The organism is Mesorhizobium sp. M0626, assembly GCF_040320665.1.
In the GTDB taxonomy this organism is placed as follows: Bacteria; Pseudomonadota; Alphaproteobacteria; order Rhizobiales; family Rhizobiaceae; genus Mesorhizobium.
On sequence record NZ_JAMYQD010000013.1, the window covers coordinates 1 to 115,343 of the forward strand.

The following is a 115,343-nucleotide window of genomic DNA, read 5'->3' on the forward strand; positions in this document are numbered from 1 at the left end:
ACCCCTCTCGCAGGAGTTGGGTGTCTCTCCCCCTTGAGCGACGGGCGCCCGCTGCTGTGGCGCGCCACCCGCCAGATCGTCGCCTCTCTGATCGCGACCATCTTTCCTCAACCTTCCTTGGCGGCCCTGCGCCAAAAACTCCATGCCTTGCGATATCGCTGGCGTGAGCCACCACGAAAGCGCAAGTTTCAGTCCATGCCAAAGCTATCTTACCGCCTATGCCGTTCACGGGGAGAAGGTGCCCGAAGGGCGGATGAGGGGCGGCGCCAGCGATTGAAAGCTCGCGCTGTCCCTCACGTGCCTGCCGGCATCCTCTCCCCGTACGGGGTGAGGGCAACTCACCCGATCACCTTTTGTTCCGATTTTCCTTGGCGATCGCGCGCCGTCGCGCTACCTCTTTCGCGTGACCGAGCAGCCGCGCCTTGCCAAACAAAATGCCGCCGTCCTTCTGCCCGAGCCATTCATCAGATGGTTTGGCGAAAAAGGCTGGTCGCCGCGCGCTCACCAGATCGAGCTGCTGGCGAAGGCTCAAGCCGGGCAATCGGTGCTCTTGATCGCACCGACCGGCGCCGGCAAGACACTGGCCGGCTTCTTGCCATCGTTGACCGAACTGGCCAACCGCCCCAGACGCAAAGCCGGTATGGCACGGCGCGGCATCCATACGCTCTACATCTCGCCGCTGAAGGCGCTGGCCGTCGACATCGAGCGCAACCTCGGCAAGCCGGTGGAGGAGATCGGCCTGCCCGTCACCATCGAGACGCGCACCGGCGACACGCCTTCCCACAAGCGGCAGCGCCAGAAGCTGGCGCCGCCCGATATCCTGCTCACCACGCCCGAGCAATTGGCGCTGCTGATTGCGGCCGGCGATGCCGGGCGCTTCTTCGAGGATCTGCGCTATGTCGTGCTCGACGAGTTGCATTCGCTGGTGACATCGAAACGCGGCCATCTGCTGGCGCTCGGGCTGGCGCGGCTGCGCAGCATCGTGCCCGGCCTGCAGACGATCGGTCTGTCGGCAACGGTGGCCGAGCCCGACGAGTTGCGGCGCTGGCTGGTGAGCCAGAATCCGCCCAAAGGCCTGGCAAGTCCCGATATGTCTGAGCTCATCGTCGTAACCGGCGGCGCGAAGCCCGAAATCTCGATCCTCGATTCGGAAGAGCGCGTGCCATGGGCCGGCCATTCGGCGCGCTATGCGACGCCGGAAATCTACCGCGAGATCAAGCGCCACAAGACCACCCTGCTGTTCGTCAACACCCGCAGCCAGGCCGAGCTGCTGTTTCAGGAATTGTGGCGGGTCAACGAGGATACCTTGCCGATCGCGCTGCATCACGGCTCGCTCGATGTCACCCAGCGCCGCCGCGTCGAGAAGGCGATGGGAGACAATGCCTTACGTGCCATCGTTGCCACCTCGACGCTCGATCTCGGCATCGATTGGGGCGACGTCGATCTGGTCGTGCATGTCGGGGCGCCCAAGGGCGCCAGCCGGCTGGCGCAGCGCATCGGCCGTGCCAACCACCGCATGGACGAGCCGTCGAAGGCGATCCTCATCCCGGCCAATCGTTTCGAGGTGCTGGAGTGCCGGGCAGCGCTGGACGCCAACTATCTGGGCGCCCAGGATACGCCGTCGCTGGTCAATGGCGGGCTCGATGTGCTGGCCCAGCATGTGCTGGGCTGCGCCTGCGGAGCGCCGTTTCGCGCCGACGATCTCTACGAGGAAGTGCTGACAGCAGCGCCCTATGCCAGCCTCGACCGGCCGACATTCGACCGCGTCATTGATTTCGTCGCCACCGGCGGCTACGCACTGAAGAACTACGAGCGCTACGCCCGCATCCGCCTCAACAAGGACGGCATGTGGCGGGTCTCCAATCCCCGCGTCGCGCAGCAATATCGGCTGAACGTCGGCACCATCATCGAGGTGCCGGCGCTCAATGTGCGTTACGTCAAGGCCGGCAGCAAAGGCTCGGCTTCGCACGGCGGCCGGGCTCTGGGCAAGATCGAGGAGGCCTTCCTCGAAACGCTGACGCATGGCGACACCTTCATGTTTGCCGGCAAAGTGCTGCGCTTCGAAGGCATCCGCGAGAACGAATGCTTCGTCTCGAATGCGCCGGGAAGCGACGCCAAGGTTCCTTATTATGGCGGCGGCAAATTTCCGCTTTCGACTTACCTCGCCGAGCAGGTGCGCGCCATGCTGGACGACCCGCAGCGCTGGAAGAAGCTGCCCGAGCAGGTATCGGACTGGCTGCGGTTCCAGGCCAACAAATCGGTATTGCCCAAACGCGACGACCTCTTGATCGAGACCTTTCCGCGCGGCAACCGTCACTATCTCGTCGCTTATCCTTTCGAGGGCAGGCTGGCGCACCAGACGCTCGGCATGCTGCTCACCCGCCGGCTGGACAGGGCCGGCGCCAGGCCGCTTGGCTTCGTCGCCACCGACTACGCATTGGCCATCTGGTCGCTGGGCGATATGGGCGCGATGTTCAAATCGCGGAAACCTTCGCTTGGCGCTCTGTTCGACCAGGACATGCTGGGCGACGACCTCGAGGCTTGGCTGGCCGACAGCTGGCTGCTCAAGCGCACCTTCCGCAACTGCGCGCTGATTTCAGGCCTGATCGAGAAACGTCACCCCGGCCAGGAGAAAAGCGGCCGCCAGGTCACCGTCTCGACCGATCTGATCTATGACGTGCTGCGCAGCCATGAGCCCGACCACATCCTGCTGCAGGCGACGCGCGCCGACGCGGCGACCGGTCTGCTCGATGTCAGCAGACTTGCCGACATGCTCTCGCGTATCCAGGGTCGAATCGTGCATAAGGCACTCGAACAGATATCGCCGCTGGCCGTGCCGATCATGCTCGAAATCGGCAAGATGCCGGTGAACGGCGAGGCCGACGAAACGCTGCTGATGGATGCCGCGACTTTGGTCGAGGAAGCCATGGGTCCTGGGATGGTTGAGGAATGAATTTTTCGCTGGCGCGGGCATCGCTGATCGCCGAGGCCGACTTTGTCGGCATCGCGGGCGAGCGCGCGATCTGTGATTCGCGCGGCGTGCTCTATTTCCCCGATCTGAGGCTGCTCGCGGTCTCCGACCTGCATCTGGAAAAGGGCTCGTCCTTCGCCAGGCGCGGCGCACTGATCCCGCCCTACGATACCGGCGCCACTCTGCTCCGGCTGCAGGCGGTAATCGCGGACTACCAGCCGGCCATCGTCATCAGCCTGGGCGACTCCTTCCACGACGGCGGCGGCGCCGAGCGCATGCATCAAACCTTCCGCGATCGGCTGGAAGCATTGATGGCCGGCCGCGACTGGTTCTGGGTCGCCGGCAACCATGACCCGGAAGCGCCGGCGGATTTGCCCGGCGAGACGGTGCGCGAACTCGCCATCGGCTCGCTGCTGTTCCGCCACGAGCCGTCGAAGATAAGAACCGAGGGCGAAGTCGCCGGCCATCTTCACCCTTGCGCCCGCATCGTCCAGCAGGGCCGCTCGGTGCGGCGGCGCTGCTTTGCCGGCGATGGCGGCCGCATGATCATGCCGGCCTTCGGCGCTTATACCGGCTCGCTCAACGTGCTCGACCGCGCCTATGCCGGCCTGTTCCGCCGCGAGACGTTGATAGCCTATATGATGGGCGCCGCGCGCATCTTCGCCATTTCCGGTTCGATGCTGCGGCCGGGCTGAGTTTCTACGGTATAAGCACGGTTGCGCCTGTCGTCTGCCGTGCTTCGAGCCGGCGATGCGCCTCCGCCACTTCGGCAAGCGGCATGCTTGTGTGCACCGGGATTTTCACTGCGCCGCTGAGCACGACGCTGAACAGCTCCCCGCTCATGGCGACGACGTCCTCACGTCTGGCGAGATGATGGAACAGCAACTGCCAGGTGGCGAAGAGCGAACCCTTCTGCATCAAAAGCATGATGTCGAAGGGCGGGATCGATCCCGACGCCGTGCCGAAGCTGACGAAGGTGCCGAACGGCCGCAGGCAGTCGAGCGAGGCCGGGAAGGTCGCGTTGCCGACGCCGTCATAGACGGCGTGGCAGCCCTCGCCGTTGGTGACCTCTTTCACCCGTGCGGCGAAATTCTCTTTGCTGTAGTCGATGACATGGTCGCAGCCATTGGCGCGCGCAAGTTCGGCCTTTTCGGGTGAACCGACCGTGCCGATGACGATGGCGCCGAGATGCTTTGCCCATTGCGTCAGGATGAGGCCAACGCCGCCCGCTGCGGCATGCACCAGAATTGTATGGCCCGCCTCGACGCGAAACGTGCGACGCAGCAGATATTGCGCCGTCAGCCCCTTCAGCATCATGGCCGCGCCCGTCTCGAAATCGATGGCGTCGGGCAGATGCACGACGAAATGCGCCGGCACGATGCGTTCTTCGGCATAGGCGCCGAGGGTCTCGACATAGGCGACTCGGTCGCCAGGCGCGAAGCCGCTGACGCCTTCACTGACGGCGACGATTTCGCCTGCGCCTTCATTGCCGGGAATGAATGGCAGAGCGGGCGGCGCGTATTCGCCGGTGCGAAAATAGATGTCGACGAAGTTGAGACCGACCGCCCGGTTGCGCACGCGCACCTCGCCCGGTCCGGGCTGGCCGATGTCGACATCTTCGTAGGCGAGCACATCTGGCCCGCCATGGCGGTGAACACGGATCGCTTTCATGGTTTTCTCCCCTGCGCTGTTCTCTTGAGTGTGAGATAGCGCGTGGCGGGATATCATCGTAGACTGATACCTATGACATCAGAGTTCAAACAAAATGATATCTGAGCAGATCGGCCTCGACCTTCTCCGCACCTATGTCGCGGTCTGCCGGCAAGGTAGCCTGAGCAGGGTCGCCGCGCAGACCGGCAAGACCCAATCGGCGATGAGCATGCAGATGCGCCGGCTGGAGGGCCTGCTCCAACGGCACTTGTTCCAGCGCACCGGCCGCGGCGTTGTGCCGACTGCGGAAGGCGAGCTCTTTCTGGGATACGCGACCCGCATCCTCGCTCTCGGCGATGAAGCAGTGGCGCGTCTGCAGCAGGCTAGCATTGGCGGCGGCGTGCGTATTGGTCTTGCCGAAGAGGTCACCACGGCCGCGCTTTCGGCCGCGCTTGGGCGGCTGCATCGCACCTATCCCGACATCAGCCTCGACGCGATGGTCGAGCACAGCGTCGCGCTGGGACGGCTGTGGAGCGAGGATGCGCTGGATGTCATGATTGCCCCGACATCCGTCGTCGCGGCCGATGCCGTGACGACATGGAACGTCGAACTGCAGTGGGTCTGCGCCCAGGATTATGTGCTGGACCATGACCGGCCACTCGATCTCGCCGCCTTCGGCGCAACCTGCCCTTGGCGCAGGCGGATGATCGAGGCGCTGGTCGCCGCCGGCCGGGAGCACCGGATCGCCTTGTCATGCCAGAGCGTCACCGGCCTTCAGGCTGCGATCGAGAACGGACTGGGCGTTGGACTGCTTCCGCCCGAATCCGTGCGCACCGCTTCGATGCGGGTGCTGAAGACGTCAGCCGGCCTGCCCGAGCCGCTCACGGTCCAATACGGCCTTTACGCGCACGACCGCAGGACAGCTGTAATCGATGCCGCGATCGAAATCCTGCTTAAGGATTTGCCGGCGGCGCCACGAGCACGGGCCGCCTGACGGCGGGACGCTCTACCGGCCGTAATAGAGGGTGACGGTGTGCTTGGCCTCGGCGAAGAACAGCCAGCGCTCGACCAGCATGCCGGCGAACTGGACGATTGCCGCAAGCACCGACAGCACCGCTGCGAATGGCCAGGGCAAAGCGAATGAGACAGAAAGCAGCAGCAGGGCAGGCAAGGCGAAAGCCAGCAACTGCGTGATCAGCCGCAGCTTTGCGCCATGCTTGCGCGCGATCCGAAAGCCCATTTCCTTGAGCAGGTAGTTCTCCTCGGTGTGCGGCCATTCCAGCGAGCGCACCGTCCCTCCGGCGAGGCCTGTCGCCGTGTTGGCGGTGGTCGCGATCTCCAGCGCGTCATTGTATCGCCACGTCGCCAGCTTCCAGCCCCAGCCGAGCAAGGTCAGCAGCAGGGCGGCTACCGCAACGGCGGTCGGGCTGATAGCGAAAGCCTGCAGCAGCGCGTTCAACAGCACGCTGCCGGTCATCGCCGAAAAGATGAGATAGCCCGGCAGCGTATACGGGCTATGCCACTGCGCGATCGGCTTCAGCGAGGCATAGATCATGCCGGTGGTGCAGACGGTGACGATTGCGCCGATAGTTGCGAGAAACCCGGCGATGGCCATCCAGCCTCCGGTGCGGCCAAAAAACACCCAGCCGATGCCGAACAGCCCGGCGGGAATGAAGGTTGCGACCGACGATACACCCTCGCGTGACAGCCAGGAGCTACGCCATTGCGAAAAGGCGCGCCAGGCGCGTTCGGGCCGGCCGAGATGGCCGGTCGACGACAAAAGGCCGGCGGCAATCAGGCCAAGCGCCAGCCCCATGCCGATAAGGCCGAGCCAGAAATGGGCCGGGATAAAACCCAGTCCGCCAAGCACGCCGAGCAGCGCCAGCAGCCCATAGCCCGCTCCTGTAGCAGTGGTGAAGAAAACGACGGAAAAGGCTGGATGCATTGGTCAGTTCGAAAGCATGCGGTCGATCCAGCCAAGAAAACCGCCTTCGACCGTGACTGGCTCGAGCCTTGGCGCCGGCACCGATGCGGCGCGCTGGGCGCGCGGCGGCAGATATTTGTTGGTCGGCTTGTAACCCATCTCCGGCATCAGGTCGACGCCGCCACGCTCCGCCACCAGTTGCGATACCGCCGAGGTGGGATCGCCGAGGTCGCCGAAATGCCGGGCGCTGGTCGGGCAGGCGGCAACGCAGGCCGGCACGCGGTCTTCCTCGGCCAGATTGTCGTTGTAGATACGGTCGACGCACAGCGTGCATTTCTTCATCACGCCGACGTCGGTATCGAATTCGCGCGCGCCATAGGGGCAGGCCCAACTGCACAGTTTGCAGCCGATGCATTTGCTTTCGTCGATCAGCACGATGCCGTCCGACGCCCGCTTGTAGGACGCGCCGGTCGGGCAGACAGTGACGCAGGCAGGCGTCTCGCAATGCAGGCAGGAGCGCGGAAAGTTGACCGTGCGCCCGCCCGCCTCGGTCGTGTGCTCGTAGCTGTGCACGCGGTTGAACCAGACGCCGTCGACACGGCCGCCATAGGGGTCGATGTCGGTCAGTGGCGCCATGTGGCCGCCGGTGTTCCACTCCTTGCAGGCGGTGACGCAGGCCTGGCAGCCGACGCAGGTGTCGAGGTCGATGACCAGGCCAAGCTTCTTGTCTGTATGGGCGGGAAGGCAGGTCATTCCACAGCTTCCCTATGGACGCGGAACTCGGCGCCGAAGCGAAGGATGTCGGGCGATGGCTCGACATTTGGCGGCTGGCTGAAGCGCTCGAATTGCGGCTCGGTGAAGCCGGCTTCTTCGGAGGCGCATTTGACGATGCGAACCCTGAGATCGAACCACGCCGCCTGGCCGGTGACCGGATCGGAATTAGAATAGCGTTTACCGTTCGCATCGGCCGAGGTCTGGTCGCCGATGATGTGGTTGAGCAGGAAGCCGCGATTGCTCTCGGCGGCGTTGTCCTTCAGCCCCCAGGCGCCGCGCCTTTTGCCGATGGCGTTCCATGTCCAGACCGTATCCGCATTGACGCCGTCGACCAGCTTGATCTGCCCCTTCACCCGGCCGTTGATGCTTTCGATCCACACCCAGTCGTCGTCGGCCAGGTCGAGAACTGCCGCGGTCTTGTGGTGCACGAACAGGCGGTTCTGGCTGGTGATTTGCCGCAGCCACGCATTCTGCGAGCCCCAGGAATGATACATGTGCATAGGCCGCTGCGTCAGCGCATGCAGCGGGTATTTCTGCGGATCGACCGCGGCCTCTCCGAACGGCGTAAACCAGAACGGCAGCGGATCCATATAGGTCTCGATGCGCTGGCGTTCGCTCTCGGGCGGCTGGACGCGACCATGACCGCGCGCGGCGAGGCGAAAGCGCTGCATCGGTTCGCAATAGAGCTGGAACACGATCGGCTCGGCCTTGGGGATGAACCCCATCTGCTCCGCGAAGTCGAGATAGGAGCGGTTGGCCATCTTGTAATAGCGCTGGTCCTCAGCAAAGTCCTGGTGCCAGAAGCCGCCATTGTCGATGTAGCGCTGCAGCTGGTTTGGGTTGACCTCGCCCTTGCCTGCAGACGTGCCGTCCTTGCCGCGCCAGCCTGCGAGCGGGCCGATGCCGGGCGTGCGCTCGTGATTGACGATGTAGTCGGCATAGTCGCGGTATTTCGCCACCCCATCGTCGTTGACGAAGCAGGGCAGGCCGAGCCGGGCGCCGAGTTCGATCAATACTGACTGGAACGGCCTGACGTCGCGGTTGGGTTCGACGACGGGATGGCGGATGGCATCGCCTGGTCCGTCGGCATGGCTGATAGGCCGGTCGAGCAGGCTGATGCAGTCGTGACGTTCGAGATAGGTGGTGTCGGGCAGCACCAGGTCGGCGAACGGCACCGTCTCGGAATAATAGGCGTCGGAATAGATGATGAAGGGGATCTTGTAGTTGCCCGCTTCGTCATGGTCGGTGAGCATGGCAATGGTCTCGACGGTGTTCATCGAGGAATTCCACGCCATGTTCGACATGTACATCATCAGCGTGTCGATCGGGTATGGGTCGCCGGCCCACGCATTGCGGATGACCGTATGCATCAGCCCATGCGCGGCGAGCGGCGCATCCCAGGAATAAGCCTTGTCGATGCGGAGCGGCGTTCCGGCCTCGTCGACCAGGAGATCGTCCGGCCCGCAGACGAAGCCGAGCGGCATGCCGTCGAGCGGCGTCATCGGCTTGACCACCTTGCCGGTCGGCTTCGGTCCCGGCGGCGCCGAGCGCGGGTAGGGCGGCTTGAAACGGAAGCCGCCGGGCACGTCCACCGTGCCGAGCAGCACCTGCAGCAGGTGGATGGCGCGGCAGGAGTGAAAGCCGTTGGAGTGGGCCGAGATGCCGCGCATGGCATGCATCGACACCGGCCGTCCCTTGATCGTCTCGTGCCGTCGTCCGGCCCAGTCGGTCCACGCAACCGGCAGTTCGATCGTCTGTTCGAAGGCGACGTGGGCGAGTTCGGCAGCGATCCGGCGGATGGTGTCGGCCGGCATGCCGCATCGTGCCGCGACCGCATCGGGTGCGTAGCTGTCGTCCATGTAGCGGTCGGCGATAAGCCGGAACACCGGCACGCAACGGCGGCCGGCGAACGTGAAGCTGCCCGTCAGCGCCGGTTTCGCATCCGCATCGGCTGCGTTGACGGTTGTCTTCGCCACTCTGTCCCAGGCGAGAAGATTGTTGTCGCTGTCGCGCAGGAACAGCCCGTCGTCCGCCGCACCCGGCTCCTGGACGACCAGCACATGGGCGTTGGTGTAGCGCAGCAAATAATCGAGATCGACGCGGCCTGCCTTCAGCAGTTCATGGATTAGGGCTAAGACGAAGAGGCCGTCGGTGCCGGGCCGGATCCCGATCCAGTCGTCGGCAATGGCGTTGTAGCCGGTGCGACAGGGGTTGATCGACACCACCTTGGCGCCGCGTGCCTTGAGCTTGCCGAGCCCGATCTTGATCGGGTTGGAATCATGGTCTTCGGCGACGCCGAACAGCATGAAGTATTTCGTGTTGTCCCAGTCGGGCTCGCCGAACTCCCAGAACGAGCCGCCGATCGTGTAGAGCCCGCCGGCGGCCATGTTGACCGAGCAGAAGCCGCCATGGGCGGCGAAGTTCGGCGTGCCGAACTGGCTCGCCCACCAGCCGGTCAGCGATTGTGACTGGTCGCGCCCGGTGAAGAAGGCAAGCTTTTTGGGATCGGTCCGGCGGATATGCGATAGCCGCCCGGTCGCAATCGAAAGGGCTTCCTCCCATTCGATCTCACGGAATTCGCCCGAGCCGCGCGGGCCGCTGCGCAGCAGCGGCTTCTTCAGCCGCGCCGGGCTGTAGTGCTGCATGATGCCGGAGCTGCCCTTGCCGCAGATCACGCCGCGATTGACCGGATGGGCCTTGTTGCCGTTGATGTAGCGGACCTTGCCGTTCTTGATATGGACGTCGATGCCGCACCGGCAGGCGCACATATAACAGGTGGTCTTGGCGATGCTGTCGGAGGTAGCGGGCGAGGTGTCGACGCCGTCGCCTTCATCCGGCGCGCGCGTGTCGGCAAGCGGCCGTTGCGACGGTGCGGAATTGGCCCCGCGCGGCGCAGCGGGGTTCATGATGCCGGCGTGCTTTTGCTACCTGCGAATTTGGCCCGCGTCTTTGGTCCGGGGCCACGCATAGAGTGTTCTTCAGGATGATAGCGGTCGCCGGCCAGCCGCCGCCTGAGGCCACGGGTCCAATGCGCAAACAGGGATCTGAACCGCCCGATCATTTTGTTGGCTGCGATTTGTTGGCGAATTTTTTCTAACTTCGGCAAAAAAAGTAGAATTAAACTATCGATCCGTCTAATCAGTTGTTCTTGTAAATTCGATCGGAATTGGTTCTTAATGCACACATGACGCTGGACCAGTTGCGCATTTTCGTTGCCGTTGCCGAACGCGGCCATATGACCAAGGCGGCAGAGCTTTTGGGCATCTCCCAGTCGGCGGCGTCGGCCGCCATCCGCGCGCTCGAAGAGCAGCATGGCGTTCATCTGTTCAACCGTGTCGGCCGCAACATCGAGCTGGCTCAGACCGGCCACCGTTTCCTGCCCGAGGCCAAGGCGGTGCTGGAACGCGCCGCCGCCGCCCGAAATGTGCTGGAGCATGTCTCGCAGACGGTCGCCGGCAGTCTGTCCATCGCCGCCAGCCTGACCATCGCCAGCTACTGGCTGCCGCGCCGGCTGGCCTCTTTCCACGAGGCCTACCCGGCGGTGCGCTTGAGCGTCAGCATCGGCAACACCAGGCAGGTCGAGGCCAATGTGCTCGACGGCACCGCCGATCTCGGTCTGGTCGAGGGGCGCACCGAGTCAGACATCCTCCGCCGCACCAAGGTCGACGTCGACAGGTTGATGCTGGTCGTCGCCGCCTCGCATCCCGAAATCGCCGAGATCGCGCCGGGCCGCCCGGATATCAGAGGGCTGCGCTGGATCATCCGTGAGGGTGGTTCGGGCACGCGCGAGGTGCTGGAGGACCTGGCCCGCCGCGAGGGGATATCGCTTGGCGACCTGCAGATATTTCTGGTGCTGCCGAGCAACGAGGCGGTTCGCCAGGCGGTCGAGGCCGGCGCCGGCGCCACCATCATCTCGGACCTCGTCGTCGGACGCGCCGTCGCCGAGGGCAGTCTCCGGTCGGTGCCGCTCGAACTGCCGAAGCGCGACTTCGCCATGATCACCCATCGTGACCGCCAGGCAAGCCTGGCCCAGATGGCGCTCAAGGCGCATCTCGGCGCTGAGGGCGGGAACCGCATCGTGAGCTCTAGCTAAACTTCCGCTGTGCATCCAGCGCCAGGCCAAGGCCGACCGAACCGAACATGTCGCCCTCGATAACGGCGGCTTGCGGCACCAGCGACAGGATTTCGCGCCGTGCCAGCGGGATGGCGGTCGAGCCGCCGGTGAGGAACACGGCGGTGATGTCGGACGCTTTCACGCCAGCATCGGCAATCGTCTGCCGCACCGTAGCGGACACCCGCTCGATGTCGGCGGCGATGGTCTCTTCCAGGCCGGTCCGCGAGATCTCGGCGGCGAAACCCGCGCCGGGCAGTGCCACCGTCACATCAGCCGAAGCCTGATCTGTCAGCGCGATCTTGGCTCGTTCGACCAGGCCGGCCAGCGCATGGCCGTAACGGTGCTCGACAATATGGATGAAGCGGTCGACAAGGTCGGCGCGGACGGCCTCGAAGCGGATCTGCCTCAGATGCGTCATCGCCTTGGCGGTGTAAACGAGGTTGATGCGTTGCCACGTCGCGAGATCAATGAAATAGCTCGCCGGCAGGTTGCGCTTGCCGTCTTTTGTGGGCGAGAGATAGCCGAGCTTGGGCATGACATGGGCGATGCTGAGCAGCCGGTCGAAATCGGTGCCGCCAATATGAATGCCTCGGTTGGCGAGGATGTCGTCCTTGCGGTCGCGTGAGCGGGCGCGTTGCGGCGAAACGCGCACGATCGAGAAGTCGGACGTGCCGCCGCCCATGTCGACGATCAACGCCAGTTCCTCGCGCTTCACGTCCTGCTCATAGTCGAGTGCTGCCGCAATCGGTTCGAACTGGAAGGCGATGTGCTTGAAGCCTTGCGCGCGCGCCGCTTTTTCAAGCTCGCTTTGCGCCTTGGCATCGGCTTCCACATCGTCGTCGACAAATTGCACCGGCCGGCCGAGCACAACGTTCTCCACCGGAGCGCCGGCATCTTCCTCAAGCCGCTTCTTCAAATGGCCGACGAACATGCCGACAATGTCGATGAAACCGATCTGCCGGGCCTTGATCCGCGTCTTCTCATGCGCCAGCGAACTGCCGAGCACGCTCTTCAGCGACCGCATCAGCCGGCCTTCGATGGCATCGGTGTAGTCGGCAATGGCGCGGCGGCCGAAATAGGTGTGACCGTCCTCGAAGTTGAAGAAAACCGCGCTTGGCAATGTCGGCTGTCCGCCTTCCAGCGCCACCAGCCGTGCCTGGCCGTTGCGGATCACGCCCACCGTAGAATTGGACGTGCCGAAATCGATGCCGCCAAATGCCTGGTGCATTGCAGCCTCCTGTCATTGGGTCGTCGCTGTGGCAGGCGTCCGCAAGGCGCGCGCCGTCCAGAGGCCTGACCGTTCTGCCGAATGATTGTGCGTGTAACCCGAGGGTTGGGAGGCGGCGGTCTATCGCAAGACTGAGAAAAGGGGAACCCCCTTTCCCCGGAAATGGGTCGTGCGCGTCAATCCCTGCGGAAGATCAGCCTGCCCAGCCAGCCGGTGATCATGGCCAGCGACACGGAGAAGACGCCGTAGAGGAAGGAGTAATCATGCGCGACGCGGAAGATCGACTGTTCGAAACCCGATTTGCGGATTTCGAGCTGGGCCGAGCTTTCCTTGAGGAACAGACCGCTCTTGAACAGGAACGCGCGGGCTTTATGCGTTCCAACCGGGACATTGGGCGCCAGCCGCACCGTGGCGCGAAACAGGTTCTGCGACAGGAACTGCACGCCGCCGACATTCTCGCTATAGAGGCCGGTCGCCGCCTTGCGCTCGCGCAGCGCCACGGTGAATTCCTCGATCGTCGCCGGACTGTCGGTTACGTCGGCCGGTTGCATGTAAAGGTTGGAGGCGCCGAGCGACAGCTGCTTGTAGCTGTTGGGTTCGGTGATGTCCTGCAGCGGCCGCGTCGTGGCGACGGAGTAGGATACCGGCACGTTCTCGAAGGTCTCCGATTCCAGGTTGACCCAGACGCCGAGCACGCGGTCCTTGCGGCGCACCACCACCGGCCGCGGCGGGCCTTCGAGCACGACGATGACGTCGTAGCGCCCCTGTCGCGCGACCAGCGGGTCGGGGTTTTCCAGCGAACCGAAAATGGTCAGGTCGGCGCCGGAAAAACCGGCGGTGATCGACACCGCGTCGGTGGAGAGACCGATCTGGATGCCTTCCGGCAAGGGGTTCGGCGATTGCGCTGCGGCCGGCAGAGCGACGGCGATAAGCAAAGCGGCGGCCGAAAAAATCCCCCACCGCGGCATCAGTTCAGGCCCGCGGCGGTCAGCGAATAGAGGTTTGGCGGCGTGACGAAGAGATCGATGGCAAGCCGGATGGCAACCGCCAGCACCAGCAGCGCCAGCAGTGCCCTGAGCTGTTCGCCGCGCAGCTTCTGTCCTGCCTTGGCGCCATATTGCGCGCCGGCGACGCCGCCCGCCATCAGCAGGAAGGCAAGCATGACGTCGACTGTCTGGTTGGTGGTGGCGTGGACCAGCGTGGTGTAGGCCGAGGTGAAAATGATCTGGAACAGCGAGGTGCCGATAACGACGTTGGTCGGCACTTTCAGGAGGTAGATCAGCGCCGGCACCATGATGAAGCCACCGCCGACACCCATGATCGACGACAGGAAGCCGATGCCGGCGCCGAGCCCCAGCACCGGAATGACGCTGACGAACAGCTTCGAGGCCCTGAAGCGCATCTTCAGCGGCAGCCGGTGGATCCAGTTGTGCTGGCCGGATTTCTTCAAGACCGGCGCCGCACCGCTGCGCGTCGCGCGCAGCGCATTGACGCTCTCGACCAGCATCAGCCCGCCGACGGTGCCAAGCAGCACGACGTAAAGCAGTGAGATAAACAAATCGAGCTGGCCGAGCCGACGCAGGAAGGCAAAGACGAAGATACCGCCGGTCGAGCCGACGATGCCGCCGGCCAGCAGCACCCCGCCGAGCTTGAAGTCGAGCGTGCCGCGCTTCATGTGCGACAGCGCGCCGGAGAAGGAGGAGGCGATAACCTGGTTGGCGCCAGTGGCAACGGCGATTGCCGGCGGGATGTTGTAGAAGATCAAGAGCGGCGTGATCAGAAAGCCGCCACCGACCCCGAACATGCCCGACAGGAAACCCACCGCCGCGCCCATTGCCAGCAGCACGAAGACGTTGACGGAAATTTCCGCGATCGGGAGATAGATGCCCACCCGTCAGTCTCGATCAGTTTGCCTGTCGGCGATTGCAGCCATTCCAGGGCATTGTCGCACCGAAAAACCAATTCTTTCTTGCACCGCCGGGGCAGTGGGATCAAACCCCGCCGCCCTACCGAAACAAAAAACATCTCAAGCAGTTAACAGGCAAATGTATGGCAAGGGCGTCGCGTTAGCGACGCATCTGCCGTTATTTGTGCGCCAGCAGCGCCTTCACCAGCTTTTCGTCGATTTCGCCGGTCGCCTGCATCTTGTTGTCGGTCTGGAAAGCCATGATTGCGGTCTTGGTCTTGCCGCCCATCACGCCATCGGCGCCGCCGGCATCGTAGCCGTTCTTGTTGAGGATGAGCTGGATGTTCTTGACCGCCTTCTTCATGTCGACGCTGGCGGTGGTCTGCGGCGTGCCTTCCTGCCAGGATTCAGGAATGTCGGCCGAGTTGGACGCCGGGTCGAGCGGCTTCGGCTTCCACAGTTCCGTGGCGGCGCGCGCCCGCTCCAGCTGTTCGGGGCGCAGCGCAGTGGCGACTTCGTCGCGCTTTGCAGCCGCATCCTTGTCGCCGGTCTTGGCGACGAGCGCGAACCATTTGTAGGATTCCTCCAGGCTCTGCTTCATGCCGACGCCCTTTGCCGCCAGGATGCCGAGATTGAACTGGCTGTCCTTGACGCCGACATCGGCCGCCGCCTGAAACCAGTGCGCGGCCGATTCATTGTCGGTCACGCCGTCGGCGGCCATGGCAAACAGAACGGCCAGATTGTGCATGGCGCTGGCATTACCCTGCGCGGCGGCGAGCTGGTAGAAGGTCTTTGCTTTCTTGACGTCGCGCGTGACGCCGATGCCCTTCTCGTAGAAATTGCCGATGCGGTATTCCGCCGGTGCGAAGCCGAGCTCGGCCGACTTTTCGTACCATTTGGCCGCTGCCGCCATGTCTTCCTTGACGCCGCGCGATTCAGCATAGCGCGAACCGAGCTCGAACAGCGCCTTGGCGTCACCGCCGGCAGCCGCGTCGCGCAAGGCTTGCGGTCCGGCATCGGCCGGAACGTCTATCTTGGCCACGACAGGTGCTACCGCGGCATCAGCCGGCGGAACGGCGCCGGTAGTATCCGAGGCCGTCGTATCCGAAGCCGAGGGCGCCACGACGGCGGCCGCAGGCTGCGCGTCGGCAGCCGCCGGTTCCGCAGTGGCGGTGGTCGGCAGCATTGCATTTGGCGTGGGGGCCGGATCGGCCAAAGCCATCGGCGCTGGCGCGGGCTCCACCGCCGGCACTTCGGGCCCAGCGACCGAGGCCGCATTCATTGGCGCATCGTTGCCAGCTGCCGGTTCCGTGGGCTCCGCCTGCCTGACGATCCGGGCCGGCACGTCCTGCACGGCCACCTGCTGTTCTGCCTTGGGTTGGCTGGCAGCGTTGACCGAGGCAGTCTCGACCGGCTGCGAGGCGACGATCGGCGCTGTATCGTTGCTTGCGACCTCGACCGGGTCGGCGAAGAAGGCCTTGCCCAACTGGAGGCCGGCAAGCGCCAGCATGATCGCGACCGCTCCCATCAGGATCGGCTTGCGCCGCGCCTTGAGCAGGTCGCCGATACGAAGCGCCTTGACCGGGCCCTTCATGGTGGACTGGCGTTTCAGTGCGTCGGCCTCGGCGGCCGCGGCTTGCGCCGCGCGTCTGGCAGCGGCAATGAAGTCGGATTTCGATGCATCGCCGGGGTTTTGGCGCACCGGCGGGCCGCGCTCGTCGCGCACGCGCTTCATGATGGCGTTGAGGTCGGGCGCGCCGGAGCCCGGCTCCAACGGCCGGTTGGCGAGCTTCGGATCGAGCGGCTCGTCGAGATCGACGCTCGGCATGTCGACATTAGGCCCCGAGCCGGCAAGCGGCGGCATGTCAGCCGGCTTCTTGCCCCTGAAGGCGCGCGCCAATCCACCGAACAGCGACGTCTTGGCCGTGGCTTCGCCTTTCTCGGCAATCCTGTCGGAACCGAGCGCTGCCTGGGCAGCGGCCGCGGCAGCCTCGGCTGGCGAGCGCCGCACGGGTTCGCTGCCCATGACCGGGTCGCTACGCGTACCCAGGTCGCTACGCGTACCCGGGTCGGCGCGCATATCCGGCTCGCTGCGCATGATGGCGGCGGCGCGGCCGTCGAGATCGGCCATGTCTCCGGTCAGCGGCAGCGGCTGGTCGATATCCATCGATGGCGCGTCCTGCACCGAAATCTTGGAGGCGCGTGCAGCGCGGGCCCGCCGCGCCGGCTCGGCCTGGGCATCCAGAAGCTCGCTCACCGCCTCGGCCGGTTCGCTGGTCTCCAGCGAGCCCAGACGATCGACGATCTTGAGCAACGTGTCGTGGATAGCCTCGAATGTCCGTGAATTGCGCTCGTCCGAACGGCGCGTCAGCGCTTCCAGCGTCTTCAGATCCTGAGCAAGGCCGGTAACGGCCGCGGTGTTGGCGTTGGAATCTGCTAGCGAGCGCACGGCGCTCTCGGCCGCTTCCCGTGCCGCGCCCATGATGGATTCGCGGGTTCCGGCCAGCGACTTCTCGATTTCGTTGAGGCGCGGGCTGATGTCCTCGAATTCCGGCAGCGGCGTGCCGGGCTTCGACAGATGCGCCGATAGGCCGGAGACCTGCGCCTCGAGGCTGCGGATCAGTGCCGGATCGATGCCGGCGACCTGCGCGGCCGACGATTCCAGCCTGCTTGAAATGTCTTCGAGCCGGCTTTCCAGGCCACGGATCGCCGCCTCGTTGGCAGGATCGGGAATGCGCGTCTCCATGCGTTGGGCGAGCGCGGTGAAGCGTGCGTCGATGGCGTCCATGATGCCGGCGCTGTCAGCCTGCGGCTGGCGCTGGTCCAGCCGGTCGGCAACCTCGTCCAGCCGCCGCTCGAGATCGCGAAACAGCATGTTGCCCTGTTCGATGGCGTCGCCCTGCCGGCGTTCCATCATGCCCGACAGCACGTCGAAGCGCTGTTCCAGACCCTGGAAGATATAGTCGGCGTCGGGCATCGCCGGGGCGCGGTCGATCTTGTCGGCGATCATCGCGATCTGCTTGCCGAGGCGCTCCATCGCCTGTTCCGGCAGATTGGCGCGGCCGGCAAGCTCGTCGACCCTGTTCGACAGCGTGCTGAGACGGTCGAGAACCTCGCCGCTCGGACGAACCTGCACGACTTCCTCGATCTGCTGCGCCAGCGAGGCGATCCGCTTCTCGATGCGCTCGAACGGTTCGGGGTCGAAGGAATTGGCCTGTGCGGCGACGGTGGAGGCGACGATGGCGCGCGAAATCTCATCGAGCCGTTCGTCGATCAGGCCAAGCGTGTCGCCGCCGCGGTTGCTCTGCTGGCTGACGAAATGATCGACGGCGCCGGCAAGCGTGCGCACCTTTTCTTCCATCGAGCGCAGCGACAGCGATTCCGGCAGATTGTGGACCGCATTGCTGATCTGTTCGAGCCGGTCGGTCAGGGCCGAAAATCCGGGGCCGTCGGCGCGGTTGCGCTGGTCGGCGTCGACACGGTCCTCGAACGCGCTCCAGCGGCGGTCGAAATCGTCCCAGCGGCGGTCGACCTTCAGCACGCTTTCCTCGCGCGCCAATGTGTCGAGCGCCGTCTTTACCTGCTCGAGCTCGAGCCGCAGCATGTTGACGCTTCGGTCGTCGCTCTTCTCGGCCAGCGTCTGGATGGCGCCGGACAGCCGCTCGAATTCGACGCCGAGTTCGGCGCTGCCCTTGCCGGGCAAGCCGCCTGCCTGACCACCCGATTGGTTGCTCGCCTGGAAGGCCCGTTCGATGTCCTTGCGCAACGCGGCGAATTCGCGCTGCAGGCCGGCCGTCATCTGATGGCGCAGTTCCTCGCGCAGGCCACGCAATTCGCCGGCGATCTTGCCGACCACGGCGACGCTGTCTTCCTGGCCGCGCACGCGGTCGATGTCGCGCGCGATCGCCTGATAGTTCTGGTCGAAGGCGGCCGTCACAGGGCTTTTCGGCCGCGGCGCGGGCTGCGGGTCCTCGTACCAGCGCGGCGGCGGGGCGTAGGGCTGGGCACTTGCGTAGCGCGGCTCCGGAGCGGGCCGGCGCGGATCGAAGCGCTCGGCGGCGTCCTCGCGCTTGCGCTCCAGCCGCTGCTCCAGCGTTTCCAGCGAGCGGTTCAATTCGTCAAGCGTGGTGTTCGGCCTGCGCGGCCTGCCGGCGTTGAGTGTATCGAGATAGGACCGCTTGCTGTTCATCGATGCGTCCGTTTTTCAGAATGGCCGGCTTGCTGCCAGTTTCCCAAGTCCTTGTCGGGAACGAAGGCGGCCGCGCGGCACTGCTGCGGCGGAAGACGAGCTTCCCGGGCCAGGCCCGCTCTCCGAAAAACCGTGAAAAATTCGCTACAGGATAAACACGGGTGACCGACATCCGCACATTTCACCCATCGTGGTAAACAAGGTGTTAACCAAGCTTAAGAAGTTACGGCATTGCTGAAATACAGGCGGTGCCCGTTCGGACCCGGCGCCGGGGGTGCGGCATAAGGTTTCGCAATCCCAGAACGCCCTTGCGTCATGCGACGGCTATCGTTATAGAATTGACGTAAACGTAAGAGGGGCGCCGTTCGTGCCTTTTGCGATGAATTAGTTGAAACCACGACTGGAAGCATGCCCCCGCTTCCACTCAGGCGTTGCAAGGTCCGAGACCGCGATGCCACGACAGGGGAAAGCCAGTGACTATGAAACTTGTTTCGCCCGGCGAAGCCGCGGCCAACACCAACAATATGTCTGCCGAAGCCAGTGAGGAGCTCGTGCGCATCGGCGAGATGGCCAAGAAATACGGCGTGACGCTGCGCACGCTGCGTTTCTATGAAGACAAGGGCCTGCTCAATCCGAAACGCGATGGGGCAACGCGCCTCTACACGCGCCGCGACAAGGCGCGGCTGAAGCTGATCCTGCTCGGCCGCAAGGTCGGGTTCTCGCTGCGCGACGTCAAGCAGATGATGGATCTCTACGATCCCACGGGATCCAACACCAAGCAATTGCGGCTGGCTCTCGACAAGTCGGAGAAGCAGCTAGCCCGCCTGCAGAAGCAGCGCGCGCTGATCGACGACGCCATCAACGAGCTGAGCGGCTCGATGTCGGCCGTGCGCCAGATGCTGTCCGAGCGTTCGGCCCCGGCCAGCGCCGCCAGCTGATTTTGCTCCGCAGCTCCCGGCGAAAGCTTTGAACTTAAGAGCCGCGCGGCCGCCCGCGCGGCTCTTTTTGTTTGACCCCCCTCGCTTTGCACAAAGCCATGCACCGCTCGTGCCGATAGGCTGGCATAGGTAAATTTTGTCCCGGCGACAAAATTGACGTTTACGCAAACGTCAATTTTTGCTATCCCGCTTTCAACATTGGCCCGCATGCCGCCCCAACCTCATGTTTCGGGGCTCGATCTCGCGGCCAAGACCCGCATGGTGGAGGAAACACATGCCGATCTACAGGGCGCCGGTCCAGGACACGCTGTTCGTGCTCAACGAGGTGCTGGGTTATCAGCGCTACTCCAACCTTCCCGGATTTGCCGACGCGACGCCCGACGTTGTCGAGGCGATCCTCGCCGAAGGCGCCAAGCTCGCCGAAAACGTTATGCATCCTCTGAACCGCGTCGGTGACATGGAAGGCTGCGTGCGCCATGAGGACGGCTCGGTGACGACGCCGAAGGGCTTCAAGGAAGCCTACGACCAGTATCGCGAAGGCGGCTGGATGGGACTGGCGGCGCCCGTCGAGTTCGGCGGCCAGGGGCTGCCCTATGCCGTGCACACCGCGGTTGCCGAATACATGGTTTCGGCCAACATGGCGCTGATGATGTATCCCGGCCTGACGCAAGGCGCTATCGCTGCGATCATCACACACGGCACCGACGAGCAGAAGGCGACATGGCTGCCGAAGCTGGTCGAGGGGTCCTGGACCGGTACCATGAACCTGACCGAGCCGCATTGCGGTACCGATCTCGGTCTGCTGCGCACCAAGGCGGTGCCGAACGGCAACGGCACCTACAAGATCTCAGGCCAGAAGATCTTCATCTCGGCCGGCGAGCACGACATGTCGGAAAACATCGTCCATCTCGTGTTGGCCCGCATCGAAGGTGCGCCGGCAGGCGTGAAGGGGATCTCGCTGTTCATCGTGCCAAAGCTGAAGCTCGATGCCTCGGGCAATCCGGGCGAGAAGAACACGCTCTCCTGCGGGTCGATCGAGGAGAAGATGGGCATCCACGGCAATTCGACTTGCGTCATGAATTATGACGAGGCCGAAGGCACGCTGCTCGGTGAGGCCAATGGCGGCCTGAAGGCGATGTTCACGATGATGAACGAAGCCCGCCTCGGCGTCGGCCTGCAGGGCCTGTCGCTGTCCGAGATCGCCTACCAGAACGCGGTCTCCTACGCCAAGGACCGGCTGCAGGGCCGCTCGCTGTCGGGCGCCAAGGCGCCGGACAGACAAGCCGATCCGATCATCGTCCATCCCGACATCCGCCGCTCGCTGATGACCATGAAGGCCTTCAACGAGGCCGGCCGCGCGCTGGCGCTGTGGACGGCGATCAAGTCCGACATCGCCCACCGCTCCGCCGACGACAAGGATCGCCAGGCGGCCGACGACTATACAGGCCTGCTGACGCCGGTGATCAAGGGCGTGCTCACCGACAAGGGCTTCGACCATGCCGTCATGGCGCAGCAGGTGTTCGGCGGCCACGGCTATATCGAAGAACACGGCATGAGCCAATTCGTGCGCGATGCCCGCATCGCCATGATCTATGAAGGCGCCAACGGCATCCAGGCGCTCGACCTTGTCGGCCGCAAGCTTGGCCTGAATGGCGGCCGCGCAGTGCAGGCTTTCTTCAAGGACGTCGGCGAGTTCTGCGAGGAGAACCGTGCCGACGAGAAGCTGGCGCCGTTCACCAAGGCGTTGAAGAAGGGCCTCAACGATCTGCAGGCGGCGACGATGTGGCTGGTGCAGAACGGCATGGCCAAGCCCGACAATGCCGGCGCCGCATCCACCGACTACATGCATCTCTTTGGCCTTGTGGCGCTCGGCTACATGTGGGCGCAGATGGCCAAGGCCGCGCTCGGCAAGACCGGCGCCAATGGCTCCCAATCTGTCCACGAAAATGGGGCTTTCTACGACAACAAGGTGGTGACGGCGCGCTTCTTCATGGAGCGGATCATGCCCGAGACATCGGCACATCTCGCCCGCATTTCCAGTGGTGCGGACACGCTAATGGCGCTGCCTGCGGAAGCGTTCTAGAAATGGCTGGCGTCCCCCTCCCCCTTGAGGGGAGGGTGGCCCGAAGGGCCGGGAGGGGTCCTTGCGTGCAGTGCGCCGGCTGGTTGGCGCTTTGGTAGGAGATGATCGCAATGCCCCAAACCCGCGTCAATTCCGAAGATAAGGTCGAGCACGTCATCGGCGACCCCACCCGACCGCTTCGCGGCCACCCTCCCCTCGAGGGGGAGGGGGACGTTGGCGCGGGAGAAACGGCATGACAAATCCAGCCGAAGTTCTCTCCTTGCCGAAGCCCGCCTGGGCGGCGGACGAAGTCGGCATGCTCTACGACATGGCGCATCGCTTCATGTCGGAAGAGATCGCGCCGCGCTACGACGAGTTCGAGAAGAACGAGATGGTCGACCGCGAGAGCTGGCGCAAGGCAGGTTCCGCCGGCCTGCTCTGCGCCTCGATGCCGGAGGAATATGGCGGCTCCGGCGGCACCTTCGCGCATGAGAGCGCCATCATCGAGGCGATCGGCCATGTCGGCGTCGACGGTTTCGGCATCGGCCTGCACAATGCGATCGTTGCCCCTTACATCCTTCATTACGGCTCCGAGGAGCAGAAGAAGAAATGGCTGCCGAAGCTGGCAACCGGCGAACTGATCGGCGCCATCGCCATGACCGAGCCGGGCGCCGGCTCCGACCTGCAAGGCGTCAAGACGCGCGCCGAGAAGGACGGCAACCAGTACAAGATCAACGGCTCGAAAACCTTCATCACCAATGGCCAACTGGCCAATTTCATCATCGTCGTCACCAAGACCGATCCGGCCAAAGGCGCCAAGGGCACCTCGCTGATCGTCGTCGAGGCCGACGAGGCCGAAGGCTTCGAACGCGGCCGCAACCTCGACAAGATCGGCCTGAAGGCCAACGACACGTCGGAGCTGTTCTTCAATGATCTGCGCGTGCCGACCTCGAACCTGCTTGGCCACGAAGAGCGACAGGGCTTCATCCAGCTGATGCAGCAATTGCCGCAGGAGCGCCTGCAGATCGGCACCGGCGCGATCGCAATGATCGAGCGCGCGCTTGCTCTGACCATCGACTACGTCAAGGACCGCAAGGCCTTCGGCAAAGCGATCATCGAGTTCCAGAACACCCAGTTCAAGCTCGCCGAACTGAAGACCGAGGCCACCATCGGCCGCGTCTTCTACAATGATTGCGTCACCCGCCACATCAATGGCGGGCTGGATCCGGTGACGGCGTCGATGGCGAAATACTGGCTCTCGGACCTGCAGGGAAAAGTCGTCGACGAATGCCTTCAATTGCATGGCGGCTATGGCTACATGAATGAATATCCGATCGCCCGCATGTTCCGCGACGCCCGCGTCCAGCGCATCTACGGCGGCACCAACGAGATCATGAAATTGCTGATCGGCCGCTCTCTCTGAGAGCGACGTCGGCAAAGCAAGGAGCAAGCAAATGGCTGAAGCTTATGTCTATGACGCCGTGCGCACACCGCGCGGCAAGGGCAAGAAGGATGGCTCGCTGCACGAGGTGCCGGCGGTGCGGCTTGCGGCCAGGACGCTTGAAGCGTTGCGCGACCGCAACGGCCTCGACACTGCAAACGTCGACGACATCATCTTCGGCTGCGTCGATCCGGTCGGCGAAGCCGGCTCCGTCATTCCGCGTGCCGCCGCCTTCGAGGCCGGCTACGATAACAAGGCGCCGGGCATGCAGATCTCGCGCTTCTGCGCCTCAGGCCTCGACGCCATCAATTTCGGCGCCGCCAAGATCGCTCAAGGCGCCGACGAGATCGTCATTGCAGGCGGCGTGGAATCGATGTCGCGCGTCGGCATGGGCGCCTCGGGCGGCGCCTGGTTCATGGACCCGTCCGTCGGCCTGCCCGGCTGGTTCGTGCCGCAAGGCATTTCGGCCGACCTGATCGCCACCAAATACGGTTTTTCGCGCGACGACGTCGATGCCTATGCGGTCGAGAGCCAGAAGCGTGCGGGCAAGGCCTGGGCCGATGGCCGTTTCAAGAACTCCGTCATACCGATCAAGGACCAGAACGGCCTCACCATCCTCGATCATGACGAGCATATGCGGCCGTCGACCGACATGCAGTCGCTGGCCTCGCTCAACCCGTCCTTCGTCATGCCTGGCGAAATGGGCGGCTTCGACGCGGTCGCCGTGCAGAAGCATCCGGAAGTCGAAGAGGTCAACCACGTCCACCATGCCGGCAACTCGTCCGGCATCGTCGATGGTGCGGCCGCCGTACTGCTCGGCTCGAAGAAGGCCGGCAAGACGATGGGCCTGAAGCCACGCGCCCGCATCCGCGCCTTTGCCAACATCGGCTCCGAGCCGGTGCTGATGCTTACCGGTCCGGTCGACGTCACCGAGAAGCTTCTGAAGCGCGCCAAGATGAAGCTGTCGGATATCGACCTGTTCGAGCTTAACGAGGCCTTCGCCTCGGTGGTGCTGCGCTACATGCAGGCATTCGAAATCCCGCACGACAAGATCAACGTCAATGGCGGCGCCATCGCCATGGGCCATCCGCTCGGTGCCACCGGCGCGATGATCCTGGGCACGGTGCTGGACGAGCTCGAGCGCCGCGATTTGAACACCGCTCTGGTGACGCTCTGCATCGGCGCCGGCATGGGCACCGCAACGATTATCGAACGCGTCTGATTTTCGGCCGGAAGGAGAGAGACATGAATTATACAAACTTCACGGTCGACACGGACGCAGACGGCATCGCGATGGTCACCTGGAACATGCCGGACCGCTCGATGAACGTCTTCACCGAAGAGGTGATGAACGAGCTCGACAAGATCATCGACCAGGTGGTGGCCGACGCCGCCATCAAGGGCGCGGTGATCACCTCGGGAAAGGACAGCTTCTCCGGCGGCGCCGACCTGACCATGCTGCAGAAGATGCTGGCCGTATTTGCCAAGGAGAAGACCAAGGACCCGGAGAAGGCGGCACAGCTTTTGTTCGACAATGCCGGCCGCATGGGTGGCTTGTGGCGCAAGCTCGAAACGTCGGGCAAACCTTGGGTCTCGGCGATCAACGGTACCTGCATGGGCGGCGCGTTCGAGCTGTCGCTGGCCTGTCATGGCCGCGTTGCCGCTGACTCCGAAAAGGTCAAGATGGCCTTGCCGGAAGTCAAGGTCGGCATCTTCCCCGGCGCCGGTGGCACCCAACGCGTGCCGCGCCTGACCGACCAGCAGCAGGCGTTGCAGATGCTGACCACCGGCCAGACGCTGTCGCCGCAGAAAGCCAAGGCGATGGGGCTGATCCACGAGATCGCCGAACCCGGCAAGCTGATCGAGACCGCCAAGGCGATGATCAGGAACGGCCTGAAAGCCGTCCAGCCCTGGGACGAGAAGGGCTTCAAGCTGCCTGGCGGCCAAATCTATACGCCGGCCGGCTTCAATCTGTGGCCGCCGGCCATCGCCATCCTGCGCCGCGAGACCTACGGCAATTATCCGGCCGCCGCGGCCATCCTGAAATGCGTCTATGAGGGCCTGCTAGTGCCGTTCGACACCGGTCTGCGGATCGAACAGCGCTATTTCACCGAAATCATGCAGTCGAAGGAAGCAGCAGCGATGATCCGCTCGCTGTTCGTGTCGCTGCAGGAGCTCAACAAGGGCGCCCGCCGCCCGGCCGGCGTGCCGGAGACCAAGTTCAAGAAGATCGGTATTCTCGGCGCCGGCTTCATGGGCGCCGGCATCGCCTTTGTCACCGCCAAGGCTGGCATCCCGGTCGTCCTGCTCGACCGCGACATGGCGTCGGCCGAAAAGGGCAAGACGCATTCCGACAGCCTGATCTCCGATCAGGTCAAGAAGGGCCGCGTCAAGCCCGAGGAGAAGGACAGACTTCTGTCGCTGATCACGCCGTCGGCCGACTATGCCGATCTCGCCGGCTGCGATCTGGTGGTCGAGGCGGTGTTCGAGGATTCGGCCGTCAAGAAGGCTGCCACCGAGCAGGCCGAAGCCGTGCTGAAATCGTCAGCGGTCTTCGCCTCCAACACCTCGACCATCCCGATCACTGCACTGGCCAAGAATTCGGCGCGGCCGAAGAATTTCGTCGGCATCCACTTCTTCTCGCCGGTCGACAAGATGATGCTGGTCGAGATCATTTTGGGCAAGAAGACCGGCGACAAGGCGCTGGCCACCGCGATCGATTTCGTGCGCGCCATCAAGAAGACGCCGATCGTCGTCAACGACACGCGCGGCTTCTACGTCAACCGCTGCGTGCTGCGCTACATGTCGGAAGCCTACAAGATGCTGATCGAAGGCGTTCCGGCGCCGATGATCGAGAACGCCGCCAAGGCCGCCGGCATGCCGGTCGGCCCCCTGGCGCTGACCGACGAGACGGCGATCGACCTTGCCCAGAAGATCATGAAGCAGACCATCAGGGATCTCGGCGACAAGGCCGTCGACCCCAGGCAGATGGCGTTGATCAACACGCTGGTCGACACCCATGGCCGCTTCGGCCGCAAGAACGGCAAGGGTTTTTACGACTATCCCGCCAAGCCTGCCAAGAAGAAGCTGTGGCCGGGCCTGAAGGATCTCTATCCGCAGCTGGAGGCCGAGAAGGTCGACTATGAGGAACTGCAGCAGCGCCTGCTGGTAACCATTGCGCTGGAAGCGGCCCGGGTGATGGAGGAAGGCATCGTCACCGATCCGCGCGAGGCCGATGTCGGCTCGATCCTCGCCTTCGGTTTCGCGCCATTCACCGGCGGCGCGCTGTCCTATATCGACGGCATCGGCGCCAGGGAGTTCGTCAGAATAGCCAAGGGCCTGCAGAAGAAATACGGCGCCGAGTTCAAGGCGCCAAAGCTGCTGCTCGACCTGGCCGAGAAGGGCGAGACCTTCTACCAGCGCTTCGATCCCTATGCGAAAGGCGAGGTGAAGAAGGCCGCTTGAGCTAGCGCCCCATGTACGTCTGAGGGCGCCTTGCGCGCATGATGGCCACGGCAAGGCGCCGTGGCCTTACGCGGTCGGCAGCGAAAGCCGCCTGGCTTTTCGCTGCCGACATCGACTTCAACCTCCATCTCAACAACGCCCGCTACATGATGCTCGCCGACCTCGCGCATGACCCCGAAAATCGGAATCGATTCTCGAAAAGGATCATGCGCCAAATCAAAATGCTACAGCGTCCTTGGCTTGTCCAATAGGACGCTTGCCCGCTCCGTTCAACCGCGGTCGCCGACCGAGGCCGCCGACCGAGGCCGAGCGGGTTTTCATGACCTCCCACCAGGGATGCGCAGCCTTGCCAAGGCAGTTTGAGGCATCCATGACGACTTCGCCGCACACAGCTTTTTGAGAGATCGGGCCGCGCGCCGGTGGACAATCGGATGACCGCGCGCTAGAAGGAAAAGGTATTTTTTCCTGTTTTGAGGAGAGCGAATTGCTCTCGCATGACCGAGTTTGGGCAGCCATCGACGCTCTCGCCGAGCGCTATTCGTTGTCGGCCTCCGGCCTGGCCCGGCGAGCCGGTCTGGACTCCACCGCTTTCAACAAATCGAAGCGGCTGTCCTCGGATGGACGGCCGCGCTGGCCGTCGACCGAATCGCTGGCGAAGATCATCGAGGCGACCGGCGCCTCGCTCGACGAATTCACCGGGCTGGTCGAAGGCCGTGCCAAGGCCGCTTCGGGCTCGGTAGCCGCGCAGCGTTCGGCGGTGCCGCTGCTCGGCTTTGCCCAGGCCGGCGCCGGCGGCTTCTTCGATGATGCCGGCTATCCCTCAGGCCAGGGCTGGGACCTTGTCGAGCTTCCGGCACGGGCGACCGAAACCTCCTATGCGTTGAAGGTGCAGGGCGATTCCATGCTGCCGCTGTACCGCAATGGCGATGTGCTGATCGTCGAGCCGGGCGCCGCTACCCGCAAGGGCGACCGCGTCGTCGTCAAGACCAATGCCGGCGAAGTCATGGCCAAGGTGCTCGACCGCCAGACGACGAAATCGATCGTGCTGATTTCGCTCAACCCCGACCACCCGGACCGCGACATCGCGATGCGCGATGTCGAATGGGTGGCGCGGATCGTCTGGGCAAGCCAGTAGGTCTCGCGGTGCGTCTGCTTCAAATCCTCATAGCCCTCCTGCCGATCCCGGTGATGGTCGCCATTGTCGTCGCCGGCGGTCGCGCGCTGCATCGCGACGGCCCCGCCATTACTGTCGACCAGATCGACCCGGACACCGAGGCCGTGCCCGAGGAGCCGGCGACGTCGGCGATCCCCGAGGTCCAGCCCGTCAAGCCTCCGGCGCACTCGCCTCCGGTGCATTCGAGGGCGATCGATCCCGAGGCCATCGCTCCGCCGCCGCTGCCGGCAGAAGAACTTGAACGGGTTGAGCCACGCGCGCCGCTGAGCGACCTGGCGCTGGCCGGACCGCCCAAGCCGCGTGGGCGCAGAGCGGTCGACGACTGGGGAGGAACAAAACTGTTCCAGCCGGTCGCGGCCGCCGCCGGCCTGATCGAAGCCAATGGTTATTCCGTGACGGTCTCCGGCATCGACATCGTCAGGCAAGACGAGACCTGCACCGAGGGCGGCAAGTCCTGGGCTTGCGGTATCAGGGCGCGCACCGCGTTCCGGTCTTTCCTGCGCGGCCGGGCCGTTGCCTGCAAGGTGCCGCCGGAGGCCGACCGTGTGCTGATCGCCGCCGAATGCCGCATCGGCAAGCTGGATGTCGGCCAGTGGCTGGTCGAAAACGGCTGGGCACGCGCCACGGCAGGCGGCCCCTATGTCGAAGCGGGCGACAAGGCGCGCGCCGACAAAAAGGGCATCTTTGGCGCCGCGCCCGACCTTGGCGGCCTGCCACCGGCGCCAACGCCTGTTGCGGCACCGACGGCGTCGCAACCGATCCTCGATGCCCCGGCGATAGACACGCCGCCGGCCGGGACGGAAATTACGCCGCCAGCTGACCAGCCAGCGCCCGCTCAATGAGCGCGCGGGTTTCGGCGATGCCGTAGAGGGCTGCGAACGAACCGAAGCGCGGTCCGCGTTCCTGGCCGATCAGCACCTGGTAGATCATCTGGAAGAAAGCGCCCGAGACACCAGGGCCGCCGTCCGGGCTCTTCTTCGAATGGTCCTGATAGCGTTCGATCTTGCGCGCCACGTTGAGCGAAGCGTTCTGGATCGCTTCGCCGTCGGCGCCGGCCGGCAGGCCAGCAAGCGCGTTGCCAAGCGCTTCCAGCGCCACGCGTTCCACATCGTCGGCCGGCCGGAAGGTCTTCGTCGGCTTCACGAAATCGTCGAAGTAGCGGATGGCGAAACCGACCAGTTGGTCGAGTTCGGGATGCGTCGCCGGCGTCACGCCAGATGCATGGCGCGAGATGAAGCCCCACAGCACATCCTTGTTTTGCGCGTTGGAGGCGCTGACCAGGTTGAGCAGCAGCGAGAACGGCACCGGCATGTCGATGGAAGGCGGCTTGCCGTCATGCATGTGCCAGACCGGATTGCCCAGCCGCTCCTTCCAGTCCTGGCGCGGATAGGCGTTGAGGAAGGTGTAGTACTCGTCGACGGCGCGTGGGATGACGTCGAAATAGAGCTTTTTCGCCTGCCTTGGCCGCTGATACATATAGAGGCCGAGGCTTTCGGTCGGCGCGTAGCGCAGCCATTCGTCGATGGTCAGCCCGTTGCCCTTCGACTTCGAGATCTTCTGGCCGTTCTCGTCCAGGAACAGTTCGTAGACGAAATGCTCGGGCGCGCGCCCGCCGAGAATGTTGCAGATGCGGTCGTAGATCACCGCATTGGTCTGGTGGTCCTTGCCGAACATTTCAAAATCGACGCCGAGCGCTGCCCAGCGCATGCCGAAATCCGGCTTCCACTGCAGCTTGACCTTGCCGCCGGTCACCGAAAGCGTGGTCTCGGTGCCTTCATCGTCGAAGGTGATGGTGCCGGCCTTGGCGTCGACATGCTTCATCGGCACGTAGAGCACGCGCCCGCTCTTCGGCGAGATAGGCAGGAACGGGCTGTAGGTCGCCTGGCGCTCGGGTCCCAGTGTCGGCAGCATCACCGCCATGATCTGGTCGTAGCGCTCGGCTGCGCGCACAAGCATCGCATCGAAGCGGCCGGCCTTGTAGTACTGCGTCGCGCTGGCGAATTCGTAGTCGAAGCCGAACGTGTCGAGGAAGCGGCACAACATCGCGTTGTTGTGGTCGCCAAAGCTCGGATAGTCGCCGCCGAACGGATTGGGCACCGCCGACAGCGGCATATGCAGATAGGGCTCGAGGGCTGCGCGATCCGGCACATTGTCGGGGATTTTGCGCATGCCGTCCATATCGTCGGAGAAGCAGAGCAGCTTGGTCTTGACCTTGTTCCCGGTCAGCACGTGAAAGGCATGGCGCACCATCGAGGTGCGCGCGACCTCGCCGAACGTGCCGATATGCGGCAGGCCCGACGGGCCGTAGCCGGTCTCGAACAGGACGATCTCCGGGAAGTCGCCGTCCTTGTAGCGCTCGATGATCTTTTTGGCTTCCTCGAACGGCCAGGCCTTGCTTTCGGCGGCTGCCGCAAGCATTTCGGGGTTGAGATCGGCGATGTTTGATCCCGTCATGTCAAAGTTCCAGTCATGGCCGGCTTTCGCGGCTGGTAAGATTTTTCAACCGGGTCTCTAGGCGCGACAGGGCGGAGCGTCAACGATATCAGGCGTTTTCGTTGCGACGGCGCCGTGGCGTCCCTACCTTCGACCCTCACTATCAAGGAGTTTTGAATGCCGTTGCCGTCCACCCATGAAGCCCTGATCTACCTGATGGTCATCACCTCGGCTTCCGATCGCGACATGACCGATATCGAACTGGCGCGCATCGGCGACGTCGTCCGCAGCTGGCCGGTGTTCGAGGATTTCAAGCAGGACAGGCTGATCGCCATTGCGCAGGACTGCCAGAAGATGCTGCATGAAAAGGATGGATTGGAAGGCGTGCTCGAGCGTGTCGCCGAGACTTTGCCCGAACGGCTGCACGACACCGCTTATGCCGTCGCCTTCGAAGTTGCCGCCGTCGATCTCGAAATGCGCATGGAGGAATTGCGGGTGCTGCAGTTGATCCGGCGTGAGCTCGATCTCGACACGCTGACCGCCGCGGCCATCGCGCGCGGGGCGAAGGCCCGCCTGCGCACGCTGACCTGATCCAGCCCCTAGAGGAAGCTGACCGGGACCGGATCAGAAGAAACTGACCGGGAAATAGCGCAAGTAGAATTCGGCGAAGGTGCCTTTCACCGATATCTCCTGCAGCGCGTAGTCCATGGCTGCGGCCAGCGCTGGGTCGCTGGCCCGGGTGGCAATGGTCATGCCGGAGCCCAGATATTCCGGCGCCAGGTAGGGTCCACCGGCGAAGCGGCAGCAACCGGCGGCGTCCGTGCCGCCCAGCCAGAAGGAAAAGCGCATGCCGTCGCCGAAGGCGGCATCGATCTTGGCCCTCTTCAAGTCGCTGTAGAGGTCTTCCGGCCGGTCGAAGCGGATGATCTGCACGGTGCCGAAATAATCGCGCAGCATCTTTTCATGCGCCGAGCCGGCCAGCACGCCGACCCGCTTCGAGCGCAATTTGTCGAGGATCGGCTCCGCGAAGGCCTTGGTCTTCGGCATGATGAAGCGCGCCGGAAACTGTAGATAGGAGCGCGAAAAGCTGTACTCCGCCCGCGTCTCCGGCGTAGCGGCGATGCCGGCGATGATCGCCTCGCCTTCGCCCTTCTGCAACGCGTCGTGGAGTTCGGCCCAGGGCAGCGCCTGGATCTGGCATTTGTCGGCGATGTCGAGTTCGGCGCAAATCGCCCGCGCCAGGTCGATGTGGAAGCCGGACAATCGGCCCGTGCCGTCGAGAAAGTTGAAGGGCGGGAAATCGGTTGTGGTGAGGAACCTGAGCCTCGGCAGCGCCGAAAGGTCCGGTTTCGGCAGCCGCTCCTTGGCATCCCAAAGCACCGGTACCTGCGGTTCCGCTGCCCGCGCAGCGCCGGAAAACGGCTGCACTCCCATCAGCATCGACAGCAAGGCGATGGCTATCCAGCGAGGTGTCACGAAAAAACTCCGCCCGTCTTGGCCGTTCGCTTGTGATACGAAAACGGCGCAGGCACAATTGTTTTTGATTTCAAAGGGCAAATTTCGGGTTATGCTTTGGCGAGGTTGCAAATAGCCGCACAGAGTCGGCCCGGGGTTGGCGGTCGCTGGCGTTAGAAAAGCTAAGGATGTGGCTTTGCAATCCGGGGTTGATGGCTAAGTGCGGGGCAGGCACGTAGCATCGGTCTCAAGAGCGGTAGGCAACATGGGGTAGATGTTGCGATGGGTTATTTTGACCGGACACTTGAATATATTGACCGGGTGCAGCGTGCCGACACGTCGGCTGCGGTGTGCGAGCAGCTACTTAGTGTCACCTCGAATTTCGGATTGACGGCCCTGATAGCCGCAACGGTGCCGCAGCCCGGTACACCAAGCAGCCAGACGAAGGACCATGTGCTGCTCTGCGATTGGCCTAGCGAATGGCTGGAGCGTTACTTATCGCGCAACTACGTCGACCACGATCCGGTCGTCAGCCATTTGAAGCAGTTTCGGGCGCCATTCCAATGGCGCGATGCCGTTCAAAGCATGCCCGCCGACAAGAGCAGCGCCGAGGTAATGCGCGACGCCCGCCAGTTCAAGCTGCGTGACGGCCTCGCCTTCCCGCTGATCACGCTCGAAGGCCAGATCGCGCTGGTCTCGCTGGGCGGTGAGGCGGTCGAACTGTCCGAAGCCGAATTCGCAATGGTCTCGCTGGCCTCCACCTATGCCATCGGCCGCGCCATGCAGCTTCAAACGACGGCCGGCAAATCTATCGATCACATTGAATTGACGCCGCGCGAGCGCGAATGCCTGCAATGGGCGGCGGTCGGAAAATCCGAGTGGGAGATTTCGCAGATCCTCGGCATCTCGGAGCATACCTCTGAGAAACACCTTCTCAACGCCAAGAGCAAACTAGGCGCCGCCAACCGTGTGCAGGCAGTCGCCGAAGCAGTCAGGCACGGCTATATCAGCTAGGCCGGTTCTGGCGGCCCGAAATTTATGGCCGCATTGTCGGCGTCATATCTTCAGAAAAGACCGGCCCCTGTCGTCCTCTTGAGACGGCTAATGCTTTCTTAACGCCAAAAGCAGACTCGGCGTCGCCAACAGGGTGCACGCCATCGCGGAGGCGTTTAGGCGCAGCTATATTAGCCATGTCGGCTGTGGCAGCCTGGAAATCCTTGCCAACACCTTCGCGCAATTTTTTCGGGAAAGCCCGGCCGTATCTTCCTCTTAAGCCCAGGAGACGGCTAATGCTATTTTCCCTTACCACTCAACAACTGATGGAACGTCCCGACCTATGGGAGGCCGTCCATCGCCTGCGTTACAAGGTCTTCGTCGATGAGATGCGGTGGACCGATCTCGATCGCCCGGACGGCCTCGAAATCGATCAATTCGACCATGATGAGGCCGAACACCACCTTGTCATACGCAATGGCGAGCTTGCAGGCTATCATCGGATGCTGCCGACCACACGGCCGCATCTCCTTAGCGATGTGATGCCGGAACTCTGCGAGGGAAAGCGCCCTTCGGGACCGAATGTCTGGGAGCTAACCCGTTACGCGGTGGCGCCAGGCTTTCGCGATGGCAAGCGCGGCGTGTCTACGGTCGGCACCGAACTGATCGCCGGCTTCGTCGAATGGGGCCTTGCTCGCAATGTCGATCAGGTCATTATCGAGGTCGAGCCGGTGTGGGTGCTGCGGACGCTGCAGTTGCACTTCCTGGCGACGCCGCTCGGTTACCAGCGCACCTATGGCAACCAGCAGGTCGTCGCCACACTGCTGACCTTCAACGAGCATACGCTGGATGTCGTGCGTTCGCGCCGCAACCATCACGCCCCGGTGTTGGCCAGGGGCACCCCCCACATGCTCGGCATGCGGCAGGCGTCGTGAGACTGTCTTCACCCGACGCGCTTTAATGCATGTCGCTCAAAGTGGCCCCGGTTTTGAGAGAACGACATGCATGAAACAAAGACCTAAAGCGCGTCGCGTGAATCCGTTCAAATGCGATGCGCTTTAGACAATGGCCACAGAGCCCACCTCCGTGTGGGGGTGGGCTCTGTAATTTCAGCCTCTGCCTATCGAGGCCAGTCTCTACTTCTCGAGAAACGACGGCCCTTCGCCGACGATCTTTTTGTCTTCCTTGCCGATGGCGTCGAGATCGCGCCCATCATAGGGCAGCGACAACAGGATGCGCCGCATGACGGCCAGCCGCGAGCGCCGCTTGTCATTGGCCCGCACGATGATCCAGGGCGCGAACTGCTTGTGCGTGCACTCGACCATCTGGTCGCGCGCCTTGGTGTAGTCGTCCCATTTGGTAATGCCGGCAATATCGATCGGCGAGAACTTCCAGTTCTTCAGCGGAGACCAGCGGCGGTCGTGAAACCGTTCGAGCTGGGTTTCGCGGCCGATGTTGAGCCAGAATTTGAAGAAATAGATGCCGTCGTTGGAGATCATCCGCTCGAAATGCGGCGTCTCGTCGAGGAATTTTGCATGCTGTTCCGGTGTGCAGAAGCCCATCACCGGCTCGACGCCGCCGCGGTTGTACCAGGACCGGTCGAAGGTGACGAATTCGCCCGATGTCGGGAAATGGGCGACGTAGCGCTGGTAGTACCATTGCCCGACTTCGGTTGGGGTCGGCTTGGTCAGCGCCACATTGCGCGCGGTTCGAGGATTGAGATACTGGCGCAGCACCGAGATGGTGCCGCCCTTGCCGGCGGCATCGCGCCCCTCGAACAGCGACATCACTCTGCTGCCGGTCGCCCGGAGCCAGGCCTGCGCCTTGACCAGTTCGATCTGCAGCCGCTCCAGCGTCTCGTCATACTCCTCGCTCTTCATTTTCTTGTCGTAGGGGTAGTCGCCTGCGGTCAGTTTGTGGTCCTCGATCCAGCTGGGAAGCTCAGGGTTTTCGATGTCGAACTCCCGCTCCTTGCCGTCCACCTTGATCTTCAGCGGCCCCTTTGCCGGCTCTGCGGCGGGACTTTCCTTGGCTTTTTTCATCGAGACGAACCTTTCCAGCTTGCGGACTCATGCTATGGGGGGCCTCAAACTCGGTCCAGCGGAAGTTTCGGAGGGACCGGCGCAGAAGCACGGAAAGCACGATGGCTGACACCGGGGCAGAGCGGACAACCACGGGGCAGGCCGTCGCCGGCCGGCTGTGGAACAGCCGATGGCTGCTGGCCGCCGGTGCGATCGCTATCCTGGCCGTTTATGGTTTTGCCGGTATCTCTGCCTATGTCGTCCTGGCTGCGTTGACGGTGCTGCTGGCTGCCGCGCTTCTGCCAACCGGTGGCGCCAGCCGGTCTGCTGAGAAGACCATTACCACGGTCGAGGCGAGCGGGCTGCAGCGGCTTTCCGGCGAATATCTTGCGGCTGCCGTTGCCGATCCGCTGATCATCTTCGACCGCACCGCCACCATCGTCCACGCCAATGCCGCCGCCTTTGCCGCCTTTGTCGGTATCGCGCCCGGCCTGTCGCTGTCGCTAAAATTCCGCGCGCCGGAAATGCAGGCATTGCTGGACCGCGTGCTGTCGGGAACCGTCGCCTCGGATGCCGTCGACTACACCGAGAAGCTGCCGGTGGAACGGGCCTACCGGGTCAGCGCGTCCTCGGTCGGCCACGCCACCGATCTCTATGTGCTGGTATTCAAGGACCAGAGTGAGACGCGCCGCATCGACCGCATGCGCGCTGACTTCATAGCCAATGCCAGCCACGAGTTGCGCACCCCGCTTGCTTCGATCTCGGGCTTCATCGAGACGTTGCGCGGCCCGGCCCGCAACGATCCGGCGGCGCGCGAGCAGTTCCTGCAGATCATGCAGAACCAGACCGGCCGCATGGCGCGCCTCATCGACGATCTCCTGTCGCTGTCGAGGCTTGAAATGAAGCCTTACCTGAGGCCGGGAACCGAGGTCGATCTGCGCCAGTCCATCGACAGCGTCATCGATTCACTGGGCCCGCTCGCCAGCGAGAACGGCGTCGTCATCGAACGCGACTACGCCGAGGGGCCGCTCGACGTGCCCGGAGACCGCGACGAGCTGTTCCAGGTGTTCGAGAATCTCTTGGAAAACGCCTGCAAATACGGCCAGCCTGGCGGACGCGTCACAGTGTCGATCGCGCGGGGCGAGGCCGGCCCGGAACCGGGCATCGATGTCACCATCAGGGACTATGGCCCGGGCATCCCGGAAGAGCACATACCGCGCATTACCGAGCGCTTCTATCGCGTCGACGTGGAGAGCAGCCGCACGCAGAAAGGCACCGGTCTTGGCCTGTCCATCGTCAAGCATATTCTGACGCGCCACAACGCCCGGCTTTCGATCAAGTCGGAGGTTGGCAAGGGCGCGGCGTTCACGGTCCATTTGCCGGCAGGCTGAGGCGGTACTATCTGCTAACTGCCTGTTTCTTCTTTCTGTCATCCGGCTAGCGTATCAGCACAGGGGTCGAGGAAACGACTCAAAAGGCCAAAGATTTAAGGAAGGCATTTCGCCCATGCAGTCCGTACACATTGTCAGCGCCTATGACGAAGAGCTGAAATACCTGGCGAAGCGCATCGCTGCGATGGGCGGCCATGCCGAGCGCATGGTCGAGCAGGCGATCCAGGCGCTGGTCAATGCCGATCCCGGCCTCGCCCAGAAGGTCATTCGTGACGACATCGTGCTTGACGATGGCCAGCGCGAAATCGACGACAAAGCCATCGTCATCATCGCCAAGCGCCAGCCCATGGCGACGGATCTGCGCGAGATCGTCGGCGCCATCCGCATTTCGGCCGACCTCGAACGGGTCGGTGACCTCGCCAAGAACGTCGCCAAGCGTGTGGTCAGCGTCATTGACGGCCGCCAGCCGACCAGCCTGTTTCGCGGCCTCGAGGCGCTTGCCGAACTCGCTTTGACCCAGCTCAAGGAAGTGCTCGACGTCTATGCCTCGCGCTCGGTCGAGAAAATAGGCTTCGTTCGCGACCGCGACGACCAGATCGACGCCATGTACACCTCGCTGTTTCGCGAGCTTTTGACCTACATGATGGAAGATCCGCGCAACATCACGCCGTGCACGCATCTGCTGTTTTGCGCCAAGAACATCGAGCGCATCGGCGACCACGCCACCAACATTGCCGAGACGATCTACTACATCGTCACCGGCGAGCAGTTGCCGGCCGAGCGTCCAAAGGGCGACAAGACCGACAAGGTTGCCCTTCCGGCGCTGCCGGTGAAGTGATCGCGCTCCCCTCGAACGCTTAATCATATTGCGCTAAACTACCTGGATGTTAGCGTCTCGGTTCCTGGCCAAGGCCAGGCGCTCAGGAGGCTGCGATGGAATATGTCCGAGAGTTCAAGCCGGCGCCGGCATCGTCCGGCATCATCGCGTCGAGCGTCTACACCGCCGGCAAGCGCATCGCCGACATTCCGATCGAAGAAGCCGGCGAATGGGCCAAGAAGTCGGGCCATGTCGTCTGGATCGGGCTGCTCGAACCCGACCGCGAGCTTCTGCTGCGCGTCAAGGCGCAATTCCATTTGCATGAGCTGGCGATTGAAGACGCCGAACATCCGCACCAGCGGCCGAAGATCGAGCAATATGGCGATGCGCTGTTCATCGTTGCCCGCACTGCACAGCTGATCGACGGACGCGTCACCTTCGGCGAGACGCATCTGTTCGTCGGCTCAGGCTATATCGTCAGCGTCAGGCATGGTCCCTCGACCTCATACGCCGCCGTGCGCCAGCACTGGGAAAGCTGTCCGCACTCACTGGCCAAGGGCGAGGATTTCGTCCTCTACGCCATCCTCGACTTCATCGTCGACAACTACATGCCGGTGCTAGAGCAGATCGAGGACGAGGTCGAGGCGATCGAGGACAGGGTGCTGCTGAAGCCGATGACCGGTCCCGACATCGAGCGGCTCTATATGCTGCGCCGCGATCTGTTGCGCCTGCGCAATGCGGCGCTGCCGCTGGTCGAGGTCTGCCGCCGGCTGACCAGCGCCGAACTGCCGCAGATCCATACCGCAATGCATCCGCTGTTTCGCGATGTCACCGACCATATCCGCACCGTGCAGGAAAAGATCGACAGCCTGCGCGAGGTTCTGGCGTTCGCTTTCGAAGCCAGCCTGCTGGTCGGCCAGAGCCAGGAAACCGCGAACACCAAGAAGCTGGCCTCATGGGCGGCGATCCTGGCGGTGCCGACGGCGCTCGCCGGCATTTACGGCATGAATTTCGACGACATGCCGGAACTGAAGATGCAATACGGCTATCCCGTCGTATTGGTCTCGATCGCGCTGATCTGCTCGTTTTTGTATTGGCGATTTCGGAAGAGTGGGTGGCTGTGAGGGCAGGCAGTAGGCAGTAGGCAGTAGGCAGTAGGCAGTAGGCAGTAGGCAGTAGGCAGTAGGCAGTAGGCAGTAGGCAGTAGGCAGTAGGCAGAATAAGGTAGCGCCTCACGAGCGCTACCCCATTCCCTACTGCCCAGTCCCCAATCCCTAACTACCGGCTCCTGCGCCGCTCTGAAGCCGGCTGGAACGCCACCCTTGCGTGGTACTTGCAGTAAGGTCCGGTTTCAGCCGCCTCGTTGCCACAGAAGTTGAAGTCTTCCGATAGCGGATCGCCATTCGGCCATTTGCAGGTGCGCTCGGTGAGATCGGTGAGCTGCAGATGCCGCGAGATCGGCACGACGACGTTTTCGACCGGGCGGATGTAGTGGCGCGCCACTGGCTCGGCGTCGAACTGCGCCTGCAGTGCGTTCGCCCCGATCGAAGTCGTGACATGGCGCTGCGTGGTTGCGGCGCGAGGCACCGATTTCTGGATCGAAGATCCCTGCGTTGTCTTCTTCTGACGCGCCGGCGTCGCGGTCGAGCGTCCGCGGCCCGACAGCTTCAGCCGGTGCACCTTGCCGATGACCGCGTTGCGGCTGACCCCGCCGAGTTGTGCGGCGATCTGGCTTGCGCTCAAGCCCTCCGACCACAGTTTCCTGAGAAGTTCGACCCGCTCGTCAGTCCAGTTCATGAGACCGCGCTCCTGCTAAGTGTGCGGCAGCCGGAATCCATTCCCGACCCGGCAATCTTTGCCGGGGCAGACACCACATATATTAGGTGATTAGGTCCGCCGCACGAAATCTAGTTATTTCCCGACTACAATTACCTCATGTGTTGACTCGGTGACAAGAGTCCCAGGTGCAACACGAATCGGTTTTTTAGGTTTTCCCCAACTTGCCCGGTCGCTTATGAGCCGGCGTCTCGTCGGGAGCTTGCCGCGCGCCTCTGCGCGACGTTTTCGTTGACTTCATGGCCGAAAAACACGATAAGCCGCAAAGGCCGCCGCTTTGGCGGCTTTTTTGATTTTTCCGGTACCGGAGACGCATATAATGAGCGGTTCGGCGCTTTACGAGACCTTTGCCCGCGCCCCTTTGGCCTTCGACCATGGCGAAGGCACCTGGCTGGTTACCGACAAGGGCGAGCGATATCTCGATTTCGCTGGCGGCATCGCGGTCAATTCGTTGGGCCACAGCCATCCGCATCTTGTCTCGGCGCTGACCGAACAGGCGGCCAAGCTCTGGCACGTCTCCAATCTCTACGAGATCCCGGGGCAGGCCCGGCTCGGCGAGCGGCTGGCTGACGCCACCTTCGCCGACAAGGTGTTCTTCACCAATTCCGGCGCCGAGGCGCTCGAATGCGCGATCAAGACGGCGCGGCGCTACCAGTTCGTCAAGGGCCATCCCGAGCGCTTCCGGGTCATCACCTTCGAAGGCGCCTTCCACGGCCGCACGCTGGCGACCATCGCCGCCGGCGGCCAGTACAAATATCTCGAAGGTTTTGGGCCCAAGGTCGAAGGCTTCGACCAGGTCTGCTTCGACGACATCGACGCCGCCGAAAAGGCGATCACACCAGAGACCGCCGCGATCCTGATCGAACCGGTGCAAGGCGAGGGCGGCATCCGCCCGGTGCCGACGCAATCCTTGAAACGGCTGCGGCAGCTCTGCGACCAGCACGGCCTGCTGCTGATCTTCGATGAGGTCCAGTGCGGTATCGGTCGCACCGGAAAGCTGTTCGCGCATGAATGGACCGGCGTGACGCCCGACATCATGGCGATTGCCAAGGGCATTGGCGGCGGCTTTCCGATGGGCGCGTGCCTCGCCACCGACGACGCTGTCGTCGGCATGACGGCAGGCGTGCATGGCACCACTTTCGGCGGCAATCCGCTGGCCATGGCGGTCGGCAACGCTGTGCTCGACGTCGTGCTGGAAGACGGCTTCCTCGAAGACGTCCAGCGCAAGGCATTGCTGATGAAGCAGGGCCTGGCGGCGGTCGCCGACGAATTTCCTGATGTCATCGAAGGCATCAGGGGCAGCGGCCTGATGCTTGGCCTGAAATGCGCCATGCCCAACACCAAGGTCAACATGGCGCTGCGCGACCAGCATCTGCTGGCGGTGCCGGCAGGCGACAACGTCATTCGTCTGCTGCCGCCGCTGACCGTCACCGACGCCGAGATCGGTGAAGCGCTCGATCGCATCCGCGCCGGCGCCAAGGGCCTGACCGACGCCATCGCCGCGGCCGCCGCGAAGTAATCCCGAGAACCATTCCCGATGAGCCTTCGCCATTTCACCGATCTTTCCGCCGTTTCCGAAGGCGATCTGCGCCTGATGCTCGACGATGCGGTGGTGCGCAAGGCGCGCCTCAAGGCCGGCGAACGGACCAGACCGCTCGAAGGCAAGGTGCTGGCCATGATCTTCGACAAGCCGTCGACGCGCACGCGCGTGTCCTTCGACGTCGGCATGCGACAGCTCGGCGGCGAGACCATCATGCTGACCGGCACCGAAATGCAGCTCGGCCGCTCCGAGACCATTGCCGACACCGCCAAGGTGCTGTCGCGCTATGTCGACGCCATCATGATCCGCACCACGTCGCATGAGCGGCTGCTCGAGCTGACCGAGAATGCCACGATTCCGGTCATCAACGGGCTGACCGACGACACCCATCCCTGTCAGCTGATGGCCGACATCATGACCTTCGAGGAGCATCGCGGCCCGGTTGCCGGCAAGACCATCGCCTGGACCGGCGACGGCAACAACGTGCTGCATTCGCTGCTCGAGGCCTCGGCGCGGTTCCGCTTCAACCTGAACGTCGCAGTGCCGGAAGGCAGCGAGCCGGCGCAGAAGCACATCGACTGGTCGAAGACCAATGGCGGCAAGCTGCACTTCACCCGCTCGCCCGAAGAGGCCGTCGACCAGGCCGACTGCATCGTCACCGACTGCTGGGTGTCGATGGGCCAGGAACACCGCGCCCGCGGCCATAATGTCTTCTCGCCCTATCAGGTCAATGCGGCGCTGATGGCCAGGGCCAAGCCCGACGCCCTGTTCATGCACTGCCTGCCGGCGCATCGTGGCGAGGAAGTGACCGACGAGGTCATCGACGGTCCGCATTCGGTGGTCTTCGACGAAGCCGAGAACCGGCTCCACGCGCAGAAGGCGGTTTTGGCCTGGTGTCTGGGCGCTTGATCTCCAGGCGCTTGATCTCCAAGCGCTTGATCCGGGGCGGCGCGATGCCTATTTGCGCCCCATCACGCAAATCAAGCGCGTTTGGACGCATGCACCCCTCCGGGCCGCATGGCCGCGCCCTGGAGCTTTGTCATGTTGGAAACGCATCAAGTGACTGAACATCACCCCAAACTCGGCGAGTTCGGCTATGCCGGCGACGATCATGTCGTACCCTTCGAGGTCGGCCCGCTCGACGTGCGCGGCCGCACCGTGCAACTCGGGCCGATGCTCGACGCCATCCTCAACCGTCACGACTATCCCGAGCCGGTCGCCCGCCTGCTCGCGGAAGCCTGTGTGCTGACGGTGCTGCTCGGCACCTCGCTCAAATTCGAAGGCAAGTTCATCTTGCAGACCCGCACCGACGGCCCGGTCGACATGCTGGTCGCGGATTTCTCCACGCCTTCGGCATTGCGCGCCTATGCGCGTTTCGACGCCGACCGGCTGGAGGCCCTGGTGGCCGCAGGCCAGACCTCGCAGCAGACGCTGCTGGGCAGCGGCGTTTTGGCGCTGACCATCGACCAGGGCGCGCACACGCAGCGCTATCAGGGCATCGTCCAGCTCGACGGCGAGACGCTGGAGGACGCCGCGCGCACCTATTTCCGCCAGTCGGAGCAGATCCCGACCGACCTCAGGCTGTCGGTGGCCAAGCTTCTGACGCCAGGTCCCGGCGGCGCTCGTGAGCAGTGGCGCGCCGGCGGCATCCTGGCGCAGTTCCTGCCGCAGTCACCCGAGCGCATGCGCGTGCCCGACATTTCGGGCGGCGACGGCGATCCGCGTGACGTGACGCAGGAGCCGGCCGACAATTCGTGGCGCGAGCTGGTGGCGCTGCTCGGCACCATCGAGCCGACCGAGCTGATCGACCCGACCATCGGCGCCGAGCGGCTGCTCTACAGGCTGTTCCACGAACATGGCGTGCGCGTCTTCGGCGGCGTGCCGGTCGCCGACCAATGTTCCTGCTCAAGGGACAAGATACGCGGCATCCTCGAGGGGTTTTCCGCGCAGGAGATCAAGGACAGCACCGAAGATGGCGGCATCCACGTCGCCTGCGAGTTCTGCTCGAAGCAGTACGACTTCGACCCGGCGGAGTTTGCAACTCAGTAGCATCTCTTCCTTCTCCCCGTTCACGGGGAGAAGGTGCCCGAAGGGCGGATGAGGGGCAGCGCGAACTTTGGTGAATGGCCGCGCATAGCCTACGTCATGTGCGTGGAAGATAACCTCATGAGTCCGGCGGCGCCCCTCGTTGCACTGCCGGGCATTCCTCCCCGTATAGAGATGGGGAGAAAACCCCTAATTCACCGTCCGCCGCGTCCCCGGCAGATCCAGCGAAAACGCGGGAATAGCGACGTCGAACGTCTCGCCCTTTTTGTTGCGCATGGTGTAGTGGCCGACCATGAAGCCGGAGGGCGTCGAGAGCGGGCAGCCTGACGTGTATTGATAGCTGTCGCCGGGATTGAGCTCAGGCTGGTCGCCGACCACGCCGGCGCCGCGCACTTCCTCGATCCGGCCGCTGCCGTCGGTGATGTGCCAGTAACGCGACATAAGCTGCACGAAATCGTCCGACTGGTTGTCGATCGTCACCTGGTAGCCCCAGACATAACGGTTCTCCGCCGGGTCCGAGCGGTCCTCCAGGTAGAACGGTCTGACCTGCACTTCGATGTTGCGCGTGACGGCGCGATACATGGGCTGCTCCGGTTGCGCGGCAAGGAACATTTGTCGCGCTATGCGGTTTGATACGCGCACAACGGCATGTCCTGCCAGCCTCAAAGCGGAGGTGCCGACAAACAATGTCATTTAAGTGACACATGACAATGTTGGTGTGCGCAAACCTTGCCGGCGACTCAAGGCCCATCTGTCGACTGACAAAGCAGCCGCGAGCGGCCTTTCCGGAGTGACCAGATCTCGATGGAACCAGCTCTCACAGCCGCCTTCGCCTCCTCCGCTTTGCTTCTTTCCAATCTCGCCAGCATCCTGCTTGCTTCGTCGAAACTGCAAGCGCGCCGTCTCATCCCCCCGCCGTCCAACGAGCAGCCACCGGTCTCGATCGTCGTGCCGTCGCGCGGCGTGGAGCCGTTCACACAAGAGACGCTGCAGCGAGCCTTCTCGCTCGACTGGCCGCGCTACGAACTGATCTTCTGCGTCGCTCACGCCGACGATCCCGTCGTCAAACTGATAAACAGGGCGATCGTCCTGTTTCCCAACGTGCCGGCCCGGCTGCTGATCGGCGACGACCGCGTCAGCAGCAACCCGAAGCTCAACAACTGCGTCAAGGGCTGGGAAGCGGCGCGCAATCATTGGGTTATTCTGGCGGATTCCAACGTGCTGATGCCTAGGGATTACGTCCAGCACCTGATGGCGGCCTGGCGGACCAATACCGGGCTTATCTGCTCGACGCCGATCGGCTCGCGGCCGGAAGGCTTCTGGGCCGAGGTCGAATGCGCGTTCCTCAACACGCTGCAGGCGCGCTGGCAATATGCCGGCGAGGCGCTTGGCCTCGGCTTTGCCCAGGGCAAGAGCATGCTGTGGAACAAGCCGATGCTCGATACCAATGGCGGTATCCGCGCGCTGGCCGCCGAGATCGCCGAGGATGCTGCTGCAACCAAGCTGGTCAACGGACTGGGCCTGCGCGTCAATCTCGTTGCCTCGCCTTTCGAGCAACCACTGCGGCAGCGCCGACTTGCCGACATCTGGTCGCGTCAGGCGCGCTGGGCGCGGTTGCGCCGCGTCACTTTCCCGCTGTTTTTCGCACCCGAGATCCTGACCGGCGTCGCCGTGCCGTTGGCGTTGGCGCTGGTGGCGGCAGCAAGTGCCGGCATCAGCCTGCCGGCCACGGTGTTGGCCGTGCTGGCGGCGGCCTACATTCCCGAATGCGCGCTGGCCGCGGCCAAGGGCTGGCATCTGTCGCTGCGCATGGTCCCGGCGATGATGGTCCGCGACATGATGCTTCCCGCCATCTGGGCGCGCGGCTGGCTGAGCGGCGCCGTCGATTGGCGCGGCAACACCATGATCATCGGCACCAAGACGGCCGAGCTGGAAGAGGCTTCGTCGGGAGCGTGACGCCTCGCGGCCTACCCGGCTGCCTTCAGCGCCTGCGCAACGTCCTCCAGCAGATCGTCCGTATCCTCAAGACCGACCGACAGCCTGAGCGTTCCCGGCCCGATGCCAAGCTCGGCGCGAGCTTCGTCGCTGAGGTTCTTGTGCGTGGTGGTCGCCGGATGGGTGATCAGGCTCTTGGCGTCGCCGAGATTGTTGGAGATCAGCACGATGTCGAGCGCGTTCTGCAAGGCGAAGGCCGCCTGCTTGCCGCCCTTCACGTCGAGGCAGATCAGCGTCGATCCGCCCGTCATCTGCTTCTTGACGATGTCGGCCTGCGGGTGGTCGGCGCGGCCGGGATAGATGACGCGGGCGATTTCCGGCCGTCCTGCCAGGAAATCCGCGATCTTGGCCGCGCTTTCCGTCTGCTGGCGCACCCGAACCGGCAGCGTCTCCAGGCCCTTGAGCAGCGTCCAGGCGTTGAACGGCGACAGGCTCGGGCCGGTGTGGCGGAAATAGTCGTGCAAATTCTCGTCGATCCATTTCTTGTCCGACAGGATGATGCCGCCGAGACAGCGTCCCTGGCCGTCAATGTGCTTGGTCGCGGAGTAGACGACGATATGGGCGCCGAGCTGCAAGGGCTTCTGCTGCAAGGGCGTGGCAAAGACATTGTCGACGATCAGCCTGGCGCCGATCGAGGTGGCGAGCGCCGCCACCGCTGCGATGTCGACCACTTCCAGCGTCGGATTGGTCGGGCTTTCCAGGAAGAACAGTTTCGTGTTCGGCCGCACCGCCTTTTCCCAGTTGGCGATGTCGGTGCCGTCGACCAGCGTTGCCTCGATGCCGTATTTCGGCGCCAGCGTCTCCACCACCCAGCGGCAGGAGCCGAACAGCGCGCGCGCCGCAACGATATGGTCGCCGGCCTTGGCGCTGCACAGGAGCGCTGCCGTCACCGCAGCCATGCCGGACGCCGTGGCGCGCGCATCTTCGGCACCCTCCAGCGCGCACATGCGCTTTTCGAACATGTCGACGGTAGGGTTGGCATAGCGCGAATAGATGAAGCCCGGCTCCTCGCCCTTGAAACGGGCCTCGGCAGCCTGCGCCGTCTCGTAGACATAGCCTTGGGTGAGGTACATCGCTTCGGACGTCTCGCCGAACTGGGAACGCAGCGTTCCCCCGTGCACGAGTGCGGTCTGAGGTTTCCAGTTACGCTTCTTGGTGCTCATCGCTTTTGTTCCAGACACAAAAAAACCGGCCGCGAAAGTCGCAACCGGTCCATATGGCCTTGCGGCCCGACGGTCCTTTAGCGACTTGTTTAACGTGGCTGCAAGCCGACCGGCCAAATCACCACGGGATAACGACCCTTTAGACCTCACCTGCGCTTGCGTCAATTGCCGGCTTCATTAAGAGGTTTGTACCAGGCAGGTTCCGCAATAATATCCAGCGGTTTTGCGGCAAGAACCTGCCACAAAGAGACCGACCTTGGAGCGGAGCCAGCCTTTTGCGGCAGACAGGCATTCTTCCCGATCAGGACATTTCCGCGCTGTTTCAGTCCGGCGCGCTGAAGTCGCCGCGCGCGCTCGATGTCGACCAGGTGCAGCCGGCGAGCCTCGATCTCAGGCTCGGCGACAAGGCTTTTCGCGTGCGCGCCTCCTTCCTGCCGGGTCCCGATCATCTGGTGGCCGACAAGCTTCACCGGCTGAAATTGCATGAGTTCAGTCTCGCCGAGGGCGCGGTGCTGGAAACCGGCTGCGTCTACATCGTGCCGCTGCTCGAAAGCCTGGCGCTGCCCGCAAACGTGTCGGCCTCGGCCAACCCGAAGAGCTCGACCGGCCGGCTCGACATCTTCACCCGGGTGATGACCGATCGCGGCCATGAGTTCGACAAGATCGCCCCCGGCTATCACGGGCCGCTTTATCTCGAAGTCAGTCCGCGCACCTTCCCGATCGTCGTACGCGCCGGATCGAGGCTGTCGCAGATCCGCTTTCGCACCGGCAACGCGCTGTTGTCGGAGGCAGAACTGAACGAATTGCACCGCGCCGAGATGCTGGTGGCGACCGAGCCGCCCAACATTTCCGGCGGCGGCATTGCGCTGTCGATCGATCTTGACGGCGACCAGAACGGCCTGGTCGGCTATCGCGGCAAGCATCACACCGGCTTGGTCGATGTCGACAAGCGCGCCGCCCAGGATGCCGTCGATTTCTGGGAGCCGCTCTATAAGAGCGGCGCCGGCGAACTGGTGCTCGACCCGGACGAGTTCTACATCCTGGTCAGCCGCGAAGCCGTGCACGTGCCGCCGCTCTACGCCGCCGAGATGACGCCCTTCGATCCGCTGGTTGGCGAATTCCGTGTTCACTATGCCGGCTTCTTCGATCCGGGCTTCGGCCATTCGGCCTCAGGCGGCACCGGCAGCCGGGCGGTGCTCGAAGTGCGCAGCCACGAAGTGCCGTTCATCCTCGACCACGGCCAGATCGTCGGCCGGCTGGTCTACGAACACATGCTGAAGCGGCCGCAGGCGCTTTACGGCACCGATCTCGGCTCGAATTACCAGGCGCAAGGCCTCAAGCTCTCCAAGCATTTCCGCCCCGCCGGCTGAACCTTCGATCACCGTCAGGCAAAATACTTGCCTGCGCTGCCTCACCATGCTTGGCTGCCTTTCGGTGGCCGGCAAGAGAACGGCGCGCAAGGGGAACCAAAATGCAGATTTCAAGATGGATCATATCGGCAGCGGGCGCTGCCATGCTGGTGATATCGGCCGGCTCGCTGGCTGAGGCGCAGGAGAAATTGAAGATCGGCACCGAGGGCGCTTATCCGCCCTTCAACACCATCACCGCGGACGGCAAGATCGAGGGCTTCGACATCGACATTGCCAATGCGCTGTGTGCGCAGATGAAGGTCGAGTGCGAGATCGTCACCCAGGACTGGGACGGCATCATCCCGGCGATGCAGGCGAAAAAGTTCGACGCCATCATCGCCTCGATGAGCATCACCGAGGAGCGCAAGAAACAGGTCGCCTTCACCAACAAATACTACACGACGCCGCTGGCGCTGGTGGCGCCCAAGGACAGCGACCTCACTTCCACCGAACCGGCAGCCCTTGCCGGCAAGACGGTGGGCGCGCAGGCCTCGACCACCCAGGCCGACTATGCGCAGGACGCCTATGGCAAGGCCGGCGCCGAGGCGAAACTCTACCCCACCCAGGAAGAGGCGATCACCGACTTGCAGAACGGCCGTCTCGACGCCGTCATCTCCGACAAATTCGTGCTGATGGACTGGCTGAAGAAGGCGAGCGACGGCTGCTGCAAGCTTGTCGGTGACGTCAAGGGCACCGAGACGCAAGCCGGCATCGCTGTCCGCCTGGAGGACACGGCACTTCGCGACAAGCTCAACGGGGCGATAGACGCCATCGTCGCCGACGGCACTTACAAGAAGATCCAGGCCAAGTATTTCGACTTCGATATTTATTGACGGTGGGCGCTGCCAATCTCCCCCCTCAAGGAGGGAGATTACGCTCTCAAAGCGCCTTCACCGCCACCTTAACCGGCTGCTCAATCTCCAGCGGGTTGCGCAGCGGCAGGCCGAAATCCCCGGCCTCGATCTCGAACACGTCGCCAGCCTGAGTCTTGATGCCGTCGGCAAAGGACAGCGTCGCCGTGCCGAACATGTGCACATGCACGTCGCCCGGCTGGCGGAAGGCCGAATATTTGAAGTGATGATGTTCGAGATTGGCGATTGTGTGCGACATGTTCGCTTCGCCCGACAGGAACGGCTTTTCCCACAGCAAATTGCTGTCGCGATAGATTCGCGATGAGCCCCTGACGTCGGCCGGCAGGTCGCCGATCAGGATTTCCGGCCCGAACGAGGCGTTGCGCAGTTTGGAATGTGCCAGGAACAGATAGTTCACCCGCTCGGTAACATGATCGGAAAACTCGTTCGACAGCGTGAAGCCGACGCGGAACGGCGCGCCGTCGTCGCCGATGACATAGATGCCGGCGATTTCCGGCTCCTCGCCGGCGTCCTGCGCAAAGGCCGGCGACATCAGTGCGGCGCCCGGCGCCACCGCCATGGTGCCGTTGCCCTTGTAGAACCATTCCGGCTGCACGCCGGTCTGGCCCTTGGCCGGCTTGCCGCCTTCGAGCCCCATGCGGAACATCTTCATGGAATCGGTAAGCTGCTCCTCGCCGCCATCGCTGAGCTTCTTGTGCATGGAATCGCGCGTCGCCGCCGAGCCGAGATGGGTCAGGCCGGTGCCGGTCAGATGCAGATGCGCAGGATCGGGATGGTTGATCGGCGACACCAGCCGGCCCTTCTTGTAGACGGCGTCGAGGTCTATCGCTTCACCGAACCCCTTGCGCTCGATCAGCGCGGCGAGGCCCGTTCCGGTGCGCGCGGCTTCCATGGCCAGCGAATAGACGCTGCGGGCGCCGTTGATGATCCTGGTCTTGCCGCCGCCATTGCGGGCGACGACGCGGATGGTCTCGGCGTCGTCGAGGATCTGGGAGATTAGCATGATGAAATCCTCTCTCATGTGCCTTGGCCGGGTTGCCCCTTGGCAAACCTTGACCTGCGCGGCTCGGACCTCGCCGCGCCACGGGTTGAACTCTTCGTCCGGATTGCGCTCGCGAGCTCCATCCCTCGGGGGACTTCTTATGCCGACAACTTGCCGGCTGCGCCGCGACCGTATGCCTCCTGCTTGCCTCGCTGAAGCTTGTCAGGCCTTGTTCTTGTTGTAGACGTCGAAGATCACGGCGCCGAGCAGCACCAGGCCTTTGACCACCTGCTGCCAGTCGACATTGACGCCCATGATCGACATGCCGTTGTTCATCACGCCCATGATGAAGCCGCCGACGACCGCCCCGATAACCTGGCCGACGCCGCCCATCGCCGAGGCGCCGCCGATGAACACTGCGGCGATGACATCGAGCTCCGAGCCGAGACCCGCCGCCGGCACCGCCTGGCCGAGACGAGCCGCGATGATCAGGCCGCCAAGCGCCGACAGCACGCCCATATTGATAAACACCATCAGCGTCAGCCGCTCGGTGTTGATGCCCGACAGCTGCGCCGCCTTGGGATTGCCGCCCATGGCGTAGATGCGCCTCCCGATGGTCATGCGCTTGGTGACGAAGACGAACAGCGTGATCAGCACGCCCATGACCAGCAGCACCACGGGCAGGCCGCGGTAGCTGGCAAACTCATAGACCAGGAACAGCGCCAGCGCGCTGGCGACCAGCGTCTTGACGACGAACAGGGTGAAGGGCTCGGCCTCATAACCATGGCGTTCTCGTTTGCGCCGGGTGCGGACCCCGAAATAGGCATAGGCGAGCACGGCGATCAGCCCCAGCACGACCGTCGTCATGTGCAGGGTCACGCCGCTGCCCATGATGGTCTTGCCGGCTGCGTTCACGACCGGCGGGACGAGCGTCAGTGGGCCGATCACATCCGGGATGAAGCCGGAGCTGAGCATCTTGAAGTCGTCGGGAAGCGGACCCACCGACGAGCCGCCGCCAAGCAACGCCTGGCAAATGCCGCGGAAGATCAGCATGCCGGCCAGCGTGACAATGAAGCTCGGTATCCGGTGATAGGCGATCCAATACCCTTGCGCGGCGCCGATCAGGCCACCCGCGACCAGGCAGACGATCGAAACCACCAGCGGATTGCTCAGCGGTCCGAGTTGCCAGATGACCATCATGTTTGCCGCCAGCGCGCCAATGAAACCGGCGACCGATCCGACGCTGAGGTCGATATAGCCCGATACGATCACCAGCAGCATTCCCAGCGCCATCACGATGATGAAGGAGTTCTGCTGCACCAGATTGCTGAGGTTGACCGGCTTGAACAACGTCCCCGACGTGGTGAACTGGAAGAACAGCATGATGACGATCAGCGCTATGATCAGCCCGTATTCGCGCAAATTCGTCGCCAGCGCCGAGACGGCGATGCGCGGGCGCTGTTCGTCGGCGACGTTGCCCTGCGGGGCGGGGGCGCTTTCGGTGCTCATGCTGCTTTTCCTTCTCCCCGGACGATGGCGCGCATTATCTTTTCCTGGCTTGCTTCCGCCGCCGGCATTTCGCCCACCATGCGCCCTTCGTTCATGACGTAGATGCGGTCGGTAATCCCCAGCAATTCCGGCATTTCCGACGAGATGACCACGATCGCCTTACCCTCCGAGGCAAGGCGCGCGATGATCGTGTAGATTTCATATTTGGCGCCGACATCGATGCCGCGTGTCGGCTCGTCGAGGATCAGCACGTCAGGGTCGGCAAACAACCATTTCGACAGCACCACCTTCTGCTGGTTGCCGCCGGAAAGATTGCCGGTCATCTGATAGACGCTTGACGCACGGATATTGGTCTTCTTGCGATAGTCGTTGGCGACCGCAAGCTCGCGCATGTCGTCGATCACGCTGTGGCGCGACACGCCGTCGAGATTGGCCAGCGTAATGTTATGCTTGATATGGTCGATAAGGTTGAGGCCGTAGGTTTTGCGGTCCTCGGTGACATAGGCGATGCCGTGTTGGACCGCCTTGCTTACCGAGGAGACATCGACCGGCTTGCCCTTGAGCAGCACTTCGCCGGTGATGCGGCGGCCATAGGAGCGGCCGAACAGGCTCATGGCGAATTCGGTGCGGCCGGCGCCCATCAGCCCGGCGATGCCGACCACCTCGCCCTTGCGCACATTGATGTCGATGCCCTTGATCACCTGTCGCTCGGCATGGAGCGGGTGATAGACCGACCAGTTCTTCACCTCGAACACGACTTCGCCGATCTTGGGCTCGCGCGGCGGATAGCGGTCGTCTAGCGAACGGCCGACCATCGAGGTGATGATGCGGTCTTCGGAGATATCCTTCTTGGCCAGCGTCTCGATGGTGCGCCCGTCACGGATGACGGTTACCTTGTCGGCGACCCGGTTGATCTCGTTGAGTTTGTGCGAGATCAGGATCGAGGTCATGCCTTGGCGCTTGAATTCGAGCAGAAGATCGAGCAGCGCCTGGCTGTCTTTCTCGCTGAGCGACGCGGTCGGCTCGTCGAGGATCAAAAGCTTGACGTCCTTGCTCAGCGCCTTGGCGATCTCGACCAGCTGCTGCTTGCCGACGCCGATATTGGTGATCAGTGTCTTGGGGTCCTCCTTGAGGCCCACCTTCTTCAACAGGGCAGCGGTGCGCGCCTCGTTGGCATCCCAGTCGATGACGCCGTATCGGGCGTTTTCGTTGCCGAGGAAGATATTTTCGGTGATCGACAGCATCGGCACCAGCGCTAGCTCCTGGTGGATGATGACGATGCCCTTGTGTTCGCTGTCATGGATACCTTTGAACTGGCATTCCTGACCCTGAAAAATGATCTGGCCGTCATAGGTGCCGGCGGGATAGACGCCCGACAGGACCTTCATCAGCGTCGACTTGCCGGCGCCGTTCTCGCCAACCACGGCGTGGATCTCGCCTTCTTCGACGCTGAGGTTGACGTTCGACAGCGCCTTCACGCCGGGGAACGTCTTGGTGATGTCGCGCATCTCCAAAATCGTCGTCATCAGGGCAAGCTCCTCCTGTTGCATGTCGCTCCAAAGTGCTTGCGGTTTGAGACAACGACATGCACGCAAACTAAGTCCGGTAGAAACAATACCGGGGTCGCTTGTGAACGGACAGGGGTCCTGCGTCGCGCAGGACCCCTGTCTTTATAAACGGATTACTTCAGTTCGTCGGCCTTGATGTAGCCGGAGTCGACGACCAGTGCCTGGTAGTTCGACTTGTCGACCTCATGCGGCGTCAAAAGGATCGAGGGGACGACCTTGACGTCGTTGTTGTAGGTCTTTTCATCGAGGCCGTCCGGCTTGCCGCCCGAGAGCACCTTGTCGACGAGTTCGACGGTGGCCTTGGCCAGTTCGCGGGTGTCCTTGAACACGGTCGAGTATTGCTCGCCCGTGATGATCAGCTTGACCGAAGCAGTCTCGGCGTCCTGGCCGGTCACGATCGGCCACGGCTGGGCGTCGGTGCCGTAACCCACAGCGCGCAGCGAAGCGGTGATGCCGCGCGACAGGCCGTCATAGGGCGAAAGAACGCCATCGACGCGGCTGCCGTCCGAGTAGTTGGCCGACAGCAGGTTGTCCATGCGCGCCTGGGCGGTGGCGGCGAGCCAGCGCAGCGTGCCGACCTTGTCCATGCCGGTCTGGCCGGACTTGATCTTGATCGAGCCGTCATCGATCAGCGGCTGCAGCACCGAGATTGCGCCGTTGTAGAAGAAGAAGGCGTTGTTGTCGTCCGGCGAGCCGCCGAACAGTTCGACGTTCCACGGCTTGGTGTTCGGGAAGCGCTCCTTGAGGCCCTTGACCAGCGAGTTCGCCTGGATCACGCCGACGCCGAAATTGTCGAAGGTGGTGTAGTAATCGACATTGGCGGTCTTCTTGATCAGGCGGTCATAGGCGACGACGACGACGCCGGCGTCAGCGGCCTTCTGCAGCGCGTCCGACAGGGTCGTGCCGTCGATCGAAGCGATGATCAGCGCCTTCGGGCCCTTGGTGATTTCGTTTTCCAGCTGGCTGAGCTGGTTGGGGATGTCGTCCTGAGCGTACTGCAGGTCGACCGTGTAGCCGAGAGCTTCGAGCTGGGACTTGACGGCATCGCCGTCATTGATCCAGCGCTGCGAGGTCTTGGTCGGCATCAGCACGCCGACAAGACCCTTGTCGGCTGCATGCGCCGAGTAGGTCATGGCAGCGATGCCAAGGGCCGCGACGGCGGCCAGTGTCTTGATGATTTTCACGTAAAACTCTCCCTGGTTGATGGACGCGACACCTCGGGGCTTCGCGGGCCGCGCAGTCGGGCGGATGCGCCAAAGCGCCGCCGCCGTCATAATCGATCTCCGGTATCCTCCCAATCGGCCCTCAGATTTAAATCGATACGATTTTGCTCGTCATCGACCGTCAAGTCTTGAGGACGCGCGAAAGTGTGACCCTTTGCCATAACTGTCAAATGCGATCTTCGGTGGTTGCTATACCAAAACCGGTATATGACTAAACCGGGCTGGAACAGTGGCGGAAGCGGGAAAAGGCATGGCGGCTTTACGAGGTCCTCAGGGAATTTCAAGCGGTTACGATGAATTGCCGGGCGATGGCGAGACACTTCTGCGTAGCGGCTTGAGCCTGCGTCACATGCGCATGATCGCAGCACTCGACGATCACGGTCGGGTGAGTGCTGCCGCCCAGGTGATGAACATCTCGCAGCCGGCGGCCTCGCGCATGATTTCCGAGATGGAAGCGGTGCTCGAGGTGAAGCTCTGCGAAAGGCTGCCGCGCGGCATCACACTCACCCCTTACGGCAAGGCGCTGGCCCGGCGCGCGCGCTCGATCCTGCTCGAAATGCGCGAGGCCGACCGCGAAATATCGGAGCTCAAGGCCGGCAAGGGCGGCTCGGTGTTCCTTGGCGCGGTGACGGCGCCGGCGATCGAACTGGCGGTCCCGGCGATCCGCGAGATACGCCGCCTCTATCCGCGCATCGAGATTACCATGCAGGTCGAGACGTCGAATGTGCTGGCGCGCGAACTGATCGCCACGCGCCATGATTTCATCATCGCCCGTGTCCCCGAAGACCTCAATCCGCGCCTGTTCGAATCGCGCGTCATCGGCGTCGAGAAGGCCTGCCTGATCGTGCGCCGAGGCCACCCGCTGAGCAACGGCCATCCTCTAAACAATGGGAAGGCGGTGAGGCTGGAGGACACCGCCGCCTTCGACTGGGTGTTCCAGTCGGGCGGGTCGCCGCTGCGCCAGGCGATGGAGAGCAATTTCCTGAACCGCAACATCGCCCTGCCGGACCGCATCCTCAACACCTCGTCGCTGCTGCTCACACTGGTCATGGTGGCGCAGTCCGACGCCATCGCCCCGGTGTCGATCCAGGTGGCAAAATTCATCCAGAACCCCGACGGTCTCGCCGGCGCCATCGATGTCGTCCAGACCGAGTTCGACATCGAGGTCCGCCCCTACAGCCTGATCACGGTGAAGAACCGCGTGCTGTCGCCGGCAGCCAAGATGCTGCACGATTTTATCTTGCGGGAAGTGGGATAGGAACTGGAGCGGGTAGAGGGAATCGAACCCTCGCGTTCAGCTTGGGAAGCTGACAAGCTACCATTACATCATACCCGCGTCGGCCTCTCGATATCATGATGGGCGTGCTTCGGGCAATCGCCCTTGGACAGCTGTTCGGAAACGGCTGTTGGAAACCCGACCGATTGCGCCGTCCGCCCGCCTTGATGCGGGCGCAGCAAGTGCGTATTCGTGGGTTTGTACCCCGAATCCGGGCACACCAATCTGGAGGCAGGCCCCTTGTCCACAGTGACGCGCTTTCTCGGTGACTCGCCCGTCAGGGTGATCGTCAAGCTGCTGGTCGTGTCGTTCCTGGTCGGCCTGGTCATGAATGCGTTCGGCTGGACGCCGATGGACGTCTTCTACCGCATCCAGGGTTTCTTCATCGATCTTTGGAACCTCGGCTTCAACGCGGTCTATCGCTTCTTGGGCTATATCCTGCTCGGCGCCGCGATCGTCGTGCCGGTGTTCATCCTGCTCAGGCTCGCGAACTACCGGAAGTGAAGCGGACCACGATCCCGAAAAGTGGAAACCGGTTTTCGGAAAAGATTGTGCTCAAACCAAAGGCCACTCAGGCAAAGTCCGACGCCACCTCGAACAGGATGGCGTGGCGCGCCGCGAGCGCTGCGACATCGGTCGAATAGCCGCCGCCGATGACACCGCAGACCGGGATGCCCAGCGCGCGGAAATGACCGATCACCATGGCGTCGCGGGCACGCACGCCGTCATCGCTGAGCGATAGCCGGCCGAGCCGGTCCTCGGCATGCACGTCGACACCGGCATTGTAGAAGACGATGTCCCAGTGCGCCTTGGCCGAGAGCTCCGGCAGGAGGACACCCAGCCGTTCGAGATAGGCGCCATCGCCGGTGCCGTCCGGCAGGGCAACGTCGAGATCGGAGGCAATCTTGCGCACCGGATAATTGCGCTCGCCATGCATGGAAAAGGTGAACGCGCGTGGCTCGTCTTTCAGGATGTCCGCGGTGCCGTCGCCCTGATGCACATCGAGATCGACGATCAGGATGTTTTTCACCGCGTCTTCGGCTAGCAGCACCAGCGAAGCGACGGCAACATCGTTGAAGGTGCAGAAGCCCGCGCCTTGCGCGCGCCGCGCATGGTGGCTGCCGCCGGCGCTGTTGCAGGCAATGCCATCGATAAGCGCCAGTCGCGCCGCCAGCACCGTGCCGCCGGCGGCGAGTTGCGCCCTGAGCGAAACGCGCGGTCCCACGGGAAAGCCGATCTCGCGCTCGATCTTTTCAGGCACTGAACACGTGATGACCTGGTCGACATAATCAGCCGCATGGGCGAGCTTCAGCCAGGAGGCCGGCGCCGGCTCGGGCATCGACAGCGCCCCCGCATGGATCAGACCCCTGATATGCAAGGCCTGCATCAGCAGCGGATATTTGCTCATCGGAAAGCGATGATTGACGGCGAAGCCGGCATCGTAGTCGGGATGATGGACGATCTGCAGGGGCATGGCTAAAGCAATTCCAGGAAAAGTGTGCAGCGGTTTTCCCGGGAGAAGCGCGTAGCGCTTCCCCTTGGGAATTGCTTAAAACCAGTACTCGGATCCGGCGGGCTCGCGCCAGAAGAACATTTCGGTTGGCCGTCACGGCAAGAGTGATTGCGCGGTGGCCGGAAAATGGGGCACATCGGCTGTTCGATCAAGCCGCAATCAGCAAGGCAGCAGTCCCCTGGACACGGGTGCAATCCCAGCCGACGCGAGACCCTTCGCCGTCACCAACCGTTCGGTGCTCGCCATCGCCGTGCCGATGACGCTCGCCTATCTGACGACGCCGCTGCTCGGCATCGTCGACACGGCGGTGGTCGGGCAGTTCGGCGATGCCGCCCTGCTCGGCGGCCTGGCGGCCGGGGCGCTGGTCTTCGACGTGGTCTTCAGCACCTTCAATTTCCTGCGCTCCGGTACCACCGGCCTCGTCGCCCAGGCGTTTGGGCGCGGCGACGAGCTGGAGGAGCAGGCGGTGTTCTGGCGCGCCGTGCTGATCGCGGTCGCCGCCGGCATCGTGCTTGTCGTCCTTGCGCCGCTGATTGCCATCGCCGGCCAGAAATTCATCGGCGGCGAAGCGCGCGTCGGCGAGGCGATGGGCGTCTATATCCACATCAGAATGCTCGCCGCCCCCTTCACGCTGATCAACTACGCCATCCTCGGCTATGTCCTTGGACGCGGCGAGGGCGGGCTTGGGCTGATGCTGCAGGCGGTGCTCAACGGCATCAACATCGTGCTTTGCATCCTGCTCGGCCTGAAGCTTGGCTGGGGCGTCGCCGGCGTGGCCTGGGCGACCGTCACCGGCGAATGTCTGGCCATGCTGCTGGGTCTCGCCATCGTTGTCTGGCGCTTCCGGGCCGCACCCCGCCTGCCGCGGCATCGCCTGCTCGACATGCCCGCTTTCCTGCGCATGCTGTCGCTCAACCGCGATATCATGATCCGCTCGTTCTCGCTGCTCGCCGCTTTCGCGCTGTTCACCCGCCAGGGCGCGCAGTTCGGCACGCTGACGCTGGCCGCCAATGCCGTGCTGATGAACTTCTTCCTCGTCGCCGGCTATTTTCTCGACGGTTTCGCCACCGCGGCCGAACAGTTGGCGGGACGCGCGATCGGCGCACGTGCCGAGACGGCGTTCCGCCGGGCGGTACGTCTGACCTTATTCTGGGGGTTCGGCCTCGCCGGAACCGCCACGCTGATCTTCTGGCTCAGCGGCGCCGGCCTGATTTCGTTGATCACCACGTCGCCGGATGTTCGTGCTGTTGCCGACATCTATCTGCCGTGGGCGGCACTGACACCGCTGAGCGGCGTGCTGGCCTTCCAGATGGACGGCGTCTTCATCGGCGCTACCTGGTCGCGCGAGATGCGCAACATGATGCTGGTGTCGTTCCTGGCCTTCAGCGCCGCATTGTTCAGCTTGGCGCCGTCTCTCGGCAATCACGGCCTGTGGGCGGCGCTGCACGTCTTCCTGCTGGTGCGCGGCTTCAGCCTGCTGGCCATCCTGCGGCTCCGGTTGCGCACGGCGTTTTAGAGCGGCCTGGCAGCCCACTGATCGAGCCGGCTGTCGCGCAGTTCGCGCAATGATTTCAGCCGCTCCTTGTCGGCAAATCGCACCATCCCGGCAAGGATGCGCCCCGGCAGCGCCGGCCCGGCATAGATCATGCCGGTGTAGAGCTGGACGAGATCGGCGCCGGCGCGGATTTTCTCCAGCGCGTTCTCGGCCGAATCGACGCCGCCGACGCCGATAATGGCGCGCTCCGGCCCGAGCAATTTGCGCATCTTGGCCAGCACGATGGTCGAACGCTCGAACAGCGGTTTGCCGGAGAGCCCGCCGGTCTCGCTGGTGGCGCTACGCAATCCGGTTCGCGCCAGCGTCGTGTTGGAGACGATGACGCCGTCAATCTGCTTCTCGCTGACTTCGGCGGCGATGTCTTCAAGCTCGGCCTCGACCAGATCGGGCGCGATCTTGAGGAAGAGGGGCGGCTGCGCCGAAGCTGCTGCACGCACCGACATGACCCGAGACAACAGTTCGCCGAGCTGTTCGCGCGCCTGCATGGTGCGCAGGCCGGGCGTGTTGGGCGACGAGATGTTGACGGTGAGATAGCTGGCGTATTTCGCAAAACGGGAAACGCCCAACTCATAGTCACGGACACGATCGGCGCTGTCCTTGTTGGCGCCGATGTTGACGCCGACAATGCCGCCGCGTCCCTGGCGCGCGGCAAGGCGTTTTTCCGCCGCCTCGTGGCCCTCATTGTTGAAGCCCAGGCGGTTGATCACCGCATCATCCTCAGTCAGCCGGAAAATGCGCGGCTTCGGATTGCCGGCCTGCGGCAGCGGCGTCACGGTGCCGACTTCGGCAAAGCCGAAGCCGAGGCCAAGCAGCGCGTCGGGCACCTCGGCGTTCTTGTCGTAGCCTGCGGCCATGCCGAGCGGATTGGGGAAGGCGATGCCACAGAGGCTGAGCTTCAACCTGTCGTCGCGCACCGTCCGCGCGCCGACCGGCAGACCGCATCGCAGCGCCGCGATCGACATGCCATGCGCCGTTTCCGGATCGAAGGTGAACAGCAGTTTCTGGCCGATGCGATCGAACACGATCATTCGGCCTCCAGCGCCGGGAATTGATAGGCGCCGTCGGCCCCGAGCGGCAGTGGCCGCACCCACAGCACGGCGCTCATATCGAGCACGCCATAGAGATGCGGGAACAGCGCGCCGCCCCGCGAGACCTCGTATTTCAGCGCGTCACCGAGCAGCGCCCCGTCGATGGCGATCAGCAGCAAATCCATCTGGCCGGCGAAATGCTTCGCCGCCGTCTCCCTGACCTGATCAGCGGTGGAGAAATGGATGAAGCCGTCGGCGATATCGATCGGAGCGCCGGTGAAACGGCCGTTTTTCTCGGCCTCGCGCCAAAGCGCTTCGGGCGCGATCTTGTAGATAATCTGAGACATGGTTGCGCTATAATCCGAACCGATCATGCGGGGAAGGGCAACTCGTCCGCATTTACGGCGCAAAGCTGTGATAGGTTGCGCATACTGGCTCGTGGAGGATGGAACATGCGTCTGCAGCATATACTGATCCCCGCCGCACTGGTCTCGCTGGTTGCGGCATCGGCCTGGTCCGAAGAGACCGACCGCTACCGGCTGGAAAAATCCGCCAACGGTTATGTCCGCATGGACACCCGGACCGGCGCCATGTCGATCTGCGAGGAGCGCTCCGGCCAGCTCGTCTGCAAGATGGCCGCCGACGAACGCGCCGCCTTCCAGGACGAAGTCGACCGTTTGCAGGCCTCGATGAAAGCAATGGACGAACGCGTCGCCAAGCTCGAGAACTCGCTGTCCGCCCGCCTCGAATCGAAGCTGCCGAGCGAGGAGGATTTCGACAAGACGATGAGCTATATGGAGCGCATGCTGCGCGGCTTCATGGGCATCGTCAAGGAAATGGACAAGGATGACGGCGCCAATCTCAATTCGCAAAAGACCTGAACTGCCCGGCGGGGAATGCCCCGTCCGGCCATTGCCGCATGAAGACAAAGCGCTTCGCCGCATAATCGTCCGGTCCCGTAAAAGCCGATAATCAATAAGGGATTTGGGGAGGAACATTTGCCGTCGGGTTACACCTTCGTCATCGCCGACGACCATCCGCTGTTCCGCGGCGCCTTGAAAGAGGCGCTTGCCGGCGTCGGCGATGTCGCCGCCATTCACGAGGCCGGTGATTTCGAAAGTGCCAAGGCCCTGGTCGTGGCCAATGAGGATGTCGACCTGGTGCTGCTCGACCTGTCGATGCCGGGCGCCAGCGGCCTGTCCGGTCTGATCGCGCTGCGCGGCATCCACCCGGCGGTGCCGCTGGTGGTGGTGTCGGCGCATGACGACCCGGTGACCATCCGGCGCGCGCTCGATCTCGGCGCATCCGGCTTCATCTCCAAATCGGCCAGCATGGAGGAGATCCGCGGCGCCGTGCAGACGGTGCTGGCCGGCGATATCGCCGCGCCCGTCGGCATCGACCTCGGCGTCGAGCGCGACCCCGAAATATCCGACCTGATCAAGCGGCTGCAGGCGCTGACGCCGCAGCAGACGCGTGTCCTCGGCATGCTGGCCGAAGGCCTGCTCAACAAGCAGATCGCCTACGAACTCAGCGTCTCCGAAGCGACGGTCAAGGCGCATGTCTCGGCCATCCTGCAGAAACTCGGCGTCGACAGCCGCACCCAGGCGGTGATCCAGCTGTCCAAGATCGGCAGCGATCCGTTGCAGCCAGCAGGCTAAAGCTATTCCAGGAAAAGTGCGTAGCGCTTTCCCTTGGGAATTGCGCAAAAACAAAGAGATAGGACTCTACTCGGCCGCCGACGCCAGCGGTCTGACCCTGGCCATCATCGAGCGTAGCACGGCCGGCTTCAGCGGCTTGTTGATCACCGGCACGTCAATGGCGGCGGCAGCGGCACGGACCTCGGTGGAGCGGTCGGCGGTGACCAGCACGGCCGGCAGGTCCGAACCATGGATGTCACGCAGGCGCGCGATGATGTCGAGGCCGCTTCTGCCATCGAGATGATAGTCGGCAAGCACGATGTCGGGACGATCGGCCCTGCCAAAATCCTCCGAACCCGAAAACGTGCCGACGCTGCAGCCCCAGCCTTCGAGCAAAAGCCGCATGCCATCGAGAATGCGAGGGTCGTTGTCGATGCACATGACGCGCAGGCCGGCCAGCGAATTCGCGGTGCGGGCAGGCGCCTTCGGCTCGACCTCGCGCCGCGGCGCCTCAACCGCCGCAACCGGCAGGATAACGGAAAAGCGCGTACCCTTGCCCGGGTTGGAAAAGATCTGGATCTCGAGCCGCAGTACCCGCGCGATGCGGTCGACGATGGACAGGCCAAGGCCGAGACCTTCGGCTTCGCGCACGCCTTCGTCCAGCCGGGTGAACTCGTTGAAGACCGTGTTCAGCTTGTCGCCGGCAATGCCGATGCCAGTGTCGATCACCTGGATTTCGGCGAGTTCGCCGCGCCGTCGCACGCCGACCAGGATGCGGCCATGGGGGGTGTATTTGATGGCGTTGGAGACCAGATTCTGGATCAGCCGGCGCAGTAGGTTGCGGTCCGTCATCACGCTGAGCGACGAGGCTATGATCGTCAGATCGAGTTTCTTTTCGGCGGCGAGCGGCTGAAAATCATTGCCGATCTGGCGCAGCAGCCCGTCCAGGCGGAAGGCGCTGTCGTCCGGTTTCATCGCGCCGGCGTCGAGGCGGGAAATGTCGAGCACGGCGCCCAGGATCGTCTCGACCGATTCCAGCGAGGATTCGATGTTGATAGCGGCCTTGCCGGCCGGGCCCTTGCCGGCCTTTTCGATCAGCGACGAGCAGTAGAGCCGGGCGGCGTTCAGCGGCTGCAGGATGTCGTGGCCGGCGGCGGCGAGGAAGCGCGTCTTGCCCAGATTGGCCTCCTCGGCCAGCATCTGCGCCTGCGCCAGCTCCTCATTGACCCTAGTCAGTTCGATGGTACGCGTCTTGACCCGCTGCTCCAGCGATTCATTGGCCCGCTTCAGCGCCAAATCCTGTTCGACGCGTCCTGATATGTCGGCATAGGTGGCAACGATGCCACCGTCCGGCATCGGGTTGGAACGCAGTTCGAGGATTCGGCCACTGGTCGTCAACTCCATCTGCCATGGGCTGACGAAGCTGGTCAGCCGGTTGAGCATCGCCACGCGCTGGTCGGCCGGAATATCGCCGCGCTCGGCGAGGTGGCGCAGGATGCGGTCGAGCGAGACGCCGACCTGGCCCATCTCGTCGGGCAGGTCGAACAGCGCGCGATATTGTCTGTTCCAGCAGATCAGACGAAAATCGCGGTCGAATACGGTGATGCCCTGCTCCATCTGGTCGAGCGCGATCTGCAGCAGGTCGCGATTGTGCTGCAGCGCTTCGGTGGCGTCGTCGAGCAGGCGAAAGGCGTCCTTGGACTCGCGGTCGTTGCGGCGAAACAGCAGCGACAGGATCAGCCGCGCCGAAGACGAGCCGACCGCGCTCGCCAGCAGCTGCTCGGAAAAGCGGATGACATCCATGCTGGCCTGCTCATTGCCGTGCAGCGAGACGCCATTGCTTTTCTCGAAGGATTGGAAGGAGCGCTCGGTGCGCTCGACGCCGAGGTAGCGCGAGATGGTGTCCTTCAGCACGTTGACGGTGATGGCGGTGCGGAAGCGGCGCAGGCTGGGCATCGGGCCGGATTCGCGCGGCACGAAGATCGACGCCTGGATCCGCTCCAGCGGCACTGACGCGCGCGACAGCGAGCCGAGCACGAAGAACAGCGTGTTGACCGACAGGCTCCAGAGCACGCCGTGGTTCAACGGTTCGGCGACGGTGCCGAACAGAGCCTGCGGCCGCAGCGCCTCGAAACCGAACAACCCCTGCACGACGATGTCCGCGTCGGCTGCCGAGAGCGACGGCAAAAGCAGCGTATAGCCCCAGACGAGGATGCCGGCGACCATGCCAAGGGCCGCGCCGCGGCCATTGGCGCCGCGCCAGATCAGCCCGCCGATCAGCGCCGGCGCGAATTGGGCGATTGCCGCGAACGACATCAGGCCGATCGACGACAGCCGCGCCGAGTTGGTGCTTTCGCGGTAGTAGAGGAAGGCGATGAACAACAGGATGAAGATGGCGCCGCGCCGCACGTTGAGGATCAGCGTCGACCAATCCTCATTCTCAGAGGTCGTGGTCTTGAGCAGGCGGCGCACGAACAGCGGGATGACGAGGTCGTTGGAGATCATGATCGACAGCGCCACGCTTTCGACGATCACCATGGCGGTCGCCGCCGACAGCCCACCGATGAAGGCGGCCATGGCGAGGAAGTCATGGCCGCCGAACAAGGGCAGCGCCAGCACATAGAGGTCACTGGTGGTTTTGGCGCCGACCAGCGCCAGGCCGGCGAAGGCGATCGGCAGCACGAACAGGTTTATCGCCACGAGATAGAGCGGAAACACCCAGGTCGCGGTGCGCAGTTCGGCCTCGCCGCGGTTCTCGACGATGGTGACGTAGAACTGGCGCGGCAGCATGATGATGGCAAAGCCGCTCAGGCAAGTCAGCACCAGCCAGGTGGCGAGCGAGGTGTTGTAGCCCATGGCTTGCCGCACCTGGCTGTTTTCGGCCAGCTTGTCGATCATGTCGCCCGGGCCACCGAAGATCAGGAAGGTGACCATCAGGCCGATCGCCAGGAAGGCGGCGAGCTTGACCACGGTTTCGACCGCCACCGCCAGCACCAGCCCGTCCTGGTGCTCGGTGGCGTCGGCATGGCGGGTGCCGAACAGCACCGCAAACAGCGCCAAGAGCATGGCCACCACCAGCGAGATGTCGCTGACGAAGGGATCGAAGGAGGGCGGCGATCCCGTATAATGCTCGACCATCAGGCCGACCGAACCGGAGATCGCCTTCAATTGCAGTGCGATATAGGGCACCGCGCCGATGGTGGCGATCAGCGTGGCGATCGCCGAGACGGCAAAGCTCTTGCCGTAGCGCGCGCCGAGGAAGTCGGCGATCGAGGTGATCTTCTCGCTCTTGGCCAGCCGCACGATGCGATTGAGCAGCGGAAAGCCGAACACGAACACCAGCACCGGCCCGGTGTAGATGCCCAAAAATTCGAGGCCGCGCTCGGACGACAGGCCGACCGAGCCGAAGAAGGTCCAGGAGGTGCAGTAGATGGCGAGGCTGAGCGCATAGATGAAGGGCCGGGCGCGGCCGGGTCCCAGCGCCGTTGAACGCCGGTCGCCGAGGCTGGCGATGACGAACAGCAGCGTTACATAGGCGACCGCAATGATGACGATGAACCAGCCCTGCACGGCCCGAAAATCCTCCTCGGCCAGCTTTCACCCCGGCCTGCCCAGAGGCAATCACAGCTCTAAGGTCAAGTCCATCGCGGCTTTCCGGCGCATGGCCGCGACGCCGCCCTGTCGAACCGTGACCCAAGGTAAGGAGAAAGCGGTGTTTTCCAGCTTTTGCTTCTGTTGCAACCGCAGGTTTTTGTTATGGTGCGCACGGGCCGACGCCGGAGGGACGGCGGCAGCGCGGTCCGTCATGACAAGGAGGGTCGAATGCTGAAAGAATTCCAGGAATTCATTTCCAAAGGAAATGTGATGGACCTTGCGGTCGGCGTCATCATCGGCGCGGCCTTCAGCAAGATCGTCGATTCTCTTGTCAATGACATCATCATGCCTTTCATCGGCGCACTTGGTGGCGTCGACTTTTCCAACTACTTCATAGGCCTCTCATCAACAGTGCATTCGACCAATCTTGCCGACGCGCGCAAGGAAGGCGCGGTGTTCGCCTACGGCAATTTTATCACCGTGGCGCTGAATTTCGTCATCCTGGCTTTCATCATCTTCCTTATGGTCAAGGCCGTGAACAACATGCGCAAGCGGCTCGAGCGCGAGAAGCCGGCCGCACCTGCGGCTCCGCCGCCGGCTGACGTCGCACTGCTCACCGAAATTCGCGATCTCCTCGCCAGGAAATAGACAAGGCCAGATTTCTGGACCAAAACCCCGGTCGTTCGCGGCCGGGGTTTTCTGTTGCCGCATCTGCTAAGAGCATCCGCCAATGCATGTCGCCCATAAGTGCGCAGCGGTTCTGGATAATGACATGCATCAAAGCAGACATCAAAACGGACCTGTCATGACCCTGATCGATAGCTTGCGCGCCGAAGCGGTGGCCGCCCCCGAAAGCGGCATTGTCGCCGTCGTCAATTACGGCCGTACGCGCGAGGGCATGATCCCGCTCTGGGCCGGTGAAGGCGATTTGCCGACGCCCGCCTTCATTTCGGAAGCCGCCGCCAAGGGGCTCGCCAATGGCGAGACCTTCTATACCTGGCAGAAAGGCATTCCGGAGCTGAGGCAAGCGCTTTCTCGCTACTATGCCAGGCATTTCGGCAAGAGCTTCGCCGAAGAGGAATTCATCGCCACCGGTTCCGGCATGCATGCCATTCAGTTGGCATTAGCAGCGGTCGCCGGCAGCGGCGACGAGGTGGTCTATCTCTCCCCGGCCTGGCCGAATTTCGCCGCCGCCGCCGGTATTTCCGGCGCTACCCCGGTTGCGGTCGCGCTCGACCAGTCCGGCAATGGCTGGTCCTGCGATGTCGACAAGATTGCAGCCGCGGTCACGCCGCGCACCAAGGCGCTGTTCGTCAACACGCCATCGAACCCGACCGGCTGGACGGCCGATAAGGAAACACTGCAGGCGATCCTGAATCTCGCCCGCGAAAAGGGCCTGTGGATCATCGCCGACGAGATCTATTCGCTGTTCCACTACGGCCACGGCCGTGCGCCGTCCTTCCTCGACATTTCGACCGCGGAAGACCGCATCCTGTTCGTCAACTCCTTTTCCAAGAACTGGGCGATGACCGGCTGGCGCGTCGGCTGGATCAAGACCCATCCCGAGCTGCAGCAGGTGTTCGAGAACCTGATCCAGTATTCGACCTCAGGCGTCGCCCAGTTCATGCAGCGCGGCGCCGTCGCGGCGCTGGACCACGGTGATGCCTTCATCGTCGAGCAGGTGGAGCGCGCCAGGAAAGCGCGCGACCTGGTCTGCGATATTCTCGGCGCAACCGGCAAAGCGCGCTTCACCGTGCCGCAAGGCGCGTTCTATTTGTTTTTCACGGTCGACGGCATCACCGATCCGCGCCGGGCTGCTTTCGACATCGTCGACAAGGCCAATGTCGGCCTGGCGCCGGGCACCGCCTTCGGCCCTGGCGGAGAGGCGTTTTTGCGCCTGTGCTTCCACCGCCGCCTCGACCAGCTCGAGGAAGCGGCACATCGCTTGGCGGGATGGATGAGGACGGTTTGAGATAAATGGCCGGCGGCTTCAGCCGCCCGACTTCGGCACCAGCAGCGGCACAATCCGGTCGCTCTTGGCGACAGTGGGCCGCCCTGCGGAGCCATAGGGAATGCCCAGCGCATCCCATGTCTCGACCAGCGCGTCCTGCAGTCCCGCAATCAGCGCATCGGTATGGAACGGCGTCGGCGTGATGCGCAGCCGCTCGGTGCCGCGCGGCACGGTCGGATAGTTGATCGGCTGGATGTAGATGCCGTGCACGCCGAGCAGACGGTCGCTGGCCATCTTGCAGAGTTCGGGGTCACCGACCAGCACCGGCACGATATGGGTCGGCGATTCCATCACCGGCAGGCCAGCTGCAGACAGAACCTCCTTGGTCCGCGACGCCTGGCGCTGTTGCGCATCGCGCTCGGCCTGCGAGCGCTTGAGGTGGCGGATGGACGTGGTGGCGGCGGCGGCGATGGCCGGCGGCAGCGCCGTGGTGAAGATGAAGCCCGGCGCATAGGAGCGCACCGCGTCGATGACTGCGCTGTTGCCGGCGATATAGCCGCCCAGCGTGCCGAACGCCTTGGCCAGCGTGCCTTCGATGATGTCGATGCGGTCGGCCAGCCCCTCGCGCTCGGTGATGCCGCCGCCGCGCGGTCCGTACATGCCGACGGCATGGACCTCGTCAATATAGGTCATGGCGTTGTAGCGTTCGGCCAGTTCGACGATCTGCTTGATCGGCGCGATGTCGCCATCCATCGAATAGACGCTCTCGAACACGATCAGCTTGGCGCGTTCGCGGCCCGCCACCTGCAACAGGCTTTCGAGATGCGCGACGTCGTTGTGGCGGAAAATCTTCTTTTCGGCGCCCGAGCGCCGTACGCCCTCGATCATCGAGGCATGGTTCAACTCGTCTGAAATGATCAGGCAGTTGGGCAAAAGCCGCGCAATGGTCGAAATCGAGGCCTCGTTGGAGACGAAGCCGGAGGTGAAGACGAGCGCGGCTTCCTTGTCGTGCAGGTCGGCCAGTTCCAGCTCGAGCTCGACCAACGGGTTCGAGGTGCCGGAAATGTTGCGGGTGCCGCCGGCGCCCGAACCCATCTTGCCGGCCGCGTTCTGGAAAGCGGCGATGACATCGGGGTTCTGGCCCATGCCGAGATAGTCGTTGGAGCACCAGACGGTGATTTCCTCGGCGCGGCCGTTGGAACGCCAGATAGCGCGCGGAAACTTGCCGACAATGCGCTCGAGATCGGCGAAAACCCGGTAGCGCCGCTCGGCGTGGAGCTGATCGATCGCTTCCTCGAAGAACCGCTGATAGTTCATGTCGCCTTCCCAGTTTTGCGCGGGATCATAATCGTTGGCCCATTCGTCGTCCACCGGGCCGTTTTGGTCAAAATGCCACGCCCCAAGCCTGTTCCTAACGATGCCGGATCGTGGCCTATTCCCTTGATGTGGATCAATTTTGTTTCCGTACGATGCCACAGGCCGGTGAGACTGTTACGGATTTAACATTCAGGCGTTTCTAATGGCCTTGCCGCAGGCTTTCCAGTAAGGCGGTGATTGAGACGGTTTCCGATAAATCATGAGTAAAAGAGGACACGGATGACGGTTTTGGTAACGGGCGGCGCCGGTTATATCGGCAGCCACATGGTCTGGGAACTGCTGGATGCCGGCGAGAGCGTCGTCGTTCTCGACCGCCTTTCCACGGGCTTCGAATGGGCGGTGGCGCCGGAGGCCAAGCTGGTCGTCGGCGATGTCGCCGATAGGGAATTGGTCGGCCAGATCATCCGGGATAACAAGGTCGACGCGATCATCCACTTCGCCGGTTCCATCGTGGTGCCGGAATCGGTTGCCGATCCGCTCGCCTATTACGAGAACAACACCTCCAAGACCCGCACGCTGATCGAAACCGCCGTGCGCGAGGGCGTGCCGCATTTCATCTTCTCCTCGACCGCCGCCGTCTATGGCGGCGCCGGCCTGGAGCCGGTGCGTGAGGATGCCCGCCTGGCGCCGGAATCGCCCTACGGCCTGTCCAAGCTGATGAGCGAATGGATGCTGCGCGATGCAGCGCTTGCGCATCCCTTGCGCTACACGGCGCTGCGCTACTTCAACGTCGCCGGCGCCGATCCCAGGGGCCGGACGGGGCAGTCGACGCCTGGCGCCACGCATCTGATCAAGGTCGCCTGCGAGACCGCGCTCGGCAAACGCCCCTTCATGCAGGTGTTCGGCACCGATTATCCGACGCCGGACGGCACCTGCATGCGCGATTATATCCATGTCAGCGACCTGGCTGCGGCGCACCGGCTGGCGCTGCAGCGCCTGCGCGCCGGCGGCGGCAGCCTCGTCGCCAATTGCGGCTACAGCCACGGCTATTCGGTGCTCGAGGTCATCGACAGCGTGCGGCGCGCCTTCGGCCGGGATTTCGAGGTCAAGATGGGCGACCGGCGCCCCGGCGACGCCGCCGCCGTGGTTGCCAATTCGGACCTTGCACGCGCCGAACTCGGCTGGACCCCGCAACGCGACGACCTCGACCAGATCGTCGCCGATGCACTCGCCTGGGAGCGTATCCTCACCGGCAAGAACTCCGCGCGGGGCTGAGCCGGGCACTTCCGAGGGCTCGCAAGGCGCGCGGCGAAGCGCTATTGAAGCAATGGCGGTGCGGCGTGGAGGCGCTGTGCCGCGAAGAGGGGGTGGCATGAAGATAACGGTGCTTGGAGCCGGCGTTGTCGGTACCGCGGCCGCCTATTATCTGGCCGCCGACGGCCATGAGGTCACCGTGATCGAGCGCCATCCGGCGCCGGCGCGCGGCACCAGCCAGTCCAATGCCGGTCTGGTGTCGCCGGGCGACGCCACCGCCTGGGCGTCGCCGGCGGCGCTGAAGACCTTCCTGCGCGCTCTCTGGAACCATGATCTCGGCATCAAGGTCAGGCTGCGCTTCGATCCCTATTTCCTCGCCTGGAGCCTGCGTTTCCTGCGCCAGTGCACCGTGGCCCGGCTGCGCGCCAACAGCCAGGTCAAACTGCGCCTGGCGCTCTATTCGCGCGACTGCATCAACGCGCTCTCCGACGCCACCGGCATCCACTATGACGAGCGCAAGAAGGGCATTCTTTATTTCTTCCGCTCGCAGCACAGTCTCGACACCGGCACCGACAACTACCAGTTTCTGGCAAAGCATGGCCTGCCGATCGAGATCGTCGGCCGCGACCGGCTGGTCGAACTTGAGCCCGGGCTCGCCGGAGTGAAGGAAAAGATCGCCGGCGGCGTTTATTCGCCAATCGACCAGACCGGCGATTCCAGGATATTCGTCGATGGGCTGGCCGCCTATGCCGCCGAAAAGCTCGGCGTCAGATTCCTGTTCGACACCACGGTCGAGGGGCTCGACATAGAGGGCGACTGGGTGCGTGCGGTCATGACGTCGGCCGGCCCGGTGACGGGCGACGCCGTCGTCATCGCCATGGGCCCCGAGAGCGGCCTGATCGGCCGCCGCTACGGTATCGACCTGCCCGTCTATCCGGTTAAAGGCTATAGCGCGACCATCCCGCTGGAGGACGAGAGCAAGGGACCGACCATGGGCGGCGCCGACGAGGACCGGCTGGTTGGTTACTCCAGGCTCGGAAACCGCCTGCGCATGTCCTCGACAGCCGAGTTCACCGGCTTCGACCGCAGCTTCAAGCCCAGCGACTTCAAGTCTATGCTGAGCACCGGCAAAGACCTTTTCCCTGGCGCTTTCGACGAGAAGAAGGCGCTGTTGTGGGCAGGTCTGCGGCCGATGATGCCCAACTCGGTGCCGGTCATCGGCAAGGCGAAATACAAGAACCTTTACCTCGACACCGGCCACGGCCATGTCGGCTGGACCATGGCCTGCGGCTCGGGCAAGTTCCTGGCCGACCTCGTCGCCGGCCGCAAGCCGGAGATCGACCCGCAAGGGCTGGTCTACGGGAACTGAGGGAGCTCTAGTCGTCGTGTTGGCATCGAGTCCATTCGCCGTGCACCCATTCGGCAAGCCATCCGCGCTCAAGCTGGCCAATCTGTGCCAAGTTTTCCTGCCTGGCGGTCAAATGGCCGAGACCGATAACTTCGAAATCTCCACAGTCCGCGGGATGATCATGTTCGCCGCAGGTCAGTTGCCACTCACCATCGAAATGATGAACGACCAGCGTCACCGGCCTCTCCGATCGAAAGACGTGCCCACATACAATTGCTCTGGTTTCCAACATTGAGGCCGTCACTGCGCAAAGTTTGACAAATATCGTACGACGATCTGGAAGATGCATCTGGCTGACAGATTCTACAAACCCTGAGTGACGAAATGTCGGGACCGCAAGTCGCTATCGACCTTGGCCGCATCGAGCGCAACGCCCGCACCATCGTCGAGCGCTGCGCGCTGTCCGGCATCAAGGTGTTCGGAGTTACGAAGGGCACATGCGGCATGCCGCAAGTGGCGCGGGCCATGCTGCGCGGCGGTGTTGCCGGCATCGCGGAATCGCGCTTCGAAAACATCCGCCGGCTGCGCGACAGCGGCATCAATGCGCCGGTCATGCTGCTGCGCAGCCCGCCCATGGCGCGCGTAGAGGAGGTCGTGCGCACCGTCGACATCAGCCTGCAGTCGGAACTGACCACCATCCGCGAGATATCGCGCATTGCCGAGCGCATGGGCCGCGTCCACGACATCATGCTGATGATCGATCTCGGCGATCTCCGCGAAGGCATCTGGCCAAGCGACCTGATCCCCACCGTCGAGCAGATCCTGGAATTCAAGGGCGTGCGCATCGCCGGCATCGGCACCAATCTCGGCTGCTTCGGCGCCATAATGCCGACCCCGGAGAACCTTGGCCAACTCGTCGCCCATGCCTACAAAACCGAGCGCCTGTCCGGCAAAAGCCTCGACTTCATTTCCGGCGGCGCCTCGTCATCGCTGACGCTGCTGCTCGAAGGCAAGCTGCCGCCCGGCATCAACAATCTGCGCGTGGGCGAGGCGATCCTGCAAGGCGGTGTCGAAACCTTTCGCGACGTGCCGTGGCCCGAACTCGAACCCGATGCCTGCCGGCTGACCAGCGACATCATCGAGGTCAAACTCAAGCCTTCGCGGCCGATCGGCACATCCGGCTACGACGCCTTCGGCAACCAGCCGGTCTTTGCCGACGAGGGCGACCGGCTGCGCGCCATCGCCAATATAGGCCGCGAGGACGTGCTGGTGGAAGGGCTGACGCCGATCGCCAAAGGGGTGAGGGTGCTCGGCGCTTCCAGCGACCATCTGCTGCTCGATGTGCAGGATGCCGATCCGCGACCCACCGTCGGCGACCGCGTCGCCTTCCGCATGAATTATGGCGCCATGCTTCTGGCGATGACCTCGGAATATGTCGAGAAGGCGCCGATGCACGACGTCGCGGATTTCTCCGGCCGCAAGATGGTGTCGATCTCGGCCGAACCGGAAGCCGGCGGGATTATCGCCCGCGAGGGAACCGGCGCGCGGCTGGAGGCAATGAATTTCGACGTGGTCGAACTCGCCGACGTCGAGCGGCCGCCCTCGGGCCTCGTCCGTCTCGCCGCCGGCGCAGATCGCCGTATCGCCCACAAGGCGCTGACCGCAACGGCGCGGGCGACGCATTCCTTTGGCCTGATCTGGATCGATTCCCTCGCCGCCCTGATGCCCGAGGACGAGGAGGCCGAAGACATGCCTGAAGTCTCGGTGCTGGCCCGCGCGCTCGGTCTCGATCACAAGCCCGGCGCGCTGCAGCCGCAGCTGTCGCCGGAAAATATCGTCATCGTGGGCCTGCGCCATGCCGATCCGGCGGAGGCAAGGGTGCTCAAGGATTCGCGTGTCTCGGCCTTCACCATGACCGACATCGACGCCATGGGCATGCGCGACCTCATGCATGAGGCGATCCGCATCGCGACGTCGGGCACGCAGGGCTTTCACGTCAGCTATTCGCCGACGGCGACCGAATTTACCGGCTGGGCTGCGGGCTCGGGCGGGCTGACGGTGCGCGAGACGCATCAGGCAATGGAGGCGATCTCGCTGTCCGGCGGTCTGCTGTCGATGGATGTTTCCGGGCTGACCGCCGGTCTGGAGCCGCGGATCGGCGCCGACGCCGTCAACTTCGTCATGTCGGCCTTTGGGAAGCGGATTTTGTGATCAGCCTTGCGCGTCGACTGCCGCGCGCCACGCGGTGACATAGGCCGCCCAGACCGGGTCGGTCTGCGGCTCAATTCTTTCGCCCTTGCCGTGCGTCACTGGCTGATCGGATGCGAGCAGTGCCGCGCCGATGCTGGTGCCGGTGGCCGCCTCGGAGGCGATGACGATGCGCGCGGTCGCTGCCGCCAGCATGCCGACAAAGAGCCGGTTGCGAGCAAACGGTCCTTCCACGGTGGTCGGGCCGTCGGCGCCGATCAGCTCGAGGCAGGTCGCCGTCATCAGTGCCAGATAGAAGGAAATGGCGGCGAACCGCTCGCCTTTGCTGATGCCCTCGGCACCAAGCCATGCCGCGGCATGGTGCGGGAACGGACCTGATCCCTGCTGGGTAGAAGGCAAAAGCAGCATCTTTTTTGTCAGAACGGCCAGCACCTCGCTGCCGCTGCAGTCCTGCGGCTTGTCCTTGGTCAGCTGGGAAAACTCGCGGCCACCCATGAACCGCGCCGAGGGGACGGGAGCGCCAAGCGCGCTGACATTGACCAGCGTGTCGCGCGCAGCATCGAGCGCAATCTCTCTGCCGCCGACCGCCATCGATACCACCCAGGTGCCGGTCGAGACGACCGAGAAGGGCGGCTCGTCGGACAGAAGATGCGGCAATAGGGAGGCGTTGGAATCGTGCAGTCCGCAGAAAACCGGGGTCTGCGGATCGAGCCCGGTGCGCGCGGCAAGCGCCGGCAGGATCGGGCCGAGCTGGTCCCTGGCCGGCCGCACCGATGCCATCAGCCTGCGCCAATCCAGCCTGTCGACCATCGAGGAAAAGTCCGCCTCCCAAGGGCTCCACAGATCGGTGTGGCAGCCGAGCGAGGTCACCTCATTGGCGGCAACGCCGGTCAGGCGCAGCGCCCAGTATTGCGGATACATCAGCATCGCGGCGGCCCTGGCGAATTCGGTGGGAAAACGCTTCTCAAGCCAGAAGAATTGCGCACCGAGATTGAGGCCGAGCGGCAGGCGCGGCGTCCCGGTCTCAATGAAGGGCGGACGGATCGCACTATACTCTGTAGCCAGCCTGTCGGGGCCGTCGAACTCATAGTCGAGGACAGGCAGCACCAGTTCGCCCGCGGCGTCGACCAGCACGCCGGTCGCACCATGCGTGGTGATCGAAATCGCGTCGATACGCTGTTCGCGGTCGAGGCTGGCAAGGCTGTTGAGGATAAACGTCCACAGCGCCTCGACATCGTGATGCGGATAGGGCGCTTGTCGCAGCGGCGCGTTCGCCATGCGGCGCAACCCCACCTCGCTCAGCGTGACGAGATCGACCAGCGCCACCTTGGCGTTGGTCTTGCCGATGTCGATGACGGCGATGTGGCGCAGCGCACTCATGCCATATGGAACATTGTTTCCAGGGGGATGGCCACCGGTTGGTTGTCCGGCCTGGTCTCCATGATGTCGGCCATGTGCGCCCACCAGCGCTGCATCACCGGATGCCTCGGCAGGTCGGCCATGCCATGGTCGTCCCGCCGCCACAGCACGCCGAACAGGATGTTGGTGTCTTCATCGAGATGGATCGAATAATCGGCGACGCCGGCCTCTCTCAGCAGCGCCACCAGCGACGGCCAGATCTCATCGTGGCGCTTTTTGTACTCGGCTTTCATGCCGGGTTTGAGCTGCATCTTGAAGGCGTATTTCTCAGGCATCAGCTGTTACCACGCAGCTGTCGCCAGACGATCGGCAGCGCGATGACGACGATCAAGAGCAGGCCGATGAAGATCGACATGACGATGCCGGGCACGTTCAGCAGGCCGAGGCCGAAGGTCACCAGCCCCATGATAAAGGCGGCGAGCACGACGCCAACAATGCTGCCGGAGCCACCCAGAATGCTGACGCCGCCCAGCACCACCATCGTGATGACCTCAAGCTCGTAACCCTGCGCGATGGACGGTCGCGTCGAGCCGAGCCGCGAGGTGATCAGCACCGAGGCGATGCCGGCCATCAGCCCTGTCAGGCAAAACAGGATGAATTTGATGCGGCCGACGCGAACGCCGGAAAACTGTGCCGCGACCGGATTGTTGCCGATGGCAAAGACACGGCGGCCGAAGCTGGTGCGATGCAGCAGGAACCAGTAGGCGACGGCCGCGATGAGGAAGAGCACCAGTTCGAACGACACCACCCACCAGACGTAACCCTGGCCGAAGAAGGCGAAGCTCTCGGGATAGCCCTTGTAGGCCTGGTCACCGAGGATGATGAAGGCAATGCCGCGAAACAGGCTCATCGTGCCGATGGTAACGACGATGGACGGCAGGCCGAGCCTCGTCACCAACAGGCCGTTGAAGGCGCCGCAACCGAGCCCGACGACGATGCCGATAGCCACCAGCACCGGCGTGTCGGCGCCGGCCTGTACCGCCATGCCCATCATGGTCGAGGCGAGCGCGATGATGGCGGCGACCGACAGGTCGATCTCGCCCGAAATGATCAGCAGCGCCATGGCGAAGGCGATCAGGCCTTTCTCGGTGAAATTGAAGGTCAGGTCCGACAGCGAATAGGCATCGAGGAAATAGGGCGATGCGAAGCTGTTGATGGCGAAGATGGCGACCGCCACGAAGACCAGCAGCGCTTCCCAGGAAAAGATCGCTGAAGAGAGCGGCTTGTCGAGCCGGTCGGGAATGTGGCGCGGGGCGGGGGTGTCGGTCATGCCGCCTCCGCCTTCCTCAGAATGATCCGCCCCTGCTGGCGTTCGCCGCGCGCGTTGAGCACGACGGCCAGGATGATGGCGCTGCCTGAAATCGCCATCTGCCAGAAGGGCGAGATGTTGATCACCGGCAGTGCGTTGGAGATGATGCCGAGGAACAGCGCCCCTAACACCGCGCCCCCGACCGAGCCGATGCCGCCGGCAATCGAAATGCCGCCGATGACGCAGGCGGCGATGATATTGAGTTCATAGCCATTGGCGACCTCGACCGAGGCGATGACATAACGAGAAATCCAGAGATAACCGGCGAGCCCGCCGATCATGCCGGAAATGCAGAAGACGATGAATTTGGTTCGGCCGACATCGATGCCGGCATAGACCGACGCCGTCGGGTTGACGCCGATGGCATAGATCGAACGGCCAAGCGCGGTTCGCGTCATCACCACGAAGAACAGCGCGATGACCAGTATGGCGATCCAGGACAGAACCGGAATGCCCAGGAAAGCTGCGCGCTGGAAGCCGATGAAGTCCGGGCTCATCTTGTCGGCATTGACCCAGGCGCCGCCGGAGAGGACGAAGGTGGCGCCGCGATAGATGGTGAGCGTGCCCAATGTCACCACGATCGAAGGGATGTTCAGCCGCCACACCAGCAGGCCGTTGATGGCGCCGAGCACCAGTCCGACGGCCAGCGCAATGACGATCAGCAGCGGGATCGGGATCGCCGGATGTGCGGCGTTCAGCATCGCCACCACCATGCCGGTGAAGCACAGGTTGGAGGCCATCGACAGGTCGATCGAGCGGGTCAGGATGACGACCATCTGTCCCAGCGCCAGGATCATCAGGATCGAGGTGTCGTTGAACACCTGGGCGAGATTGCCGGGGTCGGCAAAGGCCGGGAAGCGCGTCGAGATCAGAGCAATCAAAACGACGATCGCCGCTGCCAGCCAGATCTCGCGGAATTTCAGGAGAGCCTTCATGCCGCGATCCCCGCTGCCGTCCGGACCAGCGTTTCGGCGTCCAGCCCCTTACTATCGTAGACCGCCGCAACCAGCCCTTCGCGCATGACGACGACGCGGTCGGACATGCCCAGAATCTCCGGCAGTTCCGACGACACCATGATCACCGACAGGCCCTGCGCGACGAGCTCCGCCATGAAGCCGTGCACGGCGGCCTTGGAGCCGATGTCGATGCCCTTGGTCGGCTCGTCCAGGATGATCACCTTGGGCGCTGTCGCCAGCCATTTGGCGATGACGATCTTCTGCTGGTTGCCGCCCGACAGCGTGCCGACATCCTGGCTCAGCGACGAGGCGCGCAGGTCTAGCCGCTCGGTGTAGGAGCGGGCGAGCGCGAATTCGTCCGACAATCGCAGCAGGCCGGATTTGGAGGTGCGCTTGAGCGAGGGAAGCGAGACGTTTTGGAAGATCGGCAGGCCGATCACCACGCCCTGCTTGCCGCGTTCCTCCGGCACGTAGACGATGCCGGCTTCGATGGAATCCGCCGCCGATTTCGGCGTGATCGTCTTGCCTTCCAGCGTGATCGTTCCACCCGATATGCGGGTGATGCCCGATATCGCCTGCATCACCTCTGACCGCCCGGCGCCGACAAGGCCGTAGAAACCGAGGATCTCGCCCTTGTGCAGTTCGAAGCCGATGTCGTTGAATTCGGTCGGGTGCGAAAGGCCAGCGACCGACAGCACCGGCGCGCCGATCTCGGCCTTGCGTTGCGGAAAGATGTGATCGACCGAGCGGCCGACCATCATGCGCACGATCTGGCTCTGGCCGGTATCCTTGATAAGGCCCTCGCCAACCATCTCGCCGTCGCGGAACACGGTGTAGCGATCGGCGATCCGATAGATCTCGTCGAACTTGTGGCTGATGAACAGGATCGCCTTGCCTTCCTCCTTGAGGAATTCGATCAGCAGGAAAAGCTCCTCGATCTCCTTCATCGAAAGGGCTGCGGTCGGCTCATCCATGATGACGATCTGCGCATCGATCGACATCGCGCGAGCAACCGCTACCAGATGCTTGTTGGCGATGCCGAGGTCTTTCAGCCGCGCATCGGCGTTGATATGGCCGGCATGCATGGTGTCGAGCACTTCGCGCGCGTGTTTTCGCATGGTGCGCCAGTCGATGGTGCCTAGCCGCGTGCGCGGCGCATGGCCGAGAAAAATGTTTTCGGCGACGCTCAGATCGTCGAACAGCACGGTTTCCTGATGAATGGCGGTGACGCCGTGGCCGAAGGCGGCATGCGCGCTGGGCAGGGTGACGGCCTGGCCGTCAATGCTGATCGTGCCGGCGTCGGGCTGGTAGATGCCGGTCATGATCTTGACCAGCGTCGACTTGCCGGCACCGTTTTCACCGATCAGCGCCGTAACCTGGCCGGGGTAAAGCGACAGGCTGACATTGTGCAGCGCGCGCACGCCGGGAAAGCTTTTGGAGACGCCGGACAGCGTCAGGCGCGGGGCAGGACCCGTGGGCTCCTCCTTCGCAATGCCGTGCTGGGCTGTCGTGTCCATATCCGTATCAAGCCCTGAAACAAGGTCCGTTTAAAGTCGCGGCGGGTTTTTGGTCCCGCCGCGCTTGGTCCGAGACGTCCGAGATCAATAGATCTTGGAGAACTTTTCGATGTTGGACTTGTCGAACTGGAAGGGCGGAGCCATCGCAGCCGAGTTGCTGTCATCGAGCGTGACCTTGCCGACGCGGCCGATCGACAGCGTTGCGCCCGGCTTTGCCTCTTCCTTCTTCACCGCCAGATCATGAGCGAGGTAGACGGCGGAGTAGCCGAGGTCGATCGGATTCCAGAGGGCAACCGCCTGGCTGGAACCGTTGTCGATGAACTTCTTGAACTCCGACGGCAGCGCCAGACCCGTGACATTGACCTTGCCGATCAGGTTCGCGTCGGTGACGACCTGGGCAGCGGCAACGACGCCGACGGTGGTCGGCGCGATGATCGCCTTGAGGTTCGGATAGGATTTCAGCAGGCCCTTGGCTTCGTCGGTGCTCTTGGCCGAATCGTCATCGCCGTAGACGGTGGCGACGAGTTTGATCTTGGGGAATTTTTCCGGCAGGATTTTCTTGGCCGCGTCGATCCAGGCGTTCTGGTTGGTCGCGGTCGACGAAGCCGACAGAATGGCGACTTCGCCGCCTTCCGGCAGATAGTCGGCGGCAAGCTTGATGATGGTCTCGCCGATCAGGCCGGTGTCGGACGGGTTGAGGTGCAGCTGGCGGCCTTCCTTGGCGACGCCCGAATCCCACGAGATGACGGTGATGCCGCGCTCCATCGCCTTCTTCAGCACCGGCACCAGCGCGTCGGCGTCATTGGCCGAAATCGCAATGGCGTTGACCTTCTGCGCGATCAGCGAATTGACCACTTCGATCTGCGCTTCGGCGGTCGCCTTGGTCGGGCCGGTGTAGATGATGTCGACATCGCCGAGTTCCTTGGCCGCCTCTTCGGCACCCTTGTTGGCGGCGTCGAAGAAGCCGTTGCCGAGCGACTTCACCACCAGCGCGATCTTGACGTTCTCGGCATAGGCGGCATTCACGAACATGGCGGCCGAGAACGCGGCCGTCACCATCAATTTCTTCAGAAAGCTCATCGTATTTCCTCCCTTGAGCGTTGCATTCCATCGTCGCTGCGGTTGGCCTCAGGCCTGCAGCGAGGATTCTTCCTTTGCCGACTTGCGGGCGACGATCAGCGTCACACCCGCGGCCTCCAGCATGTTGGCTTCGCGATCCTCGATGCCGTCATCGGTGATGACGGTGGCGATGCGCTTGAGCCCGCACAGGATCAGGCTCGAGCGCTGGCGGAATTTCGATGAGTCGACCAGCACCACCAGTTCGTCGGCCTGGTCGATCAGTTTCTGCTCCGCCTGGATCAGCAGCGGGTCGCCTTCCATCAGGCCAAGCGGCCCGAGCCCTTGAGCGCCCATGAACATGCGGCGCGCGTAGAAACTACGCGTCACGTCATTGTCGAAGGGCGAGAGGATGATGTTCTGCTCGCGGTAGATGGTGCCGCCCGACAGCATGACGGTGTTCTTCGAATGCTTGAGCAGGTGCTCGGCGATGGGGAACGAATTGGTGAAGATCGGCATGCGGCGTCCGGTCAGGAAATGCACCATCTGGAAGGTGGTGGTGCCGCCATTGATGATGATCGGTTCGCCGTCCTTGCACAGCTCCACCGCTTCGCGCGCAATCGCGCGCTTCTGCGAAGCGTTAAGCGTTTCGTTGACGGAAAAGGGCCGGCCGGCGAGGCCGATGAACTGCGGTGGCGAGATCGCCTCGGCGCCGCCACGCACGCGACGCAGGCGCTTTTGCACATGAAGAGCCGCGATATCGCGCCGGATCGTCGCCTCGGAGGAGTCCGTCAGGTCGACCATCTCCTGCACCGTCACCACAGGCTTTTCCTGGACGGCGGACAGAATGATCCTGTGGCGCTCTTTTTCGTGCATGGTTCCTCCCTGCATGGTCATGAGGCACTAGAAAACCACCAGTGTCAATCATTTCCGCTCATATAATTTCATTGTGCAGTGCAATATGATCGATCTTGATCGTTTATGATTGACAACCGAGATGCTTGCGTAGACATTTCCGGCAAAATGGACCGCGCCTTTTGCGTCCCAGGGAGGATAATCATGCTCGACAAGCGCTCCGGCTCGCGCCTTGCCAACCTTTGGGACGATGCTAAAGCCAAGGGGCTGAGCGAGCCTGAGCTTCTGGTCTATCGCTCCAACACGCTCGGCTCCGACAAGCGTGTCACCAATTATGGCGGCGGCAACACCTCGTCCAAGATCCGGCAGAAGGACCCGCTCTCCGGCGCCGAAGTCGAAGTGCTATGGGTCAAGGGCTCGGGCGGCGACAGCGCCTCGATCAAGCTGGACGGTTTCGCCACGCTTTACATGGACAAACTGCAGGCGCTGAAAGGCCTTTATCGCGGCGTCGCGCATGAGGACGAGATGGTGGGCTATCTTCCCCACTGCACCTTCAATCTCAACCCGCGCGCGGCCTCGATCGACACGCCGCTGCACGCCTATGTGCCGAAGCCGTTCGTCGATCACATGCATCCCGATGCCATTATCGCGATTGCCGCGGCCAAGGATTCCAAGGCGTTGACCAAGGAGATATTCGGTGACGCCATCGGCTGGCTGCCGTGGAAGCGGCCGGGCTTCGAACTTGGCCTCTGGCTGGAGAAATTCTGCGTCGAACACCCCGAGGCCAAGGGCGTCATCCTCGAAAGCCACGGCTTGTTCACCTGGGGCGACACACCCAAGGAGTGCTATGAGACGACGATCTCGGTCATCAACCAGGCGATCGAATGGTTCGAGCGCCGCTCCGAGGGTCTCGCCATCTTCGGCGGCGAAGTCGTCAAATCGCTAGACGCCGCTGAGCGCCGCGCCATCGCGGCGAGACTGATGCCGAGGATCCGCGGCCTGATTTCGGAGAAGAGCCACAAGCTCGGCCATTTCGACGATTCCGCCGCTGTGCTCGAATTCGTCAACTCCAGGGATTTGCGCCCGCTGGCGGCACTCGGTACCTCATGCCCGGATCATTTCCTGCGCACAAAAATCCGCCCGCTGGTTATCGAGTTCGACCCAGCGAAGCCCGACGTCGAAGCCGTGATTGCGCGCCTCGCCGACGATATTGCTGAGTACCGTGTCGGCTACCAGGCCTATTACGACAGCTGCAAGCATCCGGACTCGCCCCCGATCCGTGACCCCAACGCCGTGGTCTACCTGATGCCCGGCGTCGGCATGTTCACCTTCGCCGGCGACAAGGCCACCGCCCGCATCTCTGGCGAATTCTACGTCAACGCCATCAATGTCATGCGCGGGGCCTCGACCGTTTCGTCCTATGTCGGCCTGCCGGCGCAGGAGGCCTTCGACATCGAATACTGGCTGCTCGAGGATTTGAAGCTGCAGCGCATGCCGAAGCCGAAGTCGCTCGCCGGCCAAATCGCGCTGGTCACCGGCGGCGCCGGCGGCATCGGCCGCGCCACCGCCAATCGCCTGCTGCGCGAAGGCGCCTGCGTCGTGCTGGCCGATATCGACGAGACCGCACTTGCCAACGCCAACGACGAACTGGCGAAAGCCTATGGCAAGGACTTCGTCCGGCCGGTGCTGATCAACGTCACCGCGGAGGAGCAGGTGATTTCCGGCTTCGCCCAGACAGCCGTCGAGTTCGGCGGCATTGATATTCTCGTCTCCAACGCAGGCCTCGCCTCCTCGGCGCCGATCGAGGAGACGACGCTGGCGCTGTGGAACAAGAACATGGACATATTGTCGACCGGCTATTTCCTGGTCTCGCGCGAAGCCTTCCGGCTGTTCCGGGCCCAGAAGATCGGCGGCAATGTCGTCTTCGTCGCCTCCAAGAACGGTCTTGCCGCGTCACCCAATGCCGCCGCCTATTGCACCGCCAAGGCGGCCGAAATCCATCTCGCCCGCTGCCTGGCGCTGGAAGGCGCGGAAGCCCAGATCCGGGTCAACGTCGTCAATCCGGACGCCGTGCTGCGCGGTTCGAAGATCTGGACCGGCGAGTGGAAGGAACAGCGCGCCGCCGCCTACAAGATGTCGACCGACGATCTGGAAGAACACTACCGCTCGCGCTCGATGCTGAAGCGCTCGGTGTTTCCCGAAGACATCGCCGAAGCGATCTATTTCCTGGCGTCCGACATGTCGGCCAAATCCACCGGCAACATCATCAACGTCGACGCCGGCAACGCGCAGAGCTTTACGCGCTGAGTTAAGGGCGGAGCGCTTCTCTTCTCCCCGTCACTATACGGGGAGAAGGTGGCCCGAAGGGCCGGATGAAGGGCAGCGCTGACTGAACGCATTGGGAGGAATAGCACTTGTCCGAAACCATCATCGCCGCCGATCTCGTCTCCAGCCACAACGCCCAGCGCAAACCCGACCTCGAGCGCGACTACGCGTCGCTCGGCGAACGCCTCGACCGCCGCGGCATCGCCATCGATGCCATCCGCGACAAGGTCGAGAAATTCGCCGTCGCCATTCCGTCCTGGGGCGTCGGCACAGGCGGCACGCGGTTTGCCCGCTTTCCCGGCGCCGGCGAGCCGCGCGACATTTTCGACAAGATCGAGGACTGCGCCGTCATCAGCCAACTGACACAGGCGACGCCGACCGTCTCGCTGCATGTACCGTGGGACAAGGCCGATCCGAACCGGCTGAAGCAGGCGGCCTCGCGCTTCGGCCTCGGCTTCGACGCCATGAATTCCAACACCTTCTCGGATGCCAGGGACCAAAAACTGTCCTACAAGTTCGGGTCGCTGTCGCATGCCGATGCCGGCACGCGCCGCCAGGCGGTCGAGCACAATCTGGAATGCATCGAGATCGGCAAGACGCTGGGGTCCAGGGCGCTAACAGTGTGGATCGGCGACGGCTCGAATTTCCCCGGCCAGGTCAATTTCGCCAAAGCCTTCGAGCGCTATCTCGACGCGATGAAGGAGATCTATGCCGGACTGCCCGCCGACTGGAAACTGTTCACCGAACACAAAATGTACGAGCCGGCTTTCTACTCCACGGTCGTGCAGGACTGGGGCACCAACTACCTCATATCCAAGGAGCTGGGCGACAAGGCCTACTGCCTGGTCGACCTCGGCCACCATGCGCCCAACGTCAACATCGAGATGATCGTGTCGCGGCTGATCCAGTTCAAGAAACTCGGCGGCTTCCACTTCAACGATTCCAAATATGGCGACGACGATCTCGATGCCGGCTCGATCGATCCCTATCGGCTGTTCCTGGTCTTCAACGAACTGGTCGATGCCGAGCTGTCCGGCGCCGAGGGTTTCGATCCCGCCCACATGCTCGACCAGAGCCACAACGTCACCGATCCGATCGAAAGCCTGATGCTGTCGGCGGTCGAGGTGCAGCGCGCCTATGCGCAGGCGCTGCTGGTCGACCGCAAGGCGCTCGAGGGTTTCCAAGACGGCAATGATGCGCTGATGGCGACGCAGACGCTGAAAGCTGCCTACCGCACCGATGTCGAGCCGATCCTTGCCATGGCGCGGCTGAACACAGGCGGCGCCATCGATCCAGTCGCCGCATATCGCGCGGCGGGCTACCGGGCGAAGGTCGCGGCGGAACGGCCGGCGGTTGTGGGCGGTTCAGGCGGGATTGTTTGAGATTGGCTAATCTCCACCACAGGGGGGAGATCAGCTTGCCTCTGCCGGCAGGCGAACATCAATATGTGTTCGCTCATATTGATGATGGACTCGGCCGCTCCATGTAGCTCTTCTAGGCACCGCACTTGGAGCACCGCCATGCCCTTGACCCGCCGGACGCTGATTGGCGTCACCCTTTCGCTCGCAATTGCGCTCGCGCCATCCGGCGCGCTCCATGCCGCCTCGCCACAACCGGCGAAGGGCGAGCACGGCATGGTCGTCACCGCCCAGCATCTGGCGTCGGAAGCCGGCGTCGAGGTGCTGAAGAAGGGCGGCAATGCCGTCGATGCGGCGGTCGCCGTCGGCTATGCGCTCGCCGTCGTCTACCCTAATGCCGGCAATATCGGCGGTGGCGGGTTCATGACCATCCGCTTCAAGGACGGCAAATCGACCTTCCTCGATTTCCGCGAGCGCGCGCCGCTGGCGGCAACCAAGACCATGTATCTCGACAAGGACGGCAATCCGGTGAAGGGCGCCAGCCTTGATGGCTACCTTGCGGTCGGCGTACCGGGTTCCGTGGCAGGGTTCGAGATGGCTCGTGAAAAATATGGCACGCTGCCACGCCAGGATTTGATGGCGCCGGCAATTGCCTATGCCAAGGATGGCTTCATCCTCGACCAGGGCGACGCTGCTTCATTCGCGAGCAATGCCGCACGGCTGGCGAAGGACCCTGCCGCCGCCGCCATCTTCCTGAAGCCGGACGGCAAACCCTATGGCGCCGGCGAGCGTCTCCTCCAGCCCGATCTTGCAGCCTCGCTCGCCGCCATCTCCGAAAAAGGCGCCGACGCCTTCTACAAAGGCGCCATCGCCGACGCCATCGTCAAGGCGAGCGGCGCCAAGGGCGGCATTCTGGCCAACTCAGACTTCGAGCAATATAAGGTACGCGAGCTGCAACCGGTGAGCTGCACCTATCGGGGCTATGAGATCACGTCCTCGCCGCCGCCAAGCTCCGGCGGCGTCATCATCTGCGAAATCCTCAACGTGCTGGAGGGCTACCCGCTGTCTTATCTCGGCGCCCGCTCGGCCGAGACCGTGCATGTCATGGTCGAGGCGATGCGCTACGCCTATGTGGACCGCAACTCGGCGCTCGGCGATCCCGATTTCGTCGACAATCCGGTCTCGAAACTGCTCGACAAGGGTTACGCCAAGGAGATCCGCGACAAGATCGACCCGTTCCGCGCCGGCGTCTCGCAGGATTTGATGCCGAAGGGCTTCGGCGAGTCGAAGGAAACGACGCACTATTCAATCATCGACGATGACGGCAATGCGGTCGCGGTCACCTATACGCTGAACGGTTCGTTCGGCGCCGGCGTGGTCGCCGACGGCACCGGCATCCTGCTCAACAACGAGATGGATGATTTCACCCAGAAGCCTGGCGTGCCCAACCTCTACGGTCTCGTGCAGGGAGAGGCCAATGCCATCCAGCCGAAGAAGACGCCGCTGTCATCGATGAGCCCGACCATCGTCGCCAAGGACGGCAAGCCGTTCATGGTTATCGGCAGCCCCGGCGGCTCGCGCATCATCACCATCACGCTGGAAGCCATCGTCAACGTCATCGACCACGGCATGAACATCCAGGAGGCGATCGACGCATCGCGCATCCACCATCAATGGCTGCCCGACACGATCTATGTCGAACCGTTCGGCCTGTCGCCCGACACTGAAAAACTGCTGGCCGGCATGGGCTACCACCTCGATCTCGCGGATTCTACCTGGGGTCAGGCGGCCGGCATTCTTGTCGGCGGCAAGAGCCTGGCGGAAATCGAGAAGGGCGGCGGCGCCCGCTACAACGGCGCCATCGACAGCCGCGCCGCATCCGGCGAGGCGATTGGCTACTGATCAAAACAAGAGATTGATCAGAGGACGAGCGTAAGCGTCGACCCGACGAGCATCAGCGCCGCGATCACGACGAACGCCGCGTAGATGCGGGGACGGTCGAGGAGCAGCGCATTGCCCGATATCCAGGCCGCGGTTGCGCCGCCAAGCGCAAACAGGAAGCCGTTCCGGTGACCAAAGGTCATGGAAGCGGCCATCAGCCCGCCAATGATCAGCGCGCCGAAGACGATGATCACGGCAACGGCGTATTTCTCGAAGTCGTTGCCGCCGCCCATGGCCGGGCCGATCGCGTTCAAATTCGTCAGATCGTCCGGATCGAACGGGTTGGTCGATCCATATTCATCTTGACCGACAGGTTCTCGCATCATTCATTCTCCGCTGACCGGCAACAAATCATCAACATCTGCCGAGCGCAACCGGATCGCGCCGTGCCGAAGGCCGCCGATGCGGTCTTCAACACTTTCTGATGCCGACTTGCCACGGTTTTTTTGCGCCGGTTCACAAAATCTACCCTGCTTTCGGGTCCACACGCCTGAATACCTGGAAAATGAATTACCTGGAAAAATCGCTGCGCACGATGCGGTGCCGCTGCAGCTTGTCGTAGAAGGTCTTGCGCGGAATGCCGAGCGCTTCAATCGTGCGCCGGACATCGCCGTCATTGCGGCCAAGCGCCTCGCGGATGACATTGGCTTCATAGCGTTCCAGCCGTTCCGGCAGTGAGCTGGCGTCATCCGGCTCCGCCGGGGCGGAAGGTGGCGCTTGCGCCGCTTCCTCGAGTCCCAGCACGAAACGCTCGGCGAAATGCGCGAGTTCACGCACATTGCCCGGCCAGTCGTGCTGGCTCAGATGGCGGTGCACTGAGGCAGGCACGGCTGGCATTTGCCGGCGGAAGCGGCCGGCTGCACGCTCGGCGAAGTAGAAGAACAGCAGGGCGACGTCGTCGCGGCGTTCGCGCAGCGGCGGGATCGAGATCGTCACCACATTGAGCCGGTAGTAGAGATCCTCGCGGAAGGCGCCGCGCTGGCTGGCGTCGCCGAGATCGACCTTGGCGGCGGCGACGACGCGCAGGTCGACCGGCCGGATTTCATTGGTGCCGAGCGGCGTCACCTCGCGCATTTCCAGCACCCGCAGCATCTGCACCTGGGTCGAGGCCGGCATGCTTTCGATCTCGTCGAGGAACAGCGTGCCGCCGCTCGAATGCTCGATCCGGCCGATGCGCTTCTTCTGTGCGCCGGTGAAGGCGCCGGCCTCATGGCCGAACAGCTCGCTTTCGATGACCGTGTCCGGCAGCGCGCCGCAATTCAGCGCCACGAAATTGCCCCTGGCGCGGCGGCTCCAGCGATGCAGCAGGCTCGCCACCACCTCCTTGCCGGAGCCGGTCTCGCCGGTCACCAGAACGTCGACATCGGTATCGGCGATTTGCCGCAGCGTCCGGCGCAATCGCTCCATCGCCAGCGTCTGCCCGATCAGCGGCAGGCCGTCCTGCGCCTGTTCGGCGCTTTCGCGCAAGGCGCGGTTCTCCATCACCAGCCGGCGCTTTTCCGCCGCCCGTGCCACACTTTGCGCCAGCCGGTCGGCGGCGAAAGGCTTGGTGATGAAGTCGTAGGCGCCATCCTTGATCGCCTTGACCGCAACCGCGATGTCGCCATGCCCGGTGACCAGGATTACCGGAATGTCGGCATCAAGCTGCAAGACGCGGTCGAAGAGCTGCAGGCCGTCAATGCCGGGCATGCGGATGTCGGACACCACCACGCCGGGAAAATTGGCGTCGAGCCCGGCCAGCGCCTCGTTCGCCACCGCAAAGGCCGAGACGGAAAAACCAGCGAGTTCCAGCGTCTGCCGCGTGGCCCTCCGCAATTCGCTATCGTCGTCGATCAATACGACCGGTGCGGTGTCCATCATGCTGCCCTGGCGAGGTGAATGGTAAAGCGCGTGCCGGCCTGGTCGCTCGCCACCTCGATGCGTCCGCCATAGTCGGCGACGATGTCCTGCGAGATGACGAGGCCGAGCCCGAGGCCTTTTTCCTTCGAGGTGTTGAACGGCGTGAACAATGACTTGAGGATGGCAGGCGAAATGCCCGGCCCATTGTCGGCGACGGCAAGCGCCACGCCGTCGGCCGTCTCCTGGGCCGACACCTGCACCCTGGCGCCGTCGCGCCCGTCCAGCGCTTCCAGCGCATTCTGGAACAGGTTGATCAGCACCTGTTCGAGCCGCAGCCGGTTGCCCATCACCTTGAGCGTTACCGGCGGAAGCGTGATATCGAGTGCGTCCAGCCGACCGGCAAAGCGGCTTCTGAGCAGCACCACGGCGCCCTCGATGACGCCGCGCAATTCGACCGGTTCGGCTGCCGTGCGCCCCTTGCGGGCAAAGACCTTCAACTCTTCGGTGATGCCGCCGATGCGCTCGGTCAGCGCGGCAATCGCGCCAAGGTTCTCCTCGGCCGAGGCGGTCTGCTTGCGCTCCAGGAACACACGCGCATTGTCGGCATAGGCGCGGATCGTCGCCACCGGCTGGTTGATCTCATGCGCGACCCCGGCGGCAACCTGGCCGAGGGTAGCAAGACGGTTGGCCTGCACCAATTCCTGCTGCATGACCTGCAGCTTGGCTTCGGTGCTGCGGTGATCGGTGATCTCGGCCTGCAGCCGGTCGCGCGCCAGGCTGAGGTCATGCGTACGCTCGACGACGCGGCGCTCAAGCTCGATGCGCGCTGCCTGTTCGGCAGCGATGCGCATCTGCGCCGACTGACGGCGCCACAGGAGATAGCCGGCCAGCGCCAGCAACGGCACCACGACGCCCAGCGCCAGCAGCCGCATCTCACGCACCGCAGCCGCGATCGGCGCTTCGACCGGCACGAGATAATCGAGCCGCCATGGCGTCGATTGGACCAGTGTCGAAAGCCTGAGATATTCGGCATCGCTGCCGCCCGGTGTTATCGCATGCACCATCGACACGTCAGGGCTCAATGCCTCGGGGCGTGTGATCGGCAAGGGGATCAGCGGCGCGTTGCCGAATTGCTGGCTGCTCCGGATGGCGGCAGCCACCGGGCCGGTCAGCGGCGCGGTGGTCATGAAGCGCCAGGACGGCACGCTGGTGATCAGCACGACGCCGTGGTCGTCGCTGACATAGGCCGGCCGGTTGGCCTCATGCCAGTCGGCTTCAAGCTGGTCGAATTCCATCTTAACGACGACGACGCCGAGCGGTGCCGCCGCATTGCCGACGCGACGCGAAATATAGAGGCCCGGGCGCTTGCTGATGTTGCCCAGCGCAAAATATTCGGCCGTTCTCGATTGCATGGCGCCGGAGAAATAGGCGCGGAAACCATAGTCGTTGCCGACGAAGCTGGTTGTTTCGCGCCAGTTGCTGGAGGCGATCGCAAACCCGTCGACGCCGGTGACGTAAAGCACCGAAGCCTTGGTGCCGGAGACCAGCCCTTCGAGCTTGCGGTTGAGCACGTCGATCGTGACAGCGCCCTTGTTCTGCAGGGCGTCATGCACCTGCTGGTCCTCGGACAAGAGCAGCGGCAGCGCCCGCGGGCTTTCCAGCACGGCGCGCAGCAACGCAACCTTCAGATTGGCATCGGTGCGGCCTTGCGCCGCCAGTGCCGCGACCTCGGCGCGGCGCGAGTAGAGGCCGGCGCCGGTGAGCGCCGTGGCAACGATCACCAGCGCGATCGCCGCAAACAGCAGCCAGGCGCGACGCGCGCGTTTGCCGAGTTGCTCGGGCGTCGGCGACAGGACCGCGGCAGGGCGTTGCAGCATTCCCTATTTGTGCATGATTTCGCACAAAGCACAATTCAGTCATGCGGATGTCCGCACTTGCGGTTGCGGCGCACCAGCTCGGTCGACAAAGATCTCCAACAAAATCAATGGATACGGTAATGCCGCTCAGTCTGGCACGGCAGTTGCAGTGACCAGTACAGCAGTCGCGAGGCTGCGGAAACAACTTGCCCCGGGAGGTCGAGCTTTCGATCGGGGCGCCATGGAGGACGTCATGCAGCCAGCATTCGCTGCCGCCGAACCGCGCGGCAAGCTACCCTTTTACCGTCATCTCTACGTGCAGGTCCTGACGGCGATCGCCGCCGGCATCCTGCTCGGTCATTTCTATCCCGAACTCGGTGCTTCGCTGAAGCCGCTCGGCGATGCCTTCATCAAGCTGGTCAAGATGGTGATCGCGCCGGTCATCTTCCTGACGGTGACCACAGGCATTGCCGGCGTCTCCGACCTGAAAAAGGTTGGCCGCGTCGCCGGCAAGGCGATGATCTATTTCCTGGTCTTTTCGACCCTGGCGCTGGTCGTCGGCATGGTCGTCTCCAACGTCGTCCAACCGGGCGCCGGCATGCACATCAATGCGGCGACGCTCGACCCCTCGAAGGTCGCCACCTTCACCGAGAAGGCGCATGACACGACCATCGTCGGCTTCCTGCTCAACATCATCCCCGACACCATCACCGGCGCCTTCGCGCAAGGCGACATCCTGCAGGTGCTGTTCTTCTCGGTGCTGTTCGGCATCTCTCTCGCTCTGGTCGGCGAGCGCGGCCGCCCGGTCGTCGATTTCCTGCAGGCGCTGACCTCGCCTATCTTCCGCCTGGTCGCCATCCTGATGAAGGCCGCCCCCATCGGCGCCTTCGGCGCCATGGCCTTCACCGTCGGCAAATACGGCATCGGCGCGATTGCCAACCTCGCCTTTCTGATCGGCACCTTCTACCTGACGTCGCTGCTCTTCGTGCTGGTCGTGCTCGGCGCTGTCGCTTGGTACAACGGCTTCTCGATCCTCGCCTTGATCCGCTACATCAAGGAAGAGCTGCTGCTGGTGCTCGGCACCTCGTCCTCGGAAGCCGCTCTTCCCGGCCTGATGGCCAAGATGGAGCGCGCCGGCTGCAACCGCTCGGTGGTCGGCCTGGTCATCCCGACCGGCTATTCCTTCAACCTCGACGGCACCAACATCTACATGACGCTGGCGGCGCTGTTCATCGCCCAGGCGACCGATACGCCGCTCACCTATGGCGACCAGATTCTGCTGCTGCTGGTTGCCATGCTGAGCTCCAAGGGTGCCGCCGGCATCACCGGCGCCGGCTTTATCACGCTGGCCGCCACGCTCTCTGTCGTGCCTACGGTACCCGTTGCCGGCATGGCGCTGATCCTAGGGGTCGACCGCTTCATGTCGGAATGCCGGGCGCTGACCAACTTCGTCGGCAATGCAGTGGCGACGATCGTTGTGGCGCGCTGGGAAGGCGAACTCGACCAGACCAAGTTCGCCGCCGCCATGGCCGGCACATTGTCCGAGGAAGCCGACCTGGCGCTGTCGGGCGATCTGCAGCCCGCCTGACCGCTCCGGGCACTGACGTTTGAGCACAAGGCCGCAGCCGATTCGGTTGCGGCCTTTCCTTTTCCGCCTGCACGCGGCTGGCGCTGGCCGGGCCCTCCCGGGTAGGGTGCGGACGTAAAACCGAAAGGCCGGCCCATGAGCAATCCGTACCCCGAAATCTACCTCGTCCGTCACGGCGAGACGGAGTGGAGCGCTTCGGGAAAACACACCGGCCGCACCGACATACCGTTGACGCCAAAGGGCGAGGCGGCGGCTCGCGGCGTGGCGGACCGGCTCAAGGATCTGTCCTTCCAGGCGGTGTGGTCGAGCCCGTCGCAGCGCGCCTTCAGCACCTGCACGCTTGCCGGCTTCGGCGCTGCTGCCGTCAAGAAGGACGACCTGCAGGAATGGGACTATGGCGCCTATGAGGGCGTTAAGACCAAGGAGATTCTTGTGCAGCGCCCCGGCTGGCAATTGTTCCGTGACGGCTGTCCCGACGGCGAGTCGGTAGCGGATGTTGGCGCCAGGGCCGACAGGATCATCGCCGGGCTGCGGGCAATCGAGGGCAATGTGCTGGTGTTTTTCAAGCTCGCATTTCCTGCGCGTGCTGGCCGCGCGCTGGCTCGGTCTGCCACCCGAAGGCGGTGCGCACTTCGTACTTGATACCGCGAGCCTCAGCATCCTCGGCTATGAGCACGATCTGAGCGAGCCGGTGATACGCAGGTGGAACCAGAAGTAGGGTTTCGCGGCAAGCCTGCCTCTTAACGCGCGAGCACCGCCAATTCCTCCGATGTCAGATGCCGCGCCTTGCCCTTGGCGAGTTCGCCGAGCTGCAAACCGCCGATCGCCACCCGAACCAGCCTCAGCACCTCGATGTCGAATGCCCCGAGCAGGCGGCGGATCTGGCGGTTGCGGCCCTCGTCGAGCACGATTTCCAGCCAGGCAGTGCGGCCGCCGCTGCGCAGCAGTTCGATCGAACTTGCGGTCAGCAGTTCGCCGTCGACGATCGCTCCGTCGCGAAAGCGCGCCAGCATCGCTTCGTCGGGCGCGGTGCCGATCTGGACATGATAGGTCTTGGCGACATGCGAGGCCGGATCGAGCAGGCGGTTGGCCCAGCGCGTGTCGTTGGTCATCAGCAACAGGCCTTCGCTGGCCTTGTCGAGGCGGCCGACCGGCGACACGAAAGGCAACTCCAGTTCCACCAGGCAGTCATAGACGGTGCCACGATCCTGCGGGTCATCGCGCGTGGTGACCTGTCCGCGCGGCTTATTGATCATCAGGTAGACTTTTGCCTCGCCGACGATCTGCTCGCCGTCGACAGCGATGCGGTCGCGGCCGAGATCGACACGCAGCGACGGATCGCGCACCACCTTGCCGCCAACCCGCACGCGCCCTTCGGCTATCAGCAGCTCGGCCTGCTTGCGCGAACACAGGCCGAGTTTGGAAAGCGCCCGGTTCAGGCTAACGCCTGCCTTGGCGGCCTGGTGTCGGGCGATGTCTGGTGGCCGTGCCATGTCCTGCTTGCCATCCCAATGATCGGCATCGACAAATGCCACGCCCCGCATTGGCTTCGCAACCTGCCGCGGCATCAACATCACGGGTCGCGGGAGCGGGGCTGTTCTCAAATACGATGTGTCAGGGGGTCGGGCTCAACAGCCCGCCATGGAACGCTGCCCCGCGACGGACGTTGTTGCCGACGAGCGATTTGTCGCGAAAGGCACCGCCATGAAGAAAATCTACCAAAAGCCGACGCTCGTGAAGCGAGGCAGGCTCACCAGCCTGACGGCTCAGATCGTCGCTTCTGGGGTCATTCTGGGGGAATGATCCCCCAGATAAGGGAAGGGATAAATCGATGAGCGAGCGCGGCGTTGATTTCCTGCAGGGCTGGATCCACGAGCACCTGCCGGGCGAACTGCCTGCCGACAAGGCAACGGCTCGAACCCTAACCACGCGAGCTGCCCTGGATGCTCGGCATTTAGGCCTTGAGGTCAGCGAGATCGAAGAGGATCTCGGTCCGCTGGAACGGGTGATTTTCGAGGCGCTGGATCAGCCCGATATCTGAGCCCCCGATATGAGCCCATTGCAGGCGATATTGGCCCATCGCCATCCTGGCGGGGGCTTTTCCGTGATGGCATCCGTGGGTGCGCAGCCCTAGGCAGCCCGCGCAGCTGACGCTCCCCGTGCCGGCGGCAATTCGAACACAGTGGCGCCGTTCTCTCGGCCGCGTTCGACATAACCGATGACACGGAACCATTTGCCGACGTCGGCCCGCTGCAGCCAGCTGCGCGAGTGGATGGGAAGGTTGCCGGCCAGCGCCTGAATGTGGCGGATGTGGCGCCTGCAGAAGCGGACCGTCGCGGCGCTGAAGAAACCCTCCTGCGCGGCAAACAGCGTGTCGGCGGCGTCGCTGTTCTCGTGCCAGGCGACGATCGCCACCGTCTTGTCGCCCTCGACCAGCGCGTGCGCCCGGCCTTCCTTCAAATTCATCATCAGATTGTCGTAGGCGACCTTGCTGTCCTTGCCGGCGGCCACATACTCGTCCGACATCCGCGTGGACAGATCACGGAAGACACTTTCGAGATCGCCGATCGTAGCTGCGCGTGCTCGCATTTCTCCTCCTGCAGCCCCGGCAGGTAGTTTGCCCCAGGGAGAGGGGATCACCAAGCAAATCAAATCCGCCATTTGGCCTATGTGCGCAAAGTGATTTCAGAAGGCGGGTTTATTGCGTTGGCAAATCGCTCCCGTGGAACCGAACTTGCCTCCCCCGAATTGACTCGCGATCGCGTTCGGGCGGGGAAGCATGCAAGATCAGCATTTCGATGAGCCGGTTCGCGTGGCGCTCGGCAGGTCCAGAAACAAGATCTACAAGGTGGAGCGTGTCGCGCAGGCCGCCGATATCCTGATGAACCGATGGCCCGTGAAGACAGGCGGCTATCACGTCGCCGCCCGCAAAGCCTGCCTTGGCGTTCTGGAAGGCCTTCAAGAGGCGCGCTATGCCCGCGCCGCCTTCGTCAACGCGGCGATCGAGGCCGATATACTGGTCGAGCGCGACCGCGAGGGTTGAGCGGTCCATCGCCTCTTTGTTTGGCGTGAGGTAAACTGGCAGACCGGTCGGGAGCCTTCCATGTGCAACGACTATGAGCAGCATATTCTCTGGGCTGAATATTGCCGGATGCTGGAGTCGCTGGCACTCGAGATCCCGAACGATCAGACCGAACTTGACCTGCCGCGGGTTGATGACATCCATATCAACGATCCAGCCCCGATCATGCGCGCCGCCGGCGACACCGGCGTTGTTGAACTGACGTCGATGACGTTTGGATTTCCGCCGGCCGGCCCGAAAGGCGGACCAGTGTTCAACTTCCGCTCCGAAGGCCGGCAATTCGCCGGCAGCAAACGCTGCCTCGTGCCGGCATCCGCCTTCTTCGAGTTCACGGGCACGAAGTATCCGAAGGCAAAGCATCGCTTCACGCTCAACGGCTCGCCGTTCATGGCCATCGCAGGGCTTTGGCGTGAAGCTGCCGGCAACAAGCCGCCAACCTTCACCATGCTGACAACCGAACCTGGACCGGATATTGCGCCCTATCACAGTCGGCAGGTCGTGGTGCTTCGGCCCGGCGATTGGGCGGCTTGGCTCAGTCTGACGAAGCCGGAAGCCGAACTGCTGCAGCCGCTTCCAGCCGGCTCGCTGCGCGTGGAGACCGTGCGCCCCGAAAGTTCATAACTCGGTTGCGCAGGCTTGCCGGCACAGCCGGCAGGCCGAAATCAGGAATCCGTCGGTGCGGCGCCAGGAAGTCAAGCCCTTGATGTTCAGAGAAAACTGGTGCCCAAGGGGCGGATTCCAAAAGAAACAAATTTGACTTTGTTTCCAAGTGTTTGGCCCTCTGGAATCGTCACTGCGTGCCAACAGAAGTACCAACTAAATATTTCTGTGGATTATTTGATGAATGAGGAAGTGACGCCCTCCCGCCAGCCGGGTACGGCGCATGGCCACAACGAACATATGTTCCCAAGCGAACGCGGGCGAAAAGGTTGCTGACCGTGTAGACATAGTGCGGGCGGCAAAGCGGTTGAAGCTCAAGGCCAAGATCGCCAGGCCGTCGCCCAAAGGCTGGACCGGCTGCCGCTGCCGGCGATCATCGAAAAGACCGACAGCAGCCTCGCTGTGCTGGCGGCACTGTCGCCAGGCAAGTCCTGCTCCAGGATCCGCACGCCGGGGCGCCGCAGGAGCTTGCGCGGACCGACTTCGAGGCGCTGTGGAGTGGTTTCGTCGTCCTCGTCAGCAGCCGCGCCTTTGTGCAAGGTTTTTCGCGGCGTTTCGACTTCTCCAGGTTCATTCCCGAGATCATCCGCTACCGCTAGATCTTCGCTGAGGTGCTGCTCGCCTCGTTCTTCGTGCAGCTGCTCGGCCTGATCTCACCTATTCTTCTTCCAGCTTGTGATCGACCAAGGTGCTGGTCCACAACGGCCTGACCACGCTTGAAGTGCTGGTCATCGGCCTGTCGGCGGTGTCGATGTTCGGAGTGCTGCTCACCGGGCTTTGCACCTACACCACCATCCATGCAGCAATCGCTACTCAACGACAACCAGTCGCCGATCGCCGTCGACCGCGCTCGGATCGCAGCCCGAATGACTGCTCGTGACGGATATGAGAATCCTGTTGGCAACGCTCGAGGGCGCTGGTGCGGCCGGGATATGGACGCGCGCGAAAGCGCTGGAAGAGAGGCGCGTCATCTCGCCGGTCGTTTGGAGGGACCGGAGGTGTCATCAGGTTGACAATCAGCGGGCCGAGATCATCATCACTTCAAAAGCTTGACGTTCTTTTCATTTGAGGCCGAGATCGGCGCGAGACCGATTCGGGCAAGAAAATGAACTTATGCAGGCGTTGTACAAAAGATACTGCGAGTATCCTGATCTTAGTTACCAAGGAAGCCGTGTTCATAATGGAAACCAAGACGCCCAATTCGGTGGCCACTTCCAACATATTCGAACTGGCAGCGGATCTCCTATCTGGAATACACGACCAGATTGAGTCAGAACGGGTGAAGGACATTTGGAGGTTCTTGGACCTGCTTGGGCTGAGTGATTCGGACGAGCCTTTGACCGCCGATGTGGCAAACAGCGACAACAGAATATCGCTCTTGCGTGCCGCAGCGAAAATAGGCGGAATTTTCCGACTACACTCCAGACACGCGCCGGGGTTGACGTTCTTCGGTGGTGCTGCCCGTCCGCCGTTGGTTCCGACTTCGGATAGTACATCTGTGTCCGTCAGTCTGAACGGAGCTGGAGAAACGCCTCGGGAGGCTTTCGGGGCCTGTATTGGGGAAGGTGTCGAATACCTGTCGCAGTTCCGACACGCGGACGATGCTATCAAAGAGGGACCTTTCGCAGACATCGCGATCTGGAAGGATATGAATCTTGCCGAGCGCCTGACCGATTGGGTGGGCCTCCCCGCCACAGGACCAGATCCGGTCGAATGGTTCGCCGCGACGAGGCTTCACGACGGCGAAGCTGGCTGCCTGCCTGCCTGTCTTATCTTGCGGCCTCCGGCAGGTGACAATTTTGATCTGGGACGTCTTGCCCTCGGCAGCGGCTGTGCGGCCGGGCCGACTTGGAGCGCGGCTGTGACCGCAGCCTTGTGCGAGGTGCTAGAACGCGACGCGGTTGCAATGTGGTGGAGGGGTGGCCGAGCCGGCAGACCGATTGCATTGGAGACCTTGGCCAAAGCTGGCGCGATCGACCTTATCGGCAGGATCAGGAAGGAGACGCAGGGTCGTGTGACAACACTCATCGACATATCGAGCGAATTCGAAATTCCCTGCATTGCAGCGATATCATTCGATCGGGACGGCAGCGGCTTTGCCGCCGGCTTCGCCTGTCGTCTGAATGCCAGACAGGCCTGCAGGGCAGCTATCGTCGAAATGTGCCAGATGGAGCTCGGCCATGACGTCGTCTCCGCCAAGCGCTCGAACTTGGGTGCCGACAGCCTGAACGAGGCAGACATCAGGCAGGAACAGCGCAAGAAAGAACGTCTGGCAAGCCTGGCTCACCTCGTCGATGGCTTGATGGGCGCCATATCACTGAACAGCACGGAACCAGAGAGCCTTTCAGAAGCCCTCTCTAGGCTGGCGTCCGCCGGTTTCCATGCCTACGCTGCCGATCTGACCCGCGCCGAATTCGCCATCCCGGTCGCACGCGTCATCGTCCCCGGGCTGCAACCATACCCTTCAACGTTCGTCAGCTCGCGGCTCGCGGAGGCTGCGTCGCATAAATCTCCCTATGCTAATGGTATTGATTTATTCTAATATTAGGTTTGATCGATATTCTCTGGGGGAGTGATCGACAAAACTCAAGATGCGATCAGCAGAACAGCCGCAGGTACCAGACGGAATGGACGGAAATATCCGGCTGACGATCTTTGGAAAGGCGGCTCTTGCCTACGAGGGCCGCGAGGTTCCAATCGTCAATCGCAAATCAATAGCATTGCTGGCTTACCTGGCAAATACGTTGCATGGTTCGGAGAGCCGCGAGCGCCTGGCAGGACTGCTGTGGAGCGAGTCAAGCGAGGAGAGGGCACGCGCTTCGCTGCGGCAGACTGTCGGTGATCTCAAGGATTGCTTGGCCGTCTGCGAAACAATGCCCTTCACCGCGGACAGGCTGAACGTGTATTTTCGATTGCCGCTCGTCCGCGTCGATCTGCACGAGATGCGTGAATCGCTGGCTCGCGGCACCATCGATCCGGTGCTGCTGGAAAGAAAGCGGCTCTGTGACAGCTTGCTTTCAGGCTTCGAGGATCTGGATCCGGGTTTCCGCACCTGGCTGATGGTGCAGCGTCAGTGTCTGCACGATGAATTCGTGCGGTATCTCGAAGATATTGTTGCTGCACCCCCTGACATCGCCATGCTCAAGCGTGCGGGTTTGGCGCTACTCAATCTCGACCCGACGCACGAGCTGGGCTGCAGGGCGGCGATGGAAGCATCGGCGCGGTTGGGCGATCTTGCCGGTTCGCTCCGCCTCTACAAGTCGCTTTGGGACGTCCTCGGCGAGGACTTCGACTCGGAGCCGTCCGAGAAGACGCAAGATCTCGTTCTCGACATCAAGATGGGTCGCGTGGAACCGCCGCGCGGCGCTGAACCAGTGGGTTCAAGTGGTGGAGAGCCGACAGCGCGCAACGCCGTAACGTTCTTCGGCTCGCAGTCGCCTCAGCCTCAAATCAACCAGAGTCTGTTTCTCTTCGTCGGTCCGTTCGAAGCCAGCGAGATCGCCACGATCGCCACGGCTTCGATCCGTATCTTCCGTCATGAGCTGGTTGCCTCGCTGGTCCGGTTTCGCGACTGGGGCGTGCTCGACCTGGAAGGAAGATCGCCTGTCGATGTTGGCCGGCCAGCCTTCTTGATTGAAGCCACAGCCTTCGACGGCAATGGCTCGCTGCGCGTTGTCTTGACGCTGAAGGAGATCGCTACGGGGCGCTTCATCTGGAGCGAACAGTTTTCGATCGAGGCCACCGATTGGTACCAGACCCAGCAGCGGATGATCCGGCGCATCGCGGTCGCGCTGGACGTCAGCATGTCGTCCGAGCGCCTGACCCAAGTATCGAGCATCCCGGATCTGTCACTCGACCAGTTCGACAAATGGCTGAGGGCGCAGGAACTGATTTTCCGGTGGCGCCCGCAAGATGAAGCCAAGGCCGAAGCGCTCTTCCGTTCGATCATCAGCGAGGCGCCACGGTTCGCTCCCGCCTACTCCGGTATTGCGGGCATCCTGAACTCCCGTCACCTGATGTTTCCGGGCATCCTGCGCGCCAAGGACCAGCATGCCGAAGCCCTCAGCCTTGCCAAGACCGCGGTGCAGATCGATCCGATCGATTCCAGGACCCAGCTTCACCTCGCCTGGTCCTATGCAATGAACGGCATGCCTGACAGGGCCGGCCTGAACTTCCTGTTGGCCTGCGAACTCAATTCAAACGATCCCTGGACGTTGGTGTCGGCGTCACTCGGGCTCGCATATTGCGACGATCTCGACAACGCGGAGCGGCTTTCGAAGCTGGCGCTCGATATTGGTCTGGGCCTGTCCAAACTGCATTGGAGCTATCAGGCCAGCATCAGGTTCATCCTCGAGGATTTCGCCGGATGCATCAATGCGGCAAATCAGGCGGAAGACATCGTCTTCTACATCGGTGCCTGGAAGGCGGCGGCGTGCGCCATCGTCGGCGATCTCGACGCCGCGCACCTGGAATTCCAAAAGTTTGTTTCTCTCATTCGCGCGAACTGGTTTTCTGCCCAGCCACCGAGCAACGAAGAGGTCGTTCGGTGGCTGCTGCAGTGTTTCCCGATTGCCAGCCCCAAGGTCCTGGCAAATCTTGAGCGGGGACTCGAACTCGCGGGTTTGGCCGCGCCGAGGCAAGACCACACGCTGCTGCCGGCTGGCCTTCTAGCGGCAGCCCCGGATCGTGTAGTCGGCGATGCGTGAATAGAAGAGCGTCTCGCGCTTGACATCATCGAATTTGGCAGTGCCTTTGATGAAATCGAAATAAAAATCGGGTATGCCATATTCTTTTAGGCCACCCTTCTCTGTGTCCAACTTCTTTTTCGACTGCGTGACCTGATTGTTGGGCGGCAGGCGCATAAAGAATACGTGATCGTAACCTTGAACGATCTGTATTTCCTTGTAGCGGGCAGGAACGTCGACCATGCCACCAAGCTGTTTCTTGAATTCCGCCATGTCACGCGGCCTTGACTTGGGATTCTGCGCCCACTCCACCACCTTTCTGCCGACGCCTGGAAAATCCAGGATATCGATTGGATCTGGAAACACGTCGGGGTTGTCGACGGGGTCTGGCATGATGTTCCTCCTATGTTGGTGTTAGTTGGAAGCAAACGACGGATCTGCATTTTCCAGGCCAAGGGTTCTGGCCGTGAAACGAATTAGGTCCGCCATGTCGGAAGGCAGTCCGGTCGGGAAGAGCAATTGCAGCAAATTCCCCTCGATCCTGCGATCCAATTCGATTTCGCCTGCAGTGGCGGCAAGTCTGGCGAGGAAAACGTCGCCGACGATGATCGAGCCGAGTGTCCCGAGACTGCAGCCGTCGGCCTCGTAGGCCGCCTCGAAGAGCAGCCAAAAGATCAGCGGCGGGTTGGTTGACAACTCGACCAATTCGGGCTCGGAAAAGTTGATGCGCGATGCTGTCAGCCAGTCTCGCAATACCTGCGCGCGCCTCGCATCATCGGCAAGCAAAGGAGAGCTGCCTCGAACGTCCGTTGGGAGGATTTTCAAGATTCTGTCCAAGGTGAGCAAGCCACCGACTGTTCCGCGGATCAGATCGCTGAACAGGAGTCCCGAGCAAAAGTTGTTGGGGAACTTGGTTTCGTCATCGTCATCGCCATCAAGAACTTCCCCGCCAGGCCCAGTTCCTACTGGAGAATTCGGGAACAGATCGGCGGTCAGGAGTTTTTCATTGAAGCATGGGCCGATCCGGCGGCTGAACTGAAGGCGGTTGGTGCCGGCGATTTTAAAGAACTTCGACCAGTCAGCGATCCACCTGAGATCCAAAGGAAATTTGTGTGGGCGTTCGGCGGAGCTGGTTTTGAGAATATCTCCGATGCCTTGCGGCTGATGGTCAGGATGTTCAGGTTCGTCATCGTTGAATGTGTAGTTTGTGCGCACCATGGCATGGCCGAGGCGATACGCTGCATGCGAGAACTCCAGAGGAATGCCGTCGGAGTTGGGTGCATCGGCCAGCGGCTTGTAGCCGTTGGCGACATATTGATCCCAGACCGCGCCTATCACCAGCTTGTTCAGCAGATCGTCCCTGATGATCCTGCGGTAGAGGAAGGAGGTTACCCAGCGGGCATTGGTAAACAGCTGACGCCCCCTGGGGGCGGGGTCGCCGTAAGTCGGCATGTCAGGCAACGCCCGTAAAGCAGTCACAACCGCGTTGTGGAGATGATGAAACAGGGCGGTGACCTGGGCAACAATGGCGTTGTCGTCATTCCTCTGTTCCGGAATGAGAATGTCGGGTCGCCCGGAGTCCACCGGCGTGTTTTCGCTCAGGTCGGATTGCTGAAATCGCGGAATGTCGCGATAGGCAAAAGGACACTTTCCGGCAGCCCCAAGGGCCGGTTCGGGCGAAGCGGGTGGGGTGGAAATCGAGCCCGTGCGCAACATGGTTCGGAAAAATTCACCAGGGTGCGATAGCTGGTATAAGGAACCGCTGAAGGCCGGACCATCGCCATAGAGACCGTCGAGTAACAAGGAGTTCTCGCGCATGTTCTTGCGGTTCGTCTCCGCCGCAGCTAGGTCCGTCAGCAAGGCGGAATTGCGGATAATGTCATGCGCCGCGAATTGCCCCAGATAGGTGTAGCCTGCGGGGATATTCTTGTTGACGTTCGCATCGCTGTGGGATGTAACGCCGTCCTTGAACGTATAGACCTCGTTCATCCGCCGCATCAGCTTGGCAAACATCACCTGGGTATCCCAGGCCTTTCCAAGACCGACATAAACATCCTTGATGTCGGGTGCATCACCAATGGTCATTCCGAAATTTCTGAAATGCGTGGGCGAAGCGCTCACGAAGATCGTCGTCAAAGCCGTATTGCCAGGCACGGTTACCTGGATGTCCATGGACACCAACAGATTATTGTCCGCCGCGCGGCGCCGATCCAAGCTGGCTAAGCTTGCGACCCCAAGTCCCCCATGTCCGCTCACGTTTTCCCCCAAACAGATTGCCAACATTGTTCTAGACAGAATATGGCTGTGTTCCCCCCGAACCAGTTATAAATTGACCTATCCGACAAGCAAGGTGGAGCAGCGGAAATCCGCTATTCAGCTGTATTATTCTTCATCACCTCCACAGAGGCGCGTCTTTTTACGTCCTGCGAGTAGTTCCTACCAGACTCTACTTTGGCTCGCAGCTCAGGACCTCCCGTCGCTGCGGCCGCCCCGGCCAAGCTGGCTGATCGGACAATAGAACCAATAAAATCACTTGCGTGAAATCACCGTGAAACGCGGTTGCTGGCGGCAGCCGATCTGAAATCACGGTGAATTCACGCGGCCTGGCGACACTCGGCTTCAAACCAATCCAGGGGGATCAGGTCATGACCCAACTATCGCCGACGGGAAATGCCACCAGCAACTGGGGGCAACGGCTGTGGGCAAGCAAGGAACGGCTCCGCCAGTTGTTGAGACGCATCTTGGATCCCGTCGCTCGCCTCTATGCGGCGAAGACCAGGAATACGAAGTGGATTTCGGAAGCTGGGCTCGCGGTCAATCCGGTCGTAGACATCATCCGCCTGACCCGCGTGGCAAGCTTCAGTGTGCTGGCCGGACTAATTGTTCTACTTATGACCGGTCAGGGGCGGGAACTCACGCTGGCGCTCGCCGAACCCATAGCCGATGTGTCCTGGGCTCGCTGGCTCGGATGGACTGGCTGGCTCGCTGTGGTTCAGCTGACGTTCGTCTGGTGGGCACTTTCCTGCACTCTTATGGCTCGCCTCAATCTGGACAACGCGAAAGGGGTCCGCAGGCAGCAGACGAAAGACGCCCGCGAAAAGCAGGCAGGAAAGAATCGCAAGGACCAGGCAGATAACTCGAACGAGGCAGAGGTGACCTATCCCTGGGCTGATGGCTTTATGGATCGGACATGGCCACAACAACTGCTTTTCGCCTGCTTCCTTGTCTACGCCATGAGCATCGTCACGGCGGCGATTAAGCTCAACATCGTGACCTGGCCGCTGCGTGTCCTGCTTCTGGTGAATATGACTCTGGTGGCGGTTGGCGCGAGACTGTTGTGGAGAGGGGCGGCCGACGAATTTCAGCCGGACATTTCGGCTGGCGGGACAAAGGCGACCAGCGAGCGGGCGGCCGACGAATCCAAAAAGCCCATATCGTCCGGGATGAGAAAGGCGATGAGCGGGCAGGCACCCGATTGGGAAGGGTTCACCGTCCTGTTTGCACTCGCCATGTTTGTGGTGCTGCTGTGCGTGTTCTGCTTCCTTCCGGCCTGGGGACAGTGGCTGGGAGCGCCAGTCGTCCTATTCGCCTTTCTGGCCATCGCGACTTCGATCCTCGGCGCTCTCAGCAGGATTTGTCATAGCAGCCGCTTTCCGATCCTGACGACCATGCTGGCCTTGCCGTTCGCGATGAGTCTCTTTGCGGGGAATGACAACCATGAGGTCCGATCGCTGACAGGGCCGTTGCTGGCCAGGCCGAGCATCGAAACCGCGCTGCTGAACTGGAGAAGCGGCCTGGGCCCGAACGACTGTCGGTCCGAAACAGATTTGAAAAAGCGCCGGCTCATTTTGGTGGCCACCGCCGGCGGTGGGTTACGCGCCGCCTACTGGACGGCGGCCATTCTGGGATCGCTTCAGGACAATGCGCCACAATTCCGTAAATGCGTGTTCGCCATCAGCGGCGTATCGGGCGGGAGTCTTGGCGCCGTCCTTTTCGCTACCGCGCTGAGCGAGCCCCTGGCGAACGACAAGCTGGTCTGCCCGGATAGCAGACGCAAAGGATTTGCCTGCAGGATGGATCAGGCTCTGTCCCGGGATTTCCTGGGGCCGACGATGGGTGCCACCCTGTTTCCGGACCTGGCGCAGCGCTTCCTGCCGTTCCGCCTCTTTCCAGATCGCGCCGAGGCGCTCGAAAGCGCTTGGGAAGCAGCCTTCTATAAGGAGGGCGGAGCCAAGCTGGAGGGAGGCTTCCTGACACTGTGGTCGGGCCAACGCGCGCACCCTCCGCATCTGCTTTTGAACGGCACCGATGCCGAAACCGGCGCTAGGATCGTCACCAGCGATCTCGATCTCACGGGGCGGTTTCCTGAAACGCTGGACTATTTCGACATCGCGCACGCGCCGATCAGGCTGAGCACGGCAGCCATGAACAGCGCACGGTTCACCTATGTCAGCCCGGCCGGAACCATACTTTACCCGCCGTCAATGCCCAATGCCGGCCTGGTCCAGGCGCGGATCATCGATGGCGGCTATTTCGAAAACTTCGGTGCGCAGACCGCGCTTGATCTATTGCGTGCCATAAAGTCGCCGCCGAAAGCGGAACCCACAACGTCAGATGACATCGAATTGTCGGTCATCCAGATCAGCAGCGATCCGGACCTCACCGACAGTTCGGAGCCCGATTTCAAACTGTGTGGCAAGGCGATGGGGCTCACCGCGCCCCGAGGCGAACTCGGCCCCTGGTACGAAAGGGCGTGGGGCCGTTTCGCCAGCGATAGCTTGGCGCCGATCGACGGCCTGCTCATGGTCCGAGAGTCACGGGGTCTGCTGACGGCCAAGCAACTCGCCTGTGCTGTCGATGATGCCGGCCACTACGTTCATTTCCGCATGAAGCCGAGGCTCTGGTCCAATGGTGGCTGGGTCTTCGGGAAGGGCGACGAGCGCTCACCACTGGGCTGGCTGCTGACCGGGCGTGCCCGCGACCAGATGACCGACCAGATCCACTGCGACGACGGAACGCTGGGCCAGCTCAACAAGGCACTTGCCTGGTTCGAGGCAACCCCGCGTCCGAGGCGTAATCATGAATGCCGGGATGGCAATGAAAAAAGTTAGCAAAATCAAGTGGCAAGGGGAAAAAGTGACATGAATAATTATTGCAGGATGGCGGCGATCGCCGCGGCAACACTGCTCGTGGGATGCGGCGGCAGTACGATCCACACGAGGTCGTCATTGGGCAGCGTCCAGACGCTCAGCATCGATGCGAAACAGCGGCTTGTGATGCAGGGCCGGCGTCAGGTGCCCGGCGGGGGGATCACCACATGTGCCGAACCCAGCCCCGACGCGCTGGTGGCGCAGGCCGCGGTCTTTTCAGCAAGCGGTAAGGGGCCGTCCGGCGCCTCGACCGTAAGTGGGAACGCTGCGGTTGGCTTTCAGGAATCGGCCGGGTCGCTGGCACACCGCACCCAGACAATCCAGATCTTGCGCGACGGGTATTACCGGCTGTGCGAAGCCTACATGAACGGTGCGATAACCGAGAACAACTATGTCACGGTCTTGTCGAACATAGACGTGACCATTGCGGTGATTGCGGCCATCGACGGCCTCGGCAACGCGCCATCGACACCTGCGGTTGCGATCGGCACCGGCAGCGTCACCGTCAATGGCGGCAGCGCCGATACCGGCGGCAGCGCCGCAATCGGCGCGGCGCCCGGAGGCGTTTTCAGCCAGCCCGGCACGGCCGGAGGGACTCCCGATACCTCGAAGAACGCCGCTGCCATCCAGGCCATCGTGCTTGAATACATTGCCTATGTCGAACGCCGTAATCGGCGGTTTGGAATGTAGCAATCCAGCGCGAAGTATTCCTCCCATTTGCATCGCGCTGCAGCGGAGCCGTCCGACCGACAGGGGGGTGTCGGACGGCTCCGTCCGGGGAGTTCGATTGCTGAACAGCGTCGGTTAACCGCGGATCGATCGCACTCCACCGCCGCGGCCCCCCTGGTCAATTTGGCCCGGCCGCGGGTGCGAATTCACCGTGAGACATGGCGGCCCGCGATGACCGTTCGAACTCACGATGGTTTCACGCAGGACGGTCGACACTTGACCGACAAGAGAAGGAACAGTCATGCCAAAGAAGTTTCGTTCCATCACATTGCTGCTGCCGCCGGGCCTGACGCCTGGCCGCTACCATGCACTCGCCGAGGGGCTGGTCGGCAAACTTGTGAACGATCCTGGCATCGCGAATGCGCAGGAACAGATGGGAACGGCGCGGTCCTACCAGGTTCTTTCGGAACTCGACCACGCGCCGCTCGAACACGTTCCCGTCCTCAACGATTCGACATGGACCCTGACGCTTCCACTCCCGGCCGACGCCGATCTCAAAGACGTTTCATCGACCGCCAAGTCACTGACCGACGGCGAGGGTGTCGAGGTCGAGACTGCAGCCGCGTACCGGACAACCAAGAGGGACTCATGAGCTTTGACCCGTCGGCAACGGCGAATCTGAACTGCAAACCAGGAGGAAATCGACATGGCTAGATCAGGACTTTCCCGTGCACAGGACCAGATCCACATTCTGCTGAAGTTCCCGCTGGAACAACAGCTTGGCGCCGAGACGGTCGCCGCTCTCGAAAGTACGGAACGCAATGTGCGCCGTGAGGCATTTCGGCGAATCGAGGCGCATGAACCGGATTTTCGCCCGCACGCTGAAGACGTCGTCAGGCGCATCTGCGCCAGGGTCAGCGCTAAGGCTCCGACCATGGCAGTCGCCAGCGAGGAATCGGGCCTGCATTTTCTGTCCATCGACGATTTCGACCCCAATGTCGGCCCTCCGGAAGGTGTGCCGGTCTACAATCCATACACGGGCGTGCTTTCGGTCTATCCGGAGCAAAACCTCGAGCCGGACGAAGCGGTGGCGGGCATCCGCGAGGCGGTGAAATCAGACGATGCTGTGGAAGGCGTCGAACGGGTCGTCATCTACCGGGCAATATCGGCGTTCGACACGACATTGCAGACCGAGCCGGAAAGTGATGGTTACGGCTACGACTATTCCGAAATGGCGGGCCTGGATGCCCGTCGGCATCAGGCGGCGCTGCAAACCGCTTTGGCTGGCGAATCCGTGCCATGGGGCATCGACCAGATCGGCGCCCGGGCGGCCTGGCGCAGGGGCTACGCCGGCCAAGGCGTTGTCGTGGCTGTCGTCGACACCGGCATTTCTCCACATGTCGATCTCGCTTTGCCGGTGCGGGGCGCCACATTCGTGCCCGGCAGCATTTCCTACACCGACGATCACGGTCACGGCACTCATGTTGCCGGAACAATCGCCGCCAGGCGCAGCAACGGTCTTGGCGTCGTGGGCGTGGCGCCCCAGGCGCGTCTGATGGCGGTCAAGGTTCTGGCGCGGGATGGCTATTCCCGCGGCGATTCAGTGGCGCTTGGCATCACCTGGGCCGCGAACAACGGCGCACAAGTGATCAATCTGAGCCTTGGAAGCGGGCAAGCGTCGGATTCGCTGCGTCGCGCTGTCATCTATGCGCGATCGCGCCAGGTGATTGTCTGTGCCGCGGCCGGCAATGATTATGGCGGGGCGGTGTCATATCCGGCTGCTTTCGACGATGCTTGCATCGCGGTCGCAGCGACCGACCAGTCGAATCGCAGAGCCAATTTCAGCAATCGCGGTTCGCAACTCGATCTCTCCGCGCCAGGCGTCGGGATCGAATCGACGTATCTGGCCAACACCTATCGTGAGCTGAACGGCACGAGCATGGCGACGCCCCATGTTGCCGGCGTGGCAGCAATCCTGCTTTCCCGCTATCCGGGCCTCAGCCCGCTCATGGCGCAGCGCCATCTCGAGGCCACCGCCATGCCGCTCGGCGCGCCCGATCTGTACGGACGCGGGCTCGTTCATGCCGAGCGGGCAGTCGCCACCCAGCCGCAACCTGTTGTCAGTCCGGCGGTCGCGGTCGTCGTGGCGCCTGCCGCTGAAAGCGATCACGAAGTCGCAACGCCGGCGGCCGCAGCCGGCCGGTCAGCCGCATCCAAGCGCGGCCATAACAGCAGCCGATAGGAGGGGAAGATGGCCAACTACCGACTTTTCATCGAAAAGGCGCCGTCGATAATGGATGCCTTGAAACGCGACTTCCACTTCACCACCGTGCAGACGGCGGCGGTGCTGGGCAATACCGGCCATGAGTGCAATGGCTTCCACACGATGCAGGAAGTGCATCCGATTGCGGGGCGCGGCGGCTACGGCTGGGAGCAATGGACGGGTCCTCGACGGCGTGCCTTCGAGGCATGGTGCAGCCGGCAACATCTCGACATCGATTCCGACCAGGCCAATTACGGCTTCTTGAAACACGAACTGTCGACGACGCACGACTACGCCAGTCGCGCCTTGCTGCGGGAAACGGATCTGGTCAGGGCGGTCCGGGTTTTCGAACGCAAATATCTGGTGGCGGGTGTGCCAAACTACCCGAGCCGCGAACGCTATGCCCAGGTCGCTCTCGACGCCTACCGTGCCCATGCTGGAGCAACGGAAGGTCTTGCCATGAAGAGTGTGGCCGATCCGGCGGCAGCGGCATGGCTCGACGACGGGTTGGACACCCTGAGGGAGTTAGCAACAACGAGCCAGCTCGGTGCGGACAGCTACATCGGGCAGGTCTATGGCGCAAAGCCCGATTGCGGATGCCACGGCACGACGCAGCTGATGGAATCAGCCGGGCTCGAATTGGCGCCCGCATCCATGCTGGAACTGGCAGCGGCGCCGGTGATCCATGATACCGCGTCCTGGGGGGCACATCCGCCCAAGAGCGCGATCGCGGTTCTGAACAGGCGGCCCAAAGGCATTGTCATTCACCACACGGCCAGCGCCAATGTCGCTGATACATCCCTGGTGCATGCCAAGCAGCTGGCTCGAAATATCCAGAGCTTTCACATGGGGCCACAGCGAAACTGGAAGGATACCGGCCAGCACTTCACCGTCAGCCGCGGCGGGCACATGCTGGAAGGTCGGCACCGCAGCCTTGAAATAGCCCGCGCCGGCCAGAAGCACGTGCTGGGAGCGCATGCCGGCGATGCCTGCAACAGCGACTACGTCGGCATCGAAAACGAGGGCACCTATATGGTCGGCCTGCCCCCGGCCGCGCAGTGGACGGCGCTGGTCCAGCTCTGTGCCTGGCTATGCAACCAATATGGCATGAGCACCGCCGACATCATCGGCCATCGTCAGTGCAAGAGCACGGACTGTCCAGGCGATCGCTTCTTCGGGCAGCTTTCAAAACTGCGCAATGACGTCGATGCCGCTCGATGAGCGCTGCCGGCGGCATCGTATCGCCGCCGGCTCCCATCCGCCTGCCAGTCGTCGTCGCTGGCTTTCGATCATGACTGTTCGCGGCTTTCGTCCGCATTGCTGAAGGAGATTCCTCCATGAAGGGCCTGGGCGTTCTCATCTTCGCCATCGCCGTCGCGCTTTCGTCAACATCGCGTTGGGCGGCAATTCCAGCTATGACTTCGGCCGGGTCTGGGCGTGGGCGATAACGGCAGTCACATTTGCGGCACTGCTTGCCTATGTCGGCAATGCGTTCAAGCAGCGGCTGGACGGCATCTTCATCGACGATCGCAACCGTATCAGCCTTGCACGCTTCCAGCTCGTTTTGTGGACGGTGTTGCTTGTCTCCGCATTGATGACAGCCGGCCTGTCGAACGCCGCGCTCGGCGACGTCACGCCGCTCGCCATCAAGGTGCCACCGGAGGTTTGGGCTTTGCTGGGCATCGGTGCGTTCAGCTTCGTCACCGCGCCGGTGTTGGTGGAGAGCCGAAAGAAGGACAAGAAGCCGACGGCCGCGCTGGTCGAGCGCGTCGAGGCCACGGTGAAGGCGGAAGATGCGCTGACGAAGACCGTCAAGCTCGACAATAATGTGCCGTCCAAGGAGGAGGCGCCGGAAGCGCGCTGGATGGACATCGTCCGCGGCGATACCACCGCCGGATACGCGCAGATCGACGTCAGCAAGGTACAGCAGTTGGCGTTCACGATCCTGCTGGTTTCGATCTATGCAGGGGCACTCTCCGACAAGATGATCGTCGACAGCAAGTTGCCGTTTATCAAGGACTTCCCAACGATTGACCAAGGCTTCGTAGCGCTGCTTGGGCTGAGCCACGCGGCTTATCTTGCGTACAAGAAGACCGCGAAACGAGGAACAGGCGCCGAAGCCTTAGGCAGACAAGGCCTCCGCCGGCCGAAACATGATCGGAAGTGGGGGTCGTGCCCAAGACGCTGCCTGGAGACATTGCCGCGAGGGGTGGGGCTAAGAACAATGGCACTGAATGTCTGGAATAATCCTGACTTCCTGAAGCTGAAAGGCGAGATCATCGCCGAGGCCAAAAAGCCGGACGATAAGCACCCGTCCAAATCCAAAATGGATGAGTTCTTTTGGCTGAAGGCGGCAGCCATGAACGATACGGGGGAGCTGCGGCTGTTTCGCGACGTCAAACCGGACGGAAGCGGCGAGCCATATCGCATTGCCAACATCGTCCTGCAGGGCGGTGGTGTTCTCGGCCTTGCGCATGCCGGATTCGTCACCGGCCTTGAATTGGCCGGCGTCCGCTTTGCCGGTATCGCCGGAGCTTCGGCCGGCGCCATCATGGCGATGGGCTTGGCAGCCGTGCGCGGCAAAAACCTGCTCGACCCCACCCATGAAAAGGTGGTGGAAATCGTCGGCGGCATGCCGATGAGCGCGTTCATCGACGGGCCGTTTCGCACGCGCAGGCTCATCAAGCAATTTCTGCTCAAGCGAATCTCCTTGCTTCCTTCGGCTTGGCCGGCCTGGCTTAGAGCGCTGCGCCAGATACTGCGCAAGCGTGGGCTCAACCCCGGGAATGCCTTCGAAGATTGGCTGCGCGGCGTCCTGGCTGAGAACGGACTTCGAACCGTCGACGAATTGTTCAACACGCTGAGAGATGTCGGCAAGCAATTGCGCGACGCAACCACCGCCAGTCCAGAACAGGCCTTGTTTGCATCGTGGCAGCTTGGCGACGACAAGCAAACTGGCGACAAACAACTTGGAGAGGACCTGCTTCAGATCATGGCGGCCTGCACGCCCGTCGGCGTGAAGTTTCAATTCCCCCGCGACGTCAGATATCTGTCGGTGGAAACGAATTCCAACTCGCCCGCCGCCCTGGTGCGAGCCTCGATGTCGATCCCACTGTTCTTCGAGCCGGCCCTTTTCGACGTCAACAAGAAGACGTGGGAGAGTTTTATCTCGGTCAGACTTGCAGAGCTCGTCGACAAAGACAAACACGACGAGTTTGCCGGGATCGATCAGGTTGCGTTTCTTGACGGCGGTATTTTTTCAAACCTCCCGGTCGATGCTTTCAGGCTGACAATGCCGGACGTGCCGACGGTCGCCGTGCCGCTGATGAGCACGACGTTGGCGAAACCCTATCAGCGCCGCGCACGCTTGAGCAGCCTTGTCACGGATGTCGGCACGGTCGCGTTCACGATTCGCAACCAGCGTGATCGCGATGCGATCGACCAGCTGAGGGAGGCCAGCAAGCGCTTCGAAGCTCGACGAGAACAAGAGAAGGACGACGACAAAAAGTGGGCCATGCCGCCGTCTTATCCGTTCCGGCTGGCGACCCTCAATGTCGGCAGTACCAACTGGCTCAACTTCGTCATGGATGAGACCGAGATATGGACCTGTTCTTGATCGGCATGAACCGGGCAAAGGGCTTCATCCAGAATGAAATGAAAGGGGAGAAGTAGAAATGGCTAAGCACCCGAATGGACCTCCAGCTGAAACGCTGATCGACAGCGCGACCAGGCTGATGAAGGAACTCGCCGATTGCGATGGCAAGATTGCGATTGCGATTGCGAAGCAGGTCGCGAATGTTTCCGCCGATGACAAGGCAAAAAAAAATTGCCGATGCCAAGGCAAAAGAAATTGCTGATCTGACGAGTGACCGCGCCACTCTATTGACGAAGCTCGTCGAAAACGTCGGCCAGCTGCTCGACGCGCGCGATGCGTGTAATAACGAGATCGATGAGTTGGCTCGCGCCGGTCACTCGACCATTACCCTGGAGAGGCGTCGGGACGCCGTAAAGCACGCCTTGCCAGCGCCTCTTGCCGAGCTTCAAAGAACGGTCGAGAAATTCGGCGATGATGCTATCTCCGCCGCCTACAAGCTGGCTGACGATGAAAAGAAGCCCGCCCGGTTCTATTCCGGTATCAATCCTTCGGTGTTCAAACCAGAAGCGGAAAAGGTCACGGCCGAAAAGGGCCGGGATCTCGACGCGATTACCCAAGTCACCATTTCCAAGGCCGATGCCGCGAGAGAAGTGAACCGCCTGCTCGGTCTCACGAGCGCCACGCGCATCGCGGAGGAGATGGACATCGTCACCTATCACGCCGAGGCCACCAGGCTGTTCGAGCGGGTGCGAGCCGAATTCAACGATATATCGGAAGATTTCAGCACGGCGTTTCAAAATGAAATTCTGGATGAACAAAATAAAATCTCCAACGGCCACGATCTGCGCGACATGCCGCTCAAGGACAGGCGCGAAATCTTGCAAGCGCTGATCCCGGCTGGCGGCCATATCCAGTTCAGCGAGGCCATGCCCGGCACTGGCGAGGCCGTCTATCATCTCGCCTGTGAGGCTGGCCTTGAGGGCATCGTCTCGAAGCGCCTCGACAGCGTCTACCGCAGCGGCTCGACCATGAACTGGCGCAAGATCAAGTGCTACGTCGAGAAGGAGGCACTATGGGACCGCGTACAGGGCAAGGCCGGTGCTCCGCCGCCAAAAGGGCTCGCCAAAGAGAAGGCCGAATGGCTCAAGCCGGGATTGGTGGGGCGAGTCAAGTTCCTGAAGGGCGAGGAGAAGCTTCGCCATGCGTCGCTGAAGGATTTCCGCGAGGACGATTGAGAGCGTGAGAGGGCGCTCTGGTCTATGGATGACCTTTGCGAGAAGATGGACGCCCCCTGCATCGAAGGCGGGCAAGCGCGGCCCTTACAAAAAAACGAGTATCGGTATGAATGATCATCGGCTGTCAGGGCGCTACAAAGCGCTCATCGCTGCCAACCTCGCAATTGCCTCGACGGGCATTCTCCTGCGGCCCCTCTATCCGAAGAGCATCTATATCGCGATGTTTGTCATTGCTGTGGCTATGGCGGTCTTATCGGCGTGGCTGGTGCTGCTCACGATGAAGGAACCATCATCGTTGAGGCGCGAGAAACAAATCGGCCTCATCCTCGCCCTCCTCTTCCTTGGGGCGAGCGTATATGGAATTTACCTGACGTCGGCTTCCATCTTTCTTTGAACAGAGCGCAACTCCAAACTGAGACACTACCGAGCGTGCCAATCCCTTGACTGCGTGAAGACGTTACGTCACCTTTCACATCGTGCCTTGAGAGAAGCGGCCCTTGGCGTCTTTCGGACAAGCCGCGCGATAACCGACGATGGGTGAGCCCTTACGTCGAAGAGAAGTAAGAAGCAGCACGGCTGCCCGACATAACTCCGTACTCAACAATCCGGCTCGCCGTCCGCTCTACGGGCGTTGCGGCCTCAAGAGCGAATTGGAGAAGGTCATGACAGCCGAACGATTGAGAGTTCGCGATGCCGGCGGTGAGGGCTATGAAGTCCTCGACTACGACGGACAGCCCATCACCATTTGTGCCACCATAGTCCACGCGGCTCAGTATGTGCGCAGTTTCGCAGCGCGTTTCTGGCTCGACTGGAGCCTTAGCCCGGCAACAAGCAGTATCTCCGCCAGCTTCCTGGGCTCCGATAGCGTTGGCCGCATCCAGCGCGACAAGTCGCGGGGTCTGCGAGAGGGCACTTGGCGCTGGTCGATTTCGACCAATGACAATCGGTGGCGCAACGACGTGGGTCCGCGCGGCCATGAGCATGACAAGGACATAGCCATGGTCCAGCTAGAGCACGAGTTTACATGCTATCTAGCCAACACGCCCTACGGCCCCTCACCTTACGCTCGTGCCAAGGGTCTGGAATGAGCATCGTGACCCGTACCCCGTCGGATCATCCTTACCTCCCGGCCCTGATCATCGCCCGAGCGAATCGCCAACTCCGCCTCGACCTCGGCGTTTTCCCTCTGGGTGGGGAAAGCAACCCGAGAAGTGGCCGAGAGGTGCCGCGTGGACCCTTACGCATGCCCATGACGCGGGGCAGGTGGCGGGCATTCGCTGCGGTCATTGCAACATCACCCGATACTACAAACCGGCAGAACTGCGAGAGATAGTCGGGAACGTCACCATCGATAGAGTGCGGGACAAGGTGCTTTGCCAGAAGTGCAAAAGCCGGGAGTGGATGAGCGCACAGTTGTTCCACCCCACTGGGGAGCAGGCACACCGAATCCGCTACAGGCGCCTCGTGGAAATCCGCTGGGAGAAGCGGGTGATCTGGAAGGACGAATGAACGTAGGTTGCGGAGATTGCGGGGGAGGGCCACGAACGAGGCGCTGAATGGGGAGGCTAGGGCAGGCCGGAGCATTCGTTCCACTGGGCAACTTCCTGCCGCTATCGGCGATCTTCGTCTCACATGATCGAGGACTTGCCGGAGCGGTCCGTCGGCCGGGGTCTCCCTCCTACCCGCTTTGCTTTTGGTCGGCTCTGTCGGCAGGCATCGCCCGGTCGGGATTGAAGCGCTTGAGCGCCTTTTCATAGAACTCGACGTTGATGCCTCCAAGATCGTCCGGGAAGGCATCGTCGTTTCGGTGGAGCCCAATCGTTTCAGGCAAAACGTGAAGGCCTTGGTGGACCGCTTTCAGGCGAAGTGGCAATCGGGCGCTTTCGTCTAGAGCAAGCTCGAACTGCGCCAAGGCGGTCTTCTTCCCGTCTATGTAGTCGTAGACAATTGCCTCTATTGTGCCACCCCATCGCTTCCGCCCCTCGACCATAAGGCGGGTGTAGACGTAGTTCTTCTCCAGTCCTCCGGAATACAACGACCTCGCCACGGTAGACCCGCAAGCGCAAACACAACGGGAGACCCGTCAACTGTGGAGGCAGTTCGCTCGTCGTCAGTCGCGTCTATCCACCCTTCCAAGTCGGTCGTCCACACACCCGAGTACTGCTGATCTAACAGCACGAGGTCGGTGACGTTTTTGTACGCTGCGGGTGCCTCGTTGAAGAAGGAGTTCACCTTGGCGGGAAGCTCCAACAAGCCCAAGAACACGGCGACCACCCACCCGGAGGCCGCAAGAAAGGCGGCCCGCTTGAGGTTCCAAGTGGTCGCCGGGACCTCTGGCGCCTTGCGCTATGTCATCGCAGGAATGTTCCGCTTCGCCACGCCGCCCTCCGCTACACTTTGGGTTTGCGTCTGGACGGTCGGCCGACACCCAAGGCCGCCTTGAGACCACGTTGGGCCACCTCAAGTCGGGCGTCGGGGCCGCCGTAGCGCTCGCTCATTCCGCCGCTGGAGTGACCCAAGATCAAGTTTCGGTCGAACTCACTCACGCCAGCAAGCGTGAGGCGATCTTCCATGCGATGCCGGAGCGAGCGGACGACGATCTTCGGATCATCGGTTATCGCGCGAACATGCTTCATGAGCACCGCAGAGGCTGCGTCAGCGCCGCGCAATCGACCATAGCGGGAGAACAGGGCAGGGCCTTTCCCGGCCGCCTCCGTGGCCTCTTGTGCAGCTTTCAGGGCGTCGCCTATCAGCGGAACTCTCCGCACAGAGCCTGCCGTCTTGAGACGCCTGTGGGGGTGGGGGACAAGATTGATGTAGGGGATGGCAGCGCCAAAAACCACGTCAGGGAGGAGAAGTCCTGCCACCTCTCCCAGACGGCATCCTGTCCCCTCGACAATCCGCCATATGCGCCAAAGGTCTTCCCCCGCGCGGGCCTCAATGCGCTGCCGGAGCGGGCCTATCATCGCCTCGGGGATGGGCTTCCGCTCATCAGTCGCCGCCGTGGTCGACACCTCTGCCCCTTTGATAGGAAGGTTCTGGAACGGGTTCGCCATCGTGTCTCGAAGGCCGAACTCCGTCATGCCCAGATTTATCACGGCCCGGACATCATTCATGTAGCGACGCACCGTAGCGGCCTTCATGCCGAGGTCGCGCACCAGATAATCCCGGACGTTTCGGGCATCCTCTCGGGTGAGGCTGGTTATGGCCCGGTCTTTGCCGACCCCGGCGAGGGACAGATGCTCCATGTTGCGGTTTACCCGCGCGGTCTTTGCCGTCTCGTTTATGTCGCCGACCACGCGCTCCTTCAGGTAGAGCTTTCGGGCATCCTCAATCATGGGCGCGGGGCGAGACAACTTCCCGCCGCTGGACAGGATAGCTACGGCGCGGTCCTCGACCTCATCCCCTGCCGCACGGTCCTGCCTCGACAGATAGCTTTCCCGGATCACATCAACAGCGTCTGGGTGACTACCGGGCAACTCACGACTTCCAATATGGACGGTCATGGCCGCAAGCTCTTGCGCCCGTCTCTCCGCTTCCCGGTGGACCTCTAGGGGCGTCCCCGCCAATGCGCCTGCATCGCGCCTCATGCGAGCGCCGGCCACCAGCCGCTCAAATTCCACATTGACCTTTGGGAAGTTGCGAAGGGCCTCCCGTTCCGTGGAGCCGAGCAAGCGCTTGAACTCCCCCTTGCCGACGATGGATATGGTGTCGCCGGGGAGCCTTCGTCTGTAGTGCCAAGTTCCGGCCTTAGTGCGGAAAACGTGCTTCAAAACAAGTCCCATTGTGGACCTCCGGTGTACCGGAATGTGGACCGCTAGGAAAGACTAAGCCTTGAAATCGTTGAGAAACAGGAGCTTCCGGGATGCCCTTCCCGAGAGATGGGTGACAGTTCATTCCGGAGACATGGATTACACTTTCGGCCCTTTGCAAGGAGAGCAAGGTGCCTTGGAAGGAGTGTAACGTCATGGAAGAGCGGCTGAAGTTCATTGCCCGGCTGCTGGACGGCGAGAAGATGGCGGTGCTTTGCCGTGAGTTCGATATCTCGCGCAAGACCGGCTACAAGATCCTCACACGCTACAATGACAGTGGCCTTGAGGGGCTGACGGATCGATCACGCCGACCCTACCGCCACGCCAATCAGCTTCCGTTTCAAATCGAGAAGCTGATTGTGCGCCTCAAGCAAGACAAGCCGACCTGGGGTGCGCCAAAGAT

General features: G+C 62.8%; 96 protein-coding genes, 1 tRNA gene, 2 pseudogenes and 1 riboswitch (1 of these 100 running past the window's edge). Of the genes and pseudogenes, 57 read left to right on the top strand and 42 right to left on the bottom strand.

The window, feature by feature from the left end:
- Positions 1-346: 346 nt before the first annotated feature.
- Positions 347-541, bottom strand: coding sequence for a hypothetical protein (locus tag NKI37_RS17625; protein WP_245260071.1), 195 nt, complete (start codon positions 539-541; stop codon positions 347-349).
- Here NKI37_RS17625 and NKI37_RS17630 point away from each other — a divergent pair.
- Positions 449-2,953, top strand: coding sequence for a ligase-associated DNA damage response DEXH box helicase (locus NKI37_RS17630; RefSeq protein WP_352791442.1), 2,505 nt, complete (start codon positions 449-451; stop codon positions 2,951-2,953). The genes NKI37_RS17625 and NKI37_RS17630 overlap by 93 nt on opposite strands.
- The gene (gene pdeM / locus NKI37_RS17635) at positions 2,950-3,666 is read left to right on the top strand and encodes a ligase-associated DNA damage response endonuclease PdeM (RefSeq protein ID WP_023703455.1); all 717 of its coding nucleotides are present in this window, start codon (positions 2,950-2,952) and stop codon (positions 3,664-3,666) included. Before NKI37_RS17630 ends, pdeM begins: the two co-directional genes overlap by 4 nt.
- 4 nt (positions 3,667-3,670) lie before the next feature.
- On the opposite strand, the gene NKI37_RS17640 is transcribed toward pdeM, so the two are convergent.
- On the bottom strand, positions 3,671-4,642 hold the full coding sequence (locus NKI37_RS17640; RefSeq protein ID WP_352791440.1) for a quinone oxidoreductase family protein: 972 nt from the start codon (positions 4,640-4,642) through the stop codon (positions 3,671-3,673).
- A gap of 94 nt (positions 4,643-4,736) precedes the next feature.
- On the opposite strand from NKI37_RS17640, the gene NKI37_RS17645 reads away from it, so the two are divergent.
- Complete coding sequence (locus NKI37_RS17645; protein WP_023726841.1) at positions 4,737-5,615, top strand: LysR substrate-binding domain-containing protein; 879 nt, start codon at positions 4,737-4,739, stop codon at positions 5,613-5,615.
- Between the two features lie 12 nt (positions 5,616-5,627).
- Here the strand turns inward: NKI37_RS17645 and NKI37_RS17650 are convergent, their stop codons facing one another.
- From NKI37_RS17650 to NKI37_RS17660, 3 genes are read right to left on the bottom strand one after another with little or no spacing between them, the layout of a single operon-like run.
- A complete protein-coding gene (locus tag NKI37_RS17650; RefSeq protein WP_352791438.1) occupies positions 5,628-6,566 on the bottom strand; it encodes a dimethyl sulfoxide reductase anchor subunit family protein in 939 nt (312 codons plus the stop codon).
- A gap of 3 nt (positions 6,567-6,569) precedes the next feature.
- Positions 6,570-7,298: a 4Fe-4S dicluster domain-containing protein gene (locus NKI37_RS17655; RefSeq protein ID WP_023681970.1), complete on the bottom strand. Its 729-nt coding sequence runs from the start codon at positions 7,296-7,298 to the stop codon at positions 6,570-6,572.
- Positions 7,295-10,225, bottom strand: a complete 2,931-nt coding sequence (locus tag NKI37_RS17660) for a molybdopterin oxidoreductase family protein (RefSeq protein WP_352710370.1) — start codon at positions 10,223-10,225, stop codon at positions 7,295-7,297. Before NKI37_RS17660 ends, NKI37_RS17655 begins: the two co-directional genes overlap by 4 nt.
- 278 nt (positions 10,226-10,503) lie before the next feature.
- On the opposite strand from NKI37_RS17660, the gene NKI37_RS17665 reads away from it, so the two are divergent.
- Complete coding sequence (locus NKI37_RS17665) at positions 10,504-11,412, top strand: LysR substrate-binding domain-containing protein (protein ID WP_023696707.1); 909 nt, start codon at positions 10,504-10,506, stop codon at positions 11,410-11,412.
- On the opposite strand, the gene NKI37_RS17670 is transcribed toward NKI37_RS17665, so the two are convergent.
- From NKI37_RS17670 to NKI37_RS17685, 4 genes are all read right to left on the bottom strand, one after another.
- A complete protein-coding gene (locus NKI37_RS17670) occupies positions 11,405-12,661 on the bottom strand; it encodes an Hsp70 family protein (RefSeq protein WP_352791436.1) in 1,257 nt (418 codons plus the stop codon). The genes NKI37_RS17665 and NKI37_RS17670 overlap by 8 nt on opposite strands.
- A gap of 176 nt (positions 12,662-12,837) precedes the next feature.
- Positions 12,838-13,629 (bottom strand): TIGR02186 family protein, encoded by a 792-nt coding sequence (locus NKI37_RS17675; protein ID WP_023736135.1) that lies wholly within the window; start codon positions 13,627-13,629, stop codon positions 12,838-12,840.
- On the bottom strand, positions 13,629-14,552 hold the full coding sequence (locus NKI37_RS17680; RefSeq protein ID WP_023669608.1) for a sulfite exporter TauE/SafE family protein: 924 nt from the start codon (positions 14,550-14,552) through the stop codon (positions 13,629-13,631). The genes NKI37_RS17675 and NKI37_RS17680 overlap by 1 nt, the downstream gene beginning before the upstream one ends.
- A 193-nt stretch (positions 14,553-14,745) precedes the next feature.
- Positions 14,746-18,756 (bottom strand): peptidoglycan-binding protein, encoded by a 4,011-nt coding sequence (locus NKI37_RS17685; RefSeq protein WP_352791434.1) that lies wholly within the window; start codon positions 18,754-18,756, stop codon positions 14,746-14,748.
- Positions 18,757-19,235: 479 nt separating this feature from the next.
- Here NKI37_RS17685 and NKI37_RS17690 point away from each other — a divergent pair, with 479 nt between their 5' ends.
- From NKI37_RS17690 to NKI37_RS17720, 8 genes and pseudogenes are all read left to right on the top strand, one after another.
- On the top strand, positions 19,236-19,694 hold the full coding sequence (locus NKI37_RS17690; protein ID WP_023669610.1) for a MerR family transcriptional regulator: 459 nt from the start codon (positions 19,236-19,238) through the stop codon (positions 19,692-19,694).
- Positions 19,695-19,968: 274 nt separating this feature from the next.
- Positions 19,969-21,777, top strand: a complete 1,809-nt coding sequence (locus NKI37_RS17695; RefSeq protein ID WP_023681963.1) for an acyl-CoA dehydrogenase — start codon at positions 19,969-19,971, stop codon at positions 21,775-21,777.
- 232 nt (positions 21,778-22,009) lie between these two features.
- On the top strand, positions 22,010-23,179 hold the full coding sequence (locus tag NKI37_RS17700; RefSeq protein WP_352791432.1) for an acyl-CoA dehydrogenase family protein: 1,170 nt from the start codon (positions 22,010-22,012) through the stop codon (positions 23,177-23,179).
- Positions 23,180-23,210: 31 nt separating this feature from the next.
- Positions 23,211-24,419 carry an acetyl-CoA C-acetyltransferase gene (locus NKI37_RS17705; RefSeq protein WP_023669613.1) on the top strand — a complete coding sequence of 403 codons (1,209 nt, stop codon included), beginning with the start codon at positions 23,211-23,213 and terminating at the stop codon, positions 24,417-24,419.
- Between the two features lie 23 nt (positions 24,420-24,442).
- Positions 24,443-26,662, top strand: coding sequence for a 3-hydroxyacyl-CoA dehydrogenase NAD-binding domain-containing protein (locus NKI37_RS17710; protein WP_352791430.1), 2,220 nt, complete (start codon positions 24,443-24,445; stop codon positions 26,660-26,662).
- Between the two features lie 38 nt (positions 26,663-26,700).
- A pseudogene (locus tag NKI37_RS31950) lies at positions 26,701-26,826 on the top strand (thioesterase family protein); the annotation flags it as partial.
- 320 nt (positions 26,827-27,146) lie between these two features.
- Positions 27,147-27,797: a S24 family peptidase gene (locus NKI37_RS17715; protein ID WP_023681959.1), complete on the top strand. Its 651-nt coding sequence runs from the start codon at positions 27,147-27,149 to the stop codon at positions 27,795-27,797.
- Positions 27,798-27,805: 8 nt separating this feature from the next.
- Entirely contained in the window at positions 27,806-28,678 is an 873-nt protein-coding gene (locus tag NKI37_RS17720) for a thermonuclease family protein (protein ID WP_023708175.1), read from the top strand.
- On the opposite strand, the gene NKI37_RS17725 is transcribed toward NKI37_RS17720, so the two are convergent.
- A complete protein-coding gene (locus NKI37_RS17725; protein WP_352789757.1) occupies positions 28,641-30,290 on the bottom strand; it encodes a lysine--tRNA ligase in 1,650 nt (549 codons plus the stop codon). The genes NKI37_RS17720 and NKI37_RS17725 overlap by 38 nt on opposite strands.
- A gap of 156 nt (positions 30,291-30,446) precedes the next feature.
- Between NKI37_RS17725 and NKI37_RS17730 the strand changes: the two genes are divergently transcribed.
- Entirely contained in the window at positions 30,447-30,860 is a 414-nt protein-coding gene (locus NKI37_RS17730; RefSeq protein WP_023818790.1) for a tellurite resistance TerB family protein, read from the top strand.
- 33 nt (positions 30,861-30,893) lie between these two features.
- Here the strand turns inward: NKI37_RS17730 and NKI37_RS17735 are convergent, their stop codons facing one another.
- Positions 30,894-31,703 carry an ABC transporter substrate-binding protein gene (locus NKI37_RS17735; RefSeq protein ID WP_502896371.1) on the bottom strand — a complete coding sequence of 270 codons (810 nt, stop codon included), beginning with the start codon at positions 31,701-31,703 and terminating at the stop codon, positions 30,894-30,896.
- A gap of 303 nt (positions 31,704-32,006) precedes the next feature.
- On the opposite strand from NKI37_RS17735, the gene NKI37_RS17740 reads away from it, so the two are divergent.
- Positions 32,007-32,738: a helix-turn-helix transcriptional regulator gene (locus NKI37_RS17740; protein WP_023669621.1), complete on the top strand. Its 732-nt coding sequence runs from the start codon at positions 32,007-32,009 to the stop codon at positions 32,736-32,738.
- A gap of 275 nt (positions 32,739-33,013) precedes the next feature.
- Positions 33,014-33,652 (top strand): acyl-homoserine-lactone synthase, encoded by a 639-nt coding sequence (locus NKI37_RS17745; RefSeq protein ID WP_023681954.1) that lies wholly within the window; start codon positions 33,014-33,016, stop codon positions 33,650-33,652.
- A gap of 201 nt (positions 33,653-33,853) precedes the next feature.
- Here NKI37_RS17745 and ppk2 read toward each other — a convergent pair whose 3' ends face one another.
- Entirely contained in the window at positions 33,854-34,759 is a 906-nt protein-coding gene (gene ppk2 / locus NKI37_RS17750) for a polyphosphate kinase 2 (RefSeq protein ID WP_023688696.1), read from the bottom strand.
- Positions 34,760-34,860: 101 nt separating this feature from the next.
- On the opposite strand from ppk2, the gene NKI37_RS17755 reads away from it, so the two are divergent.
- The 3 genes from NKI37_RS17755 to NKI37_RS17765 all read left to right on the top strand — a co-directional run bounded on the left by NKI37_RS17755 (position 34,861) and on the right by NKI37_RS17765 (position 38,070).
- Positions 34,861-36,129: an ATP-binding protein gene (locus NKI37_RS17755; RefSeq protein WP_352789763.1), complete on the top strand. Its 1,269-nt coding sequence runs from the start codon at positions 34,861-34,863 to the stop codon at positions 36,127-36,129.
- Positions 36,130-36,244: 115 nt separating this feature from the next.
- On the top strand, positions 36,245-36,967 hold the full coding sequence (gene phoU, locus NKI37_RS17760; protein ID WP_023692535.1) for a phosphate signaling complex protein PhoU: 723 nt from the start codon (positions 36,245-36,247) through the stop codon (positions 36,965-36,967).
- A gap of 95 nt (positions 36,968-37,062) precedes the next feature.
- Positions 37,063-38,070, top strand: coding sequence for a magnesium and cobalt transport protein CorA (locus tag NKI37_RS17765; RefSeq protein ID WP_023692534.1), 1,008 nt, complete (start codon positions 37,063-37,065; stop codon positions 38,068-38,070).
- A 154-nt stretch (positions 38,071-38,224) separates the two neighbouring features.
- Here NKI37_RS17765 and NKI37_RS17770 read toward each other — a convergent pair whose 3' ends face one another.
- Positions 38,225-38,743, bottom strand: a complete 519-nt coding sequence (locus tag NKI37_RS17770; RefSeq protein WP_023669627.1) for a GcrA family cell cycle regulator — start codon at positions 38,741-38,743, stop codon at positions 38,225-38,227.
- Positions 38,744-39,101: 358 nt separating this feature from the next.
- Here NKI37_RS17770 and NKI37_RS17775 point away from each other — a divergent pair, with 358 nt between their 5' ends.
- From NKI37_RS17775 to NKI37_RS17785, 3 genes are all read left to right on the top strand, one after another.
- Positions 39,102-40,301 carry an aspartate aminotransferase family protein gene (locus NKI37_RS17775; RefSeq protein WP_352789765.1) on the top strand — a complete coding sequence of 400 codons (1,200 nt, stop codon included), beginning with the start codon at positions 39,102-39,104 and terminating at the stop codon, positions 40,299-40,301.
- Between the two features lie 18 nt (positions 40,302-40,319).
- Positions 40,320-41,231 (top strand): ornithine carbamoyltransferase, encoded by a 912-nt coding sequence (argF, locus tag NKI37_RS17780; RefSeq protein ID WP_352789768.1) that lies wholly within the window; start codon positions 40,320-40,322, stop codon positions 41,229-41,231.
- Positions 41,232-41,339: 108 nt separating this feature from the next.
- Positions 41,340-42,371, top strand: a complete 1,032-nt coding sequence (locus NKI37_RS17785) for an Hsp33 family molecular chaperone (RefSeq protein ID WP_031195623.1) — start codon at positions 41,340-41,342, stop codon at positions 42,369-42,371.
- Between the two features lie 186 nt (positions 42,372-42,557).
- Here the strand turns inward: NKI37_RS17785 and apaG are convergent, their stop codons facing one another.
- Entirely contained in the window at positions 42,558-42,950 is a 393-nt protein-coding gene (gene apaG / locus NKI37_RS17790; protein ID WP_023681948.1) for a Co2+/Mg2+ efflux facilitator ApaG/CorD, read from the bottom strand.
- A 222-nt stretch (positions 42,951-43,172) separates the two neighbouring features.
- On the opposite strand from apaG, the gene NKI37_RS17795 reads away from it, so the two are divergent.
- Entirely contained in the window at positions 43,173-44,324 is a 1,152-nt protein-coding gene (locus NKI37_RS17795; protein ID WP_352789770.1) for a ceramide glucosyltransferase, read from the top strand.
- A gap of 11 nt (positions 44,325-44,335) precedes the next feature.
- On the opposite strand, the gene NKI37_RS17800 is transcribed toward NKI37_RS17795, so the two are convergent.
- Positions 44,336-45,526: an O-succinylhomoserine sulfhydrylase gene (locus NKI37_RS17800; RefSeq protein WP_023669633.1), complete on the bottom strand. Its 1,191-nt coding sequence runs from the start codon at positions 45,524-45,526 to the stop codon at positions 44,336-44,338.
- Between the two features lie 57 nt (positions 45,527-45,583).
- Positions 45,584-45,661, bottom strand: a riboswitch (SAM riboswitch).
- Between the two features lie 140 nt (positions 45,662-45,801).
- Between NKI37_RS17800 and NKI37_RS17805 the strand changes: the two genes are divergently transcribed.
- On the top strand, positions 45,802-46,896 hold the full coding sequence (locus NKI37_RS17805; RefSeq protein WP_023699517.1) for a 2'-deoxycytidine 5'-triphosphate deaminase: 1,095 nt from the start codon (positions 45,802-45,804) through the stop codon (positions 46,894-46,896).
- Positions 46,897-46,997: 101 nt separating this feature from the next.
- On the top strand, positions 46,998-47,768 hold the full coding sequence (locus NKI37_RS17810) for an ABC transporter substrate-binding protein (protein WP_352789772.1): 771 nt from the start codon (positions 46,998-47,000) through the stop codon (positions 47,766-47,768).
- A 46-nt stretch (positions 47,769-47,814) separates the two neighbouring features.
- Here the strand turns inward: NKI37_RS17810 and araD1 are convergent, their stop codons facing one another.
- From araD1 to chvE, 4 genes are all read right to left on the bottom strand, one after another.
- Positions 47,815-48,810 (bottom strand): AraD1 family protein, encoded by a 996-nt coding sequence (gene araD1 / locus NKI37_RS17815; RefSeq protein WP_023669636.1) that lies wholly within the window; start codon positions 48,808-48,810, stop codon positions 47,815-47,817.
- A 201-nt stretch (positions 48,811-49,011) separates the two neighbouring features.
- Positions 49,012-50,298, bottom strand: a complete 1,287-nt coding sequence (gene mmsB, locus NKI37_RS17820) for a multiple monosaccharide ABC transporter permease (protein WP_023669637.1) — start codon at positions 50,296-50,298, stop codon at positions 49,012-49,014.
- Positions 50,295-51,827 (bottom strand): multiple monosaccharide ABC transporter ATP-binding protein, encoded by a 1,533-nt coding sequence (gene mmsA, locus NKI37_RS17825; protein WP_027049369.1) that lies wholly within the window; start codon positions 51,825-51,827, stop codon positions 50,295-50,297. Before mmsA ends, mmsB begins: the two co-directional genes overlap by 4 nt.
- Positions 51,828-51,979: 152 nt before the next feature.
- Positions 51,980-53,050: a multiple monosaccharide ABC transporter substrate-binding protein gene (gene chvE, locus NKI37_RS17830; protein WP_023681943.1), complete on the bottom strand. Its 1,071-nt coding sequence runs from the start codon at positions 53,048-53,050 to the stop codon at positions 51,980-51,982.
- Between the two features lie 289 nt (positions 53,051-53,339).
- Here chvE and NKI37_RS17835 point away from each other — a divergent pair, with 289 nt between their 5' ends.
- The gene (locus NKI37_RS17835) at positions 53,340-54,347 is read left to right on the top strand and encodes a LysR family transcriptional regulator (protein ID WP_023681942.1); all 1,008 of its coding nucleotides are present in this window, start codon (positions 53,340-53,342) and stop codon (positions 54,345-54,347) included.
- Between the two features lie 4 nt (positions 54,348-54,351).
- On the opposite strand, the gene NKI37_RS17840 is transcribed toward NKI37_RS17835, so the two are convergent.
- Positions 54,352-54,425 (bottom strand) — tRNA-Gly (locus NKI37_RS17840).
- A gap of 180 nt (positions 54,426-54,605) precedes the next feature.
- Here NKI37_RS17840 and NKI37_RS17845 point away from each other — a divergent pair.
- On the top strand, positions 54,606-54,869 hold the full coding sequence (locus NKI37_RS17845) for a DUF6460 domain-containing protein (RefSeq protein WP_023696688.1): 264 nt from the start codon (positions 54,606-54,608) through the stop codon (positions 54,867-54,869).
- Between the two features lie 67 nt (positions 54,870-54,936).
- On the opposite strand, the gene NKI37_RS17850 is transcribed toward NKI37_RS17845, so the two are convergent.
- The gene (locus NKI37_RS17850) at positions 54,937-55,839 is read right to left on the bottom strand and encodes a histone deacetylase family protein (protein WP_023827396.1); all 903 of its coding nucleotides are present in this window, start codon (positions 55,837-55,839) and stop codon (positions 54,937-54,939) included.
- A 217-nt stretch (positions 55,840-56,056) separates the two neighbouring features.
- On the opposite strand from NKI37_RS17850, the gene NKI37_RS17855 reads away from it, so the two are divergent.
- A complete protein-coding gene (locus NKI37_RS17855) occupies positions 56,057-57,394 on the top strand; it encodes an MATE family efflux transporter (RefSeq protein ID WP_352789831.1) in 1,338 nt (445 codons plus the stop codon).
- On the opposite strand, the gene NKI37_RS17860 is transcribed toward NKI37_RS17855, so the two are convergent.
- Together NKI37_RS17860 and NKI37_RS17865 are read right to left on the bottom strand one after the other, a co-directional pair.
- Positions 57,391-58,461 (bottom strand): quinone-dependent dihydroorotate dehydrogenase, encoded by a 1,071-nt coding sequence (locus tag NKI37_RS17860; RefSeq protein WP_023711402.1) that lies wholly within the window; start codon positions 58,459-58,461, stop codon positions 57,391-57,393. The two genes, NKI37_RS17855 and NKI37_RS17860, sit on opposite strands and share 4 nt — an antisense overlap.
- Entirely contained in the window at positions 58,458-58,808 is a 351-nt protein-coding gene (locus NKI37_RS17865; RefSeq protein ID WP_352789778.1) for a DUF952 domain-containing protein, read from the bottom strand. Before NKI37_RS17865 ends, NKI37_RS17860 begins: the two co-directional genes overlap by 4 nt.
- Before the next feature lie 105 nt (positions 58,809-58,913).
- Here NKI37_RS17865 and NKI37_RS17870 point away from each other — a divergent pair, with 105 nt between their 5' ends.
- Both NKI37_RS17870 and NKI37_RS17875 read left to right on the top strand, forming a co-directional pair.
- Positions 58,914-59,342, top strand: coding sequence for a hypothetical protein (locus NKI37_RS17870; RefSeq protein WP_023740730.1), 429 nt, complete (start codon positions 58,914-58,916; stop codon positions 59,340-59,342).
- A gap of 117 nt (positions 59,343-59,459) precedes the next feature.
- Positions 59,460-60,119, top strand: a complete 660-nt coding sequence (locus tag NKI37_RS17875) for a response regulator transcription factor (RefSeq protein ID WP_023703427.1) — start codon at positions 59,460-59,462, stop codon at positions 60,117-60,119.
- A 66-nt stretch (positions 60,120-60,185) separates the two neighbouring features.
- Here NKI37_RS17875 and NKI37_RS17880 read toward each other — a convergent pair whose 3' ends face one another.
- Positions 60,186-63,668: a hybrid sensor histidine kinase/response regulator gene (locus tag NKI37_RS17880; protein ID WP_352789782.1), complete on the bottom strand. Its 3,483-nt coding sequence runs from the start codon at positions 63,666-63,668 to the stop codon at positions 60,186-60,188.
- A gap of 252 nt (positions 63,669-63,920) precedes the next feature.
- On the opposite strand from NKI37_RS17880, the gene mscL reads away from it, so the two are divergent.
- Together mscL and NKI37_RS17890 are read left to right on the top strand one after the other, a co-directional pair.
- Positions 63,921-64,340 (top strand): large conductance mechanosensitive channel protein MscL, encoded by a 420-nt coding sequence (mscL, locus tag NKI37_RS17885; protein WP_023681933.1) that lies wholly within the window; start codon positions 63,921-63,923, stop codon positions 64,338-64,340.
- Between the two features lie 157 nt (positions 64,341-64,497).
- Positions 64,498-65,664: a pyridoxal phosphate-dependent aminotransferase gene (locus NKI37_RS17890; protein ID WP_352789785.1), complete on the top strand. Its 1,167-nt coding sequence runs from the start codon at positions 64,498-64,500 to the stop codon at positions 65,662-65,664.
- 18 nt (positions 65,665-65,682) lie between these two features.
- Here the strand turns inward: NKI37_RS17890 and hemA are convergent, their stop codons facing one another.
- Positions 65,683-66,960 carry a 5-aminolevulinate synthase gene (gene hemA / locus NKI37_RS17895; protein ID WP_023711399.1) on the bottom strand — a complete coding sequence of 426 codons (1,278 nt, stop codon included), beginning with the start codon at positions 66,958-66,960 and terminating at the stop codon, positions 65,683-65,685.
- A 279-nt stretch (positions 66,961-67,239) separates the two neighbouring features.
- On the opposite strand from hemA, the gene galE reads away from it, so the two are divergent.
- Together galE and NKI37_RS17905 are read left to right on the top strand one after the other, a co-directional pair.
- The gene (galE, locus tag NKI37_RS17900; RefSeq protein WP_023669652.1) at positions 67,240-68,235 is read left to right on the top strand and encodes a UDP-glucose 4-epimerase GalE; all 996 of its coding nucleotides are present in this window, start codon (positions 67,240-67,242) and stop codon (positions 68,233-68,235) included.
- A gap of 97 nt (positions 68,236-68,332) precedes the next feature.
- Positions 68,333-69,583, top strand: a complete 1,251-nt coding sequence (locus NKI37_RS17905; RefSeq protein ID WP_023669653.1) for a D-amino acid dehydrogenase — start codon at positions 68,333-68,335, stop codon at positions 69,581-69,583.
- A gap of 7 nt (positions 69,584-69,590) precedes the next feature.
- On the opposite strand, the gene NKI37_RS17910 is transcribed toward NKI37_RS17905, so the two are convergent.
- Positions 69,591-69,800: a hypothetical protein gene (locus NKI37_RS17910; protein ID WP_023745309.1), complete on the bottom strand. Its 210-nt coding sequence runs from the start codon at positions 69,798-69,800 to the stop codon at positions 69,591-69,593.
- A gap of 146 nt (positions 69,801-69,946) precedes the next feature.
- Between NKI37_RS17910 and NKI37_RS17915 the strand changes: the two genes are divergently transcribed.
- The gene (locus tag NKI37_RS17915; protein ID WP_352789789.1) at positions 69,947-71,773 is read left to right on the top strand and encodes an alanine racemase; all 1,827 of its coding nucleotides are present in this window, start codon (positions 69,947-69,949) and stop codon (positions 71,771-71,773) included.
- On the opposite strand, the gene NKI37_RS17920 is transcribed toward NKI37_RS17915, so the two are convergent.
- The 7 genes from NKI37_RS17920 to NKI37_RS17950 form a co-directional block, all read right to left on the bottom strand.
- Complete coding sequence (locus NKI37_RS17920) at positions 71,774-73,150, bottom strand: FGGY-family carbohydrate kinase (protein ID WP_023740724.1); 1,377 nt, start codon at positions 73,148-73,150, stop codon at positions 71,774-71,776.
- Positions 73,147-73,464 (bottom strand): L-rhamnose mutarotase, encoded by a 318-nt coding sequence (gene rhaM / locus NKI37_RS17925; protein ID WP_352789792.1) that lies wholly within the window; start codon positions 73,462-73,464, stop codon positions 73,147-73,149. Before rhaM ends, NKI37_RS17920 begins: the two co-directional genes overlap by 4 nt.
- Positions 73,464-74,459: an ABC transporter permease gene (locus NKI37_RS17930; RefSeq protein ID WP_023681926.1), complete on the bottom strand. Its 996-nt coding sequence runs from the start codon at positions 74,457-74,459 to the stop codon at positions 73,464-73,466. The genes rhaM and NKI37_RS17930 overlap by 1 nt, the downstream gene beginning before the upstream one ends.
- Positions 74,456-75,433 (bottom strand): ABC transporter permease, encoded by a 978-nt coding sequence (locus tag NKI37_RS17935; RefSeq protein WP_023681925.1) that lies wholly within the window; start codon positions 75,431-75,433, stop codon positions 74,456-74,458. Before NKI37_RS17935 ends, NKI37_RS17930 begins: the two co-directional genes overlap by 4 nt.
- Entirely contained in the window at positions 75,430-76,971 is a 1,542-nt protein-coding gene (locus NKI37_RS17940; RefSeq protein ID WP_023711392.1) for a sugar ABC transporter ATP-binding protein, read from the bottom strand. Before NKI37_RS17940 ends, NKI37_RS17935 begins: the two co-directional genes overlap by 4 nt.
- Before the next feature lie 84 nt (positions 76,972-77,055).
- A complete protein-coding gene (gene rhaS / locus NKI37_RS17945; RefSeq protein WP_023669661.1) occupies positions 77,056-78,051 on the bottom strand; it encodes a rhamnose ABC transporter substrate-binding protein in 996 nt (331 codons plus the stop codon).
- 48 nt (positions 78,052-78,099) lie between these two features.
- A complete protein-coding gene (locus tag NKI37_RS17950; protein WP_027049380.1) occupies positions 78,100-78,903 on the bottom strand; it encodes a DeoR/GlpR family DNA-binding transcription regulator in 804 nt (267 codons plus the stop codon).
- A 183-nt stretch (positions 78,904-79,086) separates the two neighbouring features.
- On the opposite strand from NKI37_RS17950, the gene NKI37_RS17955 reads away from it, so the two are divergent.
- The 3 genes from NKI37_RS17955 to ggt all read left to right on the top strand — a co-directional run bounded on the left by NKI37_RS17955 (position 79,087) and on the right by ggt (position 84,467).
- Complete coding sequence (locus NKI37_RS17955) at positions 79,087-81,189, top strand: bifunctional rhamnulose-1-phosphate aldolase/short-chain dehydrogenase (RefSeq protein ID WP_023696671.1); 2,103 nt, start codon at positions 79,087-79,089, stop codon at positions 81,187-81,189.
- Positions 81,190-81,296: 107 nt separating this feature from the next.
- Positions 81,297-82,589, top strand: a complete 1,293-nt coding sequence (gene rhaI, locus NKI37_RS17960) for an L-rhamnose catabolism isomerase (RefSeq protein ID WP_027049381.1) — start codon at positions 81,297-81,299, stop codon at positions 82,587-82,589.
- A 138-nt stretch (positions 82,590-82,727) separates the two neighbouring features.
- Complete coding sequence (gene ggt, locus NKI37_RS17965) at positions 82,728-84,467, top strand: gamma-glutamyltransferase (RefSeq protein ID WP_023669665.1); 1,740 nt, start codon at positions 82,728-82,730, stop codon at positions 84,465-84,467.
- 17 nt (positions 84,468-84,484) lie between these two features.
- Here the strand turns inward: ggt and NKI37_RS17970 are convergent, their stop codons facing one another.
- The 3 genes from NKI37_RS17970 to NKI37_RS17980 form a co-directional block, all read right to left on the bottom strand.
- A complete protein-coding gene (locus tag NKI37_RS17970) occupies positions 84,485-84,832 on the bottom strand; it encodes a hypothetical protein (protein ID WP_032885862.1) in 348 nt (115 codons plus the stop codon).
- A 184-nt stretch (positions 84,833-85,016) separates the two neighbouring features.
- Positions 85,017-86,366, bottom strand: coding sequence for a sigma-54-dependent transcriptional regulator (locus NKI37_RS17975; protein WP_027049383.1), 1,350 nt, complete (start codon positions 86,364-86,366; stop codon positions 85,017-85,019).
- A complete protein-coding gene (locus NKI37_RS17980; protein ID WP_023669668.1) occupies positions 86,363-88,222 on the bottom strand; it encodes a sensor histidine kinase in 1,860 nt (619 codons plus the stop codon). Before NKI37_RS17980 ends, NKI37_RS17975 begins: the two co-directional genes overlap by 4 nt.
- 232 nt (positions 88,223-88,454) lie before the next feature.
- Here NKI37_RS17980 and NKI37_RS17985 point away from each other — a divergent pair, with 232 nt between their 5' ends.
- Together NKI37_RS17985 and NKI37_RS17990 are read left to right on the top strand one after the other, a co-directional pair.
- A complete protein-coding gene (locus NKI37_RS17985) occupies positions 88,455-89,789 on the top strand; it encodes a dicarboxylate/amino acid:cation symporter (protein ID WP_023669669.1) in 1,335 nt (444 codons plus the stop codon).
- Positions 89,790-89,924: 135 nt separating this feature from the next.
- A pseudogene (locus NKI37_RS17990) lies at positions 89,925-90,507 on the top strand (histidine phosphatase family protein).
- 22 nt (positions 90,508-90,529) lie between these two features.
- Here the strand turns inward: NKI37_RS17990 and NKI37_RS17995 are convergent.
- Complete coding sequence (locus tag NKI37_RS17995; protein WP_023669671.1) at positions 90,530-91,282, bottom strand: pseudouridine synthase; 753 nt, start codon at positions 91,280-91,282, stop codon at positions 90,530-90,532.
- A gap of 148 nt (positions 91,283-91,430) precedes the next feature.
- Here NKI37_RS17995 and NKI37_RS18000 point away from each other — a divergent pair, with 148 nt between their 5' ends.
- A complete protein-coding gene (locus NKI37_RS18000; RefSeq protein ID WP_023669672.1) occupies positions 91,431-91,592 on the top strand; it encodes a hypothetical protein in 162 nt (53 codons plus the stop codon).
- Between the two features lie 28 nt (positions 91,593-91,620).
- Complete coding sequence (locus NKI37_RS18005) at positions 91,621-91,830, top strand: DUF768 domain-containing protein (RefSeq protein WP_023669673.1); 210 nt, start codon at positions 91,621-91,623, stop codon at positions 91,828-91,830.
- Positions 91,831-91,919: 89 nt separating this feature from the next.
- Here the strand turns inward: NKI37_RS18005 and NKI37_RS18010 are convergent, their stop codons facing one another.
- Positions 91,920-92,378, bottom strand: coding sequence for a hypothetical protein (locus NKI37_RS18010; RefSeq protein ID WP_023669674.1), 459 nt, complete (start codon positions 92,376-92,378; stop codon positions 91,920-91,922).
- Positions 92,379-92,568: 190 nt separating this feature from the next.
- Here NKI37_RS18010 and NKI37_RS18015 point away from each other — a divergent pair, with 190 nt between their 5' ends.
- From NKI37_RS18015 to NKI37_RS18035, 5 genes are all read left to right on the top strand, one after another.
- Positions 92,569-92,832 carry a DUF982 domain-containing protein gene (locus NKI37_RS18015; RefSeq protein ID WP_023669675.1) on the top strand — a complete coding sequence of 88 codons (264 nt, stop codon included), beginning with the start codon at positions 92,569-92,571 and terminating at the stop codon, positions 92,830-92,832.
- A 60-nt stretch (positions 92,833-92,892) separates the two neighbouring features.
- Entirely contained in the window at positions 92,893-93,492 is a 600-nt protein-coding gene (locus tag NKI37_RS18020) for an SOS response-associated peptidase (RefSeq protein ID WP_352789797.1), read from the top strand.
- A gap of 727 nt (positions 93,493-94,219) precedes the next feature.
- On the top strand, positions 94,220-94,411 hold the full coding sequence (locus NKI37_RS18025; protein ID WP_352763764.1) for a hypothetical protein: 192 nt from the start codon (positions 94,220-94,222) through the stop codon (positions 94,409-94,411).
- Positions 94,412-94,711: 300 nt separating this feature from the next.
- Positions 94,712-96,073, top strand: coding sequence for a YcaO-like family protein (locus NKI37_RS18030; protein ID WP_352789800.1), 1,362 nt, complete (start codon positions 94,712-94,714; stop codon positions 96,071-96,073).
- An 85-nt stretch (positions 96,074-96,158) separates the two neighbouring features.
- Entirely contained in the window at positions 96,159-98,237 is a 2,079-nt protein-coding gene (locus tag NKI37_RS18035; RefSeq protein WP_352794524.1) for an AfsR/SARP family transcriptional regulator, read from the top strand.
- Here the strand turns inward: NKI37_RS18035 and NKI37_RS18040 are convergent.
- Both NKI37_RS18040 and NKI37_RS18045 read right to left on the bottom strand, forming a co-directional pair.
- Positions 98,199-98,609: a hypothetical protein gene (locus NKI37_RS18040; RefSeq protein ID WP_352763755.1), complete on the bottom strand. Its 411-nt coding sequence runs from the start codon at positions 98,607-98,609 to the stop codon at positions 98,199-98,201. The genes NKI37_RS18035 and NKI37_RS18040 overlap by 39 nt on opposite strands.
- Before the next feature lie 21 nt (positions 98,610-98,630).
- A complete protein-coding gene (locus tag NKI37_RS18045; protein WP_352789802.1) occupies positions 98,631-100,388 on the bottom strand; it encodes a peroxidase family protein in 1,758 nt (585 codons plus the stop codon).
- 473 nt (positions 100,389-100,861) lie between these two features.
- Here NKI37_RS18045 and NKI37_RS18050 point away from each other — a divergent pair, with 473 nt between their 5' ends.
- The 10 genes from NKI37_RS18050 (at position 100,862) to NKI37_RS18095 (ending at position 112,216) form a co-directional block, all read left to right on the top strand.
- The gene (locus tag NKI37_RS18050) at positions 100,862-103,327 is read left to right on the top strand and encodes a patatin-like phospholipase domain-containing protein (protein ID WP_352789805.1); all 2,466 of its coding nucleotides are present in this window, start codon (positions 100,862-100,864) and stop codon (positions 103,325-103,327) included.
- Between the two features lie 117 nt (positions 103,328-103,444).
- On the top strand, positions 103,445-104,056 hold the full coding sequence (locus tag NKI37_RS18055; RefSeq protein ID WP_352789808.1) for a hypothetical protein: 612 nt from the start codon (positions 103,445-103,447) through the stop codon (positions 104,054-104,056).
- 280 nt (positions 104,057-104,336) lie between these two features.
- The gene (locus NKI37_RS18060; RefSeq protein ID WP_352763747.1) at positions 104,337-104,687 is read left to right on the top strand and encodes a hypothetical protein; all 351 of its coding nucleotides are present in this window, start codon (positions 104,337-104,339) and stop codon (positions 104,685-104,687) included.
- A gap of 54 nt (positions 104,688-104,741) precedes the next feature.
- Positions 104,742-106,277, top strand: a complete 1,536-nt coding sequence (locus NKI37_RS18065; protein ID WP_352789811.1) for a S8 family peptidase — start codon at positions 104,742-104,744, stop codon at positions 106,275-106,277.
- 9 nt (positions 106,278-106,286) lie between these two features.
- Positions 106,287-107,519, top strand: coding sequence for a phage tail tip lysozyme (locus tag NKI37_RS18070; RefSeq protein WP_352789814.1), 1,233 nt, complete (start codon positions 106,287-106,289; stop codon positions 107,517-107,519).
- Between the two features lie 175 nt (positions 107,520-107,694).
- Positions 107,695-109,914 (top strand): patatin-like phospholipase family protein, encoded by a 2,220-nt coding sequence (locus NKI37_RS18075; protein WP_352789817.1) that lies wholly within the window; start codon positions 107,695-107,697, stop codon positions 109,912-109,914.
- 58 nt (positions 109,915-109,972) lie between these two features.
- Positions 109,973-110,155 carry a hypothetical protein gene (locus NKI37_RS18080; protein WP_352763732.1) on the top strand — a complete coding sequence of 61 codons (183 nt, stop codon included), beginning with the start codon at positions 109,973-109,975 and terminating at the stop codon, positions 110,153-110,155.
- Positions 110,094-111,128 (top strand): ATP-dependent DNA ligase, encoded by a 1,035-nt coding sequence (locus tag NKI37_RS31955; RefSeq protein ID WP_502896368.1) that lies wholly within the window; start codon positions 110,094-110,096, stop codon positions 111,126-111,128. The genes NKI37_RS18080 and NKI37_RS31955 overlap by 62 nt, the downstream gene beginning before the upstream one ends.
- A 106-nt stretch (positions 111,129-111,234) precedes the next feature.
- Complete coding sequence (locus tag NKI37_RS18090; protein ID WP_352763729.1) at positions 111,235-111,522, top strand: hypothetical protein; 288 nt, start codon at positions 111,235-111,237, stop codon at positions 111,520-111,522.
- Between the two features lie 268 nt (positions 111,523-111,790).
- Entirely contained in the window at positions 111,791-112,216 is a 426-nt protein-coding gene (locus NKI37_RS18095) for a hypothetical protein (RefSeq protein WP_352789820.1), read from the top strand.
- A 590-nt stretch (positions 112,217-112,806) separates the two neighbouring features.
- On the opposite strand, the gene NKI37_RS18100 is transcribed toward NKI37_RS18095, so the two are convergent.
- Both NKI37_RS18100 and NKI37_RS31960 read right to left on the bottom strand, forming a co-directional pair.
- Positions 112,807-113,040: a hypothetical protein gene (locus NKI37_RS18100; protein WP_352789823.1), complete on the bottom strand. Its 234-nt coding sequence runs from the start codon at positions 113,038-113,040 to the stop codon at positions 112,807-112,809.
- 478 nt (positions 113,041-113,518) lie between these two features.
- The gene (locus tag NKI37_RS31960) at positions 113,519-114,913 is read right to left on the bottom strand and encodes a DUF6538 domain-containing protein (RefSeq protein WP_502896369.1); all 1,395 of its coding nucleotides are present in this window, start codon (positions 114,911-114,913) and stop codon (positions 113,519-113,521) included.
- Between the two features lie 158 nt (positions 114,914-115,071).
- Between NKI37_RS31960 and NKI37_RS18110 the strand changes: the two genes are divergently transcribed.
- Positions 115,072-115,343, top strand: partial view of a helix-turn-helix domain-containing protein gene (locus NKI37_RS18110; RefSeq protein ID WP_502896370.1) — the 5' portion only. Its footprint extends 916 nt past the window's final position; the window shows 272 of its 1,188 coding nt (coding positions 1-272); its start codon is at positions 115,072-115,074; its stop codon lies off the right edge, out of view.

Coding starts and splice junctions, on each gene's coding strand:
- ggt (WP_023669665.1), top strand. CDS start 82,728: ATGCCCTTGACCCGCCGGACGCTGATTGGCGTCACCCTTTCGCTCGCA.
- mscL (WP_023681933.1), top strand. CDS start 63,921: ATGCTGAAAGAATTCCAGGAATTCATTTCCAAAGGAAATGTGATGGAC.
- NKI37_RS18090 (WP_352763729.1), top strand. CDS start 111,235: ATGAATGATCATCGGCTGTCAGGGCGCTACAAAGCGCTCATCGCTGCC.
- NKI37_RS17985 (WP_023669669.1), top strand. CDS start 88,455: ATGCAGCCAGCATTCGCTGCCGCCGAACCGCGCGGCAAGCTACCCTTT.
- galE (WP_023669652.1), top strand. CDS start 67,240: ATGACGGTTTTGGTAACGGGCGGCGCCGGTTATATCGGCAGCCACATG.
- NKI37_RS17770 (WP_023669627.1), bottom strand. CDS start 38,743: ATGAACTGGACTGACGAGCGGGTCGAACTTCTCAGGAAACTGTGGTCG.
- NKI37_RS17735 (WP_502896371.1), bottom strand. CDS start 31,703: ATGGGAGTGCAGCCGTTTTCCGGCGCTGCGCGGGCAGCGGAACCGCAG.
- ppk2 (WP_023688696.1), bottom strand. CDS start 34,759: ATGAAAAAAGCCAAGGAAAGTCCCGCCGCAGAGCCGGCAAAGGGGCCG.
- NKI37_RS17660 (WP_352710370.1), bottom strand. CDS start 10,225: ATGAACCCCGCTGCGCCGCGCGGGGCCAATTCCGCACCGTCGCAACGG.
- NKI37_RS18080 (WP_352763732.1), top strand. CDS start 109,973: ATGGCTAAGCACCCGAATGGACCTCCAGCTGAAACGCTGATCGACAGC.
- NKI37_RS17705 (WP_023669613.1), top strand. CDS start 23,211: ATGGCTGAAGCTTATGTCTATGACGCCGTGCGCACACCGCGCGGCAAG.
- NKI37_RS17835 (WP_023681942.1), top strand. CDS start 53,340: ATGGCGGCTTTACGAGGTCCTCAGGGAATTTCAAGCGGTTACGATGAA.
- NKI37_RS17980 (WP_023669668.1), bottom strand. CDS start 88,222: ATGCTGCAACGCCCTGCCGCGGTCCTGTCGCCGACGCCCGAGCAACTC.
- NKI37_RS17850 (WP_023827396.1), bottom strand. CDS start 55,839: ATGCCCCTGCAGATCGTCCATCATCCCGACTACGATGCCGGCTTCGCC.
- NKI37_RS17940 (WP_023711392.1), bottom strand. CDS start 76,971: ATGGACACGACAGCCCAGCACGGCATTGCGAAGGAGGAGCCCACGGGT.
- NKI37_RS18030 (WP_352789800.1), top strand. CDS start 94,712: ATGGAAACCAAGACGCCCAATTCGGTGGCCACTTCCAACATATTCGAA.
- NKI37_RS17870 (WP_023740730.1), top strand. CDS start 58,914: ATGCGTCTGCAGCATATACTGATCCCCGCCGCACTGGTCTCGCTGGTT.
- NKI37_RS31955 (WP_502896368.1), top strand. CDS start 110,094: ATGTTTCCGCCGATGACAAGGCAAAAAAAAATTGCCGATGCCAAGGCA.
- NKI37_RS17935 (WP_023681925.1), bottom strand. CDS start 75,433: ATGAAGGCTCTCCTGAAATTCCGCGAGATCTGGCTGGCAGCGGCGATC.
- NKI37_RS17685 (WP_352791434.1), bottom strand. CDS start 18,756: ATGAACAGCAAGCGGTCCTATCTCGATACACTCAACGCCGGCAGGCCG.
- NKI37_RS17915 (WP_352789789.1), top strand. CDS start 69,947: ATGTCGGGACCGCAAGTCGCTATCGACCTTGGCCGCATCGAGCGCAAC.
- NKI37_RS17730 (WP_023818790.1), top strand. CDS start 30,447: ATGCCGTTGCCGTCCACCCATGAAGCCCTGATCTACCTGATGGTCATC.
- apaG (WP_023681948.1), bottom strand. CDS start 42,950: ATGTATCGCGCCGTCACGCGCAACATCGAAGTGCAGGTCAGACCGTTC.
- NKI37_RS17650 (WP_352791438.1), bottom strand. CDS start 6,566: ATGCATCCAGCCTTTTCCGTCGTTTTCTTCACCACTGCTACAGGAGCG.
- rhaS (WP_023669661.1), bottom strand. CDS start 78,051: ATGAGCTTTCTGAAGAAATTGATGGTGACGGCCGCGTTCTCGGCCGCC.
- NKI37_RS18065 (WP_352789811.1), top strand. CDS start 104,742: ATGGCTAGATCAGGACTTTCCCGTGCACAGGACCAGATCCACATTCTG.
- NKI37_RS17950 (WP_027049380.1), bottom strand. CDS start 78,903: ATGCACGAAAAAGAGCGCCACAGGATCATTCTGTCCGCCGTCCAGGAA.
- NKI37_RS17955 (WP_023696671.1), top strand. CDS start 79,087: ATGCTCGACAAGCGCTCCGGCTCGCGCCTTGCCAACCTTTGGGACGAT.
- phoU (WP_023692535.1), top strand. CDS start 36,245: ATGCAGTCCGTACACATTGTCAGCGCCTATGACGAAGAGCTGAAATAC.
- NKI37_RS17890 (WP_352789785.1), top strand. CDS start 64,498: ATGACCCTGATCGATAGCTTGCGCGCCGAAGCGGTGGCCGCCCCCGAA.
- NKI37_RS17995 (WP_023669671.1), bottom strand. CDS start 91,282: ATGGCACGGCCACCAGACATCGCCCGACACCAGGCCGCCAAGGCAGGC.
- NKI37_RS17975 (WP_027049383.1), bottom strand. CDS start 86,366: ATGATGGACACCGCACCGGTCGTATTGATCGACGACGATAGCGAATTG.
- NKI37_RS18040 (WP_352763755.1), bottom strand. CDS start 98,609: ATGCCAGACCCCGTCGACAACCCCGACGTGTTTCCAGATCCAATCGAT.
- NKI37_RS17695 (WP_023681963.1), top strand. CDS start 19,969: ATGCCGATCTACAGGGCGCCGGTCCAGGACACGCTGTTCGTGCTCAAC.
- NKI37_RS18035 (WP_352794524.1), top strand. CDS start 96,159: ATGGACGGAAATATCCGGCTGACGATCTTTGGAAAGGCGGCTCTTGCC.
- NKI37_RS17690 (WP_023669610.1), top strand. CDS start 19,236: ATGAAACTTGTTTCGCCCGGCGAAGCCGCGGCCAACACCAACAATATG.
- NKI37_RS17865 (WP_352789778.1), bottom strand. CDS start 58,808: ATGTCTCAGATTATCTACAAGATCGCGCCCGAAGCGCTTTGGCGCGAG.
- NKI37_RS18050 (WP_352789805.1), top strand. CDS start 100,862: ATGACCCAACTATCGCCGACGGGAAATGCCACCAGCAACTGGGGGCAA.
- hemA (WP_023711399.1), bottom strand. CDS start 66,960: ATGAACTATCAGCGGTTCTTCGAGGAAGCGATCGATCAGCTCCACGCC.
- NKI37_RS17920 (WP_023740724.1), bottom strand. CDS start 73,150: ATGAGTGCGCTGCGCCACATCGCCGTCATCGACATCGGCAAGACCAAC.
- NKI37_RS18070 (WP_352789814.1), top strand. CDS start 106,287: ATGGCCAACTACCGACTTTTCATCGAAAAGGCGCCGTCGATAATGGAT.
- NKI37_RS17860 (WP_023711402.1), bottom strand. CDS start 58,461: ATGATCGTGTTCGATCGCATCGGCCAGAAACTGCTGTTCACCTTCGAT.
- NKI37_RS31960 (WP_502896369.1), bottom strand. CDS start 114,913: ATGGGACTTGTTTTGAAGCACGTTTTCCGCACTAAGGCCGGAACTTGG.
- NKI37_RS17795 (WP_352789770.1), top strand. CDS start 43,173: ATGGAACCAGCTCTCACAGCCGCCTTCGCCTCCTCCGCTTTGCTTCTT.
- NKI37_RS17800 (WP_023669633.1), bottom strand. CDS start 45,526: ATGAGCACCAAGAAGCGTAACTGGAAACCTCAGACCGCACTCGTGCAC.
- NKI37_RS17785 (WP_031195623.1), top strand. CDS start 41,340: ATGGCCGCGCCCTGGAGCTTTGTCATGTTGGAAACGCATCAAGTGACT.
- NKI37_RS17665 (WP_023696707.1), top strand. CDS start 10,504: ATGACGCTGGACCAGTTGCGCATTTTCGTTGCCGTTGCCGAACGCGGC.
- mmsB (WP_023669637.1), bottom strand. CDS start 50,298: ATGAGCACCGAAAGCGCCCCCGCCCCGCAGGGCAACGTCGCCGACGAA.
- NKI37_RS17810 (WP_352789772.1), top strand. CDS start 46,998: ATGCAGATTTCAAGATGGATCATATCGGCAGCGGGCGCTGCCATGCTG.
- NKI37_RS17640 (WP_352791440.1), bottom strand. CDS start 4,642: ATGAAAGCGATCCGTGTTCACCGCCATGGCGGGCCAGATGTGCTCGCC.
- NKI37_RS18045 (WP_352789802.1), bottom strand. CDS start 100,388: ATGGACATCCAGGTAACCGTGCCTGGCAATACGGCTTTGACGACGATC.
- NKI37_RS17645 (WP_023726841.1), top strand. CDS start 4,737: ATGATATCTGAGCAGATCGGCCTCGACCTTCTCCGCACCTATGTCGCG.
- NKI37_RS17700 (WP_352791432.1), top strand. CDS start 22,010: ATGACAAATCCAGCCGAAGTTCTCTCCTTGCCGAAGCCCGCCTGGGCG.
- NKI37_RS18000 (WP_023669672.1), top strand. CDS start 91,431: ATGGAACGCTGCCCCGCGACGGACGTTGTTGCCGACGAGCGATTTGTC.
- NKI37_RS17745 (WP_023681954.1), top strand. CDS start 33,014: ATGCTATTTTCCCTTACCACTCAACAACTGATGGAACGTCCCGACCTA.
- NKI37_RS18015 (WP_023669675.1), top strand. CDS start 92,569: ATGCAAGATCAGCATTTCGATGAGCCGGTTCGCGTGGCGCTCGGCAGG.
- NKI37_RS18060 (WP_352763747.1), top strand. CDS start 104,337: ATGCCAAAGAAGTTTCGTTCCATCACATTGCTGCTGCCGCCGGGCCTG.
- pdeM (WP_023703455.1), top strand. CDS start 2,950: ATGAATTTTTCGCTGGCGCGGGCATCGCTGATCGCCGAGGCCGACTTT.
- NKI37_RS17970 (WP_032885862.1), bottom strand. CDS start 84,832: ATGATGCGAGAACCTGTCGGTCAAGATGAATATGGATCGACCAACCCG.
- NKI37_RS17740 (WP_023669621.1), top strand. CDS start 32,007: ATGGGTTATTTTGACCGGACACTTGAATATATTGACCGGGTGCAGCGT.
- NKI37_RS18095 (WP_352789820.1), top strand. CDS start 111,791: ATGACAGCCGAACGATTGAGAGTTCGCGATGCCGGCGGTGAGGGCTAT.
- NKI37_RS17765 (WP_023692534.1), top strand. CDS start 37,063: ATGGAATATGTCCGAGAGTTCAAGCCGGCGCCGGCATCGTCCGGCATC.
- NKI37_RS17930 (WP_023681926.1), bottom strand. CDS start 74,459: ATGACCGACACCCCCGCCCCGCGCCACATTCCCGACCGGCTCGACAAG.
- NKI37_RS17670 (WP_352791436.1), bottom strand. CDS start 12,661: ATGCACCAGGCATTTGGCGGCATCGATTTCGGCACGTCCAATTCTACG.
- rhaM (WP_352789792.1), bottom strand. CDS start 73,464: ATGCCTGAGAAATACGCCTTCAAGATGCAGCTCAAACCCGGCATGAAA.
- NKI37_RS18020 (WP_352789797.1), top strand. CDS start 92,893: ATGTGCAACGACTATGAGCAGCATATTCTCTGGGCTGAATATTGCCGG.
- NKI37_RS17675 (WP_023736135.1), bottom strand. CDS start 13,629: ATGCCGCGGTGGGGGATTTTTTCGGCCGCCGCTTTGCTTATCGCCGTC.
- argF (WP_352789768.1), top strand. CDS start 40,320: ATGAGCCTTCGCCATTTCACCGATCTTTCCGCCGTTTCCGAAGGCGAT.
- NKI37_RS17755 (WP_352789763.1), top strand. CDS start 34,861: ATGGCTGACACCGGGGCAGAGCGGACAACCACGGGGCAGGCCGTCGCC.
- NKI37_RS17710 (WP_352791430.1), top strand. CDS start 24,443: ATGAATTATACAAACTTCACGGTCGACACGGACGCAGACGGCATCGCG.
- NKI37_RS17775 (WP_352789765.1), top strand. CDS start 39,102: ATGAGCGGTTCGGCGCTTTACGAGACCTTTGCCCGCGCCCCTTTGGCC.
- NKI37_RS18010 (WP_023669674.1), bottom strand. CDS start 92,378: ATGCGAGCACGCGCAGCTACGATCGGCGATCTCGAAAGTGTCTTCCGT.
- araD1 (WP_023669636.1), bottom strand. CDS start 48,810: ATGCTAATCTCCCAGATCCTCGACGACGCCGAGACCATCCGCGTCGTC.
- NKI37_RS17725 (WP_352789757.1), bottom strand. CDS start 30,290: ATGACGGGATCAAACATCGCCGATCTCAACCCCGAAATGCTTGCGGCA.
- NKI37_RS17655 (WP_023681970.1), bottom strand. CDS start 7,298: ATGACCTGCCTTCCCGCCCATACAGACAAGAAGCTTGGCCTGGTCATC.
- NKI37_RS18005 (WP_023669673.1), top strand. CDS start 91,621: ATGAGCGAGCGCGGCGTTGATTTCCTGCAGGGCTGGATCCACGAGCAC.
- NKI37_RS17905 (WP_023669653.1), top strand. CDS start 68,333: ATGAAGATAACGGTGCTTGGAGCCGGCGTTGTCGGTACCGCGGCCGCC.